The organism is Brevundimonas guildfordensis, from assembly GCF_014836405.1.
Lineage (GTDB): Bacteria > Pseudomonadota > Alphaproteobacteria > Caulobacterales > Caulobacteraceae > Brevundimonas > Brevundimonas guildfordensis.
Window position 1 is genome coordinate 841,818 of sequence record NZ_JACSQU010000001.1, and the last position, 110,900, is coordinate 952,717.

Genomic DNA, 110,900 nt, shown 5'->3' on the forward strand with positions numbered 1-110,900 from the left:
TCGATTTCGGCGCGCAGGGCGGCCAGCGCCTTCTGTTCGGCGCTCAGTTCAACAGTTTCAGCGGGCCAGACTTGCTGGATGGCGGATTGCGACATGGGAGATGGCTTTCGGCATGGGATTTCGATGGGGAGGCCGCGTCCCGCCCAATGATCAGGCAGAGACGCGCGTAGAGGCCGCTCGGGGAGAAGCGGTCGCCAGCGAGACAGTCAGGGTTTGGTTAGAAGCCCGACGCCTCAGCCGGCGTATCGAAAGCCGTAATAGCCGTAGCCAAAATAGAAGCCGGCCACCGCGCGCGAGGTGGTTTCAAGGGTCATTTGTGCGCGCAGCGAGGACATGAATCCGGTCCAGTTTCTGGATCAGGGTTGATCCGACCCAACCTTACAAGCGCACATTCTATGCGCGGTCAAGCCTCAGGGGCCGTGAACAGGACAAAACGCGTCCGGTTGTCGCTGAAATCCTGCAAATCGTTGCGCAGAACGATCAGCCCATAAACCTCGGCCGCGCGCGCTGGCGCCACGGCGGCGCGCGAGACGTCTCCCGCCTCGGCGACGGCGGCGGCCGCGCCCCCGGTGTCGAACACTTCAATCGCCGAGATCTTCATCTCGGTCAGAGCCTTGGAGCATTGCTGCAGGGCGACGGGGTGGCTTTCGGCCGTCTTGATGTCAGACAGGCGCGCGTCAGGTACGCCCATCAAGGCCAACCGGATCGGCCGCCAGGCGTCGCTGACCGCCACCAATCCCGCCTCCCGCACCAGAGTGGCGGCGGGCTCGACGACGCCCACGGTCGAGTTCTCGACCGGGATCAGGGCGCAATGGCAGTCGCCGCTCAGGACGGCGTCGATCGCCTCCTGAAAGGTTTCAAAACCGACCGCCTCGTCCCACGGACGCAGGTCCAGACAAGCCTCATGGCTGAAGGCGCCCGGCGCGCCCTGATAGGCGACGCGGCCGGGCGTTTCGTCATCTGCCGTCATGCGGCCTCGGACCGGGCCTGCCGCCCGGCCTTGAGGCGCTCGGCGACCAGGAAGGCCAGCTCCAGCGCCTGATCCGCGTTCAGGCGCGGGTCGCAGTGGGTGTGATAGCGGCTCGACAGGTCGTCCTCTGTCACCGCCTGGGCGCCGCCGATGCATTCGGTGACGTTCTGGCCGGTCATCTCCAGGTGGACGCCGCCGGGATGAACGCCCTCGGCCTCCGCAACATCAATAAATGTGCGAACCTCGCCCATGACGCGGTCGAAGGGCCGGGTCTTGTAGCCGTTGCCGGCCTTCAGCGTATTGCCGTGCATAGGGTCGATCGACCAGATGACGCGCTTGCCCGCCGCCTTCACCGCTCGCATCAGGCCCGGCAGGCGGTCGCCCGCCTTGTCGTGGCCGAAACGGCCGATCAGCGTCAGGCGGCCCGGAATGTTGTTCGGGTTCAGGGCGTCGATCAGCGGCAGCAGGTCGTCCGCCGTCATGGTCGGCCCGCACTTGACCCCGATGGGGTTGGAGATGCCGCGCATGAACTCAATGTGGGCGCCGTCCAGCTGGCGCGTGCGCTCGCCAATCCACAGCATGTGCGCCGAGGTGTCGAACCATTCGCCAGACGATCCGTCCAGGCGCGTCAGGGCGCTCTCGACGTTCAGCAGCAGGGCTTCGTGGCTGGTGAAGACCTCGACGCGCGACAGGTCGGGATGCGTTTCGGGCGTGACGCCGACCGCCTCCATGAAGGCCAGGGCCTCGGTGATCTTGTCGGCCAGCTCGCGATAAGCGGCGCCCGCGCCGTCATCGGCGAAGCCCAGCGTCCAGCGGTGGATGTTGTAGAGGTCGGCATACCCCCCGCCCGCAAAGGCGCGCAGCAGGTTCAGCGTCGAGGCCGACTGGTTATAGGCGCGGATCAGGCGCTGCGGATCGGGCGTGCGCTCTTCCGGCGTGAAGCCCATGCCGTTGATGATGTCGCCGCGATAGGACGGCAGCTCGACCCCGCCGATCTCTTCGACCGGCGACGAGCGCGGCTTGGCGAACTGACCGGCGATGCGGCCGACCTTCACCACCGGCTTGCGCCCGGCGAAGGTCAGGACGACCGCCATCTGCAGGATCAGACGGAAGGTGTCGCGGATGTTGTCGGTCGAGAACTCCTTGAAGCTCTCGGCGCAGTCGCCGCCCTGCAGCAGGAAGGCGTCGCCCGCCTCCACCTGGGCCAGGTGGCTGGTGAGCTTGCGCGCCTCGCCCGCAAAGACAAGGGGCGGCATCGCGCGCAGCTCGTCTTCGACGCGCACCAGTTCGGCGGCGTCCGGATAGTCCGTCGGCATATGCAGGACGGGCTTGTTTCTCCAGGATTCGGGGGTCCAGCGCTTACTCATTTCTTCAAGATAGGCTTTTCCCCCGACCCGGACAACAAAGCTTGCGCGAAATCAGTCGATCAGCGGTTTCCATGCCTCAGCCGCTGACAGCGGCTCGAACAAGGCCTCGATCCGGGCGTCGGAAACCGAAGAAAGCTCGGCCGGCGACCACTTCGGCGCATTATCCTTATCGATGATGACGGCCCGCACGCCCTCCTGGAAGTCATGGGTCTGAACCACGCGGCCGCCCAGGGCGTATTCCATCGCCATGTTGTCGGCGAAGTCGGTCAGCGTCGCGCCGGTGCGAATCTGGCGCAACGACACCTTCAGCGACTGCGGCGACTTGGTCTTCAGGATGTCGAGTTGCTTCTGCGCCCAGTCCGAACCGTCGGCCTGAAGCGCGGCGACGATCTCCTCGACCGTATCAAAGGCGAACAGGCGGTCGATGGCCTCGCGGTGCGCGTCCAGCGGCGACGGCCCAGCGTCCCCGGCTGCGCGATCGGCGACTGCTTGCGGATCGGCGGGCGCGGCCAGCAGGTCGGCTTTCAGGCCCTCGACAGCCTCACTGGGCACGAAGTGCGTATGGATGCCCAGCGCCACGGTATCGGCCGCCTTCAGCCGCGCGCCGGTCAGCGCCAGCCAGACGCCGGTCTGGCCCGGCAGACGCGGCAGGAACCAGCCGCCGCCCACGTCGGGGAACAGGCCGATGCCGGTTTCAGGCATGGCGTAGGTGGTGCGCTCGGTGGCGATGCGGACGTCGGCGGGTTCGCTGATGCCCACGCCGCCGCCCATGACGATGCCGTCCACCACCGCCGTGATCGGCTTGGGATAGACGAACATCAGATGGTTGAGTTGATACTCGGCCTTGAAGAAGGCCTTGGCTTCTGACGCGTCCCCCGCCCCGCTCTCGGCGATCATGCGGATGTCGCCCCCGGCGCAGAAGCCGCGCTCGCCCGCGTGGTCGATCAGCACCGACTGAACCGCGTCGTCCGCGCGCCAGGCCGACAACGCCTCGATCATCGCCTCGCACATCGCCCGGTTCAGGGCGTGGATCGCCTTGGGCCGGTTCAGGGTGATGCGGCCGACACCGTTCTCGATGCGGGTGATGACTTCGAGTTCGCTCATTTCGCCAGCTCCCGCGCGATGATCACCCGCATGATCTCGTTCGTGCCTTCCAGAATGCGGTGAACGCGCAGGTCGCGCACGATCCGCTCCAGCGGATAGTCCTTCAGATAGCCGTAGCCGCCGTGCAGCTGCAGCGCCTGATCGGCGATCTGGAAGCAGGCGTCGGTCGTCAGGCGCTTGGCCATGGCGCACCACTTGGTCTTTTCGGCGTGGCCGGTGTCGATGGCCCAGGCGCCGCGCAGCACCATCAGACGGGCGGCCTCAAGGTCCGTCGCCATGTCCGCCAGCTCGAACTGGGTGTTCTGGAACTGGCCGATGGCCTGACCGAACTGCTTGCGGCCGGCGACGTATTCTTGCGCCGTCTCCAGCGCCAGACGCGCCCCGCCCAGCGAGCAGGCGGCGATGTTCAGGCGCCCGCCGTCCAGACCGGCCATGGCGTATTTGAAGCCCGCGCCTTCCTCGCCCACCAGATTGGCGACCGGCACCCGGCAGTCGTCGAAGCTGACCACGGCGGTCGGCTGGGCGTTCCAGCCCATCTTCTTCTCATTGGCGCCGAAAGACAGGCCCGGCGTGCCCGCCTCGACCACGAGGGTCGAGATGCCCTTGGGCCCCTCGCCGCCCGTGCGGACCATGACGACATAGACGTCCGACGTCCCGGCGCCGGAAATGAACGCCTTGGCGCCGTTCAGCACATAGTGGTCGCCATTGCGCACCGCGGTCGTCCGCAGCGCCGCCGCGTCCGAGCCCGAGCCGGGCTCAGTCAGGCAGTAGCTGGCGATCTTCTCCATCCCGACCAGCGACGGCACGAAGCGCGCCCGCAGCTCGTCCGAGCCGAAGCTGTCGATCATCCACGTCGCCATGTTGTGGATCGAGATGAAGGCCGCCGTCGCCACGTCGCCGCGCGACAGTTCTTCAAAAATCACCGCCGCCTCGACCCGGCCCAGACCCATGCCGCCGTGTTCCTCGCTCGTATAGATGCCGGCGAAGCCCATCTCGGCGGCGGCCTTCAGCACGTCGACGGGGAAATGCTTGTCCTCGTCCCAGCGGGCCGAATGCGGGGCCAGTTCGGCCTCGGCGAAGGCGCGGGCCGCGTCCTGAATGGCGCGTTGATCGTCGGTGAGGGCGAAGTCCATGAAAGCTCCCGCATTACAGCCTGCCCTCTGACGGGGCGTTCGGGGCGCTTCTAACGGCTGGCGGCGCGCGCGTCACCCCGCGCTGCCCTCCCCTCCTTTCGTCATCCTCCGACGTAGCGCAGCGAAGATCGGAGGACCCAGCGGCGCCGAAGGCGATCTTGCGGCAAATGCGGCGTGTGGATCTTTCGCCCTGACGGGCGCCGCTGGGTCCCCCGGTCGCGCCGCTTCGCGGCTTGCCGGAGGATGACGAGAGAAAGGGGACATCTTTGCCTCTCCCCGCGCTTTGTTTTAAGCCGCGCATCATGACCATGCCCTTCCAGCCTGCCGCCTTCCCCTACGCCCGCCCGCGTCGCCTGCGTTCGCAGCCCTGGGTGCGCCGTCTGGTCGCCGAGACGACGCTGACGCCCGCCGATCTGATCTGGCCGCTGATCGTTCATGACGGCCCGGAAGACCGCCAGCCGGTCGCCTCCATGCCGGGCGTCTTCCGCCTGTCGCCCAAGGAGGCCGCCAAGGCCGCCATCGAGGCGCGCGATCTGGGCATTCCGATGGTCGCCCTCTTCCCCAATGTGAACGACGGGCTGAAGGATAATGTCGCCACTGCCGCCACCGACCCGGACGGCCTGATTCCCGACTGCATCCGCGCCATCAAGGACGCCGCGCCCGAGATCGGCGTCATGACCGACGTAGCGCTGGACTGCTACACCGACCACGGCCACGACGGGGTTCTGGAAGACGGCCGCATCGTCAACGATCCGACGCTGGAGCGACTGGCCGAACAGGCCTTCATCCACGCCCACGCGGGCGCCGACGCCGTGGCGCCGTCCGACATGATGGACGGCCGCGTCCAGGCCATCCGCGAGGCGCTGGAGGCCAACGGCCTGAGCGACACCCTGATCATCAGCTATGCGGCCAAATACGCCTCGGCCTTCTACGGCCCCTATCGCGACGCGGTCGGCTCGTCGAAATCCCTGACCGGCGACAAGAAGACCTATCAGATGGACTTCGCCAACGCCGAAGAGGCCCTGCGCGAAGTGGCGATGGACCTGTCGGAAGGCGCCGACGCCCTGATCGTCAAGCCGGGCCTGCCCTATCTGGATATCGTCCGGCTGGTGTCGCAGACGTTCAAGGTTCCGACCTTCGCCTATCAGGTGTCGGGCGAGTACGCGATGATGCAGGCCGCCTTCGCCAACGGCTGGCTGGACCCGGACCGCGCCATCCTGGAAAGCCTGCACGCTTTCAAGCGCGCGGGGGCGTCCGGCGTCATCAGCTATTTCGCGCCTCAAGCCGCGCGGATGATGGGCTAAGCCTTTATCCAGAATCAGGCGGTCGGATCGACCGCCTTGCCGTACTTGCCTCGGAAATAGGTCAGGGCGTCGCCCGGCCGCGTATCGAACGCCTCGACCCGGCCGACAATGACCAGGTGATCGCCCATGACGATGCGGTCATGGGTCTGACAGGTCAGGCGCGTCACCGCGTTCAGCAGGCGCGGCGGCTCGGGATCATCAACCGCGAACTCATCGTCCGACAGACGGCACACGCCCCAGGCGAAACGGTCGGACATGGCCTTGTCCTCGACCGGCAGCATATGAACGGCGAAGCGCTCGGCCCCGGCGAAGGCGTCATGTCGGTCGGACTTGATGTCCATGCACCACAGCACCAGCGGCGGATCCAGCGACACCGAGGTGAAGCTGTTCACCGTGATCCCCAGCGGGCCGTCGACCGTATGGGCCGTCACCACGCACACCCCCGTCGCAAACCCGCCCAGCGCCCGGCGATAGGCGCGAGGGTCGAATTCGGCGGCGGATGAGGCGGACGCGTCGGACATGGCCCTCAGCTAGGCCGTGCTGCGGCCATCGGCAAGGGTGCGGCATGCGTCTCATACCACCGCAACCGCTTCTTAAGCCCCGCGTGGGATTTAGGGCGAACGAACACGGTTAAGACGGACCCCGCCCCATGGCGCTGAACGATCGCCCGATCCTGATCAAGAAGGTGAAGAAGGTTTCCGGCGGCGGACACCACGGTGGCGCGTGGAAGGTGGCCTACGCTGACTTCGTCACCGCGATGATGGCCTTCTTCCTGTTGATGTGGCTGATCAACACGACCGATCCGGAGCAGAAACGCGGCATCGCCGAATATTTCGCCCCGGCCAACGTCTCGGCCTCGACCTCGGGGTCCGGCGGTATCCTGGGCGGTACCTCTCTGGGCGATTCTGAAGGGGCCAAGGGCGCTGGCTCCAACGCCGTCATCGAACAACTGGCGCCAGAGGCACCCGACGCGCCGCAGGAAGCGGGGCAAAACTCCAACCTCGCCTCGGCCAGCGAGGCCGCCCTGCGCGCCGAGATCGCCCGGCGCGAGGCCGCCGACTTCGCCAGCGCCGCCGAATCCCTGCGTCAGGCGATGCAGTCCATGCCGGAACTGGCCGAACTGTCGAAACAGCTGATCATCGACCAGACGCCCGAGGGCCTGCGCATCCAGCTGGTGGATCAGGAAGGCCGCTCGATGTTCGAGAACGGCTCGGCTCGCCCCAATCCGCGCGCCCAGCTGCTGCTGCGCGCGGTGGCCAAGGTCATCAACCAACTGCCCAACCGCATCTCGATCACGGGCCACACCAACGCCGTCGCGGGCTCGAACCGCGCCAGCAGCCCGGGGGACTGGCCCCTGTCTTCCGCCCGCGCCGACGCTTCGCGCCTGACGCTGCAGGGGGCGGGCGTGAACACCGACCGGGTCTACTCCGTGGCGGGCAAGGCCGGGTCCGATCCGCTGTATCCGGACGATCCGTCCCTGGCGGGCAACCGTCGCATCGCCATCGTCCTGCTGCGCGAAGCGCCGGTCCTGCCCACGGACACCAGCCTGTGAGAAAGCGCGGCGATACGCCCGCCGCGCGAAGAAGGCTTGCGAAAACGGCTGGTTGCGCGCCAAATCAGGACATGAGCCGCGCGTACCCATCCAGCCCCTGTGCGGGCGCTGACACCGTCACGGAGCGACAGCCGTGACTCAGCACTTCTTCTCGCGCCAGCTCCGCTTCTTCATGACGGCCAGCGCCCCCTGCCCGTACCTGCCGGGCAAGTTCGAGCGCAAAGTCTTCGCCAATCTGCCGTTCAGCGACGGGGCGGACGTCAACGACGCCCTGACCCAGGCCGGGTTCCGCCGCAGCCAGAACATCGCCTATCGCCCCGCCTGCGAGGCCTGCGCGGCCTGCGTGTCGGTGCGCATTCCCGTGGCGGACTTCGAACCCTCGCGCTCGCGCCGCCGCATCCTGGCCCGCAACGCCGACCTGTCGCGCGACCTGGTCGAGGCCGAGGCGACAATGGAGCAGTTCGACCTGCTGCAACGCTATCTGAACGCGCGCCACCCCGGCGGCGGGATGAGCGACATGGGCTGGTCCGACTATGTCTCCATGGTCGAGGACACCGCCGTTCGCACCCATCTGATCGAGTATCGCCTGCCCAGTCACGACGACGGCCCCGGTCGTCTGGTCGGCGTCTGCCTGACCGACCTGCTGCATGACGGCCTGTCGATGGTTTACAGCTTCTTCGAGCCGGATCTGGAGCGCCGCAGTCTGGGCCGCTTCGCCATCCTGGACCACCTGCAGCAGGCCGAGACGGTGGGTCTGCCCTACGTCTATCTCGGCTACTGGGTCCAGGGCTCGCCCAAGATGGACTACAAGGCCGAGTTCCGCCCGCTGGAGGCGCTGCGCCCCTGGGGCTGGGAGCGGCTCTAGAGCCGATCTCCCTGAATTACGTCGTCGGCACCGCCGTGCCCGTCGTCGGGGACGCCCCGCCCCACGGCCCGTCGTCTCGTCCGCCGGCGAACTGCACCAACGCCGCGATACGTTTCTCAATCGGCGGGTGCGTGGCGAACAGGCCCGAGAACCCCGTCTTCTCGGCCGTATTGTCCAGGAACATGCCGCGCAGTTCGTCCGGCGCCTCGATCTTGGACTGGCCCGACACCTTCCTCAGCGCCGAGATCATTGCGTCGGGATTCTTGGTCAGCTCAACCGCCCCGGCGTCGGCGACATATTCACGCGTCCGCGACAGGGTCATGCGGATCACCGCCGCCAGACCAAAGCCGATCACCCCGATGGCCAGGCCGATCAGGATCAACGGCATGGCGTTCTTGTTGTCCCGCCCGCGCCCGCCGCGCATGTAGAACAGGCTGCGGAACACCAGTTCGGCGATCACGCTGATGATGCCTGCAAAGATCGAGGCGATCACCATCGTTCGCACGTCCTTGTTGATGACGTGGGTCAGCTCGTGGGCGAGGACGCATTCCATCTCATCCCGGCTCAGGGTCTGCATCAGGCCGCGCGTGACGGTGACGCTGTAGTTGCCCTCATGCAGGCCTGACGCATAGGCGTTCAGCGACGGGCTCTCGATAATACGCAGCGTCGGCGTCTTCATCCCGCGCGAGATCGCCAGGTTCTCCAGCAGATTATAGAGCTCCGGCTCGACCCGGCGCTCGACCTTTCGCGCGCCCGTCATGACGTCGATCATCATCTGGTTGCCGAAATAGGCGATGACGAACCAGATCGCCGCGGCGATGGCGGCGAAGGGCACGGTCCAGCCCAGCATGGACGCCGCCAGCGCCAGGTCCTGCCCCAGGTCCCCGCCCGAGTTGGGCAGAAGGCCGAACCCCATCATCAGCACCTGGACGCCGAACAATATGCCGACCAGCAGCACCGGGAACCCGGCCAGCAGGATCGCTGACCGGGCGTTGTTCTGCCAGATGTGGGTCTTGAGGCCGACGGCCTGACCGAAAACCGCCATTGGGGCTTAGAACTGCACCGTCGGCGGCGCGGCGTTCAGACCGGCGCGCTCGCTCTCGCCCACGTCAAAGAAGGGCTTGTCCGCGCCGAAGCCGAACATCCCGGCGAACAGGACGGTCGGAAACTGACGGCGCACGGCGTTGAACTCGCTGACCGCATTGTTGAAGAAGCGGCGCGCGGCGGCCAGCTTGTTCTCGATGTCCGACAGGTCCATCTGAAGTTGCTGGAAGTTGGCGTTGGCCTTGAGGTCCGGATAGGCCTCGGACACGGCGAACAGGCGGCCCAGCGTCGCCGTCAGCATGTTCTCGGCCTGCACCTTCTCATCGACCGTGCGAGCCCCCGCAGCGGCGGCGCGCGCCTGGGTCACAGCGTCCAGGGTGCCCCGCTCGTGCGTGGCGTAGCCCTTCACCGTCTCGACCAGGTTGGGGATCAGGTCCTGACGCTGCTTCAGCTGCACGTCGATATCCGCGAACGACTGGTTCGCCGTCTGATCCAGCTTCACCAGCCGGTTGTAGGCGCCGACCACGACGAACAGCAGAATGGCGACGATGACGCCGATGACGATCAAGGTGATCATTGAGCCTCCTCCAGATTTTCAGGCTGAATATGGGGGGCCTTCGCCCCCGCGCCCAATGAATTCGCTGTCACCCTCGCCCGCCGGGCGAGGGTTCAGCTCAGCGAAACTTCCGCAGTCCTCTCGGACCCTGCCGTCCGGCGCCGGCGCGCTTGCCGAGCCAGTCCTTCCAGTCCGGCCAGTTGCGGCGGCGGCCGCCGCCATCGACCCATTCCGGCCCCTGCTCGGCGTTGAACACCGTCACATCGGCCAGGCCGCCCTGCTTGTAGTTCTGCAGCTTCACGCCCTTGCCCCGGCCCATTTCGGGCAGTTCGGCGAGGGTGAAGACCAGCGTCTTGATGTTCTCGCCGATGACGGCGACGTGGTCGGCCTGGGGGTTTGAGGGCACGCGCAGCATGGCCAGCATCTCGCCGTTCAGCACCTGCTTGCCGCCGCGCTTCTGGGCCAGAAGATCGTTCTCGGGCGCGACGAAGCCATAGCCCGCCTTCGACGCGATCAGCAGCTTGGCGTCCGGCTCATGCGCCACGACGTTGATGATGTCGGCCTTCTCGTCCAGGTCGATCATCAGGCGCAGCGGCTCGCCGTGGCCGCGCCCGGAGGCCAGCTTGTCAGCGCCGACGGTGAAGATGCGACCGTCCGACGCCCCGATCAGCAGCTTGTCCGTCGTATAGGCCGGGACCAGGAAGCCCAGCTTGTCGCCTTCCTTGAACTTCAGCTCGGAGGGATCGTCGACCTTGCCCTTGGCGGCGCGAATCCAGCCGCGATCCGACAGGATGACGGTGATCGCCTCGCGCGGGATGAAGGCTTCCGGCGCGACGAAGGCCGAGGCGTCGACCGCCTCGCCGATCACGGTGCGGCGCGGCGAGATCAAGGCCTTGCGCACCGCCTCCAGCTCCTTGCCGATGGCTTTCCACTGTTTAGCCTCGGAAGACGTCAGCGCCTGCAACGCAGCAAGTTCTTCCGACAGCTCGTTGAATTCCTTCTCGATCGTCATCTCTTCGAGACGGGCCAGCTGACGCAGGCGGGTGTCGAGGATGAAGTCGGCCTGAAGCTCGCTCAGCCCGAAGGTCGCGATCAGGGATGCCTTGGGCTGCTCTTCCTCGCGGACGATGCGGATGACCTCGTCCAGGTTCAGGAAGACGATGCGCAGGCCTTCCAACAGGTGCAGGCGCTTTTCGACGCGGGCGATGCGCCACTGGCTGCGGCGGTTCAGCACCTCCCGGCGGTGATCGAGGAAGGCCCGCAGGCACTCCTTCAATCCCATGACGCGCGGCGTGCCGGTGGCGTCCAGCACGTTCATGTTGATGGGGAAGCGCGTCTCCAGATCGGACAGCTTGAACAGGCTTTCCATCAGCATTTCAGGCTCGATGGTGCGGTTCTTGGGCTCAAGGATCAGGCGGATGTCTTCCGCCGACTCGTCGCGCACGTCGCCCAGCAAGGGCGCCTTCTTGTTTTCGATCAGGTCGGCCAGCGCCTCGATCAGGCGCGACTTCTGCACCTGGTACGGCATCTCGGTGATGACGATCTGATAGGCGCCGCGATCGAGCTTTTCCTCGACCCATTTGGCGCGCAGGCGCACGCCGCCGCGGCCCGTCTCATAGGCGTCCAGAATGGCGGCCTGGCTCTCGACCGACACGCCGCCGGTCGGGAAGTCCGGTCCCGGCACGATCTGCATCAGATCGACGGTCGTCGCGTCTGGCCGCTCCAGCAACAGATGGCAGGCGTCGATCAGCTCGCCCACGTTATGCGGCGGGATCGAGGTCGCCATGCCCACGGCGATGCCCGACGATCCGTTGGCCAGCAGGTTGGGGAAGCCCGCCGGCAGCACCACCGGCTCTTCGTCCTGGTCGTCATAGGTGGGTCGAAAATCGACCGCGTCCTGGTCGATGCCGTCCAGCAGCAGGACGGCGGCTGGCGTCAGCTTGCACTCGGTATAGCGCATGGCCGCTGCGCTATCGCCGTCGATGTTGCCGAAGTTCCCCTGCCCGTCGACCAGCGGATAGCGCTGGGCGAAGTCCTGGGCCAGGCGGACCAGCGCCTCATAGATGGAGGCGTCGCCGTGCGGGTGATAGCCGCCCATGACCTCGCCGACGACCTTGGCGCATTTGCGCGCCGCCGCCTGCGGGTTCAGCCGCATCTGGTGCATGGCGTACATGATGCGCCGGTGCACCGGCTTGAAGCCGTCGCGCACGTCGGGCAGCGCGCGGTTGGTGATGGTCGACAGGGCGTAGGCCAGATAGCGGCGCGACAGCGCCTCGCCCATCGGTTCTTCGACGATGCGGCCGCCGTCGGGCGTCGGGGTGTGGATGGTCATACGGCTTCGAATCAATGATCGGACGAGGAAAGTCTAGCGCAGCCGAGGCCTGACGCCGGGATTGTGCGCGCCTAACTGTGCAGAAAGGCGCGAAGGGGCTCTGGATGAACGCAGGCGCTACAGCCGCCCCGCCTCGCCCAGCTTGTCGATCATCCAGACGCGGGCGGGCGGCAGGGGCCGGTTCAGGGCGTGGAAGACGAACTGCTCGAGGAAATGTCCGGTCAGCTCCAGCCCCGCCTTCACGTCGCCCTCGCCCAGCCCCGCCTGCGCCCCCAGCATGAAGGGCGGCAGGGCCAGCAGCTTGTCGGCATAAGGGGCGCCCGCCTCGCGGCTGACGGCCCGGCCGGTGCGAGGGCTGACCCAGACCAGATCGTCCATCGAGCCGGTGGCGGCGCAACGCGAAAGGTCGAGCCCAAAGCCCAGATCCTCCAGCAACCCGGCCTCGAACCGCACGAAGATGGCGGGCCAGACCTCGGGCATAGCGAAGGCGCCCATCAGCGCCTCGAAGGCGTAGAATGCGCCCGGATGCGGCTCTCGCTCCGGCAAGGCGCCCTGAGCCACCGCCGCTGCGGCGCTGAGGCCGGTCAAGGCCAGCGGATCGTCGAACAGGGCGGCCGGCCCCTCGCCCACCGGCTCCAGCCGCGCCGAGCCGAGCTGATCCGAGGTCCGCGCGCGCAGGTCCGCGACCACGCGGGCTCCGGGTTGCAGGAAGGGCCGCATCTTGCGCGAGGCCCCGCCCGCGACATAGGCGGCGCGGCGGCCATGCCGCTCGGTCAGCAGGTCGACCACCGCCCCCGTGTCCCCATGCGCCCGCGCCGACAGCACGAAGGCGTCGTCCTGAACCTCCATCAGTCGGCCTTGATGGCGTCGACGACGGCGCGCGCCTTGTCGTTCGGCACGGCGAAGCTGAGGACGTATTGTTCGATCTTCCAGCCATCCTCGGTCAGGCGCAGCACGCCCGAGCCGCGCGTCGTTCCGTAAGCGTCGTTGTCCAGCACCTCGTCGAACCAGGCGACGCAGCGGCAATCGATCGGCGCGATGGTCACGGTTCGGGTGACCGGCCGATAGGTCCAGCCCTTGCCTTGCGAGAAGTAGGGCATGGCGTAGGTGCGGAACTCCGGCAGGGTCCAGCGCTCGCCCGCATCGGTCCCGATGAACCGGGCGTCCGGCGTGAAGGTCGCGAAATAGGTCTCGCCGTCCGCGACGGAGGCGGCGGCGTGCATGGCGTCCAGCGTGCGCTCCACCGAGGCGGTCTCGGCAGGTGCGGCGGACAGTTGGAGCATCATCAGAGCGGCGGTGATCATGGCTTTGTTCTAGTCCTGTTCCGTCAGCGGGGAAAGCGCCGGGAAACGACCCTCGCCTGGCGCGTTTCGCCTCCACCCGATGGAGAATCCCATGAAGATCGTCACCAGCCTCAGCTTTCAGGGCCAGTGCCGCGAGGCGCTGGAGTTCTACGCCCGCGTGCTGGGCGGCAAGGTCACGGCCGCCTTTCCGTTCGGCGACGGCCCGCCCGACATGCCGATCGATCCGAAGTACAAGGACTGGCTGATGCACGGCTGGCTGGAGGTCGGGGACCAGGCCATCATGGGCGCCGACATGCCGCCCGAGTTCGCGCCGAACATCGGCAAGCCCAAGAATGGTTTCGACGTGTCCTATCACACCGATGACTTGGCCAATGCGCGCGAGGTCTTCGACGCCTTGGTCGAAGGCGGCAAGGTCGGCATGTCCTTCGCCGAAACCTTCTGGTCGCCCGGCTTCGGCAGCTTGACCGACAGGTTCGGCATCCCCTGGATGGTCAACACCAACCCGCCAGCGGCTTGGAAGCCGGGCGGCTAACGCCTTTGTGATCCCGCAGCGTTACGACCAAAGCCGTATTGGAATCAGGGTGATGCGGCCCCTATGTCCTCCGTGATTTCCGAGCCCTCCCCGGCTCCAACCGACAGGTTTGCGATGTCCCGCGTCCGTAACGCCGCCCTCAAGTCGAAGATCATGTCCGCCCAGGACGCCGCCGCGCTGATCCCGGCGAACTCGACTGTGGGCATGAGCGGCTTTACCGGCTCGGGGTATCCCAAGGTCGTTCCCGTGGCGCTGGCCGAACGTATCGAGGCCGAGCGTGAAGCCGGCAACCCGTTCCGCCTCAAGGTCTGGACCGGCGCCTCGACCGGCCCCGAGCTGGACGGCGCCCTGGCCAAGGCTGACGGCATCGAGTTCCGCCTGCCCTACAACTCCGACCCCATCGCCCGCGAGAAGATCAACAAGGGCGAGATGGAATACCTCGACATGCACCTGTCGCAGGTGGCGCCGGTGGCCTGGCAGGGCTTCCTCGGCCCGCTGGAGACCGCTGTGGTCGAGGTGTCTGGCATCCGGGAAGATGGGGCGCTGATCCCCTCGTCTTCCATCGGCAACAACAAGACCTGGCTGGATCGCGCCGACCGCATCATCCTTGAGGTCAACAGCTGGCAGAATGCGGCGCTGGAAGGGATGCACGACATCTACTACGGCACCGCCCTGCCGCCGAACCGGGTGCCGATCCCTCTGACCAAGCCGACCGACCTGATCGGCGAGACGGTCTTCCGCGTCGATCCGTCCAAGATCGCCGCCATCGTCGAGACGGACAGCCCGGACCGCAACCTGCCCTTCGCCGCGCCGGACGCATCGGCCAACGCCATCGCCGGCCACCTGATCGAGTTCCTGCAGCATGAGGTGAAGGTCGGGCGCCTGCCCGCCCATCTGCTGCCGCTGCAATCGGGCGTGGGCAATGTCGCCAATGCCGTGCTGGCGGGGCTGGCCGACAGTCCGTTCGAGAACCTGACCGCCTATACCGAGGTGCTTCAGGACGGGATGCTGGACCTGCTCGATTCAGGCAAGCTGACCGTCGCCTCGGCCACCGCCTTCTCGCTCAGCCCCGAGGCCGCCGCCGATCTGAACAGCCGCATGGAGCAGTTCCGCGGCAAGATCATCCTGCGCCCGCAGGAAATCTCGAACCACCCGGAGATCATCCGCCGTCTGGGCTGCATCGCCATGAACGGCCTGATCGAGGCCGACATCTACGGCAACGTCAACTCGACCCATGTCATGGGCTCGCGCATCCAGAACGGCATCGGCGGTTCGGGCGACTTTGCGCGCAACGCCTACATCTCCTGCTTCGTCACGCCGTCGACGGCCAAGGGCGGCAAGATCTCGGCCATCGTCCCCATGGCCAGCCACGTCGACCACATCACCCAGGACGTGCAGGTCATCGTCACGGAACAGGGCCTGGCCGACCTGCGCGGTCTGTCGCCCAAGCAGCGCGCGAAGGTCATCATCGCCAACTGCGCCCACCCCGACTATCGCGACGCGCTGGCCGACTACTACGCCCGCGCCATGAAGGGGTCGTACGGCCTGCAGTCGCCGCACCTGCTGACCGAGGCGCTGTCGTGGCACCAGCGCTATATCGAAACGGGGTCGATGAAGGCCTGATCGGCCTTCGTCGCCCTAGCGCGCCAGCGCGGCCGGGACCGGGCGGCCCAGGGCCTCGGCCATCGCCTGCTGATTGATCAGCAGCACCAGGTCGCGCAGGTGGTAGTTGTTCGACAGCACCACCACCGTCACCTGCTCATCAGGCTGATAGGACACCAGGTTGCGGAAACCCGCCCAGCTGCCGGTGTGATAGATCTGGCGATCGCTGAAGGGCGCCGAGGTCCGCTCGCCCAGGGCGCTGACATAGACGCCGTAACCATAGGCGCGGTGCGGTCCGCGCCGCTTGGGCATGTCGTCGGGCGCGTGGTCGGCGATCAGGTCGGCGTAGGCCTTGCGGCTCAGCACATGGCCCTGATGCAGGCCACGGTTCCAGGCCAGCATATCGTCCAGCGTCGAATACAGCGCCCCGGCGCCGGCCACGATGCTGACGTTGGCGATCGGCTGCGGCGTCAGGCCGGCGGGGAACAGGCCATAGCCCATGGCCAGACCCTGGGCGTCGTCGTTCACGTCCGACCCCGTATCCTTCATGCCCAAGGGCCGCAGGATGGACTGCTCCAGATAGGTCTCGAACGGTTGACCGCTGGCCTTGGACACGATCTGGGCCGCAAGATTGAAGGCGGCGTTGTTGTAGCGCACCTTGGTTCCCGGCTCGAACTGCAGGCGATATTGCGCCGAGGTTTCAGTCAGCTCCTGCGGCGTGCGGGGGGTGACGCGGATACGCCCCCACTCGGCCTGGGCCATCAGGTCGGGAATGCCCGAGGTGTGCGACAGCAGGTGATGGATGCGAAGCGGCGCCCACGCATCGGGGCACGGCTCGATCCATTTGCAGACGGGATCGTTGACCGACAGCTTGCCTTCGTCCTGAAGCTTCAGGACCGCGACGGCGGTGAACTGCTTTGACACCGAGGCTAGGCGGAAACGGGTGTCCAGAGCGAACGGCGTGTCCTGCTCATAGTTCGCCTTGCCGTAGACCTGGCGAAACAGCACCTGATCGCCCTTGGCCACCAGGACCCCGCCTATGAACTGCTTGTTCGCGGCCAGACGATCCAGTCGTTCCTTCAACTGCGGCAGGGCCTCGACCACCTCGACCGGCGGGCGCTTGGGCACGTGCGGCTGATTGGCGACAGCCGCCTGGGTCTCCGGCGCAACGGCGTTGAGGAACCAAGCGCCGGCCCCGGCCGAAATCAGCCCAGCAGCGACGAGCGAACCGAGCAACCAGGGCCTGCCGCCCGCAGTCTTGGGAACAATGAACACGAGACTAGACGTCAAACTCCAAGCCGAACTGGGCGTACAATGCCTTTGAGTCTTGCCATTTGGGATCGACCTTGACGGTCAAAAACAGGTGAACGGGCCGATCCAGGATCTCGATCAGCTCCTCGCGCGCCTTCTGCCCGATCCATTTCAGGGTCTGCCCGCCCTTGCCCAGGACGATCGGGCGCTGGCTTTCACGCTCGACATAGATGGTCTGCTCGATGCGAGCCGAACCGTCGGGGCGATCCTCGAAACTGGTCGTCTCGACCGCCGCCGAATAGGGCAGCTCCTCGTGGACGCGCAGATAGACCTTCTCGCGCGTGATCTCGGCGGCCAGCACGCGCAGGGGGACGTCCGCCGACTGGTCTTCGGGATAGAGCCACGGCCCCTCGGGCATGGCCATCGCCAATCGCGTCATCAGGTCGTCGACGCCGTCGCCGCTGAGGGCCGAGATCATGAAGACCTCGGAATAGACGCCCGTCTCGAACAGGCGCTGCGACAGGGCCAGCAGGGTGTCGCGGCGCATCCCGTCGATCTTGTTCAGCGCCAGGATGACCTTGGTGTCCGTCGCCTGCAGGTTGGCGATGATGGTCTCGGTGTCCTCAGCCGAGCGACGGTCGGCAGGCGTGCCTTCACGGCCTTCCGCGTCGATGTGCGACTGGGCGTCGATCAGGTGCACCACGACATCGGCGTCCTGCGCCCCACCCCAGGCCGAGGCGACCATCGCACGGTCCAGACGGCGGCGCGGGGTGAAGATGCCGGGCGTGTCCACCAGCACGATCTGGGCGTCGCCCTTGATGGCGATGCCGCGCACGGGGAAGCGCGTGGTCTGCACCTTCTGGGTGACAATCGAGACCTTGGAGCCCGTCAACCGGTTCACCAGCGTCGACTTGCCCGCGTTGGGCGCGCCGATGATGGCGGCGAAGCCCGCGTGCTGGTTGCTGATGTCGGTGGTTTCGGGAGTTTCGGTCAAATCACGCCTTCACGTTTCAAAAGAGCGACTGCGGCGGCCTTTTCCGCCTCCTGTCGCGAACGCCCCTGAGCTTGGGCGGGTTCATAGCCGGTCACCGTGGCCTCGACGGTGAAGGTCGGGGCATGGTCCGAGCCGGTGCGCCGGACCACGTCATAGGTCGGCAGCGGGCGGCCCTGGGCTTGCGCCCACTCCTGCAGGGCGGACTTGGGATTGGTAATGGCCGGCGCCGGGGGCGCAGCCAGTTCCTCGGCCCAGGCGCGCTCGAAAACGGCCTGCGCCGCGATCAGGCCGCCGTCGCGATAGACAGCCGCCAGGATCGCCTCAACAGCATCGGCGATGACTCCGGCCTTTCTGCGGCCGCCGGTCTTGGTCTCGCCGGGCGACAGGCGTAGGGCGTCGCCGACACCCAGTCGCTCGCCCACGCGGGCGCAGGCGGTCTTGTCGACCAGGGCGTGCAGGCGGGCTGACAACTGCCCCTCGTCCGCCGCCGGAAACTCGCGCACCAGGCGGTCGGCGACCAGCAGGCCCAGCACCCGGTCGCCCAGGAACTCCAGTCGCTCATTGTCTGCCGGAACCTGCGGCCCCGCGCCCTCGCCCACGCTGGAGTGGGTCAGGGCATGCTCCAGCAGGGAGGCGTCCCTGAAGTCATGCCCCAGACGGCGACGCAGGGCCGCCACGGCCTCGGCGCGCACGTTCGTGCGTCCGCCGGCCATCAATCGAGGATCTTGAAGAACCGGCTGAAGCGCACATTGGCGAACCAGCTGACCGGGTTGAACAGCGAGGCGCCCGGCGTCCACGAGAACATGATGATCTCGGCCTTGCCGACCAGATTTTCGGCCGGGACCATGCCCACGCCCGACGACATCTCCACGCGGCTGTCGATCGAGTTGTCGCGGTTGTCGCCCATCATGAAGTAGTGGCCGGCCGGAACCTCATACAGCGGCGTGTCGTCCAGTTCGTTGCCGGGACCGTAGTCCTGGGTCATGAAGCTCTTGCCGCCCGGCAGGGTCTCGCGCACCTGCGTCACCGCGCGCGGGCCGAACATGTCCGCCATCTCGGCGCGAGTGACCACCACGTCCTGAACCGGCGCGCCGTTGATGTAGAGCTTGTTGGCGATCATCTGCACCTTGTCGCCCGGCAGGCCGATCACGCGCTTGATGTAGTCGGTCTTGTTGTCGCGCGGCAGCTTAAACACGGCGATGTCGCCGCGCGCAGGCTCGCGCCCCAGGATGCGGCCGTTGAACACCGGCGGGCTGAACGGGATCGAGTGCTTGGAATAGCCGTACGACCACTTCGACACCACGATGTAGTCGCCCTCGTACAGGTTCGGCTCCATCGAGGCCGACGGGATGGTGAAGGGCTGGAACAGCAGCACCCGCAGCACCAGCGCGATCAGTAGGGCGAAAACGACGGTCTTGATGATTTCGACCGTTTCGTTGCTCGCGGACTTTTCTTTCTTCACTCGCTTGGCCTTCCTGGAGCGCCGGGGCGCATAGATCGGGGTCTCGCTATCGAGCGCCTCGGGGTCGTCCCCGATGTCGAATGGCGCGTCGCCGTCATCGCTCCAGATCGGCCGTTGTTCAGCCGGATGAAGAGCTGGGTTGGCCGCTCCGCCGTTCGCCTTGGGGTCGTCGCTCATCGTCTGCTCGAATCCCCCGCCGAACGCGGGGTTTGAAGGTCGAGGCGTAGTCGCTGAAACGGCCGCGAGCAAGACTTTGGATGATGAAGGAACCGCAACCTTCGCAGCGGCATCAGGCCTTGGGCAGAGCTTCGATCACCACAAAGGCCAGCGCATAGGGATGTTCGTCGCTGAGCGTCAGGTGGATGCGCGCCTCATGACCCGGCGGGGTCAAGCGGGCCAGATGCTCGGCCGCGTGGCCGGTCAGGGCCAGGGTCGGCTGCCCGGACGGCAGGTTCACCACCCCCATGTCGCGCCAGTAGACGTCGGAGCGCATCCCCGTGCCCAGCGCCTTGGCGCAGGCTTCCTTGGCCGCGAACCGCTTGGCGTAGCTCCACGCCGGGTCGGCCTTCCGGTCCGAGCGGGCGCGCTCCAGCTCGGTGAAGACACGCTGTTTGAAACGGTCGCCGAAACGGTCCAACGACGCCTGTATCCGACGGATGTCCGACAGGTCGGCGCCGACTCCGATAATCACGAAACCGCCTCGTCCATCGCCGCCCGCATCCGGCGGATGGCGGCGTCCAGGCCGACGAAGACCGCCTCGCCGATCAGGAAGTGGCCGATGTTCAGCTCGACGATCTCGCGAATGGCCAGGATCGACCCCGCCGTGGCGTAGTTCAGACCGTGGCCCGCATGGACCTCCAGCCCCAGAATATCAGCCTGGGCGGCGGCGGCGGCGAGACGCTCGAACTCCGCTTCACGCTCGGCCGGATCGCCCAGCAGGCAATAGCGGCCGGTGTGGAACTCGACCACGTGAGCGCCGACGGCGGCGGCGGCCTCGACCTGATCCTCGGACGGTTCGATGAACAGGCTGACGCGGATTCCGGCGTCCGAGAGGGCCTTCACCACCGGGGCGATGCGGGCCTCATGACCGGCGACGGCCAGACCGCCCTCGGTCGTCACCTCCTCGCGCCGCTCGGGCACCAGACAGGCGGCGTGCGGCCGGTGGCGCAGGGCGATGGACAGCATCTCCTCGGTCACCGCCATCTCGAAGTTCAGCGGCTTGTCCGCGCGGCGGCACAGGGCCGTCAGCACATCGATGTCGGCGTCGGTGATGTGACGACGATCCTCACGCAGGTGGGCGGTGATGCCGTCGGCTCCGGCCGCCAGCGCCGCCTCGGCCGCGCGGGCCGGATCTGGATGAGCGCCGCCGCGCGCGTTACGAACCGTGGCGACATGATCGATATTGACGCCCAGACGAACCCGCTGACGCTTCATCCCGTTCTCTCTTCTCTACTTTGACAGGCGGCGGCTGCCCGGATCCTCGACCGGCAGGGCGGCCAGTTCCGGCGGCAGGGCGTCGGCCGGATAGGCGGGCACCTCCATCGAGGCCAGGGCGATCAGTGGCACGCCCACATCCACCTTGCCGCCCGAGCGGTCGACGATGCAGGCGGCGGCGACGACATGGCCGCCCGCCTTCTGGATCGCGGCGATGCATTCGCGCGACGACAGCCCCGTGGTGACGATGTCCTCGACCATGACGATCTTCTCGCCCGGCTCGACCGAGAAACCGCGGCGCAGTTTGAACTCGCCGCCCTCGCGCTCGACATACATGGAGCGGACGTTCAGGTGCTTGGCCGTCTCATAGCCGGGAATGATGCCGCCGACGGCGGGCGAGATCGCCGCGTCGACAGGCCCGACCGTGGCGACGATCTTTTCCGCCAGCGCCTTGCACAGGCGCTCGCAGCGGGCGCCGTCCATGAAGACCAGGTTCTTCTGCAGGAAGACCGGGCTGTGCAGGCCGGACGAGAGGACGAAATGGCCTTCGCGCAGGGCGCCGGCGTCGCGGAATTCGTTGAGGACGTCTTCAGTGTTCATGAAAGCCGTCCTTAGACCCTGTGACGACGCCCCTCAACCCGCGCCCTATTTGATCTCGCAGTTGGGCTTCAGCCCGCCTTCCAGCAGCTTGGCCCACACCGTCTCGGCGTCGTCGGCGAAAGCGAACAGATCCATGTCAGAGGCCTTGACCATGCCGTGCTCGATCAGGGTGTCGAAGTTGACGACCGAGCGCCAATAGGCCTCGTCGAACAGGACGATGGGGATCGGCGGCGCCTTGCCGGTCTGACGCAGGGTCAGGATCTCGAACAGCTCGTCCAGGGTGCCGAAGCCGCCGGGGAACACCACCAGCGCATTGGCCCGCATGGCCAGGTGCATCTTGCGCATGGCGAAGTAGTGGAACTGGAACGTCAGTTCCGGCGTCGACCAGGGGTTCGGGAACTGCTCGTGCGGCAGGGTGACGTTGAAGCCGATCGACGGCGCCCCGGCCTCGTGCGCGCCCTGGTTCGCAGCCTGCATGATGCCCGGCCCGCCGCCGGTGGCGATGACGTTGTCGCGCACTTCGCCCGGCTCGCCCCGGAAGGCGCCGCCGCGTTCAGAGGCGATGCGGCCGAACTGGCGGGCCTGTTCGTACCAATAGGCGTGGCGGCCGTCGCCGTTGGCGCCCACTCTGGCGCTGCCGAAGACCACGATGGTCGAACGCACGCCCCAGGCTTTCAGCGCCTGCTCGGCCTTTTCATACTCCATAAGGAAGCGCACGCCGCGCATCGATTCGCCCAACAGGAAGTCCTGATCCAGGGCGGCCAGACGATAGGACGGCGAGGCCACCTGGGCTTCGTTGGCGAGTCTTTGTTGTTCGGGAGACATTTCGACCTTTGAGAAAATGGATGGCGTCGGCGCGGCTCAGCCGCGCGCGCGATCGACCGTATCGACGTAAGGATTGGCCCTCAGCGCCGCAATGATCATGGTGGCGTGGCGGGCGTCCTCGACCTCCACGTCGATGTCGACGTCATAGAAGTCGTGCTGCCGATGGGCCATCGACAGGTTCAGGATGTTGCCGCCCGCCTCGCCGATGATGGAGGCCACCTGCCCCAGCACGCCGCGCGCATTGGTCAGGGTGGCGTGCAGCTTGACCGACCCGACCGCGCTGCGCTCGGCCTGCGGCGTCCATTGCAGGTCCTGCCAGACGGAGTCGTCGTCGGCGAACTCTGCAAGGCTCTGGCAGTCGATGGTGTGGACCGTCAGCCCCTTGTCCGGCTCGAGGATGCCGACGATGCGGTCGCCCGGCACCGGCGAGCAACACTGGCCGAAATGGATGCTGACGCCGGGCGTCAGCCCGCCGCCGCGCACGAACAGACGCGGCGATTCCTCGCCGATGCGCTTGCGCTCCGGCCCGGCCTTCAACTGCCCCTTCAGCGCCGGGAACAAAGTCTCGGCCACCCGCGTCGCCGTCAGGCGGCCGCGCCCGATGGCGTCGAACATGTCCTCTTCGGACGGCATGGCGAAGGTCTTCAGCACCTCCGTCAGCTTGACCTCGCCCAGCGACTTGCCCGCCCGCTCCAGCGTCTGCTCCAGCGTCGTCTTGCCCAGACGCACGAACTCTTCACGCTCGGAGGTGCGGATGTGGCGGCGGATGGCCGAGCGGGCGCGGCCCGTGACCGTCAGGCTGCGCCAGTCGGTGGGGACCTCCCGCTTGGTCCCGCGAATGATCTCGACCACGTCGCCGTTCTGAAGCGCGGTGCGCATGGGCTTCAGTTCGCCGTTGATCTTGACGCCCACGGCCGTGTCGCCGACCTCGGTATGGACGGCATAGGCGAAGTCCAGCGGCATCCCGCCGCGCGGCAGGGTGATCAGCGTCCCCTTGGGCGTGAAGACGAAGACCTGATCCAGGTACATCTCGAGCTTGGCGTGCTCGACCCAGTCCTCGCCCCCCTCCCCGTGCTCGATCACCTGAACCAGATGGCGCAGGTTCAGCAGGGGGTCGCGGCCGCCGTCGGCCTCCATCGCCTCGCGGTCGAAGCCATAGGACTGGTTCTTATAGGCCCAGTGCGCCGCCACGCCGTCCTCGGCGACGCGATCCATGAGCTCGGTGCGGATCTGCATCTCGATGCGCAGGCCGCCCGGCCCGACCACCGTGGTGTGCAGCGAGCGGTAGTTGTTCGACTTGGGCGTGGAGATGAAGTCCTTGAACCGCTCCGGCACCATCGGCCAGGCGCGGTGAATGACGCCCAGCGCGCGGTAACAGTCGTCCTCGCTCTCCACGATGACGCGGAAGCCGTAGATGTCCGACAGGGACGAAAAGCCGACCGTCTTGCGCTGCAGCTTGCGCCAGATGGAATATGGCGTCTTCTCCCGCCCCTTGACCCGCGCCTGCACCCCGGCTTCGGCCAGGACCCGCTCGATTTCAGGCGAGACGGCCTCGATGGCGCTGCCGTTCTCAAGCTTCAGCGCCTCCAGACGCCGCTGGATGGCGACGCGGGCCGTGGCGTTCAAATGCTCGAACGCCAGTTCTTCCAGCTCGGCGGCGATGGAGTGGATGCCGATCGACCGGCCCAAAGGCGCATAGACTTCCAGCGTCTCGCGGCTGATGCGCTCGCGCTTCTCCGGCTTCACGAAGTGGAGGGTGCGCATGTTGTGCAGGCGGTCGGCCAGCTTGACCAGCAGCACCCGCACGTCGCGCGAAATAGCGAGGATGAATTTGCGCAGGTTCTCGGCCTGGCGCGTATGCTCGGCCTGAAGCTCCAGCCGCGACAGCTTGGTCACGCCCTCGACCAGGACGGCGATTTCCTCGCCAAACATGGCGGCGATGTCGTCGCGTGTGGCAGAGGTGTCCTCCACCACGTCGTGCAGCAGGGCGGTGACGATGGTCGCCGTATCCAGCCGATAGTCGGTCAGGATGCCCGCGACCTGGATCGGGTGGGCGAAATAGGGATCGCCGGAGGCCCGCAACTGCGAGCCGTGCATCTTCATCGCATAGACATAGGCGCGGTTCAGCAGCGCCTCATCGGCGGTCGGGTCATAGGCCTTGACCGCCTCGATCAGTTCGAACTGGCGCATGATCGGTGCGCGCTTGGTATCAGACAATGCAGGGCCTTCAGACGACTTCGGCGCCGCCTCGGGAAGAGACGACGCCGATGTCTTGTCTTGCAGATTCGCGGCGGGGTCCATCGGCGTGTCCATCTGAGGCCGCGCCGTCCGCCTGGCTACCTTGGTGACCGGGTCGGTCGTCAGTAGCGCTCCTCCTGGCCCCCGTCGCGGTCGCTCTGCAGCGCGCGGATCAGTTCGGCTTCGGCCATGTTCATGTGCTGCGGCTCGGCCAGCAGGGCCACGACTTCGGCTTCGTCCTCGGCCTCGGTGCGCTCATCGACGCGCTGCAGGGTGGTGATGATGTTCTCGCGCAGTTCTTCCGGCACGACGGTTTCGTCGGCCAGTTCGCGCAGGGCCACGACCGGGTTCTTGTCGTTGTCGCGGTCCAGCGTCAGCGCGGCGCCGTTGGCGATGTTGCGGGCGCGGTGGCCGGCCAGCAGAACCAGACCAAAGCGGTTCGGCACCTTCTCGATGCAGTCTTCGACAGTGACGCGGGCCATGAAAATCCTCTGGCGGCAGGGAGAACCGCACAAAATATAGGTTGAAAGCCGATTGTGCAACGCCGCAAAGGCGTCATTGAGGCGGATCGGCGTCCGTCGCCCCTCCCCTCGCCCGACAGGCCGCTCCGGTCAAGCCCTGCGCAGAGGGAAGGCGTCGCGCCCGACCTGCGCCTCTGCAGCCAGTTCGCGCGCCATCCGGCCGCACACGGGGTGCCTCCACTCCGGCGCCAGCTCGGCCAACGGCCCCATGACGAACAGCCGTTCGGCCGCGCGCGGATGCGGCAGGATCAGCCCATCCAGGTCGCCGCTCAGCCGCCCATAGGCGATCAGGTCCAGGTCCAGGGTGCGCGGCGCGTTGCGCGCCGTGCGCACCCGCCCGCAGACATCCTCGATCCGCGCCAGCGTCCGCATCAGGGTTCGGGCGTCCTGCGCAGTGCTGACGATCACCACCCCGTTCAGGAACGGCGGATCGGTCGGATCGGGCCAGGCCTGCGACGACCACCAGGACGACCGCGCCAGCACATCCACCCCCTCGGCGCGGAATCGAGCCAGACCCGCCTCCAGCGCCTCGACGCACGACGACCATGCGCCCTTGTCATTGCAGCCCAGGGCGACGATGACTGCGTCGTCCAGATCAGACGCCGTTTCGGCCGTGTCGTTCCGGGCGTTCATTTTCTCGATCATTCCGACGGACTCATTTTCTTCATGACCGACCATCCCGACGACCGCATCGCCCTGTTCATCGACGGCGCCAACCTCTATTCCGCCGCGCGCGCCCTGAACTGCGATCTCGACTTCAAGAAACTGTCTCAGCGCTTCACCGGCGAGGGCCGGCTGATGCGCGCCTATTATTACACAGCGGTGATCGAGGGCGAGGAATTCTCTCCGATCCGCCCCCTGGTCGACTGGCTCGACTACAACGGCTTCACCGTCGTGACCAAGCCGGTCAAACGCTATGTCGACGCGCAAGGGCACAGCCGCACCAAGGGCAATATGGACATCGAGATCGCGGTCGACATGCTGGAGCTGGCGCCGCGCCTGGACCACGCCGTGCTGTTCTCCGGCGACGGCGACTTCCGCCGCCTGGTGCAGGCCATGCAGGCCAAGGGCGTGCGCGTCACCGTCGTCTCGACGGTCAAGAGCCAGCCGCCGCAGATTTCGGACGACCTGCGCCGTCAGGCCGACGCCTTCATCGACCTGGCCGACATCGTCAGTGAGGTGGGCAAGCCCAAGGCCCCGATGAATCAGGGCGTGACCCGCACCCTGGATCGGAACGACCGCGCGTGAGCGCTCTTCTGAACCCGGAGCCGCCCCGCGACTGTCCCCTTTGCCCGCGTCTGGTCGCCTATCGGGCCGAGAATGCGCGTCAGAACCCGGACTGGTGGAACGGGCCCGCGCCCTCGTTCGGCGACCCGGACGCGCGCCTGCTGATCGCAGGCCTGGCGCCCGGCCGCACCGGCGCCAACCGCACAGGCCGCCCCTTCACCGGGGATCACGCAGGCTGGCTGCTGTATGACACGCTGAAGAAGACCGGCTTCGCTGAAGGCCGCTACGACCCCGACGGCGACGACGACCTGCGGCTGGTCGACTGCATGATCACCAACGCCGTGCGCTGCGCTCCGCCGCAGAATAAGCCGACGGCGACGGAGGAAACCACCTGCCGCCCCTTCCTTGTGGATCGACTGGCCGCCCTGCCCCGGCTGAAGGTGATCGTGACGCTGGGCGACGTGTCCCGGCGCAGCATCCTGCGGACACTGGGCTACCCCGGCTCGGCCATCCCAGCCGGACATGGCGTCGAGGGCCAGGTCGGCACCTATACGCTGATCAACAGCTATCACTGCTCGCGGCTGAACACGAACACCGGCCGACTGACCGCCGAGATGTTCGAGGACATCTTCAGGCGGGCGAAAGCGGCGCTGGACGCCTGAGGCCTCAGCCCCCGGCGATCTCGCCCGCGACCATCACCGGGGCGGCGGGTTCGCGGAAATAGCGATCGATGCCCTCGGCGACCGAGCGCATCAGGCGGCGCCGGGCGCGTTCGTCGCTCAGCACGCGCTCGTCTTCCGGGTTGGTGATGAAGCCCATCTCCAGCAGCACCGCAGGCACGTCGGGCGCCAGCAGCACCGCCAGACCGGCGTCGCGGTGGCTGCGGCGCAGCAGCGGGTGGTTGTCGCCCTCGATATGGGTCAGCAGCACCCGCGCGAACTGGGCCGAGCGATTCTGGGTAGCGCGCTGGGTCATGTCCAGCAGGATGCGGTCGACCGAGGGGTCGCGGCCCGGCAGGCGCAGGTCGCGCTGCCAGTCTTCGCCCTTGGTGAACTCGCGCACCGCCCGCCCGGCGCCCTGTTCGGACAGGGTGTAGACGCTGGCGCCGCGCAGGGCCGGGTCAGACCCTGCGTCGGCGTGCAAGGAGATGAACAGGTCCGCGTCTGCGTCACGCGCCATCTGCACCCGGCGACCATGGGCGACATAGACATCGCCATCGCGCGTCAGTCGCACGCGATAGCGGCCGGTGCGCTCCAGCGCGGCCTTCAGGTCCCGCGCTGCGGCCAGGGTGATGACCTTTTCCTGAACCTGTTGGCCCTGAGCGCCGGGGTCGCGACCGCCGTGGCCGGCGTCGATGACGATGAGGGGCTTCTCAGTCCGGACCTGCTCGCGGCGTGGCGCGGCCGCCGGCGCGGCCGCCGCGCCCGTCGCCTTCAGGTCGATGACATAGCGATAGTGATCCACCCCATCGCCGGGAGGCAGAAGAAAGCGGCGCTCGATCTCGGCGCCGCGCGCCAGGTCCAACCGAACGCGCGACGACGACCCCGAGGCGGACACCTCATAGCCGCGCACCAGGCCGGCGCCCGAACCGTCCAGTCCTCGGCCGGGCTGAACGCCCGACAGGGCGACGATGACCCGCCCCGAAGAGCCGTCCTCGATCACCTGACCGCGCGTGCTTCGGCCCAGATCGACCACGATGCGGGTGCGCTGTGCGTCGCCGCCGAAGCGCAGCCGCATGACCTCGCCGTCCGGCCCGAACGCCAGCCCGCGCCCGGCCGTGAGCACGACCGCGCAGACGACGACGAAGGCGATGGCCGTCATCGTCCATTCCTGCGCGCCCCAACGGGCCAGATTGTCACGCCACCGACCGGCCATGAACCGAAGTTACCCTGTAGTTTGTCCTTGCAGGATGCCGCCGCAGATTAAGGATTTCGTTAAGACCTCTTACCGTCGCGGTTCTTTTATTTTCCGCTGCATGTGCCTATTATGAGCTCCGCATGCGACTGATCGCGCCGCCCGCAGTTTTGCGGGACCGGCCGCGCCCTCCTCGCGGCGTTGACTTTCACCTATTCCGAGGATCGCCCGGCCTGGCCGCCGATCCGACGAACGGGTTCGGGATGCAGCCTTGATCGGCGCGTTCGAACCCAGGACCGACAACCGTATGGGCCACTACGCCTGCGATCCCCTTCGGCAAGACCTTGCCGCGCTCGCTTTTCGCGAGGGGATGACGCGCGCCCGGACCCTCATTTCCATTCGGCGAGCCGCCCCCATTCCCGCGACTGAGATCGCGGCGCACGGCCTGGCGCGCCTGAGAGAGACCTTCAATGTCAAAAACCATGTTGATAGACGCGGCGCACGCGGAAGAAACCCGCGTCGCGATCGTGGACGGCCGCCAGGTTGAGGAATTCGATTTCGAATCCCGCGCGCGCCGTCAGCTTCGCGGGAATATCTATCTCGCCAAGGTCACCCGCGTAGAGCCAAGCCTGCAGGCCGCCTTCGTTGAGTACGGCGGCAACCGCCACGGCTTCCTGGCCTTCAACGAAATTCACCCGGACTATTATCAGATCCCGGTCGCCGACCGCGAAGCCATCATGGCCGAAGCGCACTCGGAAGATGACGACGATCATGACGATCTGGGCCGTGAGAGCGACGACGGCGAATCGGACGGCGGCCTGGCCGACGAGGAGCGTCTGAAGCGTCGCCTGATGCGCCGCTACAAGATCCAGGACGTCATCAAGCGCCGTCAGATCCTGCTGGTGCAGGTCGTCAAGGACGAGCGCGGCGCCAAGGGCGCGGCCCTGACCACCTGGCTGTCGCTGGCCGGTCGCTACTGCGTGCTAATGCCGAACACCGGCAAAGGCGGCGGCATCTCCCGCAAGATCACCAACACCTCGGACCGACGCCGCCTGAAGGCTGCCGCCGCTGCGCTGAAGGTGCCGCAGGGCATGGGCCTGATCATCCGGACGGCGGGCGCCAAGCGCACCCGCGCTGAGATCAAGCGCGACTATGAATATCTGCTGCGCCTGTGGTCGACGATCCGCGAGACAACGCTGAGCTCCAACGCGCCGGCGATGATCTACGAAGAAGAAAACCTGGTCCGTCGCGCCGTGCGCGATATGTACGACAAGGACTTCGACGGCATTCAGGTCGAGGGCGTTGAGGGCTTCAAGCAGGCGCGCGACTTCATGCGCGTGCTGATGCCCTCCCAGGCCAAGAAGATTCACCTCTATCAGGGCTCGCGTCCGCTGTTCGCCTCGAACGGCATCGAAGAGGTGCTGACCCAGATTCACCAGCCGGTCGTGCCGCTGAAGTCGGGCGGCTATCTGGTCATCAACCAGACTGAGGCCCTGGTGGCCATCGACGTGAACTCGGGCCGTTCCACCAAGGAGCGCAACGTCGAGGCCACGGCGACCAAGACGAACATGGAAGCCGCCGTCGAGGCCGCCCGCCAGCTGCGCCTGCGCGACCTGGCCGGCCTGATCGTCATCGACTTCATCGACATGGACGAGGGCAAGAACAACCGCGCGGTTGAGAAGGCCCTCAAAGACGCCCTGGCCAAGGACCGCGCCCGCATCCAGATGGGCCGGATCTCGGGCTTCGGCCTGATGGAGATCAGCCGCCAGCGTCGCCGCCTCGGCGTGATCGAGGGCGCAACCGAGGTCTGCGAATGCTGCCAGGGCGCCGGGCGCGTCCGCTCGGCCGAATCGGCGGCTCTGACCACCCTGCGCGCGGTCGACATCGAGGCCGGCAAGAACGGCGCGGGTTCGGTGAACCTGCGCGTATCCACCGCCGTGGCGCTGTACATCCTGAACCACAAGCGCGCCTACCTGCAGTCCCTGCTGGAACTGCGCGGCCTGAACGTCGTCATTCAGATCGACGACAGCCTGGCCCAGGGCGAACACTCGATCGAGCGCACCGAGACGAACGAAGACTTCGTCGCGCCGGAAAGCCACATCGACCTGGCCGACCTGGACGACGGCTTCGACGACAGCGCCTTCGACGATGAAGACGAGGATCACGACGAGGACGAGGACTTCGGCGAGGATCACGATGAGGCCGAACTGGACTCTGAAGACGCTGCCGACGACGAAAGCGGCGTGCGCGCGGAACAGGACGAGGACGACCGGGGCAGCCGCCGCCGTCGCCGCCGTCGTGGTGGACGCCGCGACGACGAAGCCGAAACCGTCGCCGTCGAGGACGATGATGACGGTCGCGGCGGCCGTCGTCGCCGGGGCCGCCGCGGCGGTCGCCGGGTCCGCGAGGAAGGCGAACGCGACGTCTTCACCTGGGTGCGCGGCCGTACGCCGTCGCTGCAGGATCCCTACGTCTGGTTCGACCCGATCAACCCGGCGCCGGTCCGCGGCGAATCACTCGCAGAGGACGACGTCGAGCGCAGCGACGAGCCGCGCGACATCCGGGCCGAACAGGCGACCGAAGGCGAAGGCCGCAACGGCCGCTCGCGCCGTCGTCGCGGTCGTGGCCGCGGCCGGGGCGACGTGTCGCACGACGCCAAGGTCGAGGATCGCGCCGTCAACGAGGGCCTGCCGCCTGTCGGCTCGCCCGACACGCCCATCGCCGTGGTGATCGAAGGCGAAACGTCGGAAGCCTCTGCGGAATCGCCCCTCGAAGCGGCGACCGAGGCCGCCCCGGCCCTCGAACCCGTTGAAGCTCCCAAGCGCCGCCGCGTCCGCCGCAAGGTGACCTCGGCCATCGCCGAAGAGCTGAACGAGGTCGCCGCCGAGCAACAGGCCGAAGCCGCCGCCCCCGAGGCGATCGCTACTGAGGCTGAGGCTCCCGCCGAGGCCGAGCAATCGACCCCGGTCCCGGCCGAACTGGACGTCACGCCCGCCGTGGCCGCCCGCATCGAGCAGGCGATCGAGGAGGTTCTGGCCGAGGAAGCCGTCGTCCTGGCCGAACCAGTCCCTGCGCCGACGCCCGAAGTCGATATCGCCGCGATCATCGCTGACGATCCGAACCAGATCGTCGCCCCGCCGTCGAAGCCCAAGCGCGGCTGGTGGCGCCGTTGATCGGACACGATTAGGCTGGAAGCTGCGGGGGAGACTATCGCTCTGGAGTGCTTGATGACCAGGACGCCCCCCGCCGCACCCCGCTTCCGACGCCACCTGATCGCCGGGGTCGGCGCCCTCGCGGTGCTGGCCTCGGCCGCTTCGGCCCAGGCGCAGAGCCTGATCCGGGATACCGAGATCGAAGGCATTATCGACGGCTGGTCCGAGCCGGTGCTTGACGCCATGGGACTGGATCCCAACGAGGTCGAGATCCTTCTGGTCAACGATGATGACCTGAACGCCTTCGCGACGCGCGGGCGGATCATGGGGCTGAACACCGGCCTGATCCTGCGCACCAAGAGCCCCAATCAGCTTCTTGGCGTGATCGCCCACGAAGCCGGGCACATCAAGAACCGCCACACCCTGCGCGACGGCGCCCAGAACGCTGGCATGCAGCCAATGATCATGACCATGGCCCTGGGCGCCCTGGCCGCCATCGCGGGCGCGCCGGACGCGGGGGCGGCGCTGCTGGCCTCCAGCCAGTATTTCGGCACGCTGGGCGCCCTGCGCTACATGCAGAGCCAGGAAGGCGAGGCCGACATCACCGGCGCCCGCGCCCTGGAGCGCGCCGGGGAATCCGGGCGCGGCATGGTCGAGTTCTTCGAGAACTTCCGCTCGCAGGAAATCTTCTCTGATCAGCGCCGCTATCCCTATTTCCGCAGCCACCCCCTGTCGTCGCAGCGGATCGAGGCCCTGCGCCCCGCGGTCGAGGCCGCCTCCCACTACGACAAGCGCGACAGCCCCCAGCGCATGGCTGAGCACGCCCTGGTCGTGGCCAAGATCCGCGCCTTCATGGAGGCGCCTAACGCCACCTTGCGCGACTACCCGTCCAGCGACGCCTCCCTGCCCGCCCGCTACGCCCGCGCCATCGCCTGGTATCGGGACGGCCAGACGCAGAAGGCCCTGGACGCGGTCGACGTCCTGCTGACGGAACAGCCCGACAACCCCTATTTCTGGGAGCTCAAGGGCCAGATCCTGTTCGAGGAAGGCCGACCGGCCGAAGCCATCGGCGCCCACGAACGCTCCGTCGAGCTGAAGCCGGACGCGCCATTGTTGCGCATCAACCTGGCCCACGCCCTGATCGAGACCAATGACACGACCAAGCTGGCCGAGGCCGAGAACCAGTTGAAGCGAGCCCTGGCGCTGGAGCGGGACAACAACCTGGCATGGCGCCTGCTGTCCCAGGCCTATTCCAGCCAGGGCAAGGAGGGCGAGGCGCGTCTGGCCTCGGCCGAATACTGGTTCGCCCTGCGTCGCCCGGATCAGGCGGCCCAGTTCGCCATGCGGGCCCGCGACATGCTGGACCGCAGTTCTATCGAATGGCGCCGGGCCACCGACATCGTCCTGGCCTCGGGCGCGACCGAGAAAGACATCACCGACGCCGAGCGCCGCAATGAACAGCGCAGCCGCTCCGGCGTCATCCCGCCCGGCGGGGAATGAGCCCTTCCCGCCCCTACTGCACTGCCTGATAAGACGAGATGCTGATGACTGAAGACGCGCGCCCCGAACCGACCCCGACCGTCACGCCGAAGAAGGCGCGCCTGGGGCTGTCGGGCACGACGCTGGGATGGGCTGCGGCAGGGATGTCGGCCCTCGCCCTGGCGCTGTCGGCTGCGCCCTATCTGACCGGCGGTTTTGGCGAGCGCGTGCGGGCTTATCTGATCCAGAATCCCCAGGTGTTGGACGAGGTGCTGGCCGCGCGTGAGACGGCCGAATCCCAGTCGCGCGTTCAGAGCATCAACGCCGCCGCCGCCGCCAACCCCGCCCTGCTGGCGATCGATCCGCGCGATCCGGTCTTCGGCCCTGAGAACGCCAAGGTGACGGTGATCGAGTTCTTCGACTTCCGCTGCCCTGGCTGCAAGGCGGTGGCGCCCGAATATCGCGCCCTGATGACCGCCCACCCCGAGGTGCGCTTCGTCTTCAAGGACTGGCCGATCCTGGACCGGGGCGAGGACGTCACCTCGCAGTACGCCGCCCGGGCGGCCCTGGCCGCGCATCAGCAAGGCAAGTACCTCGCCGTCTATGACGCCCTGATGGCCGAACGGGCGCTGGACCGCGCCGCCATCGACCGCATCCTGGCTGAAAACGGCGTCGACATGGCCAAGGCGAATGTCGCTATGTCGGCCCCCGAGATGACGCGCCACGTCGCCGACATCCACACGGCCGCCGCCACCCTGGGCCTGCAGGGCACGCCGACCTTCTTCATCAACGGCGTCGCCAGCCCCGGCATCGACCCGCGCGAGATCGGCGCCCTGATCGAGGCGGCCAAGAAAAAGGGCTGACGTCTGTGCTTTCCTCCCCATTTCATGGGGAGGGGGACCACCAAGTGGTGGAGGGGCTTGCGGCGGAACCAAGCGGCCCCTCCGTCACGTCGCCTATCGGCTCCGCGCCACCTCCCCACGTCGTGGGGAGGAGATCAGATCAGCCCCGCCAGCGGCGAGGACGGGTCGGCGTAGAACCGCTTCTTCATCCGCCCAGCCAAGTAGGATTCGCGCCCGGCGATGACGGCGTGCTTCATGGCGCTGGCCATCAGGATGGGGTCACGCGCCTCGGCGATGGCTGTGTTCATCAACACCCCGTCGCAGCCCAGCTCCATGGCGATGGCCGCGTCCGACGCCGTGCCGACGCCTGCGTCGACCAGCACCGGCACCTTGGACTGTTCGACGATCAGGCGGATGTTGATCGGGTTCTGCACCCCCAGCCCCGAGCCGATCGGCGCGCCCAGCGGCATGATGGCCACGGCGCCCGCGTCCTCCAGCTTGCGCGCATAGACGGGATCGTCGGTGCAATAGACCATGACCTCGAAGCCCTCGGCGGTCAGCAGCTTCAGCGACCGCAGGGTCTCCTCCATGTCGGGGAACAGGGTCTTGGGGTCCGCCAGAACCTCCAGCTTGACCAGGGTCCAGCCGCCCGCCTCGCGCGCCAGGCGCAGGGTCCGCACGGCGTCCTCGCCCGTGAAGCAGCCCGCCGTATTGGGCAGATAGGTGTATTTCTTCGGGTCGATGAAGTCCGTCAGCACCGGCTGGTTCGGATCGGTCAGGTTCACCCGGCGCACGGCCACGGTGACCATCTCGGCGCCCGAAGCCTCGGCCGCCGCCGCGTTCTGGGCGTAGTCGCGATACTTGCCGGTGCCCACGATCAAGCGCGAGTTGAAGGTGCGGCCGGCGACGGTCCAGCTGTCGGTGCGGGGAGCGGTGTCAGTCATGCCTAGGGAAGTAGCGCCGCCCGCCGCTGGGGGGAAGCGCCGTTGCGGGAATTGATGAGCTATCCTCCTCCCGCTCATCCCGGCGGACGCCGGGATCCAGTGAGAACCTCACGCGCACCCTTTGAAGGGCGAACCTGTCGCCAAAGGACTGGATCCCGGCGTCCGCCGGGATGAGCGGAGCATAGTGCGGCCTCAGCCGCCGCCCACGAACTGCACCAGTTCAATCCTGTCGCCCTCTGCCAGCGCCGTCTCGCCGTGCAGAGAACGCGGCACGATCTCCAGATTGCGCTCGACCGCCACCTTCTTGGGGTCCAGCGACAACTCCTGAACCAGACCCAGAATGGTCGTGGCTGCGGTGTCCCGCGCCTCGCCGTTGACTTCGATACGCAAACTGATCGCTCCAGAGGATGCAGGGTGGAGAGGCAAGGCCTCTTTCGGAGACGTCAGATAATGGGCGTTCCGGCGCGGGACATCAAATCCACGACTTCAGTGAGCTGTCGCCCCTATTGCGGGCATCGACCATCTGTCGTTCACTCCCGATATGGCCGACGAAATCGCTCAATCAGCAAATGCCATACGTGACCACATCGTGGGCACCTTGCGACGGGAATTCTACATCGAGGAGCCGATCAACGATGAGGCTGAACTTTACTACGATCTCCATCTCGCGGGCGATGATTTGGCTGACGCCATTGACGCAATCAGGCAGCCGTTCGGGACTGACTTCAGCCTGATGGATTTGCGACGCTACGCTCCCAATGAGGTGGGCCATAACTTCAAGCTAAACTTTCTGCGTGAATTTCGCGAATGGCGAGGTGAGCGCACCTATCGCAGCCTGACAGTGGCAAGCATCATCCACGCCGTTCAAGCCGGATCGTGGAACGATCGCTGAGCGGTATTAATCGGCTTCTCAGGCTAGGCTCGCCGCCGCCAGCCTCCCCTTACGTCACCCTTTTTCCCCACCCGCTTTGCGCCGCGCGCCACCTGGGCTACAACGCGCGCTCGATTCCGCGCGGCGGCGCGCCTGTTTTGCGAGCGAATGCCCGAAACTCTCACCCTGTATGTCCTGAACGGGCCGAACCTGAACCTGCTGGGGGTTCGGGAGCCGGACATCTATGGCCGCGAGACACTGGCCGACGTTCAGGCGATGTGCGAGGCGGCGGCCGAGGGCGCGCGCGTGGTGTTCCGCCAGTCGAACCATGAAGGCCAACTGGTCGACTGGATCCAGGAAGCCCGTCTTGAGGCCGACGCCCTGGTCATCAACCCGGCCGCCTTCACGCACACCTCGGTGGCCCTGCTCGACGCGCTGAAGACGCTGAGCATCCCCGTGGTCGAATGCCACCTGTCGAACCCCGCCGCGCGCGAGGCGTTTCGGCATCACTCCTATGTGTCCCTGGCCGCGACCGGCGTGATCGCCGGCTTCGGTCCCCGCAGCTATGAATTGGCCGTCCGGGCCGCTCTGGACCTGGCGCGTCGCGCCGGGACCAAGGGCTGACCGGCGCGCGCCGTCTGAAGATCAAGTAGAAGAGACCCTCATGTCCGACGACAAGAACAAGAACATCGACGCCGATCTGGTCCGCAGCCTGGCCGACATCCTGAACGACACCGACCTGACCGAGATCGAGGTCGAGCGCGGCGATCTGAAGATCAAGGTCAAGCGCGAAGTCACCGTCGCCGCCGCCCCGATCCAGTACGCCGCCGCCCCGGCTCCGGTCGCGCACGCCGCGCCGGCCGCCGCCGCCCCGGCCTCCATGCCGTCGGACCCGGCCACCATCGTCGCCCGCTCGGGCGAAGAGGTGAAGTCGCCGATGGTCGGCACCGCCTACCTGCAGCCCGCGCCGGGTTCGGACCCGTTCATCAAGGCCGGCGACAAGGTCAAGAAGGGCCAGACCCTGCTGATCGTCGAGGCCATGAAGACGATGAACCCGATCCAGGCGCCGCGCGACGGCGTCGTGGCTGAAATCCTGGTGGGCGACGCCCAGCCGGTCGAGTTCGGCGAAGCCCTGGTCGTGCTGGAAGCCTGAGCCTCATGTTCACCAAGGTCCTGATCGCCAACCGGGGCGAGATCGCGCTGCGCATCCACCGCGCATGCAAGGAGATGGGAATCTCCACCGTCGCCGTTCACTCCGAGGCCGACCGCGGCGCCATGTGGGTGCGCCTGGCCGACGAGAGCGTCTGCATCGGCCCCGCGCCGGCGGCCAAGTCCTATCTGAACATCCCCTCGATCATCGCGGCGGCGGAAATCACCGGCGCTCAGGCGATCCACCCGGGCTACGGCTTCCTGGCCGAGAACGCCCGCTTCGCCGAGATTATCGAAGCCCACGGCATGTCCTTCATCGGGCCCAAGCCGGAACACATCCGCATCATGGGCGACAAGATCACGGCCAAGCAGGCGGTGAAGGACGCGGGCATTCCCGTCGTCCCCGGCTCTGACGGCGAGGTCGAGACGGTGGAACAGGCCATCGAGGCGTCCAAGGCCATCGGCTTCCCCCTGATCGTCAAGGCGGCCGCCGGCGGCGGCGGTCGCGGCATGAAGGTGGCCCAGACGGCCGACGATCTGGTCGAAGCCGTGCAGACGGCCCAGGCCGAAGCCCTGGCCGCCTTCGGCAACGGCGCCGTCTATATGGAGCGCTATCTCCAGAAGCCGCGCCACATCGAGATCCAGGTCATCGCCGACAGCCACGGCAACGTCGTCCACCTGGGCGAACGCGACTGCTCGCTGCAACGCCGTCACCAGAAGGTGCTGGAAGAGGCCCCCTCTCCCGCCCTGTCGGCCGAGGGCCGGGTCAAGATCGGCGAGACGGTCAACAAGGCCATCGCCGCCATCGGCTATCTGGGCGCCGGCACCATCGAGTTCCTGTGGGAGGACGGCGAGTTCTTCTTCATCGAGATGAACACCCGTCTGCAGGTCGAACACCCGGTCACGGAAATGATCACGGGCGTCGATCTGGTGCGCGAACAGATCCGCATCGCCGCGGGCCTGCCGCTGTCGTTTAAGCAGGAAGACATCACCTTCGAGGGCCACGCCATCGAAGTGCGGATCAACGCCGAGAACGCCGAGACCTTCACCCCTTCGCCGGGCACGATCACCGAGTTCCACGCGCCGGGCGGCCTGGGCGTGCGTCTGGATAGCGCCATCTACGCCGGCTATTCGATCCCGCCCTATTACGACAGCCTGATCGGCAAGTTGATCGTGCACGGCCGCGACCGCGAAGAGGCGCTGGCGCGCCTGAAGCGTTCGCTGGGCGAGACGGTCATCAGCGGCGTCGACACCACCATCCCCCTGTTCCAGAAGCTGTTGCAGGAGCCGGACATCCTGTCGGGCGACTACGACATCCACTGGCTGGAGAAGTGGGCGGCGGCGCAGAAGGCCAAGGCCTAACCCCCCTTGGACGAGCCCGGATTCAGCGCGAGCGGCGCCTCTGACGTCTTCGGACCGGAGGCGCTGCTCGCCTGCTACGCGCGGGGCGTCTTCCCGATGGCCGAGGCGCACGACGATCCGCGCGTCTTTCTGGTCGAGCCGGACCAGCGCGGCCTGATACCGCTGGATCGCTTTCACATCCCCTCGCGCCTGCGCCGCACCGTGCGGGGCGAGCCGTTCGAGGTTCGGGTCAACACGGCCTTCGTGGCGGTGCTGGACGCCTGCGCCGCCTCTGCGCCGGGCCGCGAAGACACCTGGATCAACGCCCCGATCCGCCGCCTCTATGTGGAACTGCATCAGCGCGGCTTCGCCCACAGCATCGAATGCTGGCGCGACGAGGCGCTGGTCGGCGGGCTTTACGGCGTGACGCTGGGCGGCGCCTTCTTCGGCGAGAGCATGTTCAGCCGGGCGACGGACGCGTCAAAGGTCGCCCTGGTCCATCTGGTCGCGCGCCTGAAAAAGGGCGGCTGGCGGCTGCTGGACACGCAGTTCTTGACCGAACACCTCGGCCAGTTCGGCGCCGTGGAGACACCGCAGGAGGCCTATTTGCGTATGCTGCCCTGGGCCATGCAGGCGGCGCCCGACATGGACGCCTTCACCGCGCCCCTCAGCGGGGCCGAGGCCGTGGCTTACGCCTTACAGCCGACCACCCAGGCGTCATAGACCGGGTGCTGCAGGCCGCTGACGCTGGGCGATGAGGCGAACATCCAGCCCTTGAACACCTGACGCGCCTCGGTCGGCGCGGCCAGGCCGCGCGGCTGAACCCCGACCTCCAGATAGGCGATGGCGTCCTCGGTCATTTCGTCAGAGGCAGAGACCTCGCAGGCCCGGGCCTTGAACAGCAGGGTCTTCCCGAAGCGCACCGGACGGCCGCCGACCTCGACCTCGAACCGCATGGTCTCGGCCGTGGTCTTGTCCACCGCCTGAATGACCGCGATGCGTCGGCGCTGGCGCACGCCTGGCGGCGAGGCCGGCTCCGTGGGCGCAGGCGCGACCTCCTCAACCGGGATTTCGTCCGGCGCTTCTTCCTGAACGGCCACTTCCTCGCCTTCGACGACAACGGCGGGCATCGTCGGCCCCGCAGCGGGGGTCGTCGGCAGCACGATGGCCGGGCCGTTTGACGGCGCCGGTTGCTGCGGCTGAGACGCCGGAGCCTGCGGATTCTGCAGCGGCGTCCGGTTGGTGTCGCGCAGCACGTCGCCGATCGGATCGGCCGGAGCGGGCGTCGCGTCTTGCGGCAGGTCCATCAGGACGCTGGCGACGCCGGCGCCCGATATCGCCAGTCCCGCGACGACCACCCCGGCCAGCAGGACATGGCGAAGGCTCATTCCGGGCTCCAGGCCTGATAGTCGCCGGTGGCGGCCGGGCGTTGGCCCAGGGCGGCCAGCGAACCTTGCGGGCGGCGCGCCATCGGCGTGCCCGTCAGGTTCGGCAGGTGATCCTTCTCCCACGCCTGACGCGGCAGCGGACGCTCAGTCGGCGTCTCGTCATAGGTGTAGCGCAGCCAGCCCTGCCATTCCGGCGGCACCTTGGTCGCCTCGGCATAGCCGTCATAGATGACCCAGCGGCGCTTGCGGCCATCATAGCTGACGGTGTCGCGGGATTCGTAATAGCGGTTGCCGAACTCGTCCGTGCCGACCTGCTGGCCGCGTTTGCCAACGGTGAACAGGGTGCCGATCGTGGCGCCGTTCCACCAGGTGAAGATCTTGCTCAGCACGTCGTCGAACTCACTCGAATCCACCGCCCCGGGGAGGTCCGGCGGCGCGGGCCGATCATAGAAACCGCGACGCCCTACGTCCAGCGCGGAGCGCAAGGGAAACGCCTCAACATCTTGTGGGCAACAACCTCGCCAGCCGCAACATCTATTGAACGCCCTCACGATCGCCCGATAGGTTGTCTTCAGGACACGCTCCACCTCCAGCGTGGGAGACGCCTGATGCGCTTCAAGCCCCTGTTTGCTCCCCTGGCCGCCGCCGTCCCCGTCGCCGTGCGCGAGATCGAACGCGCCGATGTCGTCGACAGGGTGCTGGCGCCCGACGCCTGGACCGATGTGCAGGTCGAGGCGTGGCTGGACTGGGCCGATGCGCCATCGACGCCCCGGCCCGACCTGCCGCTAAACGGCGCCGTGCACGATTGGGCCGCTCGCCTCGCCGCCGCTGGATCAGAAGGCGGCGTCTTCGCCAGCACCGCCGAAGCCAACCGATTCGAAAACGAGCTGACCGGCGCCGTCCTGCTGGGACTGGCCGCTGTCAGGGATGCGGATACGCCCGCCGCAATACCCCTTCGCCTGGATCTGTCCGAGCCCGAGGCCGAACGCCGTCTGGCCGATCAGGCTGCCGCCTGGCGTCGCGAACGGCTGGCCGGGCAGGCCGCCGAGGCGCTGGCTCAGGCGCTGGCCAACGTCGCCGACGCCGTGGCGCGGTGTGAAGGCGACGCCGCCGCCTGCGCCGATCCCGCCTCCAACCCCGCCCTGACCCGCGCCGCCCATGTCGCGCGCCAGTGCGGCGCCGCCGATGCGGACATCCTGCGCGCCATCAAGGGCGAGGGCCTCTCGGCGACCGCCGCGCCGCTGGCCGACGCTCCGCAGGCGCCCCTGATCGTCCTGGCCCAGCCAGACACGGCCGCCGCCGGCGGGCCTCTGGCGCTCGCCTTGGCCGAAGCGGCGCTGGAAGGCCCTGTCTCCGCCGTGTTCACGCCCGCTGACGCAGACGCCGCCGCCGATGCAGCCGTGGCCCCGCGCGCAGCGATCAATCTGCCCGCTCTGGCCGCCGTCTTCCCGCAAGCGTTCGACTCCGCCTTGGACGCCCTCACCGAGCTTCTGGTCACGGCGCTGGACCTGACGCTGGACGCGCACGATCCCCGTGCCGCCGCGCGCCCCATCGCCATTGCTCTGGGCGGTCTGGCCGACTGGGCCGTGTCGCAGGACGCCGCTGAGCCCGCCCTGCCCGCCGCCGCCCTGGCCGCTCAGGTCGCGCGCTGCGCCAACGCCGTCTCCGCCGATCTGGCCGCCCGCCTTGGCCCCTGCGCCGAATGGGAGACGGTGAAGGACGAGATCCTCGCCGCCCTGGCCGAACGCGGCGAGCCGGTCGAGGCCCTGCGCGCCCACGGCCGCCGCCACGCGGCCATCAGCCTGTTCGCCGACGACGCTGAACTCACCTTGCGCCTCGGCGCCTCGCCCTTCGCAGCGACGGACGTCTGGCAGACGGCGGACGGCGAGGTCGAACGCCGCCTGCGTCCCGCGCTTGCCGCCGCCCTGACTCGCGCGGGCGCTGACGTCGAGGCGGCCGAGCGCCATCTGTTCGGGCGCCGCACCCTGGCCGAGGCGCCGGGCGTCAGCCATGCCCGCTTGCGCGAGCTGGGTTTCACCGACCTGGAACTCGAAGGGATCGAGCACGCCCTGTCTTCGGTCGAGGATTTCGCCCCCGCCTTCGCCCCGCCCGTGCTGGACGAGGGTTTCATCGGCGACGTGCTGGGCCTGAGTCTGGCGCCGGGCGAGGCCCTGCTGCCGCGTCTGGGCTTTGACGAGGCGGCGATCCGGGCGGCGGCCGACTATGTCTTCGGCCGGCCCGACCTGTCCGACTGGGCCGAAGCGCCCGACGCCCTGCGGCCGCTGCTGTCCCGGTCGGGCGAGGCGGTGGAAGCCGACCTGCGTCACGCCATCGAGCCCTTCAGCGACGGCCCCGATCTGCGCCCTGTCACGCTGGACTGGCGGGCCGACCGACTGGACGTAGCCCGCGCCTTAGCCGATGCGGCGCTCGACGGCCGCCGCGCCGCCGTGCTGCGCCGCGCGCCGCCCCCCGCCGATTTCCGCCTGCGCCTGCCCGAGATCGAGACCCCGCGTCGCGCTGATCAGGCCCCCGCGCCCGAGGCCGCGCCCCGCACCGTCGAGCGCGTGGTTGAGAAGGTGATCGAGCGCGACCGCACCCGCCGTCGCCTGCCCGACCGCCGCAAGGGCTACATCCAGAAGGCCTCGGTCGGCGGCCACAAGGTCTATATCCACACCGGCGAGTACGAAGACGGCGAGTTGGGCGAGATCTTCATCGACATGCACAAGGAAGGCGCCGCCTTCCGCTCGATGATGAACAACTTCGCCATCGCCATCTCGATCGGCCTGCAGTACGGCGTGCCGCTGGACGAGTTCGTGGACGCCTTCGTCTTCACCCGGTTCGAGCCGTCGGGGCGGGTCACGGGCAATGACTCCATCCGCTCGGCCACCTCCATCCTCGACTATGTGTTCCGTGAACTGGGCGTCTCCTATCTGGACCGACGCGAGCTGGCGCAAGTCACGCCCGAGGCCGCCAATCTGGACGGCATGGACGGGGGGCCGACCGAAGCGCCCCAGCCCGTGCCCGCCGCCCGCTTCATCTCCAAGGGCTTCGCGCGGGGCGCGGCGCCCGACAACCTGATCGTCGCCCCCTTCGGCCGCAAAGAGCCGTCGCCGCGCACCACGCCGCAGGTTCAGGCCGGCCCCTGCCCTGAGTGCGGCGACCTGATGCTGACGGATCGGAGCGGGACGCCCGTGTGCGGCTCTTGCGGCGCGGCGCCCAAGGCTCACGGCTAACGGCTAACGGCTAACGGGATATAGGGCCGAGATCGGACGAGCTGTCCCGAAACGGCGGCCCGCTTCTTGCTGCGACAGGCGCAAAGCCTGGAGCCATTCGCATGATCCGTCCCGCAATCGCCCTTCTCGCCGTCGTCGGCCTGACCCTGACGGCCCTTCCGGCCTCGGCGCAGAACGCTTCGCAAATCGCCCAGGTGCGTCGCGGCGCCTCCTGCCCCGGCTGCAATCTGTTCCAGGGCGACTTCTCCGGCCTGGAGCGCTCGGGCCTGAACCTGTCCGGCGCCCGCATCCGCCAGGCGGACATCAGCCTGTCGGTGATGAACCGCACCAACTTCAGCCGCTCGGACCTGCGCGACGTCGAGGCCTATGGCGCCGTCTTGTCCAGCGCGAACTTCAACGGCGCCGACCTGACCAACGCCAGCTTCGTGGGGACCTTCCTGGAAGGGGCCTCCTTCACCGGGGCCAAGCTGAACGGCACCAATCTTTCGGGCGCCGAAATGGCGCGCGCGCGCGGCCTGACCCAGTCTCAGCTCAATCAGGCCTGCGGCGACCAGAACACGGTTCTGCCTTCCGGCCTTCGCATTCCCGCCTGTTGAGCGTCGCCTTCGTTACCGCGATTTAAGTAGGGTTTTCGCAGACTAAGGCGCATTCAATAGGGGTGATGAAACGCTCGATTTCGCCCCTGCGCCATCTGGCCCTTGCCGCCTCAGCCCTTGCGGGACTGATGGCGGCCGCCCCCGCCCTGGCCAGCGCTGCGGACATGACCTGGGCTCAGGACCGCGACGTCGCCCGGATGGTGTCGCTGGGCGGGAGCTGCACGCGGTGCGAACTGTCCGGTCGCGACCTGTCGGGCGCCACCTTGACGGGCGCCAACTTCACCAACGCCACCCTGGTCGGCGCCAATCTGCGCGGCGCCGAACTCGTCGGCTCGAACTTCACCGGGGCGGACTTCAGCCGCGCAGACATGCGCGGCATCGAGATGGTCGGATCGATGTTCACCAACGCCAAGATGACCGGCGCCCAGCTGATGGGCGCCGAAGCGACCGGCGCAGTTCTGATCCGCGTCGATCTGAGCGGCGCCAATCTGAGCGGGGCCGAACTTCAGGGCGTGAACATGAACAGCGCCGTCCTGACCCGCGCCCGGTTCAACGACGCCGAGATTTTCGGCGCCACCCTGGCCAACGTCAACGCCAACGGCGCCGACTTCAGCAATGCCGATATCAAGGCGTCCAACCTGACGGGCGGCAACTTCAATAGCGCCTCATTCAGGGGCGCTGACCTGGACGGCGCGCGCCTGTCCGGCGGCGACTTCACCCGCGCCGATTTTCGCGGCGCCTCCATGCGCCGCACCGACATTCGCGGCCTGGATCTCAGCCGGGCGCGCGGCCTCAGCGCCGACCAGGTCTCAGAGGCCTGCGGCGACGCCGCGACCCGCCTGCCTGGCGACATGACCGCTCGCAACTGCCGCATCAGCGGCGTGCGCGTCATCCGCACTCCGCCGGCCCCTCCAGCTCCGCCCGCGCCGCCCGTCCCGCCGCGTCAGCGCAACCTGGTGATCGTTTCCGGCAACTGAAGCCCGGATGCAAAAAGGGAGGGGTCGCCCCCTCCCTTTCTCAATTCGACTTTGCGGCGCCGATCAGACCTTGATGGGCAGCTGGGTGCGGATCGACAGCTCCTTCAGCTGACGCTCCTCGACCTCGGCCGGGGCGTTCATCATCAGGTCCTGGCCCTGCTGGTTCAGCGGGAAGGCGATGACCTCGCGGATGGCCTGTTCGCCCGCCAGCAGCATGACGATGCGGTCGATGCCCGGCGCCAGACCGCCGTGCGGCGGCGCGCCGTAGCGGAAGGCGTTCAGCATGCCGCCGAACTGCTCCTCGACCACCGAGGCGTCGTAGCCAGCGATCTCGAAGGCCTTCAGCATGATCTCGGCCTTGTGGTTCCGGATCGCGCCCGAGCACAGCTCATAGCCGTTGCAGACGATGTCGTACTGATAGGCGCGGATGGTCAGCGGATCCTGAGTCTCCAGCGCCTCCATGCCGCCCTGCGGCATCGAGAACGGGTTGTGGCTGAAGTCGACCTTCTTCTCTTCTTCCGACCATTCGAACATCGGGAAGTCGACGATCCAGCAGAACTTGAACTGGTCCTCGTCGACCAGCTTCAGCTCCGTGCCGACGCGGGTGCGCGCCAGACCGGCGAACTTGGCGAAGACGGCGGGATCGCCGGCGGTGAAGAAGGCGGCGTCGCCCTTGCCCAGACCCAGCGAGCTCATCAGCGCCTCGGTCGGCTCCTGCCCCAGGTTCTTGGCGATCGGGCCGCCCCACGACTGCTGATCGTCCGACCAGAAGATGTAGCCCAGGCCCGGCTGGCCCTCGCCCTGCGCCCAGGAGTTCATGCGGTCGCAGAAGGCGCGGCTGCCGCCGGTCGGCGCCGGGATGGCCCAGACGGCGTTCTTCTCGTCGGCGCCCAGGATCTTGGCGAACAGGCCGAAACCGCCGTCGCGGAAATGGTCCGACACGTCCTGCATCTTGATCGGGTTGCGCAGGTCCGGCTTGTCGCTGCCGTACCACTTCATCGACTGGGCGAACGTCAGGCGCTCGAAGCCCTTGTGCTCCATCGTCTGGCCGAAGTCGTTGGTGAAGGTTTTCACGTCGTCGATCGGCGAGACCGGCTTGCCCTCGCCGAACTCGGTGAACAGCCCGTGCATCAGCGGCTCGATCGCCTGGAAGACGTCTTCCTGCGTGACGAAGCTCATCTCGACGTCCAGCTGATAGAACTCCAGCGAGCGGTCGGCGCGCAGGTCTTCGTCGCGGAAGCAGGGCGCGATCTGGAAGTAGCGGTCGAACCCCGAGACCATCAGCAGTTGCTTGAACTGCTGCGGGGCCTGCGGCAGGGCGTAGAACTTGCCGGGATGCATCCGGCTCGGCACCAGGAAATCGCGCGCGCCTTCCGGCGACGAGGCCGTCAGGATCGGCGTCTGATACTCAAGGAAGCCCTGGGCCACCATGCGGGTGCGGATCGATTGGATCACGCGCGACCGCAGGACGATGTTCTTGTGCAGACGCTCGCGACGCAGGTCCAGGAAGCGGTTGCTCAGGCGAATCTCTTCCGGGTACTCCTGCTCGCCGAAGACCGGCATCGGCAGTTCGGCCGCTTCCGACAGGACTTCCAACGACAGGACGCGCACCTCGACCTCGCCGGTCGGCAGGTTGGCGTTAACGGTCGAGCCTTCGCGCAGGACCACTTCGCCGTCGATCTTGATGACGCTCTCGGCGCGCAGGCGCTCGACCACGTCAAAGCCCGGCGTTTCGGGGTGCAGGACCAGTTGGGTCAGGCCGTAGTGGTCGCGCAGGTCGATGAACAGCAGGCCGCCGTGGTCCCGCTTGCGGTGGATCCAGCCCGACAGACGAACATTCGAGCCCGCATCCGTCGAACGGAGGGCGCCGCAGGTGTGGGTGCGATAGGCGTGCATGATCGGATTTCGTCTGAAAACGGCTGGAGAACAGCGTGAATTAGGAGGGGCGAAAGGCCCATCATCGCCCCGGAAAGTCAAGGCTGACGGCTCAAACGCCCATGATACGCCATCCACAGCAGCGCGCAGGTTGTCCCCGTGATCCCGCCCTATCAACAGAGACGCCCGCATCCCCGCCCGGCTAGGGTTCATCGTCATGAACGCTCCGGCCGCCGAAATCCGTCAACTGCGCCTGCCGCTGCAGCAGGAGACGCCCCAGCGCGCCTCCGACCTGGCGATCTCGCAGGCCAACGCCGGGGGCGTGGCGACGCTAGCCGTCTGGCCCGAAGCGCCCGGCGCCGTGCTGGCCCTGGTCGGGCCGGCGGGCTGCGGCAAGAGCCATCTGGCCGCCGCCTGGGTCGAGCGCACCGGCGCCATCGCCCTGCACGGCGCCGAGGCGGCCCTGGTCGACCCGCTGGAGCTGGAAGGCCTCCCCGTCCTGCTGGACGACGCGCAGGACGCCGACGACGAGAGCCTGTTCCACCTGATCAACCTGACCCAGTCGGGCGGCGGCGCCCTGCTGCTGGTGTCGCGCGATCCGCCGGGAGCCTGGGCGACGGACCTGCCCGACCTGCGCTCGCGCCTGAACGCCATCCGCACCGTGGGGATCGAGGCGCCCGACGACGTCGTCTTCGCCGCCATGCTGCGCCGCGCCTTCGCCAGCCGGAACATCACCCCCGCCGATGAACTGATCGAGTATCTGGTCCGCCGCATCGACCGCTCGGCCGACGCCGCCGAGACCGTGGTCGACCGTCTGGACGCCCTGCACCGTCCCGTGACGCGAGTGCTGGCGCGGCAAGTGCTGGACGGGGAATAACGCCCACCCGCCCGCTCATTCCCTCGCCGCGACACAATCGCGGTTGCAGCCGTCACAGGCGCGCGCGACAACGGAATCATGACCGATATCGCGCCCATCGCCGTCGACACCACCGGTGAGGAAGTCCCCTCCTCGCGCGCGCCGCAACTCAAGCTGTCCGAGGCGCTGATGGCCTCGCCCGAGCGGTTCATCAACCGCGAGCTGTCGTGGCTGGCCTTCAACGGCCGGGTGCTGGAGGAAGCCGCCAACGAGGGCCATCCCCTGCTGGAGCGCGTGCGCTTCCTGTCCATCTCGGCCAACAACCTGGACGAGTTCTTCATGACCCGCGTCGCCGGCCTGAAGGGGCAGGTGCGCGAGCGCATCCGCGTCGTCTCCCCTGACGGCCTGACGCCGGCCGAGCAGTTGGAACAGGTCAATGCGGCGGCGGGCGGCCTGATGGCCGAGCAGCAGCGTCAGTGGCGCGTCCTGCGCAAGGAAATGGCCGCCGCCGGCATCGAGATCGTCGAGCGCGCCCGCATCACCAAGACCGAGCGCGAGCGGCTGGAACCGGAGTTCCTGAACCAGCTCTTCGCCGTGCTGACGCCGATGGCCATCGACCCGGCGCATCCCTTCCCCTTCCTGCCGAACCTGGGCTTCTCGCTGGCGCTGAAGCTGCGCCGCAACAGCGACAACCGCGTGCTGTACGCCTTGGTGCCGGTGCCGACCCAGGTGCGGCGCTTCTGGGCGCTGGCGACGGACGGGCGTTCGACGCCGGGGCGTACGCGCTACGTCTCGCTGGAAAACCTGCTGCTGCTGTTCATCGACCACATGTTTCCGGGCTGCGAGATCCTGGAGAAGGGCCTGTTCCGCCTGATCCGCGACTCCGACATCGAGATCGAGGAAGAAGCCGAAGACCTGGTCATGGAGTTCGAGGAGGCGCTGAAGCAGCGCCGCATGGGCTCGGTCGTCCGCATCAAGATTCAGGCGGACATGCCCGACGACCTGCGCGACTTCATCATCGCCCAGTTGCACGCCCAGCCGCAGGACGTGGTGCTGGTCGACGGGATGCTCGGCCTGGCCCAGCTTTCCGAACTGATCCCTGGCGGCCACCCGGACCTGAAGTTCAAGGGCTATGAGCCGCGCTACCCCGAGCGGGTACGCGACAACGGCGGCGACATCTTCGCGGCGGTGCGCGAAAAGGACATGCTGATCCACCACCCGTTCGAGAGCTTCGACGTGGTGGTCCAGTTCCTGCGTCAGGCGGCGCGCGACCCGCACGTCATCGCCATCAAGCAGACCCTGTATCGCACCTCCAAGGACAGCCCCATCGTCGCCGCCCTGATCGAGGCGGCCGAGAACGGCAAGAACGTCACCGCCCTGGTCGAGCTGAAGGCCCGCTTCGACGAGGAAGCCAACCTGCGCTGGGCGCGCCAGATGGAGCGGGCCGGCGTCCACGTCGTCTTCGGCTTCGTCGAGTACAAGACCCACGCCAAGATGAGCGTCGTCGTGCGGCGCGAGGGCGACAGCCTTCGCGCCTACTGCCACTTCGGCACCGGCAACTATCACCCGGTCACGGCCAAGATTTACACCGATCTCAGCCTGTTCACCTGCGATCCGGCCTTGGGCCGCGATGCCACGCGGGTGTTCAACTACATCACCGGCTATGCCGCGCCGGACGAGCTGGAAGCCCTGGTCGTCTCGCCGCTGAACATGAAAACCAGTCTGATCGAGATGATCGGCAAGGAGATGTCGGCCGCCGCCAAGGGCAAGCCCGCCGCCATCTGGGCCAAGATGAACGCTTTGGTCGATCCAGAGATCATCGACGCCCTGTATCGCGCCAGCCAATGGGGCGTGCGCATCGAACTGGTCATCCGCGGCATCTGCTGTCTGCGCCCCGGCGTGACGGGCCTGTCGGAGAATATCCGGGTCAAGTCGATCGTCGGCCGCTTCCTGGAGCACAGCCGCATCGTCGCCTTCGCCAACGGCCACGACCTGCCCAGCAACCGGGCGCGGGTCTACATCTCCTCGGCCGACTGGATGCCGCGCAACCTGGATCGCCGCGTCGAGGTGATGACGCCGATCCTGAACGCCACCGTCCACGACCAGGTGCTGGACCAGATCATGGTCGCCAATCTGAAGGACGACGCCCAGAGCTGGGTTCTGGCCTCCGACGGCTCCTACCGACGGGTGATCCCCAGCGGGTCCGAACGCCCCTTCTCGGCGCACAAATACTTCATGACCAACCCCAGCCTGTCCGGACGCGGCCGCAAGGTGAAGACCTTGCCCGGCGCCTTGTCTTATCCAGGTCTGAAGGTGCGGAAGAACCGCTCATGAGCCCTGAACGCGAATACGAGTCGAGACAGATCGCCGTCATCGACATCGGCTCCAACTCGGTGCGCCTGGTGTTGTACCGGCTGGAAGGCCGGGCGGTCTGGACCATGTTCAACGAAAAGGTGCTGGCCGGTCTGGGCCGCGACCTGGCGGCCACAGGGCGTCTGTCCGAACCGGGCGCCGTCATGGCCATGACGGCGCTGCGCCGCTTCGCCGCCGTGATCGAGGGCGTCCAGCCGGATCAGGTCCTGGTCGCCGCCACCGCCGCCGTGCGGCAGGCCGATGACGGCCCAGAGTTCTGCGAGCGCGTGGCCGCCGAGACGGGCTTGCGCATCCGCGTGCTCAGCGGCGAGGAAGAGGCGAAGTACTCGGCGCTGGGCGTTCTGGCGGGCGATCCCGGCGCGCGCGGCGTGGCCGCCGACATGGGCGGCGCCAGTCTGGAGCTGACGCGGATCGGGGATGGTCCGCGCGGCAAGGGCGTGACCCTGCCGCTAGGTCCTTTCGCCCTGCTGGACGCCAGGGGTTTCGACGCCGACCGCCTGCGCGCCCGCATCGCCAAACGGCTGGAGCCGATCGAAGACGACTACGCCACCCCGACGCTCTACGCCGTCGGCGGCGCCTGGCGCAGCCTGGCCCAGATGCACATGGCCATGGTCGATCACCCGATCCGCATCGTCCACCAGTACGCCATGAGCGCCGCCGACGCCCGCGACATGGCCCGTCTGGTCGCGCGCCAGTCCCGCGTCTCGCTGGAGAAACTGCCCGGCCTGTCCAAGCGCCGCGCCGAGACCCTTCCCTACGCCGCCCTGGTGCTGGAGGGGCTGATCGACCGGCTGGGGCTGACCTCGGTCAGCTTCTCGGCCTGGGGCGTTCGCGAGGGGCTGCTGTATCACGGCATGGAGCCCGCCATGCGCGCGGTCGATCCCCTGCTGGCCGGGTGTTCGGCATGGGGCGGCCGTCAGGGCGTGGACCCCGCCCTGCCCCGCGCTCTGGACGGCTGGCTGCAGTCCGTGGTTTCGGCCCTGCCCGAAGTGTTCGGCGAGGAGCGTGACGCCCTGCTGACCTCCTCGGTGTGCCGTTTGGCGGATCTGGGCGCGCGCCTCCACCCCGACCACCGCGTCAGCCTGGTGTTCGATCAGGTTCTATGGTCGCCCATTCCGGGCCAATCTCACGCCGAGCGCGCCTTCATGGCCGTGGCGATGAACGCCCGCTATGGCGGCGAGGCGCGCACGCCCGCGCCGGAAACGGTCGACCGTCTGTTGTCCGACAAGGGCCAGAAACGCGCCCGCGCCCTGGGATTGGCCATGCGACTGGCCTGCGACCTGTCGGGCCGCTCGCCGCAGCTGCTGGCCAACGCCACAGCCACGGTCGAGAAAGGCGCCCTGCGCGTCACCGCCGCCAGCGGCTACGCCGACATGCTGCTGGGCGAACAGACGAAGCGGCGAGCAAAAGCCCTGGCCGAATCGATGGACCTGACGCTGAAGATCTAAAACCCTCTCCCGCCGGGAGAGGGCGATCAGCCCTCGATCTCGACCACTTCGACGCGGGCGCCGTTCAGCACCAGGGCGATCTCGCCCTTCTTCAGCTTCAGCGCGTCTTCGCCGAACAGTTCGCGGCGCCAGCCTTTCATGGCCTCGACGTCGGCCTTGTCGTTCAGGGCGATCTTTTCGAGGTCCGCGACGGTGGCGATCAGCTTGGCGGCTACGCCCGCATTGTCGCTCTTGGCCTTCAGCAGCACCTTCAGCAGCTCCACCACCGAGGGCGGCGCGGGCTGGTTGTTGGCCGGGCGCTCCAGCTTGGGCGCATGGGCTTCCGGGTCGGCCAACACGCGCTTCAGCTCGGCCGCCAGCTCCAGCCCCAGACGCGAGCCGCCGAAGCCCTTGGGCACCGAACGCAGACGATTGAAGGCGTCCGGGTCGGTCGGCGTCTGGACGGCGATCTCGTCGATGGCTTCATCCTTCAGGATGCGGCCGCGCGGCTGGTCGCGCTCCTGCGCCGCGCGCTCGCGCCAGACGGCCGTGGCGACGAAACCGGCCAGGTATTTGGCGTTGAACTTCTTGGGCTTCAGCCGCTTCCAGGCGTTCTCGGGCGAGGTGTCGTACAGCGCCGGGTCCGTGACCGCGCCCATTTCCGACATGACCCAGTCCAGACGGCCTTCCTTCTGCAGCCGGTCGCGCAGTTTGGGATACAGCGCCGACAGGTGCGTCACGTCGCCCAGCGCATAGGTCAGCTGCGCCTCGGACAGCGGGCGGCGCGCCCAGTCGGTGAAGCGGCTGCCCTTGTCCAGCTCCTGACGCAGCATCTGGCGGACCAGGGCCTCATAGCTGACCTGATCGCCAAACCCGGCGGCCATGGCGGCGACCTGGGTATCGAACAGCGGGCGCGGCATGGCGCCCAGCTTGTTGAAGATCTCCACGTCCTGTCGGGCGGCGTGGAAGACCTTCAGAATCGATTCGTCCCGCAGGATGTCGAGGAAGGGTTCCAGATCCAGCCCCTCGGCCATCGGGTCGATGATGGCGGCGTCGGACGGCGAAACCGCCGCCTGAATCAGGCACAGCTTGGGCCAGTAGGTGGTTTCCCGCATGAATTCCGTATCGACGGTGATGTACGGGGCCTTGGCCAGACGATCGCAGAAGGCGATCAGCGCGTCATTGGTGGTGATTAGCGTCATTCCGATGCTATAGCCCCGCGCGACGCCGTCGTGGCAAGAGCGCCGCGACATATTTTCGCCCCCGATTTCGAGCCGTGACCGATGAGCGACACCCCTGAGGCCCAAAAAAGCGGTCTGACCTACGCCGACGCAGGCGTGGATATCGACGCCGGCGAACAGCTGGTCGACGCCATCAAGCCGCTGGCCAAGTCCACCCGCCGCCCCGGCGCGGAGGCCTCTCTGGGCGGTTTCGGCGCCCTGTTCGATCTGAAGGCCGCCGGCTTTGAAGACCCGCTGATCGTCACCACCACCGACGGCGTCGGCACCAAGCTGAAGATCGCCATCGAGACCGGCCGTCACGACGGCGTGGGCGTCGATCTGGTCGCCATGTGCGTCAACGACCTGCTGGCGCAGGGCGCCGAGCCGCTGATGTTCCTGGACTACTACGCGACGGGCAAGCTGGACGTGGACGCCGCGCGCCGCGTCGTTGCGGGCATCGCCGAGGGCTGCCGCCAGTCGGGCAGCGCCCTGGTCGGCGGCGAAACGGCCGAAATGCCGGGCATGTATTCGGGCGGCGACTACGACCTTGCCGGTTTCTCGGTCGGCGCGGTCGAGCGCGGCAAGGTCCTGCCCTACCTGGACCAGCAGAAGCCCGGCGACGTCATCATCGGCCTAGCCTCCTCGGGTCCGCACTCGAACGGCTATTCCCTGATCCGCAAGGTGGTCGAGAAGTCCGGCCTGGCCTGGGGCGATGACGCCCCCTTCGCCAAGGACCAGTCGCTGGCCCAGGCGCTGATGGAGCCGACCCGCATCTATGTGAAGCCGGTCCTGCCGCTCATGAAGGCCGGTCTGGTCAAGGGCGCGGCCCACATCACGGGCGGCGGTTTGATCGAGAACCCGCCGCGCTGCATCGCTGAGGGCCTTGAGGCCAGCTTCGACTGGGATGCGTGGCCCATGCCCGACGTCTTCCAATGGCTAGCCGAAACCGGCGGGATTTCGGACCACGAGATGCGCCGCACCTTTAACTGCGGCGTCGGCTTCATCCTGATCGTCGCCCCCGAGAACGTCGAGCCGGTGCTGGCCGCCCTGCTGAACGCGGGCGAGACGGCCTTCGTCTGCGGGCAGCTTCAGACGGCGTAAGGCGATAGCCGCTTCGGACAAGACAAAGGCCCCGGTCAATGCGACCGGGGCCTTCTTCATTTCAGACTGTCGCCTGGATCAGCGAACGCCGCCGTTGACCGTCTCGTCGTAGAATTTGGCCATGTCGGTGTAGAGCTGCTCAAGCGCCGGGCGGGCCGTGTACATCATGTGGCCGCCTTCATAGTAGGTAAACTCCAGGTTCCCGCGCAGGTGCGGCTCCAGCATCATCTGGGCCAGGTCGTACTCGGTGCTGAAGAAGGGCGTGGCGGCGTCGTAATAGCCGTTCAGAGCCAGCACCTTCATGTGCGGATTGCGGCGGATGGCGGTGGCCAGATCCACGGCAGTGTTCGGCGTCGTCTGCGGACCGCCGACCGGCGGACGGTGGCTCCAGTCCCAGTCGAAGCCCGGCAGGCCGCGCGCCGACTGGCGATAGTCCATGTCCGTGCGATAGTTCAGCGTCGTGGCCACATAGTCGCGGAAGATGCTGAAATAGGCGCCGGTGATCGCGCTGCTCGACGGGTCTTCTTCCGGCGAGGCCCCCACGGCGCTGGCGTCGATGCCCAAGTAACGCGTGTCCAGACGTCCGACGGTCTGGCGACGGTCGCGCAGCAGCTCCTTGCGGAACGGGCTCAGCTCGAGGCGCAGATTGGCCTGATCCAGAACGTCCGGCGAAATGCCGATCAGGGCGCTCATCTGCTGGGCGATCTGGGCGCGCTCTGCGTCCGAGATCAGGTGCCCCTTCGACAGGGCCGCCGAATACGGACCGATGGCGAACTCGCGAGCCCGCTGCACGTGCTCTTCCAGGCTTGGCTTGTTCGGGATCTTGTTGTGGTACCAGGCCGTCGCCGCATAGGTCGGCAGCAGGGTGACGAAGTTCTGCGGATAGCCCGGCTGGCGCACGCCGTAGTTCATGATCGACGACAGCAGGACCACGCCGTTCAACGACATGCCGCGGCTTTCCAGCTGATGCACCAGGGCGCCGGCGCGCAGGGTGCCGTAGCTTTCGCCCAGTACGTATTTCGGGCTGGACCAGCGGTCGAACTTGGTCGTGTAGCGCATGATGGCGCGGGCGAAGGTGTCCGCGTCCTGATCCACGCCCCAGAAGGCCGAACCCGGCGTCTCGCCCAGCGGACGCGAATAGCCGGCGCCGACCATGTCGATGAAGACCAGGTCCGTCTTGTCCAGCAGGGTCATGTCGTTGGGCGCCAGGTTGAACGGCCCCGGACGCTCGACCACCGGGGCGTCGGTCTGGACCCGCATCGGGCCGAAGGCGCCCATGTGCAGCCACACCGTCGGCGAACCCGGCCCGCCGTTGAACATATAGGTGATCGGACGACGGCCGACCGGCTGGCCGTCCAGCGTATAGGCCACATAAAACAGGCTGGCCGTCGGCATGCCCGCGTCGTTGCGGACCGTCAGCGTGCCCGCCGTCGCCTTGTAGCGCAGCGTGCGGCCGTGGGCGTTGACCGAGTGGCTGGTGGTGACTGCCGCTTCATCGGCGATCGCGCGGGCCCAGTTCTTCTCGATCTGATCGGCGGTGACGTTGCGCAGGCGATCGGAGGCCGACCGGATGGGGCCCGAACCGCCGCTGGACGCGGCTTCCTGAGCCATGGAAACGGCTGGCGCGGCCAACAGGGCCGCCGCGCAGGCGGCGGTCAACAAACGACGCATATAGATTACTCCCCCTAGGATGCCGGTCTCCCCCGGCGGATGAACGCTAGCGCCGCCGTTTCCGAAGAAGCAACGGAGTTTGCGTCAGTTCAGCGACAATGGTTCGGCGGCGCTGCGCCCTCCCCCTTCGCCACGCCCGCCCTCTTGCTAAGTCGCCTTCAGGGCCGCATGGCAGTCGCGCCTTCTTGCACGCGTGAGCCCGCCTATGTCCGTCGCCAAAACCCGCGTCGCCGTCCTGATCTCAGGGACCGGTTCGAACATGGTCAGCCTCATTGAGGCGGGACAGGCGCCCGACGCGCCGTATGAAGTCGTGCTGGTCGTCTCGAACATCGCGGGCGCGGCTGGCCTGGAGAAGGCCCGGACGCTGGGCGTTGAGGCCGTCGCCCTCGAACATGCGCCCTTCGGCAAGGATCGCGAGGCGCACGAGCGCGCCGTGGACGCCCTGCTGCGCGAACATGGCGTCCAGGCCGTGGCCCTCGCCGGCTACATGCGCCTGCTGACGCCGTGGCTGGTGCGCCAGTGGGCGAGTCGGATGCTGAACATCCACCCGTCGCTGCTGCCGCTCTATCCCGGCCTCAACACCCACGCCCGCGCTATTGAAGCCGGCGACCGGGAGGCGGGCTGCACCGTCCACATCGTCACCGAAGGCGTCGATGAAGGCCCCGCCCTGGGGCAGGCCCGGGTGCCCATCCTGCCCGGAGACACGGCTGAAATTCTGTCCGAGCGCGTCAAGGCGGCGGAACATCAGCTTTACCCCCGAATTCTGATGGAATTTCTGCGCGCTCTCAAACCTTAACGATTTTTAATGCGACAGCCGGTCGCACGCGTGCGCAGGTTGCCGCAGGCACGAATGCGCCGGTCTGGTGGCGCAATCGCGCACGTCTGCACCACTGGGAAGACCCGAAGATGAAAACCCGCCTGATGGGCGCCGCCGCCATGGCCCTCGCCCTCGCCTTTACGGCCCAGCCGACACTCGCCCAACACGCCCACGCTTCTTCCGCCGCCGCTGCGCCCGAGATCAAGCCGTGGGGCTTCGACCTCGACGGCCGCGACCTGACGGTGAAGCCCGGCGATGACTTCAACGCCTACGCCAACGGCGCCTATCTGAAGAACCTCGAGATTCCGGCCGACAAGGCCCGCTTCGGCCCGTTCGACGTCCTGTATGAGAACTCGCAGGCCCAGCTGCGCGGCATCATCGAGGCCAGCGCCGCCAACCCGGCCAACGCCAACGCCCAGAAGGTCGGCGCCCTGTACGCCAGCTTCATGGACGAGGCCCGCGTCAACCAACTGGGCGCCCAGCCTCTGGCCGCCGACCTGGCCGCGATCCGCGCCGTTGCGAACCACAGCGACATGGCCCGCCTGATGGGCGCCGGCCACGAAGGCTTCGGCGGCTCCCTGTTCGGCGTGGCTGTGTTCGAGGACCTGCAGGACCCGAACATCAACTCGGCCTACATGGGCCAGGGCGCGCTCGGCCTTCCGGACCGCGACTACTACCTGAAGCCGGACTTCGCCCCCCAGCGTGAAGCCTATGTCGCCTATATCACCCGCGCTCTGACCGCCGCAGGCTGGGATAACCCGACGCAGGCCGCCGCCGACATCCTGGCCTTCGAGACCAAGGTCGCAGAGAAGCACTGGACCACGGTCGAGCGTCGGCAGATCGACAAGATCTACAACCCGACCCCTGCCGCACAACTGGCGACCTTCGCGCCGGGCTTCGATTGGGCCGCCTTCCTGCAGGCCTCCAAGATCGAGAGCGTGCCGACCCTGGTGCTGATGGAAAACACCGCCATCCCCGGCATCGCCCAGGTGTTCGCGGACACCCCGATCGAGACGCTGAAGGCCTGGCAGGCCTTCCAGACCGTCGATCAGGCCAGCCCCTATCTGTCCGACGCCTTCGTCGACTCGCGCTTCGAGTTCCGGGGCAAGACCCTGCGCGGCCAGCCCGAAAACCGACCGCGCTGGAACCGCGGCGTGGTCCTGGTCGATGGCCAGCTGGGCGAGGTTCTTGGCCAGGAATACGTCCGTCTGCACTTCCCCGCGTCGTCCAAGACGCAGATGGAGACGCTGGTCGCCAACCTCAGCGCCGCCATGACCGAGCGCCTGAAGGCTCTGGACTGGATGAGCGACGCCACGCGCGAGCAGGCCCTGCTGAAGATGTCCAAGTTCGGCGTGAAGATCGGCTACCCCGAGAAGTGGCGGGACTATGACGGGCTGGAGCTGACGGCCGACGACCTCTACGGCAACGTCGAGCGCGCCGCCGCCTTCGACTGGGCCTGGAACCGCGGCAAGATCGGCCAGCCGGTCGATCCGCTGGAATGGGGCATGACGCCCCAGACCGTGAACGCCTACTACAACCCGCCGCGCAACGAGATCGTCTTCCCGGCTGCGATCCTGCAGGCCCCCTTCTTCGATCCGAACGCTGATCCGGCGATCAACTACGGCGGCATCGGCGCCGTGATCGGCCACGAGATCACCCACGGCTTCGACGACCAAGGCCGCAAGACCGACGCCAATGGCGTGCTGCGCGACTGGTGGACCCCGGAGGACGCGGCCCGCTTCGAGGAGCGCGCCAAGACCCTGGGCGCCATCTACGCCGCCCAGGAGCCGGTGCCGGGCACGCCTATCAACGGCGACCTGACCATGGGCGAGAACATCGCCGACCTCGGCGGCCTGTTGATGGCGCTGGACGCCTACAAGCGCAGCCTGAACGGCCAACCAGCGCCTGTGATCGACGGCCTGACCGGCGAACAGCGCGTCTTCCTGGGCTGGGCCCAGGTATGGCGCGAGAAGTCGCGTGACGAAGCTCTGAAAGAGCAGCTGACCACCGACCCGCACTCGCCCGGCATGGCGCGCGCCGCCACCCCGCCGCGCAACATCGACGCCTGGTACGCCGCCTTCGGCGTCACCCCGGATCAGGCGGAATACATCGCCCCCGAGAAGCGCGCCCGCATCTGGTAAGCGGCGCGTCCGGCGACGGACAAATGGAAAGGGCGTCGGCCACAAGGCCGACGCCCTTTTTCTGTTTTTTCTCGCCCGTATCGGGGCGAGGAAAGCCTTACTCGTTCGGCTTCTTCGGCGTGGTGGCCGCGCCGGCGACCGCGCCGATGACGCCCCCGGCGACCGTGGCGCCGGTATTGCCGCCAATCGCCTGACCGGCGACGGCGCCGCCCAGGGCGCCCGTGGCAGCGCGTTGTTCAGTAGTGGTGCCACAGGCGGCCAGCAGGGCCGTCAGGCCGATTACCGGGGCAAGTTTCAGCATCGTCTTCATGGCGGTCATCCTTGTTGTTTTTCGAGAGACAGCGTGACCATGAAAACGAAACGACCCGCCCCCGGTTCCGAGGGCGGGCCGAATTGTCACAAGCCGCGTCGGGTCGAAAAGGCGGAGCCTCTTGACCGCGGCTTACAAAGAGCTTCCCGAACGGTCGACGATCGCGGCCCCTCGGAAAAGCCCCTTAGCCGACGATGTCGGCGTCCGTGAAGAACTGCTCGATCTCGATCTTGGCGTTCTCTTGCGAGTCCGAGCCGTGGACCGAGTTCTCGCCGATCGACAGGGCGAACAGCTTGCGGATGGTGCCTTCAGCGGCGTCGTTCGGGTTGGTGGCGCCCATGACTTCGCGGTACTTGGCGACAGCGTTGTCGCCTTCCAGCACCTGCACGACGACCGGCTCGGCGATCATCTGCGAGACCAGTTCGCCGTAGAAGGGACGCTCAGCGTGCACTTCGTAGAACTTCTTGGCTTGGGCTTCGGTCAGCTTGACGCGGCGCTGGCCGACGATGCGCAGGCCGGCGCCTTCGATGACGGCGTTGATGGCGCCCGTCAGGTTGCGGCGCGTGGCGTCGGGCTTGATGATCGAGAACGTGCGTTCGGTCATGGGAGTGACTTCTTGTTTGGGTGTTTGAGGGTCGGCGGCTTATAGCGAGCGCCGCACATCTTTCCAATATCCCCGCTAGTAAGCCTTTTTCGTTCCGGATCCCATGCTGCAGATCAAAAACCTGACCTACAACGCTTGGGGCCGAGAGTTCCTGGACGACGCCTCCGTCAGCCTGCCGCCGGGCTCCAAGGTCGGGCTGGTCGGCCGCAACGGCATCGGCAAGTCGACCCTGTTCAAGCTGATCCTGGGCGAGCTGGCCGCCAACGGCGACGAAATCTCCCTACCCAAGACCGCCCGCATCGGTTCGGTCGATCAGGAACACCCCGCCACCCCGGTCAGCGTGCTGGACACCATCCTTGAGGCCGACGTCGAGCGTCACGACCTGCTGACCCGGCTGGAGACCGCCGAGCCGGAGGAAATGGGCGAAATCTGGGGCCGGCTGATCGAGATCGACGCCGACAGCGCCCCGTCGCGCGCCTCTGAAATCCTGGTCGGCCTGGGCTTCAGCCAGGACGACATGCTCCGCCCGATGGCCGAGTTTTCGGGCGGCTGGCGGATGCGCGTCGCCCTGGCCGCCGCCCTGTTCGCCGAGCCGGACATGCTGCTGCTGGACGAACCGACCAACTACCTCGACCTGGAAGGCGCCCTGTGGCTGGAGCAGCGGCTGAAGCGCTATCCGCACACGGCCCTGATCATCAGCCACGACCGCGAACTGCTGAACGGCGTCTGCACCCACATCCTGCAGCTGTCGAACCGCAAGCTGGACCTTTACACCGGCAACTACGACACCTTCGAAAAAACGCGGGCCGAAAAGCTACGCCTGATGGAGGCCAACAAGTCCAAGCAGGACGCCGAACGCGCCCACCTGCAGAAGTTCATCGACCGCTTCAAGGCCAAGGCGTCCAAGGCCACCCAGGCCCAGTCGCGCGTCAAGCGGCTGGAGAAGATGCAGCGCATCGAACTGCCGCCCGAAGAGCGCGTCGCCCCCTTCACCCTGCCCTCGCCCGAACGCCCCCTGCCCCCGCCGCTGATCCGGCTGGAGAAGGCCAACGTCGGCTATGAGCCGGGCAAGCCGATCCTGAAGAACCTGAACCTGCGGATGGACCTGGACGACCGCATCGGCCTGCTGGGCGTCAACGGTGCGGGCAAGTCGACCTTCGCCAAGCTGATCGCCAAGGCCCTGACTATCGAGACGGGCGAGTTCCATCGCGACGGCAAGATGCGCGTGGGCTGGTTCCACCAGCACCAGATCGAGGCGATGGACCCGACCGATACGCCGCTGGAGATCATGCGCCGCGCCATGCCGGACGCCTCGGAGAGCAGCCGCCGCAGCCGTCTGGCCCAGTTCGGCCTGCCGTTCGAGAAGCAGGAAACCACCGTCGGCGCCCTGTCCGGCGGCGAGCGGGCGCGACTGCTGCTGAACCTGGTGGCGATGGACGCGCCGCACATCCTGATCCTGGACGAACCGACCAACCACCTGGACATCGACAGCCGCCGCGCCCTGCTGGACGCGCTGAACGAATATACCGGCGCGGTCATCCTGATCACCCACGACCGCTCGCTGATGGAACTGGTCGCCGACCGCCTGTGGCTGGCCGCCGACGGCTCGGTGAAGCCGTTCGACGGCGACATGGACGACTATCAGAAGTTCGTCCTCGACCGCGCCAAACAGGCGGGCATGAAGCCCAGCCAGGTCAAGCATGAGGAGGTCGCCGCCGAGGCGCCCGCCCCCGTCGCCGCGCCCAAGGCCGAGAAGAAGAAAGGCCCCTCGCCCTCGACACTGCGTCACGCCGTGAAGAAGGCCGAGGACCGGATGGCGCAACTGACCGCCGATCTGGCTCGTCTGGACGACGACCTGGCCAACGCCGCCGTCAGTGATCCGAAGAAGCTGGAAGGCCTGACCCGCTCTCGCGCCAAGACCCAGTCGGATCTGGATCAGGCCGAGGCCGACTGGATCGCCGCCGAGGAAGCCCTGGCCGAGGTGTCGTGATGAGCAAGGCGCCGCCCCTGCTGACCAAGGACGAGATGCAGGAGGCGGCCGCCCGCCTGCAGGCCTATCTGCGCGACGAGATGGAGGTCGAGGTCGGCCGCCTGCCCGCCGAGATGCTGGTCGAGTTCATCGGCCGGGACATCGGCCGCCTGTTCTACAACCGCGGCCTGCGCGACGCCGAAACCGTGGTGCGCCAGAAGGTCGAGGACGTCGCCGACGCCCTCTACGGCCTGGAGCGATAAGCGTGCTCCCATCCGGGCGCGACGCCAGGATGAGCGAACACACGACGAGCCTTAGCCGCAGCTGACTCGCGTCACGATCTCGGTCTTGTCGTCATAGGTGAAGTTCACGCGTTCGGCGCGATAGTCCATGGTGGCCGCGCAGCTGCTGCACAGGACGCGGAAGATGCGGCCGCGCGGCGCGTCCGCCGGGATGGTCGAGCGGTGTCGGCCCACATATTCTTGATAGTCGCTGGCCTTGCAGGCCACAGGCGTCGCTTCGCCGCCCGGCGAAGTCGTCGACCCGCCCCCGTGGGTCGGCGCACAGGCCGCCAACGCGAAAAAGCCTGCGGCGGCGCTCAGCGTTAGAAACGTCTTCATGGCGGCGTCCTTTCGATCAGCCGCAGCGCACCTGCTCGACCAGGCCCGTCTGCTGATTATAGAATATATTCAACCGGTAAGGAGAGTAATCTTCAGTAACCGGACAGGTAGTGCAGGCGACGCGCCGGTTCACCACATCTACTGGAACGGGGATTTCGCTGCGTGGTTTCCCGACCAGCCACTGAAACTCGCCAGCCTTGCAGATATCGGCGTCCGACTGGGGCATGCGCGTGCCGACCGGCTGGCTTTGCTGGGCTTGCGCGACCGCCTGAGGGGCCGTGGCCGGGCGGGCGGCGGGCGGCGGCGAGGCGCAGGCGGACAAAGCCAAGGCGCCCGTGAGCGCGATCAAGCCGCCTTTTCCCACCGCCCCTCGTCCGATTGTTTCCAATAGGCCAGGTCGGCGCCGTCCGCCTTCAGCGTCCGCCAGCGCCCGCGCGCATGGTTCAGCGCCTGCTCGTCCCGACCGTCGAAAATGATGAAGCAACGTGCGAACTCCTGCGTGGCCCCTAGGTCTGACTCATCGACAATGAACAGCGCCTGAGCGCCGTTCAGGTTCTCGCCCGATTCGGACAGAAGCACGGGCTGGCGCGCCGCGTGGTCTCCGTCGGCCCGCCCGTGAGGCAGGAAGCTGTCGTCGCGATAGGTCCACAACAGCTCGTCGATATCGTCGAGCCGATGCGAGGTCGCGCCCCGGATCAGGGCGCGCCAGCCCCGCTGCAGCGTGCGCTCCAGCAGGGTCGGCAGCACCTGTTCCAGCGTCGACCGCTCCAGGTGGTAGAACCAGATTTCCGGCTTGGCGTCAGACACCCGGCCCTACCCTCCCGAACTAGGATCAGCCTTCGTAGTGGTCGGCGACCATGCGGTCGAGCAGACGCACGCCATAGCCCACAGCGCCGTCCGGCACGGTCGGGTTCTTGGAGTCCTTCACCCAGGCCGTCGAGGCGATGTCGATGTGCGCCCACGGCACGCCGTTGGTGAAGCGTTGCAGGAACAGGGCGGCGGTGATCGAGCCGCCGGCGCGGCCGTTGCCCATGTTCTTCACATCGGCGATCGGGCTGTCGATGTGGCGGTCGTATTCGGCCGGGATCGGCATGCGCCACGACTTCTCGCCCACCTTCGGACCGGCGTCGGCGATGTTGGCGGCCAGTTCGTCGCTGTTGGTGAAGACGCCCGCATATTCCAGGCCCAGCGAGATGATGATGGCGCCCGTCAGGGTGGCCAGGTCGATCATGAACTTAGGCTTGAAACGCTCCTGCGTGTACCAGAGGGCGTCAGCCAGCACGAGGCGGCCTTCGGCGTCGGTGTTGAGCACTTCGATGGTCTGGCCCGACATGGAGGTGACCACGTCGCCCGGACGCTGGGCGGCGCCGTCCGGCATGTTCTCGACCAGGCCCAGCACGCCGACGGCGTTCACCTTGGCCTTACGTCCCGCCAGGGCGTGCATCAGGCCGGCCACGGCGGCGGCGCCGCCCATGTCCCACTTCATCTCTTCCATGCCGTCGGCGGGCTTCAGGCTGATGCCGCCGGTGTCGAAGCAGACGCCCTTGCCGACGAAGGCGATGGGGGCCTCGCCCTCGTTGCCGCCGTTCCACTGAATGACGGCCAGCTGGCTTTCCCGCACCGAGCCCATGCCGACGCCGAGCAGCGAGCCCATGCCCAGCTTCTCCATCTCGGCCTCGCCCAGGATTTCGACCTTGGCGCCCAGGGCCTCCAGCTCCTTCACGCGGCGTGCGAACTCGGCCGGGTACAGGATGTTGGCGGGCTCAGAGACCAGATCGCGGGAGAACAGCACGGCGTCGGCCACGGCCGACAACGGCTTGAAGGCGGCCTCAGCGGCGGCGACGTCGGAGGTCACGACGCGCACCGTCGTCACCGACGGGATCTTGTCGGCCTTCTGCTTGGTCAGATATTTGGCGAAGCGATAGGCGGCCAGGCGCACGGCGAAACCGGCGCGCGCGGCCAGTTCCGGCGACAGGTGCGACGCCTCGATGGTCAGGACTTCGGCGCCGGACATCTTGGCCGCATGATAGGCGGCGGCGGCCGCGGTTTCGATCGCCAGATCGTCCTGCTTGTCCGCGGCGCCCGCGCCAACCAGAAGCACGGCGTTGGCGTCGATTCCGGCGGGAGCCGCGACGTTAAGGCTGCTGTTGGCCGCGCCGTTGAAGCGGCTGTTCGTCATCGCCTTGGCCAGCGCGCCCGAAGCGGCCTGATCCAGCGCCGAACCGGCGCCTGCGAGGGCTCGTCCTTCATGCACCAACACGGCAAGAATCTCGGCGGCGCCGGCCGAAGCGACGAATTCGATTTTCATTAAACTGACTCCAGACCGGGAAATCCTGCCCCGATCACGCTTGAATTTGCCATGGTCGCGGCGACGGTTTCGTCGGGGCGGCCGGATGTGTATTACATGGCTCGCATCGTCCTGGGCTGCAACACGCTGGCAGCTGATTATCCGACCTTTCCGGCCTTATGACCCTGATCCAGAGGTATCTTTTCCGCCAGATCGGCCTGCCCATCGTGGCGGCGGTCGCGGCGCTGGCCGGCATCGGCCTGCTAAGCCAGAGCCTGGATCAGCTGGAAGTCATCGTCGAGCGCGGCCAGAGCGTGTGGGTCATGGTCAAGCTGACCCTGCTGGCCCTGCCGCAGCTGATCGCCGTCATCCTGCCCATCGGCCTGTTCGTCGGCGCCCTGATCGCCCTGACGCGGCTGCAGCGGGAGCAGGAGCTGACCGCCGCCTACGCCGCCGGGGTCAGCCGTTGGGCCCTGATCCGGCCCGCCCTGCAGATCGCCCTGATCGTCACCGTCATCGCTCTGCTGGTGAACGTCTTCGTCCAGCCCTGGGCCCAGCGCGAGGGCCGTAGGCAGGCCTTCGCCATCCGCACCGACCTGGCCGCCCTGCTGGTCGAGGAAGGCCGCTTCGTTCAGGGCCCGGACGGCCTGACCGTTTACGTCCAGCAGATCGAGCAGAACGGCTTGATGAAGAACCTCTTCGTCTATCTGGATAACGGCCAGACGGTCACGACCTGGGACGCCGAGACCGCCCGATTCGGCCGCGTCGACGGCCTGCCCGTGCTGACCATGCAGAACGGGTCGATGCAGCGCTATTCCTCGCGAGAGGTCCTTAACCAGCTGTCTTTCGACCAGCAGGTGTTCGACCTGTCGCCCTACGCCAAGACCACCGAACGCATCCGTTTCAAGCCGTCGGACCTGTGGCTGACCGACCTGTTCGACCCGACGCCCGCCCTGCTTGAAACGGCGGGAACGCGCGGCGAACTGGCGGCCGAGGGCCATTCGCGCCTCGCCTCGCCCTTCTACGCCTTGGCGGCCATGGCCTTTGCCCTGTCGGCCATTCTGGGCGGCGCCTTCAGCCGGACCGGCTACACCGGCCGCATCGCCAAGGCCGCCGGCGCCTTCCTGTTGCTGCGTGTCATCGGCTACGGCCTGGTCGCCGCCAGCGCCTGGAATGGCGGCTTGAACATCCTGCAATACGTCGTGCCGCTAGCCGCCACGGCCCTGGCCCTGCGCGTCCTGTTCCGCGCGCTCAAGCCGCGCCGTCGCCGCGCCTCGTCGCCGTTGGCCCGCGTGAAGGCGAAATTCGCATGAAGGTCCGTCTCGGTCGCATCGAGCGCTATGTGCTGCTCCAGCAGCTGAAGTCGCTGGGCGTCGCCTTCGCCGTCATCGCCGCCCTGGTCATGCTGATCGACTTCGTCGAGGTGTCGCGCGGGCTCAACTCCTCGGGCGAGTTGTCCAGCGCGCGGATTCTTGGCCTGGTGATGGTCAAGTCGCCATCGGTGATCGTGCAACTGCTGCCCTTCGTCTTCCTGTTCGGCACCCTGGGCGCCTTTGTCAGCCTGAACCGTCGCAGCGAACTGATCGCCATGCGAGCGGCCGGCGTCTCGGCCTGGCGCTTCGTCCTGCCCGCCGCCGGGGCCGCCGTGCTGATGGGCGTGCTGACGGTCACGGTGCTGGGCCCCATGGCCGCCGCCGGTGACGGCGTCTGGCAGCGCGAGCGCGGCCGCATCTCCGGCTCGATCCCTGGTGGAGAGTCGCAGGAAGCCGTCTGGCTGCGCGAGGGCGACGAGAACCGCCAGATGATCATTCGCGGCGGACGCCAGGAACAGGCCACGGGCCGCCTGCTTGACGCGACCTTCTTCATCTACACCACGACCTCGGGCGGCCACCGGGTCTTCACCGAGCGAGTCGATGCGGCCACGGCCACCCTGAACGCCGGGCGGTGGCGCCTGACCGACGCCTCCGGCGCGCGGACGGGTCAGCGGGCGGTGCGCTACGCAACCCTCGACCTGCCGTCGAACCTGGCCGACAAGGAAGCCTTCCAGCGCTTCGCCCGGCCGCAGTCGACGCCGTTCTGGTCCCTGCCCAATCAGATTCGCAGGATCGAGGACGCCGGTTTCGCCTCCACCGCCTATCGCCTGCGGTTGCAGCAGTTGCTCGCCACGCCGCTGGTCTTCGGCGCGATGTCGATCCTGGCGGCGGCCTTCTCCCTGCGCCTGATGCGCCTGGGCGATCTGGCGCGGATGACCGTCGCGGCCGTGGTGCTGGGCTTCGCCTTCTTCTTCCTGAACCAGTTCTCGTCGGCGATGGGCTCGGCCGAGGTGGTGCCGCCCGTGATCGCCGCCTGGCTGCCGCCGCTCTTGACGGCTCTCGCCGCCTTTACCTTGCTGATCTATACCGAAGACGGCTAATCGGGCCGTTTCCGCCCGCCGGTAATGAGTGGACACCGCATGACCCATCGCCGCCTCCCCCGTATGGGAGCCCTGCGCCTTCGGCTGTTGACCGGCGCGGCGTTGGTCATAGGCGCGCCCCTGTCTCCGCTAGCGGCCGCCACTGCAGCCCAAGCCCAGGCGGCGCCAGCCCAGGTCCAAGCGCCTGCGCAAGCCGCGTCTCAGCCGGCGGCTCAGGCCGCGCCCGGCGCTGACGGCCTGACGCCCGACGCCGTCTTCGTCGACGCCGATTCGGCTCAGCGCCAGGGCGACGTCATTTCGGCCAAGGGCTCGGCCGAGGATCGGGTCATGGCCCGCTTCCAGGACCACAGCCTGCGGGCTCAGGACGTCACCTATGACCTTCAGAGCCGCATCGCCACGGCCTCGGGCGACGCCGAACTAACCGCGCCGGACGGATCCGTCGTCCACGCCGAACGGATCGAGCTGGATTCCGATTTCAAGGCGGGCGTCGCCGTCGACTTGGCCACCCGCCTGTCGAACGGCGCCAGCCTGATGGCCGCCACCGCCGTTCGCCGCTCCGAGACGGTCAGCGAGCTGAACAAGGTCATCTTCACGCCCTGCCCGATCTGCACCGTGGACGGCGAAGCCAAGACGCCCAGCGTCTCGATCCAGGCGTCCAAAGCGGTCCAGAACGAAGAGCTGCGCGCGATCCTTTATCGCGACGTTGTGTTCCGCCTCGGCGGGGTGCCCATCTTCTACCTCCCGGCCTTCTCCCACCCCGATCCGACCGTCGACCGCGCGTCGGGCTTCCTGGTTCCGTGGGGCGACTATCAGGCCGGGCGCGGGGTCTCGCTGGAAATCCCCTACCTGCACGTCATCTCCCCGTCGGAGGACGTGCTGGTCAGCCCGCAGTTCAACACCAAGGTCGCGCCGCTGCTGAACCTGCAATGGCGCAAGCGGTTCACGGACGGGATGATCGTCGCGCGCGGCGGCGCCACCTACGGCCGCAGCTTCGGCGACTTCGATCTGGACGGCGACGGCCAGGCGGAAAGCAACGTCCGGTTCGGCGACACGACGACGCGCAGCTATCTGCTGGCCCATGGCAAGTTCGATCCCGACGGTCCCTGGCGCTGGGGCTTCACCGCCGAGCGGGTTTCGGACAAGACCCTGTTCGACCGCTATGACATCCGCGACGCCTATCAGGACAACGGCCTCTATTACGGCGACAGCCGCCGCCTGATCAGCCAGATCTACGCCGAGCGCCAGACGGAACGCTCCTATCTCTCGGTGGCCGCCTTCACCTTGCAAAGCCTGCGGGTGGCCGAGTTCAACCCCGTCACCCCGGCGTTGAACGTCTTCGAGGACGACAACACCCTGCCGCTGGTCGCGCCCCTGATCGAGGCGCGGTGGGAGCCTGAAGGTCCGGTCCTGGGCGGGCGCCTGCGCCTGCGCGGCTCAGCCGTGGCGCTGACGCGCGACGCCTATGTCGGCTTCCCGACCCTGGCGCCTGAGCTGATCCCTGTCGGCCCGACGGACGGCCTGCCCGGCGTCGACAGCCGCCGCGTTACCGGCCAGGCGGAGTGGCGCCGGGTGCTGAGCTCGCCTATCGGCGTGCGCTGGGAGCCGTTCATCGACCTGCGCGCCGACGTCTATTCGGTGGACGACCTGCCGCCCGCCCTCGGCGTCGAGGACGAGACCCATTTCCGCGCGCGAACCAGCGCCGGCGTTGATGTCAGCTATCCGCTGTATCGCCGTCTCAGCGCCTCGTCCGACGTGATCCTGGAGCCGATGGCCCAGCTCTCGGTCTCGAACAAGGCTGACCTGGACCCGCGCATCCCGAACGAAGACAGCCAGATCACCGAACTGGACCACCTGTCGCTGTTCCGCATGGACCGCTTCCCCGGCTACGACCTGCTGGAGGGCGGGTTGCGCTTCACGGCGGGCGCCCGCGCCACCCTGCGCTGGGACGATGTGCGTTCGGCCAGCCTCTTCATCGGCCGCAGCATGCGCGCGGATGATCAGGACGAGTATCTGACGCCGATCCCCGATGACCCGGCTCGCCTCTACGACCCCTCGGGTCTGGCCAGCCGGACCTCGGACTGGGTCGTGCAGGGAACCTTCAACCCCTCCGACCGGATGCGCGGCTGGTTCCACGCCACTGTCGACGGCAACGGAGAGATTCGCCGCGCCGAAGCCACGGTCGACGGCCGTTGGGGCCGCCGCAACCTGGCCAGCGTCAGCTACATCGTCGACCGCTCCAACCCGCTGGACGGTCCCGAAAACCGCAACTACGAGTTCGTTCAACTGTCGGGTCACCAGTTCGTCTACGGCAACTGGGGCTTTGCGGTGAACGGCATCGCCGATCTGGAACGCAACATCATCACCCGCTCCGAGGTGGGCCTGCTGTTCGATGACGACTGTTTCCGCATCGAGCTGGGCTGGCGCCGCGACAACACCCGGGTGCGCCCCACAGGCCCGGCCGAGGGCGTCTATATCCGTCTTAACCTCGCCACTTTTGGAGGTTCAGGCTATGATCGCGACAATATGCGGTAGGCATGGCGTGGATTGCGGATTACGGGGATGTAGCCCCTTGCGCGGCGGCGCGGACAGCGTCGCTCACCGGGTCGGGACCGCTTTAAGGAATCAGGACTGACGATGCGTTTGAAGCGTTACTCTACGGGAGCCGCCCTGGCCGCCCTGATGGTCGTCGCGGCCGTGGAGCCTTCGTGGGCCCAGACAGCGCCTGCGCAGACGGCTGGATCGCAGCAGGCCGCGGGCGCGCTGAACCCGGCGGCGGAGGAAGCGCCGCAGCGCGCGACGCCCGCGCCTCAGTTCCGCATGGCCGACGGCATCATCGCCACGGTCAACGACCGCATCATCACGGGTTTCGACCTGCGCCAGCGGATGTTGGTCGTCATGGCCATGTCCCAACTGCAGCCGACTGAAGAGAACATCGCCGCCATCCAGCAGCAGGCGCTGAACGACCTGATCGAACAGCACCTGCAGACGCAGGAAATCGCTAAGTTCGAGACGCTCAGGATCACTGACGAAGAGGTCGATCGGGAAATCGCCGACATCGCTCGCCAGGCGGGCGCCAGCCCCGAGTCATTCCTGGCCTTCCTGCAGCAGGGCGGCATCGCCATCCCCGCCTTCCGCGAACAGATTCGCACCGAGGTGGGCTGGCGCGAACTGGTCGGCGGCCGCTTCCGCGACCGCGCGCGCGTCAGCCGCAGCCAGGTCGAGCAGACGATGCGCCAACTGACGGAATCGGCCACCAAGCCTCAGTACCTGGTCGGCGAGATCTACCTGGAAGCCGCCCGCGTCGGCGGCATGCAGGAAGCCATGAACGGCGCGCGCCAGCTGGTGCAGCAGATGATCCAGGGTGCCCCCTTCATGGCCGTGGCGCGCCAGTTCTCGGCCGCTCCTTCGGCTGCGCGCGGCGGCGACGCCGGTTGGATCGTGCAGGGCACGACCCAGCCCGCCCTCCAGTCGGTGATGGACACCCTTGAGGTCGGCCAGCTGTCGAACCCCATCCCGGTCGAGGGCGGCGTCTACATCCTGTATATGCGCGACAAGCGCTCGGGCGCCTCGACCAGCATGGTCAAGATGAAGCAGATCATGATCGAGGTGCCGGAGGACGCGGACGAGGCGCAGGTCGCCGCCGCCACCCAACGCCTGGAAGCGCTGCGCGGCCAACTGACGTGCGACAACATCCTGACCCGCGCCACTTCCGAGGCCGGCCTGCTCGGCGCTGACTTGGGCGAGAGCGACGTCGCCGACCTGGCGCCGCAGTTCCAGCAGGTCGCCCGTTCGGCCGAGATCGGCTCCATCAGCACGGCCGTCCGCACGCCGCTGGGCGTCCACCTGCTGGCCGTCTGCGACCGCCGTCTGGGCGGCCCGGAAGCGCCCTCGATGCAACAGGTCGAGGCGCGCCTGCAGAATCAGAACTACGCCATGCTGGGCCGCCGCTACCTGCGCGACCTGCGCGAAGACGCCCTGATCGAAATCAAGCAATGACCCCGCTCCGGCCGCTCATCGTCACGATGGGAGACCCCGCCGGGGTCGGGCCGGAGATCATCGCCCGCGCCTGGTCGACGCTGTCCGACTCGGCTGGCTCGCTGGCCCCGTTCGTCGTGGTCGGCGACGCCCAGGTGCTGAAAGCCCACGGCCAGCCGGTCGAGGCCGTGCTCAGCCCGGCGGACGCCACGTCCGTCTTCGGTCGCGCCATCCCTGTTCTTCACCATCCGGCGCCCGCGCAAGTAACGCCCGGCATGCCCGACCCCGCCAACGCCGTCGCCGTGGCCGATTGGATCGAGCGCGGCGTCGATCTGGTGCTGTCGGGCGAAGGCTGCGGCCTGGTGACGGCGCCGATAGCCAAGGCGCCCATGTACGCCTCCGGCTTCCGCTTTCCGGGCCATACGGAGTTCATCGCCGAACTGACCGCCGACGTCCCGTTCAGCGGCACGCGCGGCCCGGTGATGATGCTGACGGCGAAGGACCTGCGCGCCTGCCTCGTCACTATCCACGTGCCGATCGACCAGCTGCCCGAACTGGTGACGGGCGAGCGCGTCGCCCGCGTCGCCCGCGTCGTCCACGAATCGATGAAGCGCGACTTCGGCATCGCCGCCCCGCGCCTGGCCATGGCCGCCCTCAACCCCCACGCAGGCGAAGGCGGCGCCATCGGCCTGCAGGAGGTGAAGGTGCTGCGCCCGGCCGCCGAGGCCCTGCGCGCCGAGGGGTTGAACATCACCGACCCCCTGCCCGCCGACACCCTGTTCCACGAAGAGGCGCGGGCGCGTTACGACGCCGTCGTGTGCCTCTATCACGATCAGGCCTTGATCCCGGTGAAGACGCTGGACTTCTGGGGCGGCGTCAACGCCACCCTGGGCCTGCCCATCGTCCGCACCTCGCCCGATCACGGCACCGGCTTCGACATCGCCGGCAAGGGCGTCGCCCGCGCCGACAGCTTCATCGCCGCCGTCCGCCTGGCTTCGGAGATGGCGTCCGCCCGCGCGGCGCGCTAACAGGCTTCGTGACCGATCATCTGCCCTCCCTGCGTGAAACGCTCGACGCCCACGGCCTGTCGGCCAAGAAGAGCTTCGGCCAGCACTTCCTGCTGGACCTCAACGTCACGCGAAAGATCGTCCGCTACGCCGGGCCATTCGAGGGCCGCGCCGTCATCGAGGTCGGCCCCGGCCCTGGCGGCCTGACCCGCGCCTTGCTGGAAAGCGATGCGGGCAAGGTGGTGCTGGTCGAGAAGGACCCGCGCTTCATCCCCCTGCTGTCCGGACTGGACGACGGCTCGGGCCGCCTGACCATCGTCGAGGCCGACGCCCTGAAGGTGAAAGAGGCCGACCTGGTCGAGGGACCGGCGCATCTGGTCTCCAACCTGCCCTACAACGTCGGCACTCCGCTGCTGATCAAATGGCTGACGGGGCCGTGGAGCCCTTGCGCCCTGACCCTGATGTTCCAGAAGGAAGTCGCCGAGCGCGTGGTGGCCCAGCCGGGCGAGGACGCCTATGGCCGTCTGGCCGTCATCGCCCAGGCCGTGGCCGAGGCGCGCATCGTCATGCACCTGCCGGCCGCCGCCTTCACCCCGCCGCCCAAGGTGGCCTCGGCCGTGGTGCATCTGGTACCCTTGAATGAGCGCCCCGCCCCCGACCGCCTGAAGCGGCTGGAACGGGTCACGGCGGCCGCCTTCGGCCAGCGTCGCAAGATGCTGCGCTCCAGCCTGAAACAACTCGGCGGCGCCGCCCTGTGCGAAGCCGCTGGAATCGAACCCGACGCCCGCGCCGAGACCATCGACGTGGCGGGCTTCCTCAGATTGGCCGACGCTTTGACATGACAGTAGAAATCGAACCCTTCCGCGCCATCGCCATCAGCCGCATCGCCCATGAGATGAAGGCGCAAGGCCAGTCGGTCATCCACATGGAGTTCGGCCAGCCCTCGACCGGCGCCCCTGCGCCCGCCCTGGCCGAGGCGCACCGCGTGATCGACGCCGAGGCTGGCGGCTATTGGGAAAGCCCCCTGCTGCGCGCCCGCGTGGCCAAGCTGTACAAGGATCGCTACGGCGTCGAGATCGATCCCGAGCGCGTCATCATGACGGCCGGCGCCTCGCCCGCCCTGGTGGTGGCGCTGAACATGCGCTTCGCCCCCGGCGACCGCGTGGCCATCGCCCGCCCCGGCTACGTCGCCTATCGCAACACGATGAAGGCCCTGCACATCGTCCCGCAGGAGATCGACTGCGGCGCCGACGTGCGCTTCCAGCTGACGGCCAAGGCGCTGCGCGAGCTGGACCCGGCGCCCCAGGGCGTCATCATCGCCAGCCCGGCCAACCCGACCGGCACCGTCATCGCCGAGGACGAGCTGAAGGCGATTGTCGAGGTCTGCCGCGAGCGCAACATCAGCATCATCTCGGACGAGATCTATCACGGCATCACCTACGGCCACGACACGCCCTGCATGCTGCAGTTCGACGACAAGGCCATGATCGTGAACAGCTTCTCCAAATACTGGAGCATGGCGGGCTGGCGCCTGGGATGGCTGATCCTGCCGGAAGAAGAGGTCCAGCAAGCCCGCGCGCGCATGGGCAACATGTTCCTGACGCCGCCGACGCTCAGCCAGTTCGCCGGCCTGGCCGCCATGGACTGCGAGGAAGAGCTGGAAGCCAACATCGACGTCTATCGCGCCAATCGCGAGCTGATGCTGAAGGCGCTACCCGCCATGGGCCTGCGCTCGATCGCCCCGCCGGACGGCGCCTTCTACATCTATGCGGACATCGGCCACCTGACCAACGACAGCATGGCCTTCTGCGAGAAACTGGTGCGCGAGACGGGCGTGGCGACGGCGCCGGGCGTCGACTTCGACCCGGTCAACGGCCACCGCTTCATCCGCTTCAGCTTCGCCGTCTCGACGCCCGAGATCGAAGACGCGCTCAGCCGGCTGAAGCCGTTCTTCGCCGCCCGCACCGAAGAAGCGCAGGAACAGCACCCAGCGTAAGGGCGTTCGACAAGCCCCGGAACCTTCGGAGCTTTCATGTCGAAATCGCGCCTCGCCGCCTCCGCCCTGCCCTTCATCGCGGCCGCCCTGGCGGCCTGCGGCTCCCCGGCTGAAACGCCCAAGTCAGAGCCCCCGGCCGCCGCCCAGCCCGCCGCGCCCGCCGCCCTGACGCGTGAGGCGGTCGAAAGCGCCGTGTTCGAAACCGCCCCCGCTCCCGTCGAGGGCCAGCCCGCGCGGCCCGACGCGGCGACGGCGCGCGCGCAGATCCTGCTGGACCGCGCCAACTTCTCGCCCGGCGTCATCGACGGCCTAGGCGGCGACAATACCCGTCAGGCCATCGCCGCCTTCGAAAAGGCCGCCGGCCTGCCGCAGGACGGGGTGCTGGACGCCGAGGTCTTCCGCCGCCTGACGTCGGGCGACGACGGCCGCGTCCTGACCGACTACACGATCACCGCCGCCGATCTGGAGGGCCCCTTCATCGGCCAGGTTCCGGCCAGTCTGCCCGACATGGCCAAGCTGAAGACGGTCGGCTACGCCACGCCGCTGGAGATGCTGGCCGAGAAATTCCACATTACCGAGGGCCTGCTGCAGGCGCTCAACCCCGGCGTAGACTTCGGCAAGGCGGGTCAGACCATCGTCGTGGCCGCCGTCGCCCAGACCGACCTGGCGGCCGATGTGGCCCATATCGTCGTGGACAAGGCCGAGCGCTCGGTGCGGGTCTATGACGCCTCGGACAAGCTCCTGGCCTTCTATCCGGCCACCATCGGCAGTTCGGCGCGCCCGGCGCCCTCGGGCGAGTTGACCGTCGTCGGCGTCGCGCCCGAGCCGAACTACACCTACGATCCGGACCGGGTCAGCTATGACCGGGGCGACCGCAAGGTCATCGTGCCGCCGGGGCCGAACAATCCGGTCGGCTCGGTGTGGATCGACCTGTCGCGCGACACCTACGGCATCCACGGCACGCCGGACCCGTCCAAGGTCGGCAAGACCTTCTCCAGCGGCTGCGTCCGGCTGACCAACTGGGACGCCGAACAGCTGGCCTCCAAGGTCAAGCCCGGCGTGCGCGTGACCTTCCGCTAGGCGCCGTACAGGTCCGCCGCCGTCCGCCCCGGCACGTCCAGTTGCGTCAGCGGCAACGGCGGCGGGTCCAGCTTCACGCCCAGCGCCTGATAGGTCGCCGCACTGGAGAAGCCGTAGGGCTCGGCGTCCGCATTGCTGAAGGCGTAGTAGACGGCGTTGACACGCGTCATCACCGCCGCCGCCAGGCACATCGGGCACGGGTGCCCGCTGGCGTAGAGGACCGCGCCAGACAGGTCGACGCCGCCCGGGGCCGGTCCCGCCTGACGCAGGGCCTCCATCTCGGCGTGAGAGCTGGGATCGTTCGTCGCCAGCATCCGGTTGACGCCGCTGGCGACCAACGCGCCGTCCTTGACCAGCACCGCCCCGAACGGCCGACCGCCCGCCTTGACGTTGCCCAGAGCCAGGTCGATCGCCTGAGCCAGCCAGCGGCGGTGTTCGGCCTCGCTCATGAGCGTCAGACCACTTCCTTCAGCAGGGCGGCCTTATAGCCGTCGACCCACAGGTTGCGACGACGGCAGCTGCGCTCGGCGTGGTAGATGTGGGCCAGCTCGGCGTAGGACCGATCAAAGTCCTCGTTGACCAGCACATAGTCGAACTCGTCGCAGTGCTCGATCTCGCCCTTGGCGTTGGCGACCCGGCGCTCGATCACGTCCTCGGCGTCCTGGGAGCGCGTCACCAGACGGCGGCGCAGTTCCTCAAGGCTGGGCGGCAGGATGAAGACCCGCACCGCGTCGCCGGGGCATTTGGCGGCCACGTCGCGGGCGCCCTGCCAGTCGATGTCGAACAAAACGTCGCGGCCCTCGGCCAGCGCCCGCTCGACCGGGGCGGCCGGGCTGCCGTAGCGGTTGCCGTGCACATCGGCCCATTCCAGGAAGGCGTCGGCATCGATCAGGCGCTGGAATTCCTCGACCGAAACGAAGTTGTAGTCCCGCCCGTCCACCTCGCCCGGCCGAATATCGCGCGTGGTCATCGACACCGACAGCTCCAGCCCCTTGTGATCGGCCATCAGGCGGCGGCACAGCGAGGTCTTCCCGGCCCCCGACGGACTGGCCACGATCAGCAGGACGCCACGGCGGGGAGTGCGGTTATTCGACATGGTCGGGCCTTCTTCGTCTCTCGCAAGCCCGGGTGCATAAGGCCCGTCGCCCCCCGTCGCAAGTTCGCGACTAAGAACAGCGTTTGATATATCAGGAGTCTTCCGGGAGAGGGGGAAAGCTCCATGATCGATGCAATGGCGATACTCTCAGCCGCCAATAACTTCGCAGCCTTCGTACAATGCTATGGGCCGGCCCTGTTCGTGCGCGACTACGGGCCTCTACTCGGCAGCGCCCTCACCGGCTTCACCCTGCTGCTGGCCTACATTCAGTTCAGACGATCGAACCGCAATCACCACGCGGCGGAGCTCAAGGCGATCGAAGCCAAGCAGGTCGAAATCTACCAGCGCCTCGAACTGCAATCCCTATCCGTTTTCCGATTTGAAGCAGAGTACCGCTCAATAATACCGTTCTACAAATCTAACCTGTGCCCGCCGGAACCGCACCCTCGCGGAACGGATCGCAGCCAAGCAGAGCTCACAGCTCGCAAATATTATGAATCGACGTGCAATTTGTTTGAGATAGCCGTCAGACTTAGAAAGAAGTACAACAGTGATATCAGGCTCGGTGAGCAAAATTCAAACAAATATATAATCACAAGGGACTATATAGAAGACGACGTATTCGGGAGCTGGATCGCCTGGTTCTTCGACACTGCCTGCGAATGGGGCTTTCGCGCCGTCTGGCATGACCTTCGTGACAATTACGCGCCGCAACTCCGTTGCGATGTCTTCGATCCTCTGATTCGGGAACTAATCGCAGCCTGGGACGCCGAACACGCCGCCGCGCCACGGGCGAACCTGACAATTCCCGAAGTAGAACTCGCGCCCATACGACATCGCTTCTATCAAGCGGTGGGAAAAAACTTCGGCTGCGAAAGCGCGCTCTGCTGGGTGAACGATATCCGGGCTGAACCGTTTCCCCAGCCCCCAAGAGCGTTTGTATGATCGAAAACAGTTCTCCTCCCCTCTCCATTCGTTGGGCCAAGCCAGACGAATATGATTCCGCAGCAGCTTTCATGACAGCCGCTATCCAGCCCGACCCGGGCTATATTTCTCATGGCGAAATTCAAACGGGCCTGAGCACGGACGGTCGCAGCTGGGTTCCGGATCTGGCTGAAAAAATGCGCGCGGATTTCTCCGAACCGGGACCGGATCGCCGGATCGTCGTCGCGTTCGAGGCCGACAGCCTCGTCTGCGTCGGAGTCGTTTTGAAATGCGCCGATGAACGCGCCAGCTACGTCGTCATCGAAGACATCGCCGTGTCGCCGACCGCGCGCTCAGGCGGCATCGGGCGCCGCGTCATGTCCTTTGTTGAAGATCAGGCCCGCGCCTGGGGCGCCGACTGGGCCTTCATGGAAAGCGGCATCCGCAATGATCGCGCGCACGCCTTCTTCGAGCGCCTGGACTACCAGCCGATCTCCAAGGTGTTCGCCAAGGCCCTCTAGGGTCTATTCGACGTTCTGGACCTGCTCGCGCAACTGCTCGATGACGGCCTTCAACTCCAAGCCGATTCCGGTAAGCGCGGTCGTAGCGGATTTCGAACAGAGGGTGTTCGCCTCGCGCATGAATTCCTGCATCAGGAAGTCGAGTTTTCGACCGGCGGGGGGTTGCTGCAACAGTGAGCGGGCCGAGGCGACGTGGGCCGTCAGCCGGTCCAGCTCCTCACGCACATCGGCCTTGGTCGCCAGGGCGGCCGCCTCAAGGAAGACCCGCTCGTCCAGACCGGGCGCTTCGGGCGCCAGTTCGCTGATGCGGCGGGTGAAGCGGTCGCGGATCGCGTCGGTCTGGGCCGACGCCTCGAGCTCCGCGCGCGCGACCAGAGCCTCGATGGTTCCGACGAAGTCGTGGATGACCGGCGTCAGTTGCTCGCCCTCGCGCAGGCGCGACGCTTTCAGCGCATCCAGCGCCTGCTCGACCGTGGCGGCCATGGCGCCTTCCAAGGCGGCGCGGGCTTCCGCGTCCTCGTCGTCTTCTGCGACCTCGATGACGCCGCGCAGGGCCAGCAGGCCGTCGGCCGACGGCGGGGTCGCGCCCTCCTCCGCCAGCTGATTGGCCAGCCGCAGATAGGTCGCCAGCACCGCCTCATTGACGCGCGGCGCGGGCTCAGTCCCCTCGGCGCGCTTGGCCTGCAAGCCCAGCGTCACCTGCCCCCGGTTCAGCCGCGCCTGAGCCGCCGACTTGGCCAGCCGCTCCAGATTGTCAAAGCCGCCGGGACCGCGAAAGCGCGTCTCCAGCGTCCGGCCGTTGACCGAACGCGCCTCGACCGTCCAGGTCCAGCCGTCCAGCCCGCCATCGGCCCGGCCGAAGCCGGTCATGCCCGAAATATGACTTCCGCTCATCGTCCGGCCTCCGTCGGCACGCGAATGACCTTGGCGCCGGGCGGGATGGCGATGGCCGGCGCGGCCTCGTCCGTCATCGGCGCAGGCGACGTCTCCGGCGTCCCGCCCCCCGAGAGACCGGCCTTGCGGCGCTCGATCTCGCGCCAGCGCGCCACGTTCAGCAGATGCTCCTGATAGGTGCGGGCGAAGACGTGGCCGCCCGTGCCATCGGCGACGAAGAAGACGTACTCCGAGCGCGGCGGGTTCAGCACGGCCTTCAGCGCCTCCTCGCCCGGGTTGGCGATGGGCGTCGGCGGCAGGCCGTCGATCAGATAGGTGTTCCACGGCGTCGGCCTGCGCAGCTCCGACAGCAGGATTCCCCGCCCCAGCGGCCGCCCCTTGGTCACGCCGTAGACGATGGTCGGGTCGCTCTCCAGCCGCATCCCCAGACGCAGGCGGTTGGTGAAGACGGCCGCCACCTCGGGCCGCTCGGAGGCGATGCCCGTCTCCTTCTCGACGATGGAGGCCAGGATGAGCGCCTCTTCCGGCGTCGTCACCACCGTGGCGGGCGAGCGGGCGGCCCACAGGGTCTCCAGCTTGGTCTTGGCGGCGCGCTGCATCCGGGCCACGACGGCGGCACGGGTCTCTCCGCGCGCGACCTCATAGGTCTCGGGCCACAGGCTCCCCTCGGGGGGAACCTCGACCTCGCCGGTCAGGACCGGCTGCTTCATCAGGATGTCGACCGCCTGGGCGCTGGACCAGCCCTCGGGCAGGGTCACGTAATGGCGCACGGACTTGCCCTCGACCAGCAGGCCCACAACCGTCGCCAGAGAGGCGCCCGACGGCACCTCATATTCGCCCGCGCGAATCTTGCGGTCGGCGCCGGTCAGGCTGATCGCCGCGCGGAACAGGTCGGTCGAGCGGATCACCCCCGCCGATTTCAGATTGGCCGCAATGGCCGGAACGCCCGCCCCGGACGGCAGGGTGACGATGGTCGCCTCCCCTTCCGCCGCCCTCGGTCCCGGCCCCCAGTAGACGGCCCAGAACGCCACCAGCGCGGCGACCAGAAACAGACCCAGCGTCCCGGCGGCGGTGATCAGCCCGACGCCGAGACCGGACTTTGCGCCTCCGCCCCCGCTTCCCTTTTTCGGAACGCGCGACTTGGGAATGCGAACCTTGGGGGTGCGGCGGGACGGAGCCTTGGCCAAGTCAGTCGACCTTCTTGAAGATCACAGAGGCGTTTGTGCCGCCGAAACCGAAGCTGTTGGACATGGCGACATCGATCTTCCTGGTCTTGCCCTTGTGCGGGACCAGGTCGATCGGCGTCTCCATCTCCGGGTCGTCCAGATTGATGGTCGGCGGCGCCATCTGATCGCGGATGGCCAGGACGGAGAAGATGCTCTCGATCGCCCCGGCGGCGCCCAGCAGGTGGCCCGTCATCGACTTGGTCGAGGACACGGCCAGGTCCTTGGCGTGGTCGCCGACCAGCCGCTCGACCGCCTTCAGCTCGATCCAGTCGGCCATGGTCGAGGTGCCGTGGGCGTTGACGTAGTCCAGGTCGGACGGCTGCATGCCGGCGCGCTTCAGCGCCGCCTTCATGGCCCGCAGGCCGCCGTCGCCGTCTTCCGACGGGGCGGTGATGTGATAGGCGTCGCCGCTCATGCCGTAGCCGACGACCTCGGCGTAGATCTTGGCGCCGCGCGCCTTGGCGTGTTCGTACTCCTCCAGCACCATGATCCCGGCGCCTTCGCCCATGACGAAGCCCGCATGGCCGCGATCATAGGGACGCGACGCCTTCTCGGGCGTGTCGTTATAGGCGGTGCACAGCGCCTTGCAGGCCAGGAAGCCCGCGATGCCGATCGGCACAACCGAACTTTCGGCCCCGCCCGCCACCATGACGTCAGCATCGCCCAGGGCGATCATCCGGGCCGCGTCGCCGATGGCGTGGGCGCCGGTGGCGCAGGCGGTGACGACCGAATGGTTCGGACCCTTCAGGCCGTGGCGGATCGAGATCTGGCCCGAGGCCAGGTTGATCAGGGCCGAGGGGATGAAGAAGGGGCTGACGCGGCGGACGCCCTGTTCCTTCAGCACGATGGCTGTGTCGGCGATGGGGCCCAGGCCGCCGATGCCCGACCCGACCATCACGCCGGTCGCTTCCTTGTCGTCTTCCGATTCCGGCTTCCAGTTCGCGTCGGCCAGCGCCTCGTCCGCCGCCGCGATGGCGTACAGGATGAAGTCGTCGACGCGCTTGCGGTCCTTGGCCGACATCACCTGATCGGGATCGAAGACGCCGGGCTGACCGGCCTCGCCGCCGCCGCGCCCGTCGACGCTGGGCACTTCGCCCGCGATGGTGCAGCCGTAGCCCTCGGTGTCGAAGGCGGTGATCGGACGGATGCCCGATCGGCCTTCCAGAATGCCTTTCCAGACGTGCTCGACGCCCGTGCCCAGAGGCGTAACCAGGCCGAGGCCCGTGATGACGACGCGGCGCATGGTTCGCGCTCCTTCTTGGTCAGAATCGTAACCAGAAACACTAATGGCCGCCGGACGGTCCCGCTAGGGGTCCGTCACGGCGGCCATCAGCTGGTAAGTGCGACGAATCGCAGCCGGATCAGGCGGCCAGCTTCTCGTCGATGAACTTCACCGCGTCGCCGACGGTCTGGATGTGCTCAGCGGCGTCATCCGGGATTTCGACGTCGAATTCTTCTTCGAAGGCCATGACCAGTTCGACGTTGTCGAGCGAGTCAGCGCCCAGGTCGTCGATGAAGGAAGCCTTCTCGGTGACCTTGTCCGGATCGGCGTCCAGGTGGTCGATCACGATCTTGCGGACGCGTTCGAGGGTGTCGGACATGAGTGTCTCTCTTGCCTGTTTGAAATCGCCGTGATGGCGGGTCTTGGTTGGTTTCGCCGTGTCACGGCTGCCTGCCGGAAACAAGCCTCAATGAGACTCAACCCCGAAAGACGTCCGTGCCCTTTAGCACAGGGTGCGGAAGTGGAAATAGTCTGTTGCGCGTCGTGAGGGCGCGCTTCGATCAAATCATCGCCATGCCGCCGTTGACGTGCAGGGTCTGCCCGGTGACGTAGCCGGCTTCGTCCGACGCCAGATAGACGGCGGCCGAGGCGATTTCGTCGCCCTCGCCCAGACGCCCGGCCGGGATCTTGGTCAGGATGGCCTCGCGCTGCTGGTCGTTCAGCACGTCGGTCATCGGCGAGGCGATGAAGCCCGGCGCGATGCAGTTGACCGTGATCCCGCGCGAACCGACTTCCTGGGCCAGCGACTTGGAGAAGCCGATCATCCCGGCCTTGGAGGCGCAATAGTTGGTCTGGCCGGGGTTGCCGGTGACGCCGACCACCGAGGTGATGCCGATGATGCGGCCCGAACGGCGCTTCATCATCCCCTTCATCGCCGCGCGGGTCAGGCGGAAATAGCTCTCCAGGTTGATCTGGATGACGGCCTGGAAGTCCTCGTCCTTCATCCGCATCAGCAGGCCGTCCTTGGTGATCCCCGCGTTGGCGACCAGGATGTCCAGCGGCGCGCCGGCGGCTTCCTCAGCGCGGGCGACCAGACCGTCGACCGATTCCGCGTCCGACAGGTTGGCGGCGGCGAAGAAGGCGCGCTCGCCCAGTTCCTTGGCCAGGTCAGCCAGCACGGCTTCGCGCGTGCCGGACAGAACGACAGTCGCGCCCTGTGCGTGCAGTGCGCGGGCGATGGCCCCGCCGATGCCGCCGGTCGCGCCGGTCACGAGGGCGGTCTTTCCCGAAAGATTGAACATGGTTTCTTCCTGTCTGTTCAGAGCGACTTGGCGAAGGCTTCCAGCTCTTCGGCCGTGTTCAGCGCCAGGGCCTCGGCGTCGGGAGCGATGCGCTTGGCCATGCCGGTCAGGACCTTGCCCGAGCCGACCTCGACGAAGCGGGTCACGCCGCCTTCAGTCGCCATCCACTCCATGCTCTCGCGCCAGCGCACGCGGCCCGTCACCTGCTCGACCAGCAGGCGGCGGATGACCTCGGCGTCGGTTTCCGGGCGGGCGGTGACGTTGGCGACCACCGGCACGACGGGCGCGATGATCTTCGCCTCAGCCAGAGCGGCAGCCATCTCGTCCGCTGCAGGCTGCATCAGCGGGCAGTGGAACGGCGCCGAGACGTTCAGCGGAATGGCGCGCGCGCCCAGTTCCTTGGCCTTCTCGATGGCCAGATCCACGGCGGCCTTGTCGCCCGAGATGACGACATTGCCCTTGTTGTTGTCGTTGGCGACGACGCACACGCCAGCGGCCGAACCTGCCTTGGCGGCTTCTTCAGCCAGCGCCAGGTCGGTCTTGGGGCCGATCAGCGAAGCCATCGCACCCTTGCCCACCGGCACGGCGCGCTGCATGGCCTGACCGCGCAGCTTCAGCAGGCGTGCGGTGTCCGACAGGCTGATCGCGCCCGCCGCCGCCAGGGCCGAATATTCGCCCAGCGAGTGACCGGCGACGAAGGCGGCGCGCGCCATGTCGACGCCGAACTCGACCTTCAGCACCCGCGCCGTGGCGACCGACACGGCCATCAGGGCCGGCTGAGCGTTCTCGGTCAGGGTCAGCTGATCGTCCGGCCCTTCGCGCATCAGCTCGAACAGCTTCTGGTTCAGAGCGTCGTCCACCTCGGCGAAGACCTCGCGCGCGCTGGCGAAGGCGTCCGACAGGGCGACGCCCATGCCCACCGACTGGCTGCCCTGACCGGGAAAGAGAAGCGCGAGGCTCATCCGGGATCGTCCGTCATCCGTTGAATCAAGCCGCGAGGGGTAGGCGAATCCCTCCCCTACGGCAAGACGAACGCGTCAGCGATCCGCCCTCGCGCCCGCCCTTAGTCCTTGATTTCCGCCGTGCAGGGGCGGTCGTCCGGTCCAGCCGCGCCGTCGCAGCGACGCAGGGCCAGCAGGGTGTCCTCCGTCTCGATCAGCCGCTTCGTGCCGTCGGCCTGCCGCACCAGCGTGAAGGCGTCATACAGGCCGCCCGTCGCCGTGAAGGCGCGGAACGACAGGCGATCGGCCTCGACGTCGATCAACTGATACAGCTCGGTGTTCTCGGCGGCGCGCACCGGCTGGGTGTCGGCCCGGTCGTTCAGTCCATACATCTTGGAGCCGGTGACCGAGACGACATAGACCGGTCCCTGGGGACGGCCCGCCGCGCTGTCGGCGCGCGAAGCCTCGGCCCCGGCGGGGTTGGAGACGCGGCCGTAGCAGTGGTCGTGCCCCTGCAGCACCAGGTCGATGTTGCGGGCGTCGAAGATCGGCTTCCAGGCGGCCTTCAGCTCCTCGGTGTCCTCGGGCCGGGCGCAGGTGTAGATCGGCTGGTGGACCAGGGCGACGTTCCAGCGCGCCGGGCTTTCGGCCAGCACCTTATCCAGCCAGCGAGTCTGGCTTTCCCCGGCGCCCAGGTCGATGGCCGCCGTGCCGTCCAGGACGATGAAGCGCACGCCCTGATAATCGACGTAGTAGCTGGTCGCCTTCACGCCCTCGGCGCCGTTGTCCGGCAAGGCGAACTGCAGGGGCCAGTGCGGGCCCAGGAGACGCGACTCCTCGCCGTTCGGCAGGATGTGGTCGACGTACTCATGGTTGCCGGTGGCGGGCAGTTGCGGCGTCATGGCGTAGGCGCGGCCGCCGGCCTCGGTCCACTCGCCCCACTCGTCGTCGTGAACCTTGACCTCGCGCTGGGCCACCAGATCGCCCGCGTGGACGACCAGAGCCGCCGGTCCCGCCTCCTTGAAGGCCGAGCGGATCACGCGCGAGGCGACCTCGAGAATGTCGTTCTGGGTGTCGCCCAGATAGATAAAGCGGAAGGGCGCGAACTCGGCCTTGGCTGTGCGGAACGGGAGCCACTCGCTCCAGCCGTCGGCGGCGCGCACGCGATAGACATAGCGCGTGTCCGGCTTCAGCCCGTCGAAACGCGCCTGATGGTACAGGGCCTGACCGTTCTCATTCTCGATCGGGGCCGTGGTCCCGGCCACGGTGCGGGCGGCGAAGCCCAGCAGCGGGCCGTCGATCTCCTCGGCGATCTGCGCCTCGGCGCCGGCCTGACGCGTGTCGGTGCGCCAGGCGACGGCGGCGCCGCGCGCGGCGTCAGCGGCGGGGCTCAGCACGATGCGGTCGGCCCAGCCCTTGGCGGCCCAACGCCCGTTCGGCGCGTGCAGCGGCGGCGGCAGCGGATCAGGGTCCGGCGGCGCGACGATCTGGGCCGTCGCAGGCGCGGCCAGCAAGAGGGCGGCGGCCAAGGAGGCGGCGGACAGCTTCATCATGATGGTTCCCCGAAACTCACGTCGTTGAAGCCAAGGCCTACGCACCCAATGCGACGGTTCGCCGGGGCTTTTGTGAAACTCCTGCGAGGAATGGGCCGCACTCGCCGTATCGGGTCTCGGCTTTTCCCCACGCGCCTTGCCGTGCCGGGGTTTTTCCCGTATAGGCGCGCCCTTTCCAGGGCTTCGGTCCTGCTGCGGAACGTCAAAGGGTCGGGAAACTCCCGTCCGCCGCATCAGGAGCCATCGTGGACGAACTACCCGGTTCGCCTGCGCCGATGTCCGCCAAGGGAGAATACCGCATGGCTCTTTACGAGCACACGGTCATGACGCGCCAGGATATCTCGGCGCAACAGGCCGAAGCGCTGAACGACACCATCAAGGCTCTGATCGAAGAAAACGGCGGCTCCGTCGCCAAGATCGAGTACTGGGGTCTGCGCAACCTGACCTACCGGGTCAAGAAGAACCGCAAGGCTCACTATTCGCTGATGGCCGTCGACTGCCCGCCGGCCGCCATGGCCGAAGTCGAGCGCCAGCTGTCGATCAACGAAGACGTGCTGCGCTGGCTGACCATCCGCGTCGAGGAACTCGACCTGGAGCTGTCGCCCCTGCTGGCCCGCCGCGAACGCGAGCGTGACCGCAGCGCCCCGCGCGGCGAAGACGCCGCGGCTTCGGAATAAGGAACCGGATCATGACCGATACGACTGCCCCCATCCCGGGCGCTCCGGCCGGCTCCGGCCCGGCCCGTCGCCCCTTCTATCGTCGCCGCAAGGTGTGCCCGTTCTCGGGCGCCAACGCGCCGAAGATCGACTACAAGGACGTGAAGCTGCTGCAGCGTTACGTCTCCGAACGCGGCAAGATCGTGCCTTCGCGCATCACCGCCGTTTCCGCCAAGAAGCAACGCGAACTGGCCAAGGCCATCAAGCGCGCCCGCTACCTGGCCCTGCTGCCGTACGTGGTGAAGTAAGATGAAGGTCGTTCTGCTGGAACGCGTCGAGAACCTCGGCGCCATCGGCGACGTCGTCACTGTCAAGGACGGTTTCGCCCGTAACTTCCTTCTGCCGCGCGACAAGGCTCGCCGCGCCACGGAAGCCAACCTGAAGGCCTTCGAAATCGAACGCGCCGCCATCGAGCAGCGCAACGAGAAGAACAAGGCCGACGCTCAGAAGATCGCCGACAAGATCGACGGTCAGAGCTACGTCATGATCCGTCAGGCTGGCGAAACCGGCCAGCTGTACGGCTCGGTCGCCGGTCGCGACGTCGCTGAGGCCGTTCGCGCCGAAGGCGGCAAGGTCGAGCGCTCGCAGGTCGTGCTGAACACGGCGATCAAGACGCTGGGCGTCCACGAGGTGCTGGTCCGCCTGCACCCCGAGGTCTCGGCCACCGTCAAGATCAACATCGCCCGTTCGGCCGACGAAGCCGAGCGTCAGGCCAAGGGCGAGGACGTGATCCGCAGCCAGTTCGACGACGAGCGTCAAGCTGCTGATCAGGCCGCTCAGGAGCTGCTGGAAGGCGGCGCCGGCCAACAGGAAGGCTTCGGCGACGAAGCCTGATCCTGTCGCTTCGGCGAGATGATCCAGGGGCGCTTCCGCAAGGAGGCGCCCCTTTTTCTTGCGCGCGACCGATGGGTGAGGGTTTAGCTAACCTAAACGGTCCCTCACACAATCTCGATAGGCGTCGCCGCTTTCGCACCGCAATATCGCCATGGCCCGTCGCCGTTGACGGGCAGGAGATGACGATGCGCCCCGGCTTTTACGCCCGCCTGCATCGCCCGGTCGCCAGACCGCCGCGATGTCCAGGCCCGCGACCCTGAAACCACCCGCCCCGACCGGTCCGCCGCCGGTCTGCGGTTTCAGCACGCCTTCGGAATTCCTCTTCCCGACGCGCCCGACGCCCGTCCTCCCTCGGCGGCGATCACAGGCCCGCGCCCAATCAGAAAAGACGACCTCTCGAGATGACCTCCCGCTTCCCCCGCCGCCCCGCCCTTCTGGCCGCCGCATCCGGCGCCGCCCTGATGATCGCCGGCGCCGCCAGCGCCCAGACCGCGCCCGACGCGCCGGCGCCTGACGAAATCACCTCCGTCGACGACATCGTGGTGACAGGCACCCGCGCCCCGGCGCGCTCGCGCCTCGACACCCTGGCGCCCGTCGACGTGGTGACGGCCGAGACCCTGCAGAACCGCGGCACGACCGAGTTCGCCGCCGCCCTCGCCCAGACGGTGCCGTCCCTGACCTTCCAGCGGCCGGCCGCCAACGACGGCACCGACTCCATTCGCCCCGCCACCCTGCGCGGCCTGTCGCCCGACCAGACCCTGGTGCTGCTCAACGGCACGCGCCGCCACGCCTCCGCCCTGGTCAACGTCAACGGCACGGTCGGGCGCGGCTCGGCCGCCGTGGACCTCAACGCCATCCCCAGCACCGCCCTGGACCGGGTCGAGGTGCTGCGCGACGGCGCGTCGGCGCAATACGGCTCGGACGCCATCGCCGGGGTCATCAACCTGCGCCTGAAGGAAGCCCGCGAGGGCGGCGGCGCCAGCGTCACCTACGGCCAGTATTTCACGGATGTGGAGACCGCGCGCGGCAAGCGCGATGAAGAAGACGGCCGCGCCGTCACCGCCTCGGCCTGGCAGGGCTTCGGACTGGGCTCGGACGGCTTCCTGACCCTGTCTGCGGAATATTCCGACCGCGACCCGACCAACCGCTCGGACTTCGATCCGCGGCCCGCCGCCAACGGCGCCGTCACCGCCCGCTTCGGCGACCCCAAGGTCGAGCAGTGGACCGTCTTCGCCAACGCGGGCAAGCCGTTGAGCGCAGACTGGGAAGCCTACGGCTGGGCCGGCTATCAGGAGCGGGACAGCACCTCGGCCGCCTTCCCGCGCCTGTCGGACAACCCCAACAACGTGCCGGCGATCTACCCCAACGGCTTCCTGCCCAAGATCGCCATCAACTCTCAGGACGTCTCGACCGCCGGCGGCCTGCGTGGGACCCTGGCCGGATGGGACGCGGACTTCAGCCTGGTCTATGGCCGCAACGCCCTGGACTTCCGCACCGAGGATTCGCTGAACGCCACCTATGGTGCCGCCTCTCCGACCAGCTTCGATTCAGGCGGCCTGACCTATGACCAGCTGGTCTTCGGCGCCGACTTCACGCGCCAGTTCGAGGTCGGCCTCGATGGCGGCCCGCTGAACTTCGCTTGGGGTCTGGAGGCCCGCAAGGAGAACTACCAGATCGACGCCGGTCAGCCGGAATCCTGGAACCGCGGCCCGCTGGGCTCGAACACCGCCCTGGCCGGCGGCGCCCAGGGCTTCGTGGGCTTCCAGCCCTCGAACGCGGTGGATGAAGATCGCGACGCCGTCGCCCTCTACGCCGATGTCGAGATCCCGCTGACCGAGAAGCTGACGGTCGAGGGCGCGCTGCGCGTCGAGGACTATTCCGACTTCGGCGACGCCCAGACGGGCAAGCTGGCCGCGCGCTACGACTTCACCCCGAGCTTCGCCCTGCGCGGTTCGGTGTCGACCGGCTTCCGCGCGCCGTCCCTGCAACAGAGCTTCTTCACCTCGACCTCCTCGGTCGTCCAGAACGGCGGCTTCGTCGAGACCGGCACCTTCCCGGCCACCAGCGAGGTCGCCTCCGTCCTGGGCGCCCGCCCGCTGAAGCCTGAGACCTCGACCAACTACACGCTCGGCGCCGTGATCCGTCTGGGCGCCTTCGACCTCACCGTCGACGCCTATCGCATCGAGATCGAGGACCAGATCGTCCTGTCGGAGCTGATCAATCGCAGCTTCTCGCCGCAGGTCGCCGGCCTGCTGGACCCGCTGGGCGTCCAGGCCGCGCGCTTCTTCCTCAACGGCGTGGCGACCGAGACGCAGGGTATCGACGTCGTCGGCCGCTATCGCCTGCGCACCGACACGGCCGGCGACTGGGACTTCACCGTCGCCGCCAACGTCAACGACGTCAGCGTGACCCGGGCGCCGACCTCATCGTCCGTGCTGAACCCGGTCCCGACCCTGTTCGCGCGCCAGCGGATCCTCACCATCGAGGAAGGCACGCCCGATACGAAGGTCTCCGCCTCGGCCGACTGGAGCCAGGGCCGCTGGGGCGCCACGGCGCGGGCGACCTATTACGCCAGCGTGCTGCAGCCCGGTTCGGTGCCCGCCAACGACTATTCGACCGGCGACAAGACCACCATCGACCTGGAAGGCCGCTTCCAGCTCACCGACCGGGTCGGCCTCGCCATCGGCGTCGAGAACGTGTTCGACGAATACCCCGACTTCGTGCCGGCCAACCTCAACAACAACGGCGTGCTGGGCTTCCCCTACTACTCGCCGTTCGGCTTCAACGGCCGCTACGGCTACGCCCGCGTGAGCGTGAGGTGGTGAGGCCGCGCGCCCGAGGCTTCCTCCCCAGCCTTTGAGCGTGCGCCTGTCGTCAGGCGCGGCGCGCCGCAGCCGCCGCGCCTGACGAAAACTTAATGTCCGACAGCGTTCATCGGCCATGGTTCTCTGATGAGGCGCGAGCTAGGCTTCAGCGTCTCTCGAGAGGAAAGCCATGAAGCCCGCTGCGTTCGCCGTCGTCGCCGCCCTCGCCCTGTCCGCCCTGCCGGGCGCAGCCGCCGCCATGACGGTTCAGGAGTTCCTGACCTCCGCCAACCGCATTCCGCGCAATCCGACCGCCCTGCTGCGCGCCGATGCACGCCGCTTGATGAGCGAGATGAACGGCGCCTTCAAAGCCGTGCGCGATGACCAGACCGCCGCCGCAGCCGCCGGCCGCCAGGCCGCGACCTGCATTCCTCAAGGCGCCAAGATCAGCCTGTCGCCCGACATGATCCTGGACCGGTTCAACGCCATCCCGGCCTCGCGCCGCCACATCAGCGTGAACCAGGCCGTTCGCGAATGGATGGCCGAGCGATATCCCTGCCCGGCCTGATCGCCGCCGCACTTGCACTGCGGCGTCGGCGGGCGCATCTACCCCGCATGTCGCGTTTCGTTCTTGCCCTCATCGCCGCGCCTCTGGCTTCGGTGACGCTGCTCGTCTCCGCTCCGACGGCTCAGGCCCAGTCGTCCGAGATGACCGTCCAGCAGTTTCTGAACATCGGCCAGAACATTCCGCGCAACCGCGCCGTGGCCATGATGCGCCCTGATACCCGACGCCTCATTCGCGAAGTCACCGGCGCCGTGAGCACGGTCAAGGCCGAGCAGGCCTCGGCTGTATCCGCAGGCCGCCGCCCGGCTCACTGCATCCCCGCCTCGGGCACCGGCATCACTCCCGAGGGCCTTGTCGCCCGCTTCGAGACCATGCCCGAGGCCCGCCGTCGCGTCACCGTGACCCAGGCCGTGCGCGACTGGATGATCGAACGCTACCCCTGCCGCGCCTGACGGCCTCTCACTGATCCGACAGCGGTTTTCCACGCCCGTCCACAGGCGTCGGCGACTGTCCACGACCACGACCGCGCCCGCGTCTGACGCAGGGCGCGCCTATGTCTATTGATGATGCCGATGAACGCCTTCGCCCCGATGCCCTACGACTCCCCCCACGACGCCGTCCAGGTGTCGTCCATGCCTCACAACCTGGAGGCGGAGCAGGCGCTGCTGGGCTCGCTGATGTTCGACAACGCCGTGTTCGAGCGCCTGTCGGACCGACTGCGCGGCAGCCATTTCTACGAGCCCTTCCACCAGCGGCTGTTCGACGCAATCGAGGACCACATCCGTCAGGGCCTGCTGGCCGAGCCCACCATCCTGATGGAGCGGTTCAAGCAGGACCCGGCCTTCCAGGAATTCGGCGGCCTGCGCTATCTCGCCGACCTGGTGGACCGGGCGCCGCCCGCCGCCAACGCCCCCGACTACGCCCGCGTCGTCTATGACCTGGCCCTGCGCCGCGACCTGATCCGCATCGGCGGCGAGATCATCAAGGAGGCGCCCAACCCCGAGACGCCCGCCGACGAACAGATCGAACAGGCCGAGCAGACCCTCTATTCCCTCGCCGAGACGGGCAAGCCGTCGTCAGGCTTCGTCAGCTTCTCCCACGCCCTGTCGGGCGCCGTGGAGATGGCGGGCGAGGCCTATCAGCGCGAGGGCAAGCTGGCCGGTCTGGCCACCCGCCTGGACGACCTGGACCAGAAGCTGGGCGGCCTGCACCCCTCCGACCTTCTGATCCTCGCGGGCCGACCGTCGATGGGTAAGACGGCGCTGGCGACCAACATCGCCTTCAACGTCGCGCGCAACTATCGCTGGGAGCCGACGCCGGACGGCGGGCGCAAGACCGTCGATGGCGGCGTCGTCGCCTTCTACTCGCTGGAAATGAGCGCCGAACAGCTGGCAATGCGTATCCTGGCCGATGCGTCCGGCGTGTCCTCGGACAAGCTGCGCAAGGGCGAGATCGACGCCTCGGACTTCGGCAAGATCCGCGACGCCGCCATCGAGATCGGCGAAAGTCCGCTGTACATCGACGCCACCGGCGGCCTGTCCATCTCCAAGCTGGCGGCGCGCGCGCGACGGCTGAAGCGGATGGAAAACGGCCTCGACCTGATCGTGGTCGACTACCTCCAGCTCGTCACCACCGGCGACAGCGGCGGCCAGAAGAACCGGGTGCAGGAAGTCTCTGAAATCACCGGCGGCCTCAAGGCCCTGGCCAAGGAACTGAACGTGCCGATCATCGCCCTGTCGCAGCTGTCTCGTCAGGTCGAGAACCGCGAGGACAAGCGGCCCCAGCTGTCCGACCTGCGTGAATCGGGTTCGATCGAGCAGGACGCCGACTGCGTTATGTTCGTCTATCGCGAAAGCTACTACCTGGGCCGCGCCGAACCGCGCGAGGGCACCGAAGAACACCTGAAGTGGCAGGAAGACATGGACCGCCTGCAGCATCAGGCCGAGGTGGTCATCGGCAAGCAGCGTCACGGCCCCATCGGCATCGTCAAGCTGGCCTTCGATTCCAACACCACCCGCTTCGGCAACCTGGCCCACGACGGCCGCTACGGCGGCGCCTTTGCGGATATCCCCGAGTAGGCCGTCAAAGCGGTGGCGCCGACCGAGCAGCGGCCTATAACCGAGCCCATGACCTCGACCGCTTTCGCTCCCGCCGTCCTCAACGTCGACCTGGACGCGCTCGCCCGCAACTATCGCACGCTCGAGACTGTGACGGGCCGTCCGGTCAATCCGGTCGTGAAGGCCGATGGCTACGGCTTGGGCGCCGCCGCTGTGACCAAGCGTCTGATGGCCGAGGGCGCACGCACCTTCTTCGTCGCCCGCGCCGCCGAGGGCGTGCGTCTGCGCGAAGCGATCGGACCCGAGCCGGTCATCTATATTCTGGACGGCTGTCACGGCGACGCGGCCGCCATGCTCAAGGCCTCCAGCCTGCGGCCCGTCATCAACCACCCAACCCAGCTTCAGACCTGGCAGGCGGCGGGCGGCGGCGCCTGCGCCCTGCAACTGGACACCGGCATGAACCGGCTGGGGTTCCGCGTCGAGGACGCGCCTGAACCGTTCGAGGGCCTCGAACTGGTGATGACCCACCTGGCCTGCGCTGACGAACCGTCAAACCCGCTGAACCGCGCCCAGCGCGACGCCTATGCCGCCGCCGTGACCCGCTATCCGGGCGTGACGCACTCCTTCGCCAACTCGGGCGGCTGCTTCCTGGGACCGGACTTCGCCTTCGACGTGGTGCGGCCGGGCATCTGCCTGTACGGCGGCGGGCCGGAAGGTCGCCCGCACGAGAAGATCGCCCCCGTCGCCAGCCTGATCGCCCAGGCGGTGCAGGTGCGCGACGTGCCGGCCGGCGAAACGGTCGGCTATTCGCAAGGCTACAAGGCGGAAACGCCAATGCGCGTGGCGACCGTGGGCGCCGGCTACGCCGACGGCGTGCTGCGGTCCTACAGCCCCAGGGGACAGGTCTTCATCGCGGGCGAGATGCGGCCGATCATCGGCCGGGTGTCGATGGACGTGCTGGCCGTCGACGTGACCGGCCTGGACGTCCAGGCGGGCGATCCGGTCGAACTCTACGGCGCCAACCGCCTGATCGACGACGCGGCCACGGCGGCCGGGACCATCAGCTATGAGCTGCTGACCTCGATCACGCCGCGCGTGCCGCGCGTCTACAAGGGCTGAGACTCCAAGGCCCCAGCCCTTCCACAGTCTCAGCTCAGGGCGAACGCAGCGGCGCCCAGGCCGACAATGGCGAAGCTGGCGATCACGGCCGCGACCAGCGACCAGACGATCGCCCACAGGATGATGGCCGCCACGACCACGACGATGGTGTAGCCCAGCGCCTTTTCGGCCGTCGTCTTCATCAGCACCGGCAGGCCCAGGTATATCAGATAGAAGCCGTACAGGCCGATCAGCCCGGCCAGCCAGCCCAGGGTCGGGATGATGTTCAGCACGCCCGCCACCCACATCGGGGTCATGGAATAGACGGCGACCTGCATCGCCTTCACCGGGTTCTTGGTCCCGCCGAAGGTCGGGGCCAGGGCGTCGATGATCATGCCCAGGATGTAGACGCTGACCAGGCTCAGCAGATAGCTGAGCGCGCCCGCCAGCACCGGTCCGACCAGGCCGCGATGACCAAAGGCGATCTGGCCCACCACGGTCGCCACCGCCGGAATAGCCGCCAGGATGACGGCGTAGTTGGTGAACAGCCCCTTGATGGTGGCGCTCTCGGCGTCGATCACCGGCCACTCGAACTTGGGCCGGGTCAGGATGTATTTGACCCGAGCGACGAGCGACGGATCGACGGCGGGGGGATTTTCCAGGGTCATTCGATTGCCTTCTGGGCGGTTGAGTCGGATCAAGGCCTTATCATGGCAGAATGACGGCTGTGTGGACGGCTGCGCAACCCCGCAGTCACCCTATGACAGTTTCGGACGCAGCACGCTCCAACCGGCCTGCCCTCGCCCGTCTGATCTGCTACGTCTGACACATGGCGCGCGACTCTCTTCTCTTCGTCTGCAAATCCTGCGGGGCGGTTCATTCCAAATGGGCCGGGCAATGCTCGGCCTGCGGCGAGTGGAACGTCCTGGTCGAGGAAACCAAGGCCGCCCCGCCGGGCGCCATGAAGCCCGCCTCGACCGCGCGCGGGCGCGGGGTGCAGTTCGAGACCCTGCAGTCCGACACGCCCGAGCCGCCACGCATCGTCACCGGCGTGACCGAGTTCGACCGCGTCTGCGGCGGCGGCGTGGTGCCGGGCTCGGCCATCCTGCTGGGCGGCGACCCCGGCGTCGGCAAGTCGACCTTGCTGCTGGAGGTCACGGCCAAGGCCGCCCGCAACGGCGCCAAGGTCGCCTATATCTCAGGCGAAGAAGCGATCGAGCAGATCCGCGCCCGCGCCAAACGCATGGGCGTGGCCGACGCGGACGTGGCCCTGGCCTCGGCGACGGCGCTGCGCGAAATCCTGACGACGCTGAAGCGCGACCCCTTCGACATCGTCATCATCGACTCCATCCAGACCCTCTGGAGCGACGCGCACGACGCCGGGCCAGGCTCGATCACCCAGGTGCGCGCCTGCGCCGCCGAACTGGTGCGGCTGGCCAAGAACGGCGGCCCGGCCATCGTCCTGGTCGGCCACGTCACCAAGGACGGCCAGATCGCCGGACCGCGCGTGGTCGAACACATGGTCGACGCCGTCCTCAGCTTCGAGGGCGAGCGCGGCTATCCGTTCCGCATCCTGCGCGCGGGCAAGAACCGGTTCGGCGCCACCGACGAGATCGGCGTGTTCGAAATGGGCGACGCCGGCCTGCGCGAAGTGCCCAACCCCTCCGCCCTGTTCCTGGGCGAAGGCAAGGACCGGGCGCCGGGCGCCGCCGTCTTCGCCGGCATCGAGGGATCGCGCCCGGTTCTGGTGGAAATTCAAGCCCTTGTCGCCCCTTCTGCATACGGCACGCCAAGACGCGCGGTCGTCGGCTGGGACTCCGGCCGCCTGGCCATGCTGCTGGCGGTGCTGGAGGCGCGCTGCGGTCTCGGGTTCGGCGACAAGGACGTTTATCTGAACGTCGCGGGCGGGATGCGGATCAACGAGCCCGCCGCCGACCTGGCCGCCGCCGCCGCCCTGATCTCCTCCGCGCTCGACATGCCCCTGCCGCAGGGCTGCGTCGTCTTCGGCGAGATCGGCCTGTCCGGCGAGGTCCGCGCCGTCGGCCGCGCCGAGGCCCGCCTGCGCGAAGCCAAGAAGCTCGGCTTCGAACGCGCCTTTGCCCCGCCACAAGCCAACGGCAAGGTGAAGAAGGGCGACGTCGCCCTTACCGTCGTCACCCGCCTGGCCGACGCGGTCGAGCGAATCTCCCAGAACCGCTATTAAGGCGCGTTCTCCAACCCGTTGAGGCCCACAGCACGCGTGACCGGCTACGACGTCTTCGTGATTCTGGCCCTGCTGGCCTCGGGCGCCGCCGGATGGTTCCGGGGCGGCATGCGCGAAATCATGGCCCTGTTCAGCTTCCTGCTGGCGGCGCTGCTGGCGCTGATCACCCTGCCGTGGACGGCGCCGATCGGGCGCTCTCTCGTCGACCCCGACTGGGCCGGGTCTGTGCTGGCCGTGGGTCTGGTCTTCGTGATCCTCTATTTCGGCCTGAGATTTCTCGGCTCGGCCATTTCGCAGGGCGCGCGCGGCCATGCCCTGGGCGTGCTGGATCAGACGCTTGGCCTCGGCGTCGGCCTGATCCGCGCCCTGGGACTGATCGGGGCGGTGCACCTGGTCATCATGGGCGCCATGCAGGACAACCCGCCGCGCTGGCTGGCCGACGCCGCCACAGCCCCGGTCAGCGAAGGCGCCGCCCGCGCCATCCAGATCGTGCTGCCGACGCTTGGAAAGGGCGCCGACGCCCTCACCCCCGTGGTCGGTTCTTCCGTCCGCGAAGGGTTTTCGTCTCAATGAGCCTTGCCCCCGACGCATTCGCAGACTACGTGCGCGTCGCCGCCCATTGAGTTACCTTTCCCCGGACATCGGAGCCTGACGATGCGCCACCATATCGCCGAACCCGTCGTTCACCGTGAGCATTGGCGTGAGCCGGAGGACGACCAGCTTCGTCTCGAATGCGGCGTCTGCGGGGTCTGGGGCGCGCCAGAGAATGAGGCTTCCTCCATCGTCGCGCTGGGCCTGCACGCCCTGCAGCACCGCGGCCAGGAAGCCTGCGGCATCGCCAGCGTCCACGACGAACTCTTCTATACGGAGCGCCACCAGGGCCTCGTCGGCGACGCCTTCGGCAACGCCGAACTGAGCAAGCGCCTGCCGGGCCGCGCCGCTATCGGCCACACCCGATACTCGACCGCCGGCGGCAGCTTCCTGCGCAACATTCAGCCGATGTTCGCCGATCTGGACCAGGGCGGCATCGCCATTGCGCACAATGGCAACCTGACCAACTTCAAATACTTGCACGCGCAACTTGTGCAGGAAGGCGCGATCTTCCAGTCGACCTCGGACTCCGAGGCCATCCTCCACCTGATCGCCCGCAGCCGTAAGGCCAAGATCGTCGATCGCTTCATCGACGCCCTCAGCCGTATCGAGGGCGCCTACGCCCTGGTCGCCCAAACGCGGCTGAAACTGATCGGCGCGCGCGACCCGCTGGGCATCCGCCCGCTGGTGCTGGGCAAGGTCGGCGAGGCCTGGGTGCTGGCGTCCGAAACCTGCGCCCTGGACCTGATCGGCGCCACCTTCGTGCGCGACGTCGAGCACGGCGAGGTCGTGGTCATCGACGATGACGGCCTGACCTCGATCAAGCCCTTCGCCGCTCGCGCCGCCCGTCCCTGCCTGTTCGAATACGTCTACTTCGCCCGCCCCGACTCGGTCGTGAACGGCCGCGCCGTCTATGAGGTCCGCAAGGAGATGGGCCGTCGCCTGGCCCGCGAACACGTGGTCGAAGCCGACGTGGTGGTGCCAGTGCCCGACTCCGGCGTCCCGGCCGCCCTCGGCTATGCCCAGGAAAGCGGCCTGCCCTACGAGATGGGCATCATCCGCAGCCACTATCTGGGCCGCACCTTCATCCAGCCCAGCCAGGGCGCTCGTCAAAAGGGCGTGCGCATGAAGCACAGCCCCAACCGCGCCGCGCTGGAAGGCAAGCGCGTCGTGCTGATCGACGATTCCATCGTGCGCGGCACCACCTCGCTGAAGCTGGTCCGCGCCGTGCGCGCGGCGGGCGCCAAGGAGGTTCACCTGCGCTCGGCCAGCCCGCAGATCCTCTATCCCGACTTCTACGGCATCGACATGCCTGAGCGCTCGCAACTGATGGCCGCCACCCACAGCATGGAAGAGATGCGCGCGGTGCTTGAGGTCGATTCCCTCGGCTTCCTTTCCATCGACGGCCTGTACGACGCCCTGGGCGCCGGACCGCGCGATCCCGCCAGCCCGCAGTTCACCGACCACTATTTCACCGGCGACTATCCGACCCGCCTGCTGGACCGTGAAATCGAAGAAGGCGGCCGCGATCAGCGCGGCAGGCAACTTTCTCTGCTGGTGACCGCTTAAGGCTGGATGATCCAGCTCGGCTACTTCACCCTCGACACTCCCGACGTCGACAGGGCGCGCGCCTTCTACAGCGCCCTGTTCGGCTGGCGTTTCGACGAGACCTCGTCCAGCCCGACCTACGCCCATGTGGGCGAGTCGGAGCCTGCGTTCGGGATCACCAAGGGCGAGCAGAAGGCGTTTCCCAATCTCTACTTCCGCGTCGATGACATAGAGGCGGCCTGCGCCCGCGTGGTCGAACTGGGCGGCCGATGCGCCGTGCCGGCCGAAAGCCCGTCGGGCCTGTCCGCCGTCGTCAGCGACGATCAGGGCGTCAGCTTCAGCCTGTGGCAGCCCGCGCCGGGTTACTGAGCCTTTCGCCGGACGGCCGGCCGCGCTATCAGCGGGCCATGTCCGAGAACGCTTCCCTCCCCCTCGCCAATCGCGTCGCCCTGGTCGTCGGCGCCTCGCGCGGCATCGGCCGCGAGGCCGCCCTCGCCCTGGCCAAGGCCGGCGCCCACGTCATCGCCGCCGCCCGCACCCAGGGCGCGCTTGAGGAACTGGACGACGAGATCTTCGCCGCCACCGGCCAGCACGCCAGCCTGGTCCCGTTCGACCTGGTGGACGGCGGCGCCATCGACCGCCTGGGCGGCGCCCTGTTCGAACGCTTCGGCAAGCTGGACATCTGGGTCCAGGCCGCCGCCACCATGGGCCCGTCGGGCCTGACCCCCGTCGCCCACGCCGAGCCGCGCGAGTTCGCCAAGGTCGAGAAGATCAACTTCACCGGCGTCTACCGCCTGATCCGCTCGCTGGAGCCGCTGCTGCGCGCCTCCGACGCCGGTCGCGCCATCCACCTGACCACCAGCGTCGCCAGCCACCCGCGCGCCTTCTGGGGCATGTACGCCGCGACCAAGGCGGGGGCCGAGGCTCTGGTCAAATGCTGGGCCGACGAGATCGAGAGCACGCCTGTGCGCGCCTGCATCGTCGATCCGGGCCGTATGCGGACCCAGTTGCGCGCCCAGGCCTTTCCGGGTGAAGATCCCGAAGTCCTGCCTCATCCTTCGGAGATCGGCCCCCTGATCGTCGAACTGGCCCGCGCCGATTTCACGCCGCCCCTGACCGTCAGCTTCAAGGAATGGAAGCAGGGTCTGTCGGCGGACGCCTTGGTCTGACATCCGCATGAGGGGGAGATCAGGGGCAGATGTGCGGACGATGGCGCCGCCGCCGGCGTCCGCCCCCTCCCTCCCGCTGGTACGCGCCGCCTCTCTGGCCGACATCGTGGCCTTCGTCGCCTCGGTCGGACTGATCCTGACCTACGTCGGCTTCTGGAGCGCGCCGCTGACCGGCTACGGCGCGCGGTCGGCGGACTTCCTGCGCAACTTCTACTATCCGGCCTATCTGATGGCTCTGGTGCTGGTGTGCATGCGTCCGGGCCGGGCGCTGAAGGGGATGGCGCGCTCGCCGCTCCTGGTCGCGCTTCTGCTGCTCACCGCCGCGACCTACTTCTGGTCGATCATGCCCGAGCTCACCGCCCGGCGTATCCCGGCCCTGGTCTTCACTACGCTTGGCGGCGTCGCCCTGGCGTCGCGCTGGAGCTGGAAGAGCCTGACCGAGATCATCGCCGGCACGCTGGCCGCGCTGGCCATAGTCTCCTTCCTTCTGGGACTGCTCGTACCGGACATGGGTCGAATGCAGGAGCTATTCCCCGGCGCCTGGCGCGGCCTGTGGCTGGAAAAGAACTCTCTGGGCAACGTCATGGTGAAGACGACCGTCTTCATCATCGCCGCGGGCATGATGGCGCCGGAACGCCGCAAGCTGTGGTTCAGCCTGGCGGTCATACCCCTCATGCTCATCATCCTGTCGACATCGAAGACCGCCCTGGTGGTGCTGGTCCTGTCGATGGCCGCCATGGGCTTCGTGGCGATCGTGAAGGCCGGCCCCCTGCGCGCCGTCGTCGCCACCTGGTTGGCGGTCGTGGTGGTGATCGGTGCGGGTCTGCTGATCGCGACAGAAACCGACGCCTTCTTCGCCCTGCTGGGCAAGGACGCCACCCTGACCGGGCGGACCGAGATCTGGTCCGGCATCATGCAGCAGATGGCCGACCACCCCTGGCGCGGCTTCGGCTATGGCGCGGTGTGGGACGACCCCAGCTACACCGGCCCCAAGGCCTGGATCGGCTATCAGGCTCACTTCATCCCGGCCGACGCCCACAGCGGCTGGCTGGAGCTCTACATCGCCCTGGGCCTGGGCGGCGTCATCCTGTTCGCCCTCTTCCTGCTGCAGATCTGGGCGCAGTCCTTCTGGGCGGCCTACACCAGCCCCGCCGGGTGGCTGGTCCTGCCGATGATGACCTCCTACACCATCACCATGATGACCGAGAGCATCGCCATGAACTGGCACGAGCTGCGCTGGGTTGTCGTCGTCGCCATCGCGCTCAAGCTGGTTCTGGGCGACGAGCCGGCCCAGATCAGGCCCCGACGCTGATCTCGCTGCGCATGGCGGGGTGATAGCGACAGTAGTAGGCCACGACGCCCGCTCGCCTCATCACCGCCGAGGCCGAGGCGCCCGGCGGCAGGTCCACATCGAAGGTGCCGTTGCGGGCCGTCGCCGTGTGCCGGACGATATCGCGATTGGTCCATGTGACGGTGTCGCCGGCCTTCACGCCAGTCGGCGAGGGGCCGAAAGCCATCTTGTCGACGATGACCACATGGCGGCGTCCGACGGCTTGCGCTCGCGCCGGCAAGATCGCGCCGGCCGCCAGAAACACCGCATAGACCAGAACGTCGCGCCGGTCGGCCCCAGCTGTGGTCTCATTGGACATGGCTGCGCGCCAATTGTTCGGCGTGGGCCTGATGCTCCTGGAACAGGGCGAGGCCGCGTTCCAGCAAGGCCTTCAGCTCGGGATTCTGGGCGCCGGGGATCAACGTGCCGCGCAGGGCCTCATTGACCGTGCGGTGATAGGCGACCTCATTGTCGATATAGGCCCTGTCGAAGGCCATGCCCGACAGACCCGCCAGCCGCTGCCGCTCGGTCGCCGCCGACTGGCTCAGCGCCGTCGAGGTGGGATTGGCCTCGGGCGTCACCTTCAGCCGCTGCAACAGAGCCATGGCCTGTTGATTGACGGCCGTATGGTCGCGTTTCATCGTTTCGGCGAAGGCCCGAACCTCCGTGTTCATCGACTTGGCCAAGGCCTGCTCCGCCGCCTCGATGTCCAGCTGGCCGGCGGTATAGGCGATGTGGGCGATCTGCGGGTCGCTGGGGGCCGTCGACTGCGCATAGGCGCCGGCCAGCGGGGCCAGCGCCAGGGCGCCGGCGAAGACAAAGCTCTTGAACATGGCGTCGCTTCCTCTGTCTGACGGCGTCATGGCCGCCTGACATTGGACTTCACGCCGCAGGAAAGGTTCCCGCCGTCTGCGCCAGCCGATCCAGAACGCGATCGGTCATCCGGCCGCATCGCACCCCAAGGAAGGGGAAGGCGCCCGCCACCGCGCACTCCAGACGCTCATCCAGCGTCTGCCGCATCATCCGCCGCGCCCGATGCAGGCGCGTCTTCACGGTCTGGGGCTTCAGGTTCAGGCTCGCCGCCGTCTCCTCGGTCGAGCATTCCTCGATGTCGCGCATGATGAAGACCACGCGAAACGCAGGCGGCAGTTCGTCCACCGCCTGCTCGATCAGACTGCGCACCTGGCTGCGGGCCGCGTCGCTCTCCGGGCCGCCGTCGCCCGACCGTGAGGGAAAGAGGATGATCTCGCCCATCGTCGCCTGCGCCGCTTCCACGGCCTCCAGCCCCACGACCGGCCTACGTCGCCGCAGACGGCTGCGCGCCTCGTTCAGCACGATGCGGGTCAGCCAGGTGACGATGTCCGCCTCGCCGCGAAAACGGCCAATGCCCAGGAAGGCGCGCACATAGGCCTCTTGCAGCGCGTCCTCGGCCTCGCTCTCATCGTCCAGTACCGAGCGCGCGACGCGGAACAGGCGCTGGTTGGCGCGCTGCATGATGGCGCGAAAGGCGCCCGGGTCGCCGCCCTGCGCCCGTCCGACCAGATCGGCCGTGGTCAGCGCGACGTAGTCGATACGGACGCTATTCATGCCCTCATCCGCCTCCTGCGCCTCAAGTGACGCTGGAGACGGGCAAAGGTTCCCGTCAGCGGATCAGCGCTTGGCGCCGCCCTTCTGACCCGTGCGGACGCGGCCCGACCGCGACACCTGACGCGCCCCGCCGCGCGCGCCCTTGCCGACGAAGGCATTGGAGCCCGACTTCTTGGACGCGCTGGCCTTCAGCCCGCCCAGCGGCTTCACCTTGGGCTTGATGCCGGCCTTGGCCTTCTGCTCCAGCGCCTTGCCGGGCAGGTTCGACAGCTTCTCGGCCTTTTCGGCCTTGATCACCCGGCGCGGCGCGGTCTTGGCGTCGCCCTTGAACCGTTCCGGCCCCGACTTGGCGCCGCCAGCGGCATAAGGGTTGGCCGAGCCCGATTTGACGTTCAGACGGATGGGCGTGCCCTGCAGGTCGAAGCTCTCGCGGATCGAGTTGACCAGATAGCGCTTGTAGTGATCCGGCATCGCCTCGGCCCGGCTGGCCATCAGCACGAACGTCGGAGGACGGGCCTTGGTCTGGGCGATGTATTTGGGCTTGATGCGCTTGCCGTCCACGGCGGGCGGCGGGTGCCTCTGCGTCGCCAGGGACAGCCAGTCGTTCAGGTCCTTGGTCTTCACCTTGACCGACCAGGTGTCATACGCCTCCAGCACCGCCGGCATCAGGCGCTCGACGCCCCGGCCGTTGAACGACGACAGGGCCACGAAGGGCGAGCCCTTCAGCTGCGGCAGCTTGTCGTCGGCCAGACGCTTCAGCTCGGCCAGACGCGACTGGGGCTCTTCTTCCAGGTCCCATTTGGCGGCGACATAGACCAGCGCCCGCCCTTCCCGCTCGACCAGATCGGCCAGTTGCAGGTCCTGGGTGTCGAAGGCGTCGTCCTTGTCCATCACCATGAGCACCACCTCGGCGAAGGTGATGGCGCGGATGGTGTCGGCGACCGAGAGCTTTTCCAGCTTCTCCTGGACGCGGGCCTTGCGGCGCATCCCGGCGGTGTCGATCAGGCGGATGTTGCGGCCTTCCCAGACCCAGTCCACCGAGATGGAGTCGCGCGTGATCCCGGCTTCCGGCCCGGTCAGCAGGCGGTCGTCGCCGATCAGGCGGTTGATCAGGGTCGACTTGCCCGCGTTCGGTCGGCCGATGACGGCGATGCGGATCGGCTTTTCAGGCTCGTCGACTTCCTCGATGAAGATGTCTTCCGACGCCGCGACGACGGCCTGATACAAGTCGGCCATGCCCTCGCCGTGCTCGGCCGAGATCGGCACAGGCTCGCCGAAGCCCAGGCCGTGCGCCTCGCCCACGCCGCCGCCGCTCTCGCGGCTTTCGGACTTGTTGGCGAGCAGGATGATCGGCTTGTGCACCTTGCGCAGGCGATCGGCGAAGATGCGGTCCAGCGAGGTCACGCCTTCGCGCGCGTCCATCATGAACAGGATCAGATCCGCGTCGTCGATCGCCGCCTCGGTCTGCTCGCGCATCCGGGCTTCCAGGCTTTCGTCGGTGACGTCCTCATAGCCCGCCGTGTCGATCAGGGTCAGGTCCATGTCGCCGATCACGCCATCGGCGTAGCGGCGGTCGCGGGTCACGCCGGGGCGATCATCGACCAGCGCCAAGCGCTTGCCGACGAGGCGGTTGAACAGTGTCGACTTGCCCACATTGGGGCGGCCGACGATGGCGACCTTCAGAGCCATGTCGGCCTTCTAGCTTAAATCGGTGAAAAGATCAGCGGATGCTGACCAGCTGACCCTTGTCGGTCAGGACGTAAAGCGCGCCGTTATAGGCGGCCGGGGCGATATAGGCGGCCGAACCCAGCTTCAGGCTGGCGGTCTGCGCGCCGGTCTTCGGATCAAAGGCCACCGCCTCGCCGTCCGAATTGACCAGGACCAGCCGGTTCGACGCAAGGATCGGACCCGACCAGACCGGGCGCACGGTGCGCTTGCCGAAGCCCAGGAAGCCGCCTTCCTTGCGCACGCGGCCCTCGTTCAGGTCGCGGGTCCAGTAGACCTGCCCCGTCTCGCGATTGACCACGGTCAGCTCGCCCGACTTGGAGACCACATAGACCACGTCGCCGACCGGCAGCGGCGCGTTGACGCCCGCGACCGGCAGGGACCACTTCGGTTGGCCGCTGCGCAGATCCATCGACTGCAGCACGCCCGACTGGCTGACGGCGTAGACCTGGCCGCGGCTGATCACCGGTCGTCCGGCGATGTCGCGCAGTTCCGACAGGGCGCTGGTGCGGCTGGTGCGCGACAGCACCTGTTCCCACACCGGCTGGCCGTTGGCGGCCTGCAGGGCCACGATCTGGCCCGAGGAGAAGGGCGCAATGACAGTGCTGCCGCTGACTGCCGGGCTGGAGGCGCGCATGATGCGGGCCGGCTCGGTGATGCCGCGATAGGACCAGTCCTGCTGGCCGTTGGCCACGTTGAAGGCCATCAGCTGGTTGTCGATGTCGACGACATAGACCCGCTGCCCCGCCACCGTCGGCGCGCCGTGGATCGGCAGATCGACCGGCGTGCGCCACAGCTCGGCGCCCGTATTGGCGTCGAACGCCGTCATGACGCGATAGCCGGACGAGACGAAGACCTTGCCGTCGCTGACGGCGAGACCGCCGCCGAAACCGCCGCCGCCAGCGCCGCCGCCGAAGCCGATGCCCAGGATGCGACGACCGCGGTCCGCCTCGTCGACCTTGACGCTGGCCTTCCAGGCCACCTGGCCGGTGCCGGCGTCAACAGCCGTCACGCCCGCCTCGCCATCCAGGACGAAGACCTTGCCGCCATCGGCGACCACCGGGGACATCACCTGATTGGTGCCGCCCGAGCCGGCGCCGATGTCGCGCCTCCAGGCGACGGTGAAGTCCTGGGCGGCGATGGCGTGTTCAATCGCGTTGTCGGCGCTTCCGCCCGGCTGGCTCCAGCTGGTGGCGGCCTGCGGCCCCGGCAGGAAGAAGTCGCGGCCCGACAGCGCCGCCGACGGCGTCAGCTGCTGCTCGAACTCGAGAATGGAGATGCGCTGGCCTTCGCTGGCGGTCGCCACCGGATCCTTGTCGCCGCCCAGGCCGAACGGCAGGGCTTTGCGCACAGTGCCGCAGGAGGCGACGGTCATCGCCAGACCGCAGAGCAGAGCGACTTTCAGCGTTTTGTTCATGCGAATCGTCCCGAAGGCGTCAAATCAAGGGCGCGCGGCAGGGGCCGCAGCGGCGGGAGCGGCGTCGGCCGCAGCAGCGACATCAGCCGGAGCAGCCGGAGCGGCCGGGGCAGCAGCCGCCGCCGGCAAGGCCGCAGCGGCCTTGACGATGGCGGGCAGGCTGGCCGCCGTGCCGGTGTCGATCGCCTGGACGGCGGCCTGGGCGCGCTGGCGCACCGGGTCCGGCACGTCCTGGCCCAGTTGCAGCTGAACGAAGGCCTGACGCGCCTCGGCGGTCTTGCCGTGCTGCAGTTGCGCCATCGCCAGGGCTTCCTGGGCGAAGGGCTGCAGCGGGCGCTTGTCGCGCGCCAGCGGCTCCAGACGCTTCTGAACGTCTTCCAGCGAACCCGTGTCCATAACCAGGAAGGCGGCCTTCAGCGCGGCCATGTCCGACAGGATCGGATCGCGCGAGGCCTTGGCGGCTTCGTCGAACAGGGCGACTGCTTCGGTCGTCTTCTTGTCGGCCAGCGCCAGGCCGCCCTGCTGCATCAGGGCCAGGGCCTTATAACCGCCGCCGGCGTTGGCGGCCTCGGCGAAGGCGGTTCCGGCCTCAGCGGCATTGCCCGTCTGCAGGGCTTCAATGCCCTTCTGATAGGCGGCGGAGGCCTTGTCGGCCTGCGAGGTCACGTAGGACTGCCAGCCCCACCAGGCCAGGGCTGCGGCCAGTGCGACCGCCAGCAGGCCGCCCAGAACGGGCAGCCAGGTGCGGGCCAGGCGCCGATAGCGTTCGGAGCGAAGCTCCTCCTCGACCTGTTCGAAGACATCAACCACGAAGCGTCGCCCCAAAAATACAGCCAAGGCCGGTCATTAAAAACGCCGCGACCCTAGAGGTTCGGCGTCACCGCCGCAACGCAGGCGTTGGGCGCGAAACGGCTTTTTCCAGCCCTAAGCCGGGACTAGGGCGGGAAAACGGCGCTCAGATCTGTTGGGACAGCTTCACCACGCCCGCCGCCAGCAGGGCGACCAGCACCCCGGCCGTGACCCAGAACATCTGCATCCCACCCATGGAGCCCATGGCGCCGAACGCCGCATCGCCCAGTCCAGACCGCTCCAATAGCGACTGGAAGGCCAGCCCGCCCTGCGCGCCCACCGAATCAACCGCCCCTGATCCGGCTTGGGCCGAGACCCCGTTGGGCCCCAAGCTAAAGTTGACGTTCAACAGCTCGCGCACGGCGATGACGCCGCCCGCCAGGCCCGCCACGGACAGCGCCGCGGAACGGAACCGCGACGCCTTGTTCAGCCGCGCGGCCACGTCGGCTTCAAAGAAGACCGAATCGGGGAACTGCGGCGCCTGGGCGAACAGGCGTTCGATCGCCGGATCGAATTCGTCAGCCGACATGGGATGCGCTCCCGAGTGCAACCGGCCCCGGCTGGAGCCGGGCCCGAAGTTTATCCAGACCACGCTTGACATGAGATTTCACCGTTCCAAGCGGCAAATTCATGGCCGCGGCGATTTCCGGGTGCGACAGCCCCGCGCCGTGACACAGGGAGACGCACAGGCGTTCAGCCTCGCTGAGGCCCTTGAGCGCCTCGTCCAGATCGACGCGGCCGATGCTGTCGACAGCGGGCGCGGGGCCTTCTGCTTCAGTTTCAGCCACATAGCGCGCTTCCTTCGAGATGCGCTTCAGGTACAGGCGCGCGGCGATGCGCTTGATCCAGGCGGCGAAGGTGCCCTCGCCCCGGAACTCGGCGCATTTCTCGAACGCCAGCAAGAAGGCGTCCTGGGCCACGTCGTCGGCCAGCGCCGGCTGGGCGCCCATGCGGCGCAGCAGGCCCCGCACCGCCGGACCATGCCGGCGGACCAGCTCGCCGAACTCGCGGCGGCCGCCGCCGGCGGCCAGTCCCGCCAGCTCGACATCGTGCAGATCGCGTAAGGGTTGGGCCATGACGGTCTCCGTGCTCGACCCGCCTCAGCCTTTGTTCTTGTTGAAAACGCTCAGGATAACGAAGGCCAGACCGATCATGCCCGGGATCGCGGCGATGCCCGCGATGGGATAGAAGGCGTCCATCTCGGCGAAGCTGACCGCATAACCGAAGAGGCCGATGCCGAGGGCGACCGCCAGCAGGATGACGCCGGTGCGCAGGTCGCGCGCGGCCGTCGCCGGCGGCTTGGCGTTCTCCTTGCTGATGCTCTCGATCACCTCTGGCGGCAGAGGCTGGCCCTTCTCGATGGCGGTGCGCAGCGTCGCCTGCATCTCGCGCCGGTCGCGGCTCTTCAGCCAGGCCGGGATGGCGACGATGGCGACCACCATGATGAAGGGCGCCAGTGGGATGAGGATTTCAAGGCCGTTCATGGGTTGTCGCCCCTTCGTGAAACTCTGTTCGGCCGATCCTGATGCGGCGGCCTTCTGATCACAAGAGGCGGCGATGATGGCCCGCGGATGCAAGCCGCCGCATGAACTCTTCGTAATGGGGCTCTGCCCTCCCCAGACGTCAGCCGCCCAGCGCCTCGGCGTAGAGGTCCGGCTTGAAGCCCAGCAGCGTGCGCCCGTCGCCCAGATCCAGCACCGGCCGCTTGATCATCGACGGCTGGGTCAGCATCAGATCCACCGCCTTGGCGGCGTCGATATCGGCCTTGTCAGCGTCCGACAGCTTGCGAAAGGTCGTGCCCGCGCGGTTCAGCACCTTCTCCCAGCCATGCTCGGCCACCCAGCGCTCCACCTCGGCGCGGTTCGCCCCGGCAGCTTTGTAGTCATGGAAGTCATAGGCCACGCCGTTCTCATCCAGCCAGACGCGCGCCTTCTTCATCGTGTCGCAGGCCTTGATGCCATACAGGGTGCGGGTCATGGGCGAACTCCAAGCGTGACAGACAGCCGGGGTCTGGCATCGAAGCGCAAACGGGTCAATTTCAGGCGCGTGGTGAGTGGTCGGCTTGCGATCCGTTTGGGGCTCCGGACACCGGCCGTCAGCCGAAGATCAATCTCCCTGCGAGCGCGCCTGTCAGAATGATAAGCGGTGGCGCCCACTTGCCTTTCGCCAACCAGACCGCTGCCAGCGCCGTCATGAAAATGAGGGCTGCCGCCCAGAAACTCGGTGCGCGCTCAGCCGTGGACCACGTCAGTTGAAGGCCGGTCGCGCCAATCACCCCCACCACAGCCGCTGCGACCCCGGCAAGCACGCGGTGCAGCCCCGGATTGTCCACCACAGCTTCCAGCCGTTCGAACAGGATCAGGGAAAAGGCGAAGGCTGGCAGGAAGATGCCGGCTGTCACCGCCAGGGCGCCGGCCCAGCCGCCTGCGACATAGCCGGCGAAGGTCCCGAAGATCACCAGAGGCGCAGGCAGGACGCCAGCCAGGGCGACCCCGTCAAGAAAGACGCCGTCGGACAGCCATCCTCGCCCGACCGTGTCGGCGCGAACGTAGGGAATGGCGGTGTACGCCCCGCCGAAGGTCAGAAGCCCGCCCTTCAGCCCTGCGACAAACAGATCAAGCGTTCCCGCTTCGGTGATGGGGCCGCTCACTGTGACGGCCGCATCGATTCCGACCGAGCGCAGGGCGACCGACAGCACCACCGCGACCAGACCGAGGCTCAAGGCGATCCAGGGGCGCGCGCTGAAGCCATAGATCAGGCCGCCCGCGACAAGGGGGATCCAGAAGGGCGCGCCGATGAGGCTGGCCGCGAACGCAAGACCGGCCAGCAGCCACAGTATTCGGTCTTCGAGCACGTGCTGCCCGATCCGCTGCACCGCCCTGATGATCAGCGCCACCACGACGATCTGGACCCCGAGCAGGGCGCCGCTCCACACAGCGCGACCGGCGACCAGAATGTCGTATGTCCACGCCGCCAGCATCATCAGAACAAAGCCCGGCAGCATGAAGCCAAGGCCCGCCAGAACGCCGCCGATTCGGCCCCGCGCCAGCATCCCCATGTGGACGCAAAGCTCATGCGCCTCTGGACCGGGCAACGCCTGCATCACCGCCAGCAGCCGGTTGAACCGTGCGCTGGAGATCCAGCCCTCCCGCTCGACCAGTTCGCGCCGGATCATGGCGATCTGCGCGACCGGCCCGCCGAACGCGAGAAGGCCGAAGTGCAGAAATTTCAAGAACAGAGCGATGAGCGTGAGGCGAGGCGCCCTCGCGTCGTCCTGGGTAACAGTCATCACCTAGCTCATATAGCCATGCACGAGGGGTGCGCCTCGGAACGCTTCTATGGGTCAGGCAAGCCCTCGAAGAAAGACCCCGGGCGACGGGGCGGCGGCCTTAAACCACGCCCAGCACAGCCTCCACCGGCCGCCCGATCGCCGCGCCCTTCGGCGTCTCGACAATGGGGCGCTCGACGATGACCGGGCTCTCGATCATGGCGGCCAGGACCGATGCGTCGTCCGCGTCGGCGGCCAGAAGTTCGGCCGCCTTGGCCTCCTTCTTTCGCAGAAGGCCCTTCAGCCCGCCGCCCGTCCCGCGCGCCAGACGGTTCAGCGTCTCGGCGTCCCAGCCGGCCTTCAGATACTCGACCACCGTCGGCTCGATCCCGCGTTCACGCAGCAGTTCCAGCGCCTTGCGCGAGGTCGAGCATTTCGGGTTGTGATAGAGGGTGACGCTCATGATCAGAAGCTCCGTTTCAACCGGCTCAGCATCAGGCCGCCGCGTACGGCGGCCGCATATAGAAAACCTGTCGCCAGCATGATGATCCACTGCACGACGGCGAGAGGCCCATACAACTGACCGGCCTCTTCGCCCAGCAGGGCGAAACCGTTGACCATGCTGAGCAGGCTATAGGCCAGAAACGCCAGCATGAGGGCCGGGATCAGCCAGGTCATCTTGCGCCACTGCACCACGGCCAGCACCAGATAGACCGCCGACAGGACAACTACGCCCCCGATCATGACCGGCGTCATGGCGGTCATGACGCCCTCGAACATCGCCTGATCCTGGGCCGGAACGGCGCCGCCCTGCATCATCAACGCGGCGGACTGCTCCATTTTGTCAGACAACGTCGGCAGACCCGCCAGGCCCTGAACGGCGCCGATGACCAGGGCGGCCGCGCCGACACGCGCAGACCGCTGCGCCTCCGCCATACCGCGCGGCGGGATCATCGGATTGGCTGCACGCAGCCAGAGTCTCAGTTTCTGGTTCACTTCGCCTCCCCCATGTCGCGCGCTCAGGCTCTGTTTGCTGACGCGAACCGCGCCATGCCCGTGGCCCCGCGCAGGCCTCCAATGTGCAGCAACAGGCACAGGATCATGGCCGCCCCCGCCACGCCGAAGCTCCAGCCCGGCAGGCCCGCCGCGCCCAGCGGCGCCCCGACCATCAGGCTGACCGACAGGGCGCTGAGCTCATAGATGGCCCACACCATGCCGAAGCCCGGCAGCAGCCGGTTCGGTCGCCGCCACTGCATCCGCCCCAACAGAAAGGCGATCGCGGCGAAGAAGACGGCGAAGCCCGCCGTCGTCCCGCGCATGGCCTCATGCTCCGCCGCGCCCATGAACCAGACCAGGGCCGCCTGCATCAGGCCGACCGCGCCCCAGATCCAGAAGGCGATGGCGCTGCCGCGCGCCAGCGCCGCCGCCGTCTCGGCCGAATCGACCGGGGCGAAGGGTTGAGGCGGTGCGATCCGACGGTTCATGCGCGAGTCCCTGACTGAGGCGGCGAAACTATCCCGCGCCGCCCCTGAATCCCAAGTGCGTGAGAGAGATATAGCCCCGCCTTCACCTTTTTCCTGCGCCCGTCTAGGCTCGCCGCCATGCGGATCGAACCTCAGGATCAGGCCGTGCTGGACCACGTCGCCACCCGTGGCGACGCCATCGTTCAACGCGCTATCGACTGGTCCGACATCAACTCAGGCAGCCGCAACGCCGAAGGTCTGGCGCGGGTTCTCGACGTTCTGGAGGCGACAGCGCGCGCCGCTTTCGGCACAGCCACGGTCGAGTGCGTGCCGACCCAGGGCTCGACCACCGTCTCCGACAGCGGCGCGGTGATCGCCGAGAGCTACGCCGACTGCCTGAAGATCACCGCCCGGCCCGAGGCGCCGCTTCAGGTCGTGCTGACCGGCCATTACGACACCGTCTTCCCCGTCGACAGCGCCTTCCAGCGCGTCGTCACGCGCGACGACGGCGCCCTGAACGGCCCCGGCATCGCCGATATGAAGGGCGGGATCAGCGTCATGCTGGCCGCGCTCGAAGCCTTCGAGACCCACCGGGACAAGGCCCGCGTCGGCTGGACCGTCCTGCTGTCCCCCGACGAAGAGATCGGCTCGCCCGCCTCAGCCCCCCTGCTGGCGCAACTGGGCGCGCGCGGCCACGTCGGCCTGACCTATGAACCGGCTCTGTCGGACGGCACCCTGGCGGGCGAGCGCAAGGGCAGCGGCAACTTCCACCTGATCGTCACCGGCAAGGCCGCCCACGCGGGCCGCGCCTTCCACGAGGGCGCCAACGCCGTCGCGGGCGCCGCCATCATCGCCGCCCGCCTGCACGGTCTGAATGGCCAGCGCGAGGGCGTCACCGTCAACGTCGCCAAGATCGCGGGCGGCGGCCCCCTGAACGTCGTGGCCGACAACGCCGTGGTCCGCTTCAACGTCCGCGTGCCCGACGCCCAAAGCGCGACATGGATCGACGAGACGGTGCGCGCCCTCGCCGCCGAACCGCCCTTCCCCGGCCTGACGCTGGACCTGCACGGCGGCATGACCCGCGCGCCCAAGCCGATGGACGCATCGCAGACCGCCCTGTTCCACGCCGTGCGCGACGCTGGCGACCTGCTGGGCCAGACCATCGCCTGGAAGCCCTCGGGCGGCGTCTGCGAGGGCAACAACCTGCACGCCGCAGGCCTGCCCAACGTCGACACCCTGGGCGTCGTCGGCGGCGACATCCACTCGGATCAGGAGTTCGCCTGGCCCGCCAGCTTCGTCGAACGGGCGCAGCTGTCAGCCCTGATCCTGTGCAAGATCGCCTCGGGCGAGATCGACGCCCTCAAACTGAAACAGCTCCGACTGGAGACGATGTAACCGCATGCTCGTTGTTCGCCCCGCCGGTCCCGCCGACCTTCACCACCTGCTCGAACTGGCCATCCTGTCCGGCCCCGGCTTCACCAGCCTGCCCGAGGACGCCGATGTCCTGAGCGACCGCCTGGAGGTTTCGGCGGCCAGCTTCGCCGGAAGGCTGGGCCCCGAGGCGGCGTGGTACACGCTGATGCTTGAGGACGGCGACACGGGCGACATCGATGGCGTCGGCTCGGTCAAGGCCACCGTAGGCCTGAACCGGCCGTTCTTCTCGTTCCGCGTGGTCAACAACACCGTCCAGTCGCCGTCGCTGAACGTGAAGCTGAACCATCAGACGCTGGTGCTGGTCAACGAATGCACCGGCTGGACCGAGGTCGGTTCCCTGTTCCTGAAAGCCGACCGGCGCAAGGGCGGCGCCGGGCGCCTGCTCAGCCAGTCGCGCTATATGCTGATCGGGGCCCAGCCGGACCTGTTCGCCGACAATGTGCTGGCCGAACTGCGCGGGGTCTTCACGCCCGACGGCTACTGCCCCTTCTGGGACCATGTGGCGCACAAATTCTTCCCGATGGACTTCGACGACGCCGACCGCATGACCGGCTCGACCGACAAGCAGTTCATCCTCGACCTGGCCCCTCGCCACCCCATCTACATCGACCTGCTGCCCGAACCGGCCCGCGCCGTGATCGGCAAGGTTCACCCGCAGGGCGTGCCCGCTATGGCCCTGCTGGAAAGCGAAGGCTTCCGCCCCAATGGCCTGGTCGACATCTTCGACGCCGGCCCGACCGTCGCCTGCGGCCGCGACAACATCCGCACCGTGCGCGACG

At 67.7% G+C, this 110,900-nt stretch carries 112 protein-coding genes (2 of these 112 cut by a window edge); 52 read left to right on the top strand and 60 right to left on the bottom strand.

Going from position 1 to position 110,900, the window contains the following annotated elements:
* The 5 genes from H9656_RS04060 to H9656_RS04080 form a co-directional block, all read right to left on the bottom strand.
* A protein-coding gene (locus tag H9656_RS04060; protein ID WP_191742961.1) for a chorismate mutase crosses the window boundary here: on the bottom strand, positions 1–95 show its 5' end (the start). Its footprint begins 667 nt before the window's first position; the window shows 95 of its 762 coding nt (coding positions 1–95); the start codon lies at positions 93–95; its stop codon lies off the left edge, out of view.
* Positions 96–403: 308 nt separating this feature from the next.
* On the bottom strand, positions 404–970 hold the full coding sequence (locus H9656_RS04065) for a prephenate dehydratase domain-containing protein (protein WP_191742962.1): 567 nt from the start codon (positions 968–970) through the stop codon (positions 404–406).
* The gene (locus H9656_RS04070; protein WP_191742963.1) at positions 967–2,337 is read right to left on the bottom strand and encodes a class II 3-deoxy-7-phosphoheptulonate synthase; all 1,371 of its coding nucleotides are present in this window, start codon (positions 2,335–2,337) and stop codon (positions 967–969) included. Before H9656_RS04070 ends, H9656_RS04065 begins: the two co-directional genes overlap by 4 nt.
* A 51-nt stretch (positions 2,338–2,388) precedes the next feature.
* Positions 2,389–3,441 (bottom strand): enoyl-CoA hydratase/isomerase family protein, encoded by a 1,053-nt coding sequence (locus tag H9656_RS04075; protein ID WP_191742964.1) that lies wholly within the window; start codon positions 3,439–3,441, stop codon positions 2,389–2,391.
* A complete protein-coding gene (locus H9656_RS04080) occupies positions 3,438–4,574 on the bottom strand; it encodes an isobutyryl-CoA dehydrogenase (RefSeq protein WP_191742965.1) in 1,137 nt (378 codons plus the stop codon). Before H9656_RS04080 ends, H9656_RS04075 begins: the two co-directional genes overlap by 4 nt.
* Positions 4,575–4,876: 302 nt before the next feature.
* Here H9656_RS04080 and hemB point away from each other — a divergent pair, with 302 nt between their 5' ends.
* On the top strand, positions 4,877–5,878 hold the full coding sequence (gene hemB / locus H9656_RS04085; protein WP_191742966.1) for a porphobilinogen synthase: 1,002 nt from the start codon (positions 4,877–4,879) through the stop codon (positions 5,876–5,878).
* 14 nt (positions 5,879–5,892) lie between these two features.
* On the opposite strand, the gene H9656_RS04090 is transcribed toward hemB, so the two are convergent.
* Positions 5,893–6,399, bottom strand: coding sequence for a flavin reductase family protein (locus H9656_RS04090; protein WP_191742967.1), 507 nt, complete (start codon positions 6,397–6,399; stop codon positions 5,893–5,895).
* Between the two features lie 128 nt (positions 6,400–6,527).
* On the opposite strand from H9656_RS04090, the gene H9656_RS04095 reads away from it, so the two are divergent.
* Both H9656_RS04095 and H9656_RS04100 read left to right on the top strand, forming a co-directional pair.
* On the top strand, positions 6,528–7,430 hold the full coding sequence (locus H9656_RS04095) for a flagellar motor protein MotB (RefSeq protein ID WP_191742968.1): 903 nt from the start codon (positions 6,528–6,530) through the stop codon (positions 7,428–7,430).
* Positions 7,431–7,563: 133 nt separating this feature from the next.
* Complete coding sequence (locus H9656_RS04100; RefSeq protein ID WP_191742969.1) at positions 7,564–8,295, top strand: arginyltransferase; 732 nt, start codon at positions 7,564–7,566, stop codon at positions 8,293–8,295.
* A 16-nt stretch (positions 8,296–8,311) separates the two neighbouring features.
* Here H9656_RS04100 and H9656_RS04105 read toward each other — a convergent pair whose 3' ends face one another.
* The 5 genes from H9656_RS04105 to H9656_RS04125 all read right to left on the bottom strand — a co-directional run bounded on the left by H9656_RS04105 (position 8,312) and on the right by H9656_RS04125 (position 13,531).
* Positions 8,312–9,340 (bottom strand): M48 family metallopeptidase, encoded by a 1,029-nt coding sequence (locus H9656_RS04105; protein ID WP_191742970.1) that lies wholly within the window; start codon positions 9,338–9,340, stop codon positions 8,312–8,314.
* A 6-nt stretch (positions 9,341–9,346) separates the two neighbouring features.
* Positions 9,347–9,916, bottom strand: a complete 570-nt coding sequence (locus H9656_RS04110; protein ID WP_191742971.1) for a LemA family protein — start codon at positions 9,914–9,916, stop codon at positions 9,347–9,349.
* Positions 9,917–10,013: 97 nt separating this feature from the next.
* Positions 10,014–12,227, bottom strand: a complete 2,214-nt coding sequence (parC, locus tag H9656_RS04115; RefSeq protein ID WP_191742972.1) for a DNA topoisomerase IV subunit A — start codon at positions 12,225–12,227, stop codon at positions 10,014–10,016.
* A gap of 117 nt (positions 12,228–12,344) precedes the next feature.
* Positions 12,345–13,076, bottom strand: a complete 732-nt coding sequence (gene recO / locus H9656_RS04120) for a DNA repair protein RecO (RefSeq protein ID WP_191742973.1) — start codon at positions 13,074–13,076, stop codon at positions 12,345–12,347.
* Positions 13,076–13,531, bottom strand: a complete 456-nt coding sequence (locus H9656_RS04125; protein WP_191742974.1) for a nuclear transport factor 2 family protein — start codon at positions 13,529–13,531, stop codon at positions 13,076–13,078. Before H9656_RS04125 ends, recO begins: the two co-directional genes overlap by 1 nt.
* Positions 13,532–13,622: 91 nt before the next feature.
* Here H9656_RS04125 and H9656_RS04130 point away from each other — a divergent pair, with 91 nt between their 5' ends.
* Together H9656_RS04130 and H9656_RS04135 are read left to right on the top strand one after the other, a co-directional pair.
* Positions 13,623–14,063, top strand: a complete 441-nt coding sequence (locus H9656_RS04130; protein ID WP_191742975.1) for a VOC family protein — start codon at positions 13,623–13,625, stop codon at positions 14,061–14,063.
* A 114-nt stretch (positions 14,064–14,177) separates the two neighbouring features.
* A complete protein-coding gene (locus tag H9656_RS04135; protein WP_191742976.1) occupies positions 14,178–15,686 on the top strand; it encodes an acetyl-CoA hydrolase/transferase family protein in 1,509 nt (502 codons plus the stop codon).
* A gap of 15 nt (positions 15,687–15,701) precedes the next feature.
* Here the strand turns inward: H9656_RS04135 and H9656_RS04140 are convergent, their stop codons facing one another.
* The 11 genes from H9656_RS04140 to folK form a co-directional block, all read right to left on the bottom strand.
* A complete protein-coding gene (locus H9656_RS04140; protein ID WP_225212217.1) occupies positions 15,702–16,901 on the bottom strand; it encodes a serine hydrolase domain-containing protein in 1,200 nt (399 codons plus the stop codon).
* A 43-nt stretch (positions 16,902–16,944) separates the two neighbouring features.
* Positions 16,945–17,910, bottom strand: coding sequence for a GTPase Era (gene era / locus H9656_RS04145; protein WP_191742978.1), 966 nt, complete (start codon positions 17,908–17,910; stop codon positions 16,945–16,947).
* Positions 17,907–18,623: a ribonuclease III gene (gene rnc, locus H9656_RS04150; protein WP_191742979.1), complete on the bottom strand. Its 717-nt coding sequence runs from the start codon at positions 18,621–18,623 to the stop codon at positions 17,907–17,909. Before rnc ends, era begins: the two co-directional genes overlap by 4 nt.
* Positions 18,623–19,549 carry a signal peptidase I gene (gene lepB / locus H9656_RS04155; protein WP_191742980.1) on the bottom strand — a complete coding sequence of 309 codons (927 nt, stop codon included), beginning with the start codon at positions 19,547–19,549 and terminating at the stop codon, positions 18,623–18,625. The genes rnc and lepB overlap by 1 nt, the downstream gene beginning before the upstream one ends.
* Positions 19,550–19,661: 112 nt before the next feature.
* On the bottom strand, positions 19,662–20,063 hold the full coding sequence (acpS, locus tag H9656_RS04160) for a holo-ACP synthase (protein WP_191742981.1): 402 nt from the start codon (positions 20,061–20,063) through the stop codon (positions 19,662–19,664).
* Positions 20,060–20,806: a pyridoxine 5'-phosphate synthase gene (locus H9656_RS04165; protein WP_191742982.1), complete on the bottom strand. Its 747-nt coding sequence runs from the start codon at positions 20,804–20,806 to the stop codon at positions 20,060–20,062. The genes acpS and H9656_RS04165 overlap by 4 nt, the downstream gene beginning before the upstream one ends.
* A gap of 15 nt (positions 20,807–20,821) precedes the next feature.
* Positions 20,822–21,406 (bottom strand): orotate phosphoribosyltransferase, encoded by a 585-nt coding sequence (pyrE, locus tag H9656_RS04170; protein WP_024352979.1) that lies wholly within the window; start codon positions 21,404–21,406, stop codon positions 20,822–20,824.
* Between the two features lie 45 nt (positions 21,407–21,451).
* Positions 21,452–22,231 carry an LOG family protein gene (locus tag H9656_RS04175; RefSeq protein ID WP_191742983.1) on the bottom strand — a complete coding sequence of 260 codons (780 nt, stop codon included), beginning with the start codon at positions 22,229–22,231 and terminating at the stop codon, positions 21,452–21,454.
* 36 nt (positions 22,232–22,267) lie between these two features.
* On the bottom strand, positions 22,268–24,421 hold the full coding sequence (locus H9656_RS04180) for a RelA/SpoT family protein (protein WP_191743743.1): 2,154 nt from the start codon (positions 24,419–24,421) through the stop codon (positions 22,268–22,270).
* Positions 24,422–24,591: 170 nt separating this feature from the next.
* Complete coding sequence (rpoZ, locus tag H9656_RS04185; RefSeq protein WP_003168108.1) at positions 24,592–24,951, bottom strand: DNA-directed RNA polymerase subunit omega; 360 nt, start codon at positions 24,949–24,951, stop codon at positions 24,592–24,594.
* A 129-nt stretch (positions 24,952–25,080) separates the two neighbouring features.
* Positions 25,081–25,635, bottom strand: a complete 555-nt coding sequence (gene folK, locus H9656_RS04190) for a 2-amino-4-hydroxy-6-hydroxymethyldihydropteridine diphosphokinase (RefSeq protein ID WP_191742984.1) — start codon at positions 25,633–25,635, stop codon at positions 25,081–25,083.
* Positions 25,636–25,656: 21 nt separating this feature from the next.
* Between folK and H9656_RS04195 the strand changes: the two genes are divergently transcribed.
* On the top strand, positions 25,657–26,238 hold the full coding sequence (locus H9656_RS04195) for a LabA-like NYN domain-containing protein (RefSeq protein ID WP_191742985.1): 582 nt from the start codon (positions 25,657–25,659) through the stop codon (positions 26,236–26,238).
* Complete coding sequence (locus H9656_RS04200) at positions 26,235–26,879, top strand: uracil-DNA glycosylase (protein WP_191742986.1); 645 nt, start codon at positions 26,235–26,237, stop codon at positions 26,877–26,879. Before H9656_RS04195 ends, H9656_RS04200 begins: the two co-directional genes overlap by 4 nt.
* A 4-nt stretch (positions 26,880–26,883) precedes the next feature.
* Here H9656_RS04200 and H9656_RS04205 read toward each other — a convergent pair whose 3' ends face one another.
* The gene (locus H9656_RS04205; RefSeq protein ID WP_191742987.1) at positions 26,884–28,092 is read right to left on the bottom strand and encodes an N-acetylmuramoyl-L-alanine amidase family protein; all 1,209 of its coding nucleotides are present in this window, start codon (positions 28,090–28,092) and stop codon (positions 26,884–26,886) included.
* Positions 28,093–28,541: 449 nt separating this feature from the next.
* Here H9656_RS04205 and H9656_RS04210 point away from each other — a divergent pair, with 449 nt between their 5' ends.
* The 3 genes from H9656_RS04210 to H9656_RS04220 are packed head-to-tail and all read left to right on the top strand — an operon-like array spanning position 28,542 to position 33,565.
* The gene (locus H9656_RS04210; RefSeq protein ID WP_191742988.1) at positions 28,542–31,244 is read left to right on the top strand and encodes an Rne/Rng family ribonuclease; all 2,703 of its coding nucleotides are present in this window, start codon (positions 28,542–28,544) and stop codon (positions 31,242–31,244) included.
* A gap of 54 nt (positions 31,245–31,298) precedes the next feature.
* Positions 31,299–32,723, top strand: coding sequence for a M48 family metalloprotease (locus tag H9656_RS04215; protein WP_191742989.1), 1,425 nt, complete (start codon positions 31,299–31,301; stop codon positions 32,721–32,723).
* 44 nt (positions 32,724–32,767) lie between these two features.
* Positions 32,768–33,565: a thioredoxin domain-containing protein gene (locus H9656_RS04220; RefSeq protein ID WP_191742990.1), complete on the top strand. Its 798-nt coding sequence runs from the start codon at positions 32,768–32,770 to the stop codon at positions 33,563–33,565.
* Between the two features lie 134 nt (positions 33,566–33,699).
* On the opposite strand, the gene H9656_RS04225 is transcribed toward H9656_RS04220, so the two are convergent.
* Both H9656_RS04225 and thiS read right to left on the bottom strand, forming a co-directional pair.
* Positions 33,700–34,488 carry a thiazole synthase gene (locus H9656_RS04225; protein WP_191742991.1) on the bottom strand — a complete coding sequence of 263 codons (789 nt, stop codon included), beginning with the start codon at positions 34,486–34,488 and terminating at the stop codon, positions 33,700–33,702.
* Positions 34,489–34,680: 192 nt separating this feature from the next.
* Positions 34,681–34,878, bottom strand: coding sequence for a sulfur carrier protein ThiS (gene thiS, locus H9656_RS04230; protein ID WP_003168098.1), 198 nt, complete (start codon positions 34,876–34,878; stop codon positions 34,681–34,683).
* A gap of 151 nt (positions 34,879–35,029) precedes the next feature.
* Between thiS and H9656_RS04235 the strand changes: the two genes are divergently transcribed.
* From H9656_RS04235 to aat, 5 genes are all read left to right on the top strand, one after another.
* Positions 35,030–35,380, top strand: a complete 351-nt coding sequence (locus tag H9656_RS04235) for a DUF1493 family protein (protein WP_191742992.1) — start codon at positions 35,030–35,032, stop codon at positions 35,378–35,380.
* Between the two features lie 147 nt (positions 35,381–35,527).
* Positions 35,528–35,983: a type II 3-dehydroquinate dehydratase gene (gene aroQ / locus H9656_RS04240; RefSeq protein WP_191742993.1), complete on the top strand. Its 456-nt coding sequence runs from the start codon at positions 35,528–35,530 to the stop codon at positions 35,981–35,983.
* A 40-nt stretch (positions 35,984–36,023) separates the two neighbouring features.
* Complete coding sequence (gene accB, locus H9656_RS04245; protein ID WP_191742994.1) at positions 36,024–36,512, top strand: acetyl-CoA carboxylase biotin carboxyl carrier protein; 489 nt, start codon at positions 36,024–36,026, stop codon at positions 36,510–36,512.
* 5 nt (positions 36,513–36,517) lie between these two features.
* On the top strand, positions 36,518–37,870 hold the full coding sequence (gene accC / locus H9656_RS04250) for an acetyl-CoA carboxylase biotin carboxylase subunit (RefSeq protein ID WP_191742995.1): 1,353 nt from the start codon (positions 36,518–36,520) through the stop codon (positions 37,868–37,870).
* A gap of 6 nt (positions 37,871–37,876) precedes the next feature.
* The gene (gene aat / locus H9656_RS04255) at positions 37,877–38,572 is read left to right on the top strand and encodes a leucyl/phenylalanyl-tRNA--protein transferase (RefSeq protein ID WP_191742996.1); all 696 of its coding nucleotides are present in this window, start codon (positions 37,877–37,879) and stop codon (positions 38,570–38,572) included.
* Here the strand turns inward: aat and H9656_RS04260 are convergent.
* Both H9656_RS04260 and H9656_RS04265 read right to left on the bottom strand, forming a co-directional pair.
* Positions 38,539–39,237, bottom strand: a complete 699-nt coding sequence (locus H9656_RS04260; RefSeq protein ID WP_191742997.1) for a DUF2155 domain-containing protein — start codon at positions 39,235–39,237, stop codon at positions 38,539–38,541. The genes aat and H9656_RS04260 overlap by 34 nt on opposite strands.
* A complete protein-coding gene (locus tag H9656_RS04265) occupies positions 39,234–39,626 on the bottom strand; it encodes an NADH:ubiquinone oxidoreductase subunit NDUFA12 (RefSeq protein ID WP_191743744.1) in 393 nt (130 codons plus the stop codon). Before H9656_RS04265 ends, H9656_RS04260 begins: the two co-directional genes overlap by 4 nt.
* A 219-nt stretch (positions 39,627–39,845) precedes the next feature.
* On the opposite strand from H9656_RS04265, the gene H9656_RS04270 reads away from it, so the two are divergent.
* From H9656_RS04270 to H9656_RS04280, 3 genes are all read left to right on the top strand, one after another.
* On the top strand, positions 39,846–42,470 hold the full coding sequence (locus H9656_RS04270) for a TSCPD domain-containing protein (protein ID WP_191742998.1): 2,625 nt from the start codon (positions 39,846–39,848) through the stop codon (positions 42,468–42,470).
* A 101-nt stretch (positions 42,471–42,571) separates the two neighbouring features.
* The gene (locus H9656_RS04275) at positions 42,572–43,066 is read left to right on the top strand and encodes a pentapeptide repeat-containing protein (protein WP_191742999.1); all 495 of its coding nucleotides are present in this window, start codon (positions 42,572–42,574) and stop codon (positions 43,064–43,066) included.
* 65 nt (positions 43,067–43,131) lie between these two features.
* On the top strand, positions 43,132–44,043 hold the full coding sequence (locus H9656_RS04280; protein WP_191743000.1) for a pentapeptide repeat-containing protein: 912 nt from the start codon (positions 43,132–43,134) through the stop codon (positions 44,041–44,043).
* Between the two features lie 63 nt (positions 44,044–44,106).
* Here H9656_RS04280 and aspS read toward each other — a convergent pair whose 3' ends face one another.
* Positions 44,107–45,939 (bottom strand): aspartate--tRNA ligase, encoded by a 1,833-nt coding sequence (aspS, locus tag H9656_RS04285; protein ID WP_191743001.1) that lies wholly within the window; start codon positions 45,937–45,939, stop codon positions 44,107–44,109.
* A 196-nt stretch (positions 45,940–46,135) separates the two neighbouring features.
* Here aspS and H9656_RS04290 point away from each other — a divergent pair, with 196 nt between their 5' ends.
* The 3 genes from H9656_RS04290 (at position 46,136) to H9656_RS04300 (ending at position 50,595) form a co-directional block, all read left to right on the top strand.
* Complete coding sequence (locus H9656_RS04290) at positions 46,136–46,795, top strand: P-loop NTPase family protein (protein WP_191743002.1); 660 nt, start codon at positions 46,136–46,138, stop codon at positions 46,793–46,795.
* A gap of 78 nt (positions 46,796–46,873) precedes the next feature.
* Complete coding sequence (locus tag H9656_RS04295; protein WP_191743003.1) at positions 46,874–49,108, top strand: RNA degradosome polyphosphate kinase; 2,235 nt, start codon at positions 46,874–46,876, stop codon at positions 49,106–49,108.
* Positions 49,105–50,595, top strand: coding sequence for a Ppx/GppA phosphatase family protein (locus H9656_RS04300; protein WP_191743004.1), 1,491 nt, complete (start codon positions 49,105–49,107; stop codon positions 50,593–50,595). The genes H9656_RS04295 and H9656_RS04300 overlap by 4 nt, the downstream gene beginning before the upstream one ends.
* Before the next feature lie 26 nt (positions 50,596–50,621).
* Here the strand turns inward: H9656_RS04300 and rnd are convergent, their stop codons facing one another.
* Positions 50,622–51,776, bottom strand: coding sequence for a ribonuclease D (gene rnd / locus H9656_RS04305; protein WP_191743005.1), 1,155 nt, complete (start codon positions 51,774–51,776; stop codon positions 50,622–50,624).
* 81 nt (positions 51,777–51,857) lie between these two features.
* Between rnd and purM the strand changes: the two genes are divergently transcribed.
* Entirely contained in the window at positions 51,858–52,895 is a 1,038-nt protein-coding gene (purM, locus tag H9656_RS04310; RefSeq protein ID WP_191743006.1) for a phosphoribosylformylglycinamidine cyclo-ligase, read from the top strand.
* 78 nt (positions 52,896–52,973) lie between these two features.
* Here the strand turns inward: purM and H9656_RS04315 are convergent, their stop codons facing one another.
* Positions 52,974–54,566, bottom strand: a complete 1,593-nt coding sequence (locus H9656_RS04315) for a S10 family peptidase (RefSeq protein ID WP_191743007.1) — start codon at positions 54,564–54,566, stop codon at positions 52,974–52,976.
* A gap of 205 nt (positions 54,567–54,771) precedes the next feature.
* On the opposite strand from H9656_RS04315, the gene purN reads away from it, so the two are divergent.
* Together purN and H9656_RS04325 are read left to right on the top strand one after the other, a co-directional pair.
* Positions 54,772–55,362: a phosphoribosylglycinamide formyltransferase gene (purN, locus tag H9656_RS04320; protein WP_191743008.1), complete on the top strand. Its 591-nt coding sequence runs from the start codon at positions 54,772–54,774 to the stop codon at positions 55,360–55,362.
* Positions 55,363–55,472: 110 nt separating this feature from the next.
* The gene (locus tag H9656_RS04325; protein WP_191743009.1) at positions 55,473–57,524 is read left to right on the top strand and encodes a M13 family metallopeptidase; all 2,052 of its coding nucleotides are present in this window, start codon (positions 55,473–55,475) and stop codon (positions 57,522–57,524) included.
* A 97-nt stretch (positions 57,525–57,621) separates the two neighbouring features.
* On the opposite strand, the gene H9656_RS04330 is transcribed toward H9656_RS04325, so the two are convergent.
* Positions 57,622–57,834, bottom strand: coding sequence for a hypothetical protein (locus H9656_RS04330; RefSeq protein WP_134580477.1), 213 nt, complete (start codon positions 57,832–57,834; stop codon positions 57,622–57,624).
* Positions 57,835–58,018: 184 nt separating this feature from the next.
* Positions 58,019–58,438: a nucleoside-diphosphate kinase gene (gene ndk, locus H9656_RS04335; protein ID WP_191743010.1), complete on the bottom strand. Its 420-nt coding sequence runs from the start codon at positions 58,436–58,438 to the stop codon at positions 58,019–58,021.
* A 103-nt stretch (positions 58,439–58,541) separates the two neighbouring features.
* Here ndk and H9656_RS04340 point away from each other — a divergent pair, with 103 nt between their 5' ends.
* Both H9656_RS04340 and H9656_RS04345 read left to right on the top strand, forming a co-directional pair.
* Positions 58,542–60,428, top strand: coding sequence for an ABC-F family ATP-binding cassette domain-containing protein (locus H9656_RS04340; RefSeq protein WP_191743011.1), 1,887 nt, complete (start codon positions 58,542–58,544; stop codon positions 60,426–60,428).
* Positions 60,428–60,670, top strand: coding sequence for a DUF2164 family protein (locus H9656_RS04345; protein WP_191743012.1), 243 nt, complete (start codon positions 60,428–60,430; stop codon positions 60,668–60,670). Before H9656_RS04340 ends, H9656_RS04345 begins: the two co-directional genes overlap by 1 nt.
* Before the next feature lie 51 nt (positions 60,671–60,721).
* Here H9656_RS04345 and H9656_RS04350 read toward each other — a convergent pair whose 3' ends face one another.
* The 4 genes from H9656_RS04350 to H9656_RS04365 are packed head-to-tail and all read right to left on the bottom strand — an operon-like array spanning position 60,722 to position 63,335.
* Positions 60,722–61,027: a hemolysin gene (locus H9656_RS04350; RefSeq protein WP_191743013.1), complete on the bottom strand. Its 306-nt coding sequence runs from the start codon at positions 61,025–61,027 to the stop codon at positions 60,722–60,724.
* A gap of 16 nt (positions 61,028–61,043) precedes the next feature.
* Positions 61,044–61,376 (bottom strand): hypothetical protein, encoded by a 333-nt coding sequence (locus tag H9656_RS14080; protein ID WP_225212218.1) that lies wholly within the window; start codon positions 61,374–61,376, stop codon positions 61,044–61,046.
* Positions 61,373–61,834 (bottom strand): DNA polymerase III subunit chi, encoded by a 462-nt coding sequence (locus H9656_RS04360; protein ID WP_191743014.1) that lies wholly within the window; start codon positions 61,832–61,834, stop codon positions 61,373–61,375. Before H9656_RS04360 ends, H9656_RS14080 begins: the two co-directional genes overlap by 4 nt.
* Before the next feature lie 25 nt (positions 61,835–61,859).
* Positions 61,860–63,335, bottom strand: coding sequence for a leucyl aminopeptidase (locus H9656_RS04365; RefSeq protein WP_191743015.1), 1,476 nt, complete (start codon positions 63,333–63,335; stop codon positions 61,860–61,862).
* 158 nt (positions 63,336–63,493) lie between these two features.
* Between H9656_RS04365 and H9656_RS04370 the strand changes: the two genes are divergently transcribed.
* The 8 genes from H9656_RS04370 to H9656_RS04405 all read left to right on the top strand — a co-directional run bounded on the left by H9656_RS04370 (position 63,494) and on the right by H9656_RS04405 (position 73,785).
* A complete protein-coding gene (locus H9656_RS04370) occupies positions 63,494–64,627 on the top strand; it encodes an LptF/LptG family permease (RefSeq protein WP_191743016.1) in 1,134 nt (377 codons plus the stop codon).
* Positions 64,624–65,727, top strand: a complete 1,104-nt coding sequence (lptG, locus tag H9656_RS04375) for an LPS export ABC transporter permease LptG (protein WP_191743017.1) — start codon at positions 64,624–64,626, stop codon at positions 65,725–65,727. Before H9656_RS04370 ends, lptG begins: the two co-directional genes overlap by 4 nt.
* Positions 65,728–65,766: 39 nt before the next feature.
* Positions 65,767–68,259, top strand: a complete 2,493-nt coding sequence (locus H9656_RS04380) for an LPS-assembly protein LptD (RefSeq protein WP_225212219.1) — start codon at positions 65,767–65,769, stop codon at positions 68,257–68,259.
* A 102-nt stretch (positions 68,260–68,361) separates the two neighbouring features.
* Positions 68,362–69,723, top strand: coding sequence for a peptidylprolyl isomerase (locus H9656_RS04385; RefSeq protein WP_191743018.1), 1,362 nt, complete (start codon positions 68,362–68,364; stop codon positions 69,721–69,723).
* Positions 69,720–70,730 (top strand): 4-hydroxythreonine-4-phosphate dehydrogenase PdxA, encoded by a 1,011-nt coding sequence (gene pdxA, locus H9656_RS04390; protein ID WP_191743019.1) that lies wholly within the window; start codon positions 69,720–69,722, stop codon positions 70,728–70,730. The genes H9656_RS04385 and pdxA overlap by 4 nt, the downstream gene beginning before the upstream one ends.
* Positions 70,731–70,738: 8 nt before the next feature.
* Positions 70,739–71,551 (top strand): 16S rRNA (adenine(1518)-N(6)/adenine(1519)-N(6))-dimethyltransferase RsmA, encoded by an 813-nt coding sequence (rsmA, locus tag H9656_RS04395; protein WP_191743020.1) that lies wholly within the window; start codon positions 70,739–70,741, stop codon positions 71,549–71,551.
* Positions 71,548–72,705 carry a pyridoxal phosphate-dependent aminotransferase gene (locus tag H9656_RS04400; protein ID WP_191743021.1) on the top strand — a complete coding sequence of 386 codons (1,158 nt, stop codon included), beginning with the start codon at positions 71,548–71,550 and terminating at the stop codon, positions 72,703–72,705. Before rsmA ends, H9656_RS04400 begins: the two co-directional genes overlap by 4 nt.
* Before the next feature lie 36 nt (positions 72,706–72,741).
* Positions 72,742–73,785, top strand: a complete 1,044-nt coding sequence (locus H9656_RS04405) for a L,D-transpeptidase family protein (protein WP_191743022.1) — start codon at positions 72,742–72,744, stop codon at positions 73,783–73,785.
* Here H9656_RS04405 and H9656_RS04410 read toward each other — a convergent pair.
* Positions 73,782–74,234, bottom strand: coding sequence for a nucleoside deaminase (locus tag H9656_RS04410; protein WP_191743023.1), 453 nt, complete (start codon positions 74,232–74,234; stop codon positions 73,782–73,784). The genes H9656_RS04405 and H9656_RS04410 overlap by 4 nt on opposite strands.
* Positions 74,235–74,239: 5 nt before the next feature.
* Positions 74,240–74,881, bottom strand: coding sequence for a guanylate kinase (gmk, locus tag H9656_RS04415; protein WP_119411801.1), 642 nt, complete (start codon positions 74,879–74,881; stop codon positions 74,240–74,242).
* Between the two features lie 123 nt (positions 74,882–75,004).
* On the opposite strand from gmk, the gene H9656_RS04420 reads away from it, so the two are divergent.
* Together H9656_RS04420 and H9656_RS04425 are read left to right on the top strand one after the other, a co-directional pair.
* Positions 75,005–75,826 (top strand): hypothetical protein, encoded by an 822-nt coding sequence (locus tag H9656_RS04420; protein WP_191743024.1) that lies wholly within the window; start codon positions 75,005–75,007, stop codon positions 75,824–75,826.
* On the top strand, positions 75,823–76,326 hold the full coding sequence (locus tag H9656_RS04425) for a GNAT family N-acetyltransferase (RefSeq protein WP_191743025.1): 504 nt from the start codon (positions 75,823–75,825) through the stop codon (positions 76,324–76,326). Before H9656_RS04420 ends, H9656_RS04425 begins: the two co-directional genes overlap by 4 nt.
* Positions 76,327–76,329: 3 nt before the next feature.
* Here the strand turns inward: H9656_RS04425 and H9656_RS04430 are convergent, their stop codons facing one another.
* The 7 genes from H9656_RS04430 to H9656_RS04460 all read right to left on the bottom strand — a co-directional run bounded on the left by H9656_RS04430 (position 76,330) and on the right by H9656_RS04460 (position 83,463).
* On the bottom strand, positions 76,330–77,220 hold the full coding sequence (locus tag H9656_RS04430; RefSeq protein WP_191743026.1) for a YicC/YloC family endoribonuclease: 891 nt from the start codon (positions 77,218–77,220) through the stop codon (positions 76,330–76,332).
* Positions 77,217–78,407, bottom strand: a complete 1,191-nt coding sequence (mltG, locus tag H9656_RS04435) for an endolytic transglycosylase MltG (RefSeq protein WP_191743027.1) — start codon at positions 78,405–78,407, stop codon at positions 77,217–77,219. The genes H9656_RS04430 and mltG overlap by 4 nt, the downstream gene beginning before the upstream one ends.
* Before the next feature lies 1 nt (position 78,408).
* Positions 78,409–79,689: a beta-ketoacyl-ACP synthase II gene (gene fabF / locus H9656_RS04440; protein ID WP_191743028.1), complete on the bottom strand. Its 1,281-nt coding sequence runs from the start codon at positions 79,687–79,689 to the stop codon at positions 78,409–78,411.
* 118 nt (positions 79,690–79,807) lie between these two features.
* A complete protein-coding gene (locus H9656_RS04445) occupies positions 79,808–80,047 on the bottom strand; it encodes an acyl carrier protein (protein ID WP_003165440.1) in 240 nt (79 codons plus the stop codon).
* Between the two features lie 181 nt (positions 80,048–80,228).
* Complete coding sequence (fabG, locus tag H9656_RS04450) at positions 80,229–80,969, bottom strand: 3-oxoacyl-[acyl-carrier-protein] reductase (protein ID WP_191743029.1); 741 nt, start codon at positions 80,967–80,969, stop codon at positions 80,229–80,231.
* 17 nt (positions 80,970–80,986) lie between these two features.
* On the bottom strand, positions 80,987–81,931 hold the full coding sequence (gene fabD / locus H9656_RS04455) for an ACP S-malonyltransferase (RefSeq protein ID WP_191743030.1): 945 nt from the start codon (positions 81,929–81,931) through the stop codon (positions 80,987–80,989).
* Positions 81,932–82,032: 101 nt separating this feature from the next.
* The gene (locus tag H9656_RS04460; protein ID WP_225212220.1) at positions 82,033–83,463 is read right to left on the bottom strand and encodes a purple acid phosphatase family protein; all 1,431 of its coding nucleotides are present in this window, start codon (positions 83,461–83,463) and stop codon (positions 82,033–82,035) included.
* 299 nt (positions 83,464–83,762) lie between these two features.
* On the opposite strand from H9656_RS04460, the gene rpsF reads away from it, so the two are divergent.
* The 8 genes from rpsF to alr all read left to right on the top strand — a co-directional run bounded on the left by rpsF (position 83,763) and on the right by alr (position 91,558).
* Entirely contained in the window at positions 83,763–84,140 is a 378-nt protein-coding gene (gene rpsF / locus H9656_RS04465) for a 30S ribosomal protein S6 (RefSeq protein WP_035283764.1), read from the top strand.
* A gap of 11 nt (positions 84,141–84,151) precedes the next feature.
* Complete coding sequence (gene rpsR / locus H9656_RS04470; protein WP_003167100.1) at positions 84,152–84,427, top strand: 30S ribosomal protein S18; 276 nt, start codon at positions 84,152–84,154, stop codon at positions 84,425–84,427.
* 1 nt (position 84,428) lies between these two features.
* On the top strand, positions 84,429–85,013 hold the full coding sequence (rplI, locus tag H9656_RS04475) for a 50S ribosomal protein L9 (RefSeq protein WP_191743031.1): 585 nt from the start codon (positions 84,429–84,431) through the stop codon (positions 85,011–85,013).
* A gap of 401 nt (positions 85,014–85,414) precedes the next feature.
* Positions 85,415–87,838 carry a TonB-dependent receptor plug domain-containing protein gene (locus H9656_RS04480; RefSeq protein ID WP_191743032.1) on the top strand — a complete coding sequence of 808 codons (2,424 nt, stop codon included), beginning with the start codon at positions 85,415–85,417 and terminating at the stop codon, positions 87,836–87,838.
* A 169-nt stretch (positions 87,839–88,007) separates the two neighbouring features.
* Positions 88,008–88,385 carry a hypothetical protein gene (locus tag H9656_RS04485; RefSeq protein ID WP_191743033.1) on the top strand — a complete coding sequence of 126 codons (378 nt, stop codon included), beginning with the start codon at positions 88,008–88,010 and terminating at the stop codon, positions 88,383–88,385.
* A gap of 47 nt (positions 88,386–88,432) precedes the next feature.
* Complete coding sequence (locus tag H9656_RS04490) at positions 88,433–88,834, top strand: hypothetical protein (RefSeq protein WP_191743034.1); 402 nt, start codon at positions 88,433–88,435, stop codon at positions 88,832–88,834.
* Positions 88,835–88,954: 120 nt separating this feature from the next.
* Positions 88,955–90,460: a replicative DNA helicase gene (locus H9656_RS04495; protein WP_191743035.1), complete on the top strand. Its 1,506-nt coding sequence runs from the start codon at positions 88,955–88,957 to the stop codon at positions 90,458–90,460.
* Between the two features lie 48 nt (positions 90,461–90,508).
* Complete coding sequence (gene alr / locus H9656_RS04500) at positions 90,509–91,558, top strand: alanine racemase (RefSeq protein ID WP_191743036.1); 1,050 nt, start codon at positions 90,509–90,511, stop codon at positions 91,556–91,558.
* A 29-nt stretch (positions 91,559–91,587) separates the two neighbouring features.
* Here the strand turns inward: alr and H9656_RS04505 are convergent, their stop codons facing one another.
* Positions 91,588–92,205: a Yip1 family protein gene (locus H9656_RS04505; protein ID WP_191743037.1), complete on the bottom strand. Its 618-nt coding sequence runs from the start codon at positions 92,203–92,205 to the stop codon at positions 91,588–91,590.
* Between the two features lie 161 nt (positions 92,206–92,366).
* On the opposite strand from H9656_RS04505, the gene radA reads away from it, so the two are divergent.
* From radA to H9656_RS04535, 6 genes are all read left to right on the top strand, one after another.
* Positions 92,367–93,740: a DNA repair protein RadA gene (radA, locus tag H9656_RS04510; RefSeq protein WP_191743038.1), complete on the top strand. Its 1,374-nt coding sequence runs from the start codon at positions 92,367–92,369 to the stop codon at positions 93,738–93,740.
* 36 nt (positions 93,741–93,776) lie between these two features.
* Positions 93,777–94,313, top strand: coding sequence for a CvpA family protein (locus H9656_RS04515; protein WP_191743039.1), 537 nt, complete (start codon positions 93,777–93,779; stop codon positions 94,311–94,313).
* An 81-nt stretch (positions 94,314–94,394) separates the two neighbouring features.
* Entirely contained in the window at positions 94,395–95,900 is a 1,506-nt protein-coding gene (gene purF, locus H9656_RS04520) for an amidophosphoribosyltransferase (RefSeq protein ID WP_191743040.1), read from the top strand.
* Positions 95,901–95,906: 6 nt separating this feature from the next.
* Positions 95,907–96,248, top strand: a complete 342-nt coding sequence (locus H9656_RS04525) for a VOC family protein (protein WP_191743041.1) — start codon at positions 95,907–95,909, stop codon at positions 96,246–96,248.
* A gap of 38 nt (positions 96,249–96,286) precedes the next feature.
* A complete protein-coding gene (locus H9656_RS04530; RefSeq protein ID WP_191743042.1) occupies positions 96,287–97,048 on the top strand; it encodes an SDR family NAD(P)-dependent oxidoreductase in 762 nt (253 codons plus the stop codon).
* Positions 97,049–97,088: 40 nt separating this feature from the next.
* The gene (locus tag H9656_RS04535) at positions 97,089–98,360 is read left to right on the top strand and encodes an O-antigen ligase family protein (RefSeq protein ID WP_225212222.1); all 1,272 of its coding nucleotides are present in this window, start codon (positions 97,089–97,091) and stop codon (positions 98,358–98,360) included.
* Here H9656_RS04535 and H9656_RS04540 read toward each other — a convergent pair.
* The 14 genes from H9656_RS04540 to H9656_RS04605 form a co-directional block, all read right to left on the bottom strand.
* Complete coding sequence (locus H9656_RS04540) at positions 98,344–98,697, bottom strand: cupredoxin domain-containing protein (RefSeq protein WP_191743044.1); 354 nt, start codon at positions 98,695–98,697, stop codon at positions 98,344–98,346. The two genes, H9656_RS04535 and H9656_RS04540, sit on opposite strands and share 17 nt — an antisense overlap.
* Positions 98,687–99,211, bottom strand: coding sequence for a DUF4142 domain-containing protein (locus H9656_RS04545; RefSeq protein ID WP_191743045.1), 525 nt, complete (start codon positions 99,209–99,211; stop codon positions 98,687–98,689). Before H9656_RS04545 ends, H9656_RS04540 begins: the two co-directional genes overlap by 11 nt.
* Positions 99,212–99,260: 49 nt before the next feature.
* Positions 99,261–99,965 carry an RNA polymerase sigma factor gene (locus tag H9656_RS04550; protein ID WP_191743046.1) on the bottom strand — a complete coding sequence of 235 codons (705 nt, stop codon included), beginning with the start codon at positions 99,963–99,965 and terminating at the stop codon, positions 99,261–99,263.
* Positions 99,966–100,028: 63 nt separating this feature from the next.
* Complete coding sequence (der, locus tag H9656_RS04555; protein ID WP_191743047.1) at positions 100,029–101,654, bottom strand: ribosome biogenesis GTPase Der; 1,626 nt, start codon at positions 101,652–101,654, stop codon at positions 100,029–100,031.
* Positions 101,655–101,685: 31 nt separating this feature from the next.
* Entirely contained in the window at positions 101,686–103,107 is a 1,422-nt protein-coding gene (locus H9656_RS04560; RefSeq protein ID WP_191743048.1) for a PQQ-like beta-propeller repeat protein, read from the bottom strand.
* A 24-nt stretch (positions 103,108–103,131) separates the two neighbouring features.
* Complete coding sequence (locus H9656_RS04565; RefSeq protein ID WP_191743049.1) at positions 103,132–103,917, bottom strand: tetratricopeptide repeat protein; 786 nt, start codon at positions 103,915–103,917, stop codon at positions 103,132–103,134.
* A 145-nt stretch (positions 103,918–104,062) separates the two neighbouring features.
* Positions 104,063–104,485 (bottom strand): hypothetical protein, encoded by a 423-nt coding sequence (locus H9656_RS04570; RefSeq protein WP_191743050.1) that lies wholly within the window; start codon positions 104,483–104,485, stop codon positions 104,063–104,065.
* Positions 104,475–105,032 carry an RNA polymerase sigma factor gene (locus H9656_RS04575; protein ID WP_191743051.1) on the bottom strand — a complete coding sequence of 186 codons (558 nt, stop codon included), beginning with the start codon at positions 105,030–105,032 and terminating at the stop codon, positions 104,475–104,477. Before H9656_RS04575 ends, H9656_RS04570 begins: the two co-directional genes overlap by 11 nt.
* A 24-nt stretch (positions 105,033–105,056) precedes the next feature.
* Positions 105,057–105,440: a DUF6249 domain-containing protein gene (locus H9656_RS04580; protein WP_191743052.1), complete on the bottom strand. Its 384-nt coding sequence runs from the start codon at positions 105,438–105,440 to the stop codon at positions 105,057–105,059.
* Positions 105,441–105,579: 139 nt separating this feature from the next.
* Entirely contained in the window at positions 105,580–105,933 is a 354-nt protein-coding gene (locus tag H9656_RS04585) for an ArsC family reductase (RefSeq protein ID WP_191743053.1), read from the bottom strand.
* 118 nt (positions 105,934–106,051) lie between these two features.
* Complete coding sequence (chrA, locus tag H9656_RS04590; RefSeq protein ID WP_191743054.1) at positions 106,052–107,245, bottom strand: chromate efflux transporter; 1,194 nt, start codon at positions 107,243–107,245, stop codon at positions 106,052–106,054.
* 100 nt (positions 107,246–107,345) lie between these two features.
* Positions 107,346–107,687: an ArsC/Spx/MgsR family protein gene (locus tag H9656_RS04595; protein WP_191743055.1), complete on the bottom strand. Its 342-nt coding sequence runs from the start codon at positions 107,685–107,687 to the stop codon at positions 107,346–107,348.
* Positions 107,688–107,689: 2 nt separating this feature from the next.
* On the bottom strand, positions 107,690–108,220 hold the full coding sequence (locus H9656_RS04600) for a hypothetical protein (protein WP_191743056.1): 531 nt from the start codon (positions 108,218–108,220) through the stop codon (positions 107,690–107,692).
* Positions 108,221–108,243: 23 nt separating this feature from the next.
* A complete protein-coding gene (locus H9656_RS04605) occupies positions 108,244–108,708 on the bottom strand; it encodes a hypothetical protein (protein WP_191743057.1) in 465 nt (154 codons plus the stop codon).
* A gap of 117 nt (positions 108,709–108,825) precedes the next feature.
* On the opposite strand from H9656_RS04605, the gene H9656_RS04610 reads away from it, so the two are divergent.
* Together H9656_RS04610 and H9656_RS04615 are read left to right on the top strand one after the other, a co-directional pair.
* Positions 108,826–110,082: a hydrolase gene (locus H9656_RS04610; RefSeq protein ID WP_191743058.1), complete on the top strand. Its 1,257-nt coding sequence runs from the start codon at positions 108,826–108,828 to the stop codon at positions 110,080–110,082.
* 4 nt (positions 110,083–110,086) lie between these two features.
* Positions 110,087–110,900 carry the 5' portion of an arginine N-succinyltransferase gene (locus tag H9656_RS04615; RefSeq protein WP_191743059.1) on the top strand. 194 nt of this gene lie beyond the right edge of the window, so only the first 814 of its 1,008 coding nucleotides appear in the window; its start codon is at positions 110,087–110,089; its stop codon lies off the right edge, out of view.

What these genes read in the sequence shown, in the direction of transcription:
- H9656_RS04350 (WP_191743013.1), bottom strand. Translation starts at nt 61,027, where the DNA reads ATGAAGACGTTTCTAACGCTGAGCGCCGCCGCAGGCTTTTTCGCGTTG.
- H9656_RS04345 (WP_191743012.1), top strand. Translation starts at nt 60,428, where the DNA reads ATGAGCAAGGCGCCGCCCCTGCTGACCAAGGACGAGATGCAGGAGGCG.
- H9656_RS04090 (WP_191742967.1), bottom strand. Translation starts at nt 6,399, where the DNA reads ATGTCCGACGCGTCCGCCTCATCCGCCGCCGAATTCGACCCTCGCGCC.
- lptG (WP_191743017.1), top strand. Translation starts at nt 64,624, where the DNA reads ATGAAGGTCCGTCTCGGTCGCATCGAGCGCTATGTGCTGCTCCAGCAG.
- H9656_RS04420 (WP_191743024.1), top strand. Translation starts at nt 75,005, where the DNA reads ATGATCGATGCAATGGCGATACTCTCAGCCGCCAATAACTTCGCAGCC.
- H9656_RS04580 (WP_191743052.1), bottom strand. Translation starts at nt 105,440, where the DNA reads ATGAACGGCCTTGAAATCCTCATCCCACTGGCGCCCTTCATCATGGTG.
- H9656_RS04480 (WP_191743032.1), top strand. Translation starts at nt 85,415, where the DNA reads ATGACCTCCCGCTTCCCCCGCCGCCCCGCCCTTCTGGCCGCCGCATCC.
- gmk (WP_119411801.1), bottom strand. Translation starts at nt 74,881, where the DNA reads ATGTCGAATAACCGCACTCCCCGCCGTGGCGTCCTGCTGATCGTGGCC.
- H9656_RS04445 (WP_003165440.1), bottom strand. Translation starts at nt 80,047, where the DNA reads ATGTCCGACACCCTCGAACGCGTCCGCAAGATCGTGATCGACCACCTG.
- H9656_RS04430 (WP_191743026.1), bottom strand. Translation starts at nt 77,220, where the DNA reads ATGAGCGGAAGTCATATTTCGGGCATGACCGGCTTCGGCCGGGCCGAT.
- H9656_RS04295 (WP_191743003.1), top strand. Translation starts at nt 46,874, where the DNA reads ATGACCGATATCGCGCCCATCGCCGTCGACACCACCGGTGAGGAAGTC.
- H9656_RS04340 (WP_191743011.1), top strand. Translation starts at nt 58,542, where the DNA reads ATGCTGCAGATCAAAAACCTGACCTACAACGCTTGGGGCCGAGAGTTC.
- H9656_RS04490 (WP_191743034.1), top strand. Translation starts at nt 88,433, where the DNA reads ATGTCGCGTTTCGTTCTTGCCCTCATCGCCGCGCCTCTGGCTTCGGTG.
- H9656_RS04545 (WP_191743045.1), bottom strand. Translation starts at nt 99,211, where the DNA reads ATGTTCAAGAGCTTTGTCTTCGCCGGCGCCCTGGCGCTGGCCCCGCTG.
- recO (WP_191742973.1), bottom strand. Translation starts at nt 13,076, where the DNA reads ATGGAGGTTCAGGACGACGCCTTCGTGCTGTCGGCGCGGGCGCATGGG.
- H9656_RS04370 (WP_191743016.1), top strand. Translation starts at nt 63,494, where the DNA reads ATGACCCTGATCCAGAGGTATCTTTTCCGCCAGATCGGCCTGCCCATC.
- H9656_RS04525 (WP_191743041.1), top strand. Translation starts at nt 95,907, where the DNA reads ATGATCCAGCTCGGCTACTTCACCCTCGACACTCCCGACGTCGACAGG.
- H9656_RS04125 (WP_191742974.1), bottom strand. Translation starts at nt 13,531, where the DNA reads ATGATCACCGCCGCTCTGATGATGCTCCAACTGTCCGCCGCACCTGCC.
- H9656_RS04070 (WP_191742963.1), bottom strand. Translation starts at nt 2,337, where the DNA reads ATGAGTAAGCGCTGGACCCCCGAATCCTGGAGAAACAAGCCCGTCCTG.
- H9656_RS04075 (WP_191742964.1), bottom strand. Translation starts at nt 3,441, where the DNA reads ATGAGCGAACTCGAAGTCATCACCCGCATCGAGAACGGTGTCGGCCGC.
- H9656_RS04215 (WP_191742989.1), top strand. Translation starts at nt 31,299, where the DNA reads ATGACCAGGACGCCCCCCGCCGCACCCCGCTTCCGACGCCACCTGATC.
- der (WP_191743047.1), bottom strand. Translation starts at nt 101,654, where the DNA reads ATGGCTCTGAAGGTCGCCATCGTCGGCCGCCCCAATGTGGGCAAGTCG.
- H9656_RS04130 (WP_191742975.1), top strand. Translation starts at nt 13,623, where the DNA reads ATGAAGATCGTCACCAGCCTCAGCTTTCAGGGCCAGTGCCGCGAGGCG.
- radA (WP_191743038.1), top strand. Translation starts at nt 92,367, where the DNA reads ATGGCGCGCGACTCTCTTCTCTTCGTCTGCAAATCCTGCGGGGCGGTT.
- H9656_RS04165 (WP_191742982.1), bottom strand. Translation starts at nt 20,806, where the DNA reads ATGAAGCGTCAGCGGGTTCGTCTGGGCGTCAATATCGATCATGTCGCC.
- H9656_RS04275 (WP_191742999.1), top strand. Translation starts at nt 42,572, where the DNA reads ATGATCCGTCCCGCAATCGCCCTTCTCGCCGTCGTCGGCCTGACCCTG.
- H9656_RS04400 (WP_191743021.1), top strand. Translation starts at nt 71,548, where the DNA reads ATGACAGTAGAAATCGAACCCTTCCGCGCCATCGCCATCAGCCGCATC.
- H9656_RS04540 (WP_191743044.1), bottom strand. Translation starts at nt 98,697, where the DNA reads ATGTCCAATGAGACCACAGCTGGGGCCGACCGGCGCGACGTTCTGGTC.
- rpsR (WP_003167100.1), top strand. Translation starts at nt 84,152, where the DNA reads ATGACCGATACGACTGCCCCCATCCCGGGCGCTCCGGCCGGCTCCGGC.
- pyrE (WP_024352979.1), bottom strand. Translation starts at nt 21,406, where the DNA reads ATGAACACTGAAGACGTCCTCAACGAATTCCGCGACGCCGGCGCCCTG.
- chrA (WP_191743054.1), bottom strand. Translation starts at nt 107,245, where the DNA reads ATGACTGTTACCCAGGACGACGCGAGGGCGCCTCGCCTCACGCTCATC.
- H9656_RS04380 (WP_225212219.1), top strand. Translation starts at nt 65,767, where the DNA reads ATGACCCATCGCCGCCTCCCCCGTATGGGAGCCCTGCGCCTTCGGCTG.
- H9656_RS04175 (WP_191742983.1), bottom strand. Translation starts at nt 22,231, where the DNA reads ATGTCTCCCGAACAACAAAGACTCGCCAACGAAGCCCAGGTGGCCTCG.
- purM (WP_191743006.1), top strand. Translation starts at nt 51,858, where the DNA reads ATGAGCGACACCCCTGAGGCCCAAAAAAGCGGTCTGACCTACGCCGAC.
- rnd (WP_191743005.1), bottom strand. Translation starts at nt 51,776, where the DNA reads ATGACGCTAATCACCACCAATGACGCGCTGATCGCCTTCTGCGATCGT.
- H9656_RS04195 (WP_191742985.1), top strand. Translation starts at nt 25,657, where the DNA reads ATGACCGACCATCCCGACGACCGCATCGCCCTGTTCATCGACGGCGCC.
- H9656_RS04505 (WP_191743037.1), bottom strand. Translation starts at nt 92,205, where the DNA reads ATGACCCTGGAAAATCCCCCCGCCGTCGATCCGTCGCTCGTCGCTCGG.
- aspS (WP_191743001.1), bottom strand. Translation starts at nt 45,939, where the DNA reads ATGCACGCCTATCGCACCCACACCTGCGGCGCCCTCCGTTCGACGGAT.
- aroQ (WP_191742993.1), top strand. Translation starts at nt 35,528, where the DNA reads ATGCCCGAAACTCTCACCCTGTATGTCCTGAACGGGCCGAACCTGAAC.
- fabD (WP_191743030.1), bottom strand. Translation starts at nt 81,931, where the DNA reads ATGAGCCTCGCGCTTCTCTTTCCCGGTCAGGGCAGCCAGTCGGTGGGC.
- H9656_RS04180 (WP_191743743.1), bottom strand. Translation starts at nt 24,421, where the DNA reads ATGCGCCAGTTCGAACTGATCGAGGCGGTCAAGGCCTATGACCCGACC.
- H9656_RS04325 (WP_191743009.1), top strand. Translation starts at nt 55,473, where the DNA reads ATGAAAACCCGCCTGATGGGCGCCGCCGCCATGGCCCTCGCCCTCGCC.
- H9656_RS04315 (WP_191743007.1), bottom strand. Translation starts at nt 54,566, where the DNA reads ATGCGTCGTTTGTTGACCGCCGCCTGCGCGGCGGCCCTGTTGGCCGCG.
- H9656_RS04300 (WP_191743004.1), top strand. Translation starts at nt 49,105, where the DNA reads ATGAGCCCTGAACGCGAATACGAGTCGAGACAGATCGCCGTCATCGAC.
- ndk (WP_191743010.1), bottom strand. Translation starts at nt 58,438, where the DNA reads ATGACCGAACGCACGTTCTCGATCATCAAGCCCGACGCCACGCGCCGC.
- H9656_RS04460 (WP_225212220.1), bottom strand. Translation starts at nt 83,463, where the DNA reads ATGATGAAGCTGTCCGCCGCCTCCTTGGCCGCCGCCCTCTTGCTGGCC.
- H9656_RS04610 (WP_191743058.1), top strand. Translation starts at nt 108,826, where the DNA reads ATGCGGATCGAACCTCAGGATCAGGCCGTGCTGGACCACGTCGCCACC.
- H9656_RS04270 (WP_191742998.1), top strand. Translation starts at nt 39,846, where the DNA reads ATGCGCTTCAAGCCCCTGTTTGCTCCCCTGGCCGCCGCCGTCCCCGTC.
- H9656_RS04205 (WP_191742987.1), bottom strand. Translation starts at nt 28,092, where the DNA reads ATGGCCGGTCGGTGGCGTGACAATCTGGCCCGTTGGGGCGCGCAGGAA.
- purN (WP_191743008.1), top strand. Translation starts at nt 54,772, where the DNA reads ATGTCCGTCGCCAAAACCCGCGTCGCCGTCCTGATCTCAGGGACCGGT.
- pdxA (WP_191743019.1), top strand. Translation starts at nt 69,720, where the DNA reads ATGACCCCGCTCCGGCCGCTCATCGTCACGATGGGAGACCCCGCCGGG.
- rplI (WP_191743031.1), top strand. Translation starts at nt 84,429, where the DNA reads ATGAAGGTCGTTCTGCTGGAACGCGTCGAGAACCTCGGCGCCATCGGC.
- H9656_RS04495 (WP_191743035.1), top strand. Translation starts at nt 88,955, where the DNA reads ATGAACGCCTTCGCCCCGATGCCCTACGACTCCCCCCACGACGCCGTC.
- accB (WP_191742994.1), top strand. Translation starts at nt 36,024, where the DNA reads ATGTCCGACGACAAGAACAAGAACATCGACGCCGATCTGGTCCGCAGC.
- H9656_RS04110 (WP_191742971.1), bottom strand. Translation starts at nt 9,916, where the DNA reads ATGATCACCTTGATCGTCATCGGCGTCATCGTCGCCATTCTGCTGTTC.
- purF (WP_191743040.1), top strand. Translation starts at nt 94,395, where the DNA reads ATGCGCCACCATATCGCCGAACCCGTCGTTCACCGTGAGCATTGGCGT.
- H9656_RS04135 (WP_191742976.1), top strand. Translation starts at nt 14,178, where the DNA reads ATGTCCCGCGTCCGTAACGCCGCCCTCAAGTCGAAGATCATGTCCGCC.
- H9656_RS04425 (WP_191743025.1), top strand. Translation starts at nt 75,823, where the DNA reads ATGATCGAAAACAGTTCTCCTCCCCTCTCCATTCGTTGGGCCAAGCCA.
- H9656_RS04550 (WP_191743046.1), bottom strand. Translation starts at nt 99,965, where the DNA reads ATGAATAGCGTCCGTATCGACTACGTCGCGCTGACCACGGCCGATCTG.
- H9656_RS04485 (WP_191743033.1), top strand. Translation starts at nt 88,008, where the DNA reads ATGAAGCCCGCTGCGTTCGCCGTCGTCGCCGCCCTCGCCCTGTCCGCC.
- parC (WP_191742972.1), bottom strand. Translation starts at nt 12,227, where the DNA reads ATGACCATCCACACCCCGACGCCCGACGGCGGCCGCATCGTCGAAGAA.
- fabG (WP_191743029.1), bottom strand. Translation starts at nt 80,969, where the DNA reads ATGTTCAATCTTTCGGGAAAGACCGCCCTCGTGACCGGCGCGACCGGC.
- H9656_RS04065 (WP_191742962.1), bottom strand. Translation starts at nt 970, where the DNA reads ATGACGGCAGATGACGAAACGCCCGGCCGCGTCGCCTATCAGGGCGCG.
- H9656_RS04260 (WP_191742997.1), bottom strand. Translation starts at nt 39,237, where the DNA reads ATGAGCCTTCGCCATGTCCTGCTGGCCGGGGTGGTCGTCGCGGGACTG.
- H9656_RS04560 (WP_191743048.1), bottom strand. Translation starts at nt 103,107, where the DNA reads ATGAACAAAACGCTGAAAGTCGCTCTGCTCTGCGGTCTGGCGATGACC.
- H9656_RS04235 (WP_191742992.1), top strand. Translation starts at nt 35,030, where the DNA reads ATGGCCGACGAAATCGCTCAATCAGCAAATGCCATACGTGACCACATC.
- rpsF (WP_035283764.1), top strand. Translation starts at nt 83,763, where the DNA reads ATGGCTCTTTACGAGCACACGGTCATGACGCGCCAGGATATCTCGGCG.
- H9656_RS04385 (WP_191743018.1), top strand. Translation starts at nt 68,362, where the DNA reads ATGCGTTTGAAGCGTTACTCTACGGGAGCCGCCCTGGCCGCCCTGATG.
- H9656_RS04530 (WP_191743042.1), top strand. Translation starts at nt 96,287, where the DNA reads ATGTCCGAGAACGCTTCCCTCCCCCTCGCCAATCGCGTCGCCCTGGTC.
- H9656_RS04220 (WP_191742990.1), top strand. Translation starts at nt 32,768, where the DNA reads ATGACTGAAGACGCGCGCCCCGAACCGACCCCGACCGTCACGCCGAAG.
- rnc (WP_191742979.1), bottom strand. Translation starts at nt 18,623, where the DNA reads ATGGCCGGCGGACGCACGAACGTGCGCGCCGAGGCCGTGGCGGCCCTG.
- H9656_RS04095 (WP_191742968.1), top strand. Translation starts at nt 6,528, where the DNA reads ATGGCGCTGAACGATCGCCCGATCCTGATCAAGAAGGTGAAGAAGGTT.
- fabF (WP_191743028.1), bottom strand. Translation starts at nt 79,689, where the DNA reads ATGCGCCGCGTCGTCATCACGGGCCTCGGCCTGGTTACGCCTCTGGGC.
- H9656_RS04290 (WP_191743002.1), top strand. Translation starts at nt 46,136, where the DNA reads ATGAACGCTCCGGCCGCCGAAATCCGTCAACTGCGCCTGCCGCTGCAG.
- H9656_RS04105 (WP_191742970.1), bottom strand. Translation starts at nt 9,340, where the DNA reads ATGGCGGTTTTCGGTCAGGCCGTCGGCCTCAAGACCCACATCTGGCAG.
- H9656_RS04585 (WP_191743053.1), bottom strand. Translation starts at nt 105,933, where the DNA reads ATGACCCGCACCCTGTATGGCATCAAGGCCTGCGACACGATGAAGAAG.
- H9656_RS04405 (WP_191743022.1), top strand. Translation starts at nt 72,742, where the DNA reads ATGTCGAAATCGCGCCTCGCCGCCTCCGCCCTGCCCTTCATCGCGGCC.
- H9656_RS04570 (WP_191743050.1), bottom strand. Translation starts at nt 104,485, where the DNA reads ATGTCGGCTGACGAATTCGATCCGGCGATCGAACGCCTGTTCGCCCAG.
- rpoZ (WP_003168108.1), bottom strand. Translation starts at nt 24,951, where the DNA reads ATGGCCCGCGTCACTGTCGAAGACTGCATCGAGAAGGTGCCGAACCGC.
- accC (WP_191742995.1), top strand. Translation starts at nt 36,518, where the DNA reads ATGTTCACCAAGGTCCTGATCGCCAACCGGGGCGAGATCGCGCTGCGC.
- H9656_RS04605 (WP_191743057.1), bottom strand. Translation starts at nt 108,708, where the DNA reads ATGAACCGTCGGATCGCACCGCCTCAACCCTTCGCCCCGGTCGATTCG.
- H9656_RS04210 (WP_191742988.1), top strand. Translation starts at nt 28,542, where the DNA reads ATGTCAAAAACCATGTTGATAGACGCGGCGCACGCGGAAGAAACCCGC.
- H9656_RS04225 (WP_191742991.1), bottom strand. Translation starts at nt 34,488, where the DNA reads ATGACTGACACCGCTCCCCGCACCGACAGCTGGACCGTCGCCGGCCGC.
- H9656_RS04365 (WP_191743015.1), bottom strand. Translation starts at nt 63,335, where the DNA reads ATGAAAATCGAATTCGTCGCTTCGGCCGGCGCCGCCGAGATTCTTGCC.
- hemB (WP_191742966.1), top strand. Translation starts at nt 4,877, where the DNA reads ATGACCATGCCCTTCCAGCCTGCCGCCTTCCCCTACGCCCGCCCGCGT.
- H9656_RS04595 (WP_191743055.1), bottom strand. Translation starts at nt 107,687, where the DNA reads ATGAGCGTCACCCTCTATCACAACCCGAAATGCTCGACCTCGCGCAAG.
- H9656_RS04410 (WP_191743023.1), bottom strand. Translation starts at nt 74,234, where the DNA reads ATGAGCGAGGCCGAACACCGCCGCTGGCTGGCTCAGGCGATCGACCTG.
- H9656_RS04080 (WP_191742965.1), bottom strand. Translation starts at nt 4,574, where the DNA reads ATGGACTTCGCCCTCACCGACGATCAACGCGCCATTCAGGACGCGGCC.
- alr (WP_191743036.1), top strand. Translation starts at nt 90,509, where the DNA reads ATGACCTCGACCGCTTTCGCTCCCGCCGTCCTCAACGTCGACCTGGAC.
- H9656_RS04535 (WP_225212222.1), top strand. Translation starts at nt 97,089, where the DNA reads ATGGCGCCGCCGCCGGCGTCCGCCCCCTCCCTCCCGCTGGTACGCGCC.
- folK (WP_191742984.1), bottom strand. Translation starts at nt 25,635, where the DNA reads ATGATCGAGAAAATGAACGCCCGGAACGACACGGCCGAAACGGCGTCT.
- H9656_RS04575 (WP_191743051.1), bottom strand. Translation starts at nt 105,032, where the DNA reads ATGGCCCAACCCTTACGCGATCTGCACGATGTCGAGCTGGCGGGACTG.
- lepB (WP_191742980.1), bottom strand. Translation starts at nt 19,549, where the DNA reads ATGAGCGACGACCCCAAGGCGAACGGCGGAGCGGCCAACCCAGCTCTT.
- H9656_RS04330 (WP_134580477.1), bottom strand. Translation starts at nt 57,834, where the DNA reads ATGAAGACGATGCTGAAACTTGCCCCGGTAATCGGCCTGACGGCCCTG.
- H9656_RS04280 (WP_191743000.1), top strand. Translation starts at nt 43,132, where the DNA reads ATGAAACGCTCGATTTCGCCCCTGCGCCATCTGGCCCTTGCCGCCTCA.